Genomic DNA, 115,343 nt, shown 5'->3' on the forward strand with positions numbered 1-115,343 from the left:
GAGTTACCGCCCGTCGTATGATTGGTAGCAATGAAACAAACCGGTACTTCCCCGTCTTGCGTGTACGGACCGAAATCCCGATTCTTGTAAAGATCCCGTAATTTTTGAGGTACATCATAATCGTAGATATTCGGGTTATCCTTTTCCATAATCCCTTTCAACGTGGTATACGGCGTGTAATAGACGGCATCCAAAGCCTTGTAACCGGACACTTTACCGTAAGCAATTCGTAACGTGGAATTAGCATCCGGATAGAACACTTTATCGGGTTGCATCTCCATCAAACCGGCCATCCACAACCGATTCAGAGTAACCAACTCCCGTTCTATACGACTTAACTCGGGATTGATTTTTTCGGAACGTAAGTTTTGAATACCTTCCATCATTTGGTAAATCGGATCCTTCTCGAGCTTTTTAACCGTTTTGGCGTTCAATTTATCCACGAAGGCCAACAAGCGCTCTTCATGAGTAAAAATGGATTTTTTGAAAACATCTGCCGCATGGCGTTCGTAATTATTTCCTTTGATATCACGAATCACTCCCGGAATCCATTGCTCTCCTAAATCCTTGTTATTATACAATTTAAGCATTTCAACCAGAATACGTTCATCCGTGGCAGGATCATAATCTTTATAAAAGGACGTCACATAATCTTTTATCGTTTGCTTGAACTTATCCTTGTCCTCAGCTTTGTCAAAATACTCCAAAGCTCCCTTTATATTCCGGGCCAGACCTATCACTTCAGCACCGTTTAATCCGGCTTCCATCGCATAAGCCGCGGCAAGAATATATTCCTCGCGGGCTGCATATAATTCTTTATAACGATCGGTCAAACCGATATACTGAGATTTCCCGTTCGCTTGTGCCCATTGATTGAAATTCTGTTCCAGAACACGTTTATTATCCGCCGTGTTGAAACGATCTAATCCCTTAATCTCCCCTTGCCATTTCTTCCATGCGTTAGCCACGTTGGCAGCTTTAGCGGCATATTTAATACGTAATAACTCGTCAGACTCCATAGCTGCATTGATCACGTCCAGTTTTGCCGTCCGAATCTTGATCTTGTGTGGGTCTTCCACGTTCGCTATCTGGTCGATAGCATAAGAAGTCAAGTACTCGTTCGTTGTTCCGGGATAACCGAATACCATAGTAAAATCACCTTCTTTCACACCCCGTGCAGAAACTTTGAAAAATTTAGCCGGTTTGTAAGGAACATTATTCGGTGAAACCGCTGCCGGTTCATTATCCGGTCCTGCATAAATACGGAGAACGGAAAAATCACCCGTGTGACGAGGCCATGTCCAATTATCCGTGTCCCCGCCGAATTTGCCGATAGCCGAGTTAGGAGCACCTACTAAACGTACATCCCGGAAGATTTTGAAAATAGACATGAAATATTGATTCCCGTTGAAATAAGGTTTGATATTTGCTTGTAAATTTGTGCCTTTAACAGCTTCGGCTTCCAACTTACGGCTAATCTCTTTTACCTTCTCTGCCCGTTCTTGTTCAGACATATTATCGTTCAATGCGGCATTGATTTTATCCGTCACGTCTTCCATTCGCACAAGGATTGAAGCCGTGGTGCCGGGATTCATCAACTCTTCTTGTAACGACTTTGCCCAAAAACCGTCACGCAAGTAATTATGTTCCAAACTCGAGTGAGCTTGTATCATTCCGAAAGCACAATGATGATTGGTTATCATTAATCCTTGGTCACTCACGATTTCCGCAGTACAGAAATGCTGAAAAGGCGACCCCTCTCTTCCCAATCCAACCACGGCATCTTTCAACGAAGCCTGATTGATATCGTAAATATCTTCAGCAGTTAGTTTAAAACCGGCCTTTTGCATGTCTTCAATGTTGTATTTTTTCAACAACATCGGGATCCACATCCCTTCATCAGCAAAACCCGGTAAGGCAATCAGAATGAAAGCCAAGAAGCATAATGTAATTTTTCTCATTTACTGGTATTTTAAATAGTTATATATATTTAGAATTGTAACATTCGCAACGTTTCATACAACTTCTGCACCGGAAGTCCCATGACATTGTAAAACGATCCCTCGATACGTTCGATACCGATGTAACCAATCCATTCCTGTATACCGTAAGCTCCCGCTTTGTCAAAAGGTTTATATGTATCCACGTAATATTCTATTTCTTCGATAGATAGCGCTTTGAAAAATACATTTGTAAAAGACGAGAAAGACAATTGTTTGGTACATGTCGTGACGGAAACCCCGGTCACCACCAAATGACGGGCACCGGACAATTCCTGCAACATACGTATGGCATCTTCCCGACCGGTAGGTTTACCCAGTATTTTATCATGAATACAAACTACAGTATCGGCAGTAACCAACACTTCATCGGGTTTTAATTCATCTCGAAAAGCCTCGGCTTTCACCCGTGACAAGTATTCAGGAACTTTCTCCAAAGCCAACCCGTCCGGATATTTTTCTTCTACATCTTTTAATCTAACCTCGAAAGTAAACCCCGCGTCTTTCATTAATTGTTGTCTTCGGGGAGACGCAGAAGCTAATACAAGTTTATAATTCTTTATAGAGTGCATTTCTGTCATAAATTATTTAAGCGTTGTATGAACAAACAGACTCAGTAACATGCATAAAACCATAAGTGTCCGAATCAATCGTAACTGAACTTTCATACATCCCTTGCGGCGGATAACCAGCGCATACCCAATATAAGGTAAAATTAGAAATATTACCATGTATATTCCGGCAAGCACACTTTCCGAGAATTTCCACAAGAAAAACGTAATCAAGGAAGAAATTACCAGTATTGTCAATCCTGTCAATAAAGTTCGCGTGGCAGAAATTCCCCATTTCACGGGTATTGTAGTGATTCCTTCTGCCCGATCGCCATTCACGCTGTAAATATCCTTGTTGATCTCGTATATCAACATGTTAAAGAACAAAAGATACGAGAAACAAAGTGTCCAATAGAATACCGAAGCAAATCCGACATGGTTTTTCACGACAACATCCGAGTACACGTCACTCAACAGCGGTATTTCAAACGTGATAACCGTCAAAGGAATCAATCCCGCCAAAAAGGCAACGCATAAATTACCCCATATAAAATACTTTTTGAAGCGGGAAGAATAAAACCATAGAATAAGGGAAATAATCAAAAATAGAAATACGATTTCACTATGCTGAATACTTTGCGCAAGATAAAACGCTATCCCCACGGCAACCACGTTCAACAAGGTATGAAGCGTGATAGCGGTGCGACGACTGATTGTTTTCCCCACAATCACATGCCTGCTACCCGAAATCCGGTCAGCCTTGGTATCAAAATAGTCGTTTATCACGTAAGCAGCCGATACCAGACAACACACGGCAATCACCAGAAACGAAAAATCACGTTCCGGCATTTGTAACGAGAAGCCTTCCTTGTTCAAGACAGGCAGAACAACCAGATAACGCATGGCATACATCGTGAATGCCGTGAAAGCGATTGTTCTTAATCGTATTAATTTGAAAATTTCCAACATACGTCAGTTGTTTGTCATTACATGCATTTCACGTGGCACTGGGTATCCATCCATTCCCCTTTGGCTTTCAGTACTTGGGCTACAACATCACGCACGCACCCCAATCCACCCGGGGTATCTGATATATAGCGTGAAATCGATTTGATTTCCTCGCAAGCATCTGCCGGACATACAGGCATTCCCACTATCGTCATCACGTTGTAGTCTGGTATATCATCCCCCATATACATCACGTTTTCAGGATTCAAATTATATTTTTCGAGAAACTCGTTCAACGCTTCCACCTTGTTTGCCACCCCTAAATAGACTTCCGTAACGCCCAACTTATTAAAACGTTCCTTTACCCCGGGAGCATAACCACCGGAAATAATACACACGGGATATCCTTTTTTCACGCAATACATCATGGCATAACCGTCTTTCGTGCAAGATGTCCGTACCAAATCTCCCTCCGGGGTTATGTTCATCTCGTGACGAGAGAAAACACCATCCACGTCAAACGCGAAAGCTTCCACTTTTTTCAATTCTTCTTTGAACAGTTTCATGTTATATCATTTTAATTTTATCTACCATAATGTCGGCATATCCACGCTTTCCGCGGGAGATGCTTTCGAATCATCCGTTCCCTCTTTCACTTGCGCCTCTTTGATTCCGTCCGACAATAACGTGTATATCTTCAATAAATCTTTATTATTCTTCAACATGCTCTTGTGCATATTCATAATTCCCTCGTCTCCCCGTCTTGCAGGTCCGGTTTGTGCTTCTTCCGGCGTCAACAACATCACTTTGTGCGCAGTTTCGAATATCAACGGACGCAACATCGCGAATGACAATCCATGTTCTTCCAGCAATTTTCCCGCCACACTATACAAATAATTCGGGAAATTGCAGGCAAAAACGGCAGCGAGGTGTAATTCTTTGCGCTGCATAGAATTTATCGCGTATATTTTACCGGATAACTTCTCTGCCAACATCTTGATTTTTCCTAAAACATTCGGCGAACTCCCCTCGATACACAAAGGAATCTCATCAAAATCCAAATCCCTTTTTTTCGAAAAAGTCTGAACCGGATACAGTACACCATAATTCTTTGAGTAAGGCTTGAGTATATCCATCGGCAAACTTCCGGAAGTATGTAGTAACAACGCTTCTTCTTTAATTCTAATTGTCTTTAACAAAGACGCTAACGAATCATCACTTACACAAAATATATAAATATCTCCATCGGGATAAATCTCGCTCATTTCTGCCGTGTAGGCTATTCCCGTTTTCATTCCCAGCAGGCGGGCAGATTCAAGCGTGCGACTGTATATCTGACATAAATTCTCCCCCGCTTTTAATAAAGCTGCCGCTAAATGATGTGCCACGTTTCCCGCTCCAATCAATATGATTCTCTCTTGTTCCATAACTAATAAGCAATATTTTTAGGTGGTAAAACCCCACTTTTCAACGCTTCCAGCAAGCGTTCGCATGCCTTGCATATATCCTCGTAAAAAATCTCTGATATCAACACCAATTTCCCGTTGGTCATTTGCAAATGCTTATACCCGTTGGTATTTTCCGATTGATTCAATAGAATCAAATCCCCACCGGGAATAAACGTGTGAGTCATTTGATTGCGCAGTTTATCGTACAGGAAAGAATTGTCATTCAATTGACGATAACGTCCCCCGAACAATTTCTTCACGGCAAGAGAAAAACGTTTGGCCGATTGTCCCTTGGCCTTCATAGGTTTGTTATCCAAGAAACTCCCCAATACCTCAATAGCCTGTCCCATGATGACAAACTGCATGTATGACAGCCCGACACCTTGTAATTTAGCAATTTCTTTTTCAACCACTTCACGCAAAAAATGCTCGCTTCTTTCTATTTGTTCTTCTGCTTCCATATCATAGTCAAAAGTAACGCGAATAATCGAAAGTTACAAATATGATTTTTATAAACATTTCTGTCTATATAATCGTTTTAAACCATAAATTTGCACCGCGATAACTAAGGAGATAAATTATGATGCTATTTAACAACCAACCGATAGATAATAAAGAATATTCCGAAGATATTTTAAATCACGGATTAAGTATATATGAAGTCTGCCGAGTTTTTAGAGGCAATGTCATTTTCATGAATGATAACTTGTTAAGGCTGGATAATTCAATTAAAAAATCAGGTCTGGATATAGACTTGACAACCTTGCACGTGGAAGAAAAACTGAAGCGTTTGATTGAACTCGAACATATCAAGGAAGGTAATATAAAATATGTACTACACGTTTCCCCCACGGGAGTTGACGAGTATGTTTACCAGATAAAACACTCCTACCCGAGAGAAGAAGACTATCAGCACGGAGTTGACACGGTAACTTGCCGTGCCATGCGGGAAAACGCCGAGGTCAAATACATTAATTCCGGTTTGCGGGAAATGACAAATAAAATCATCGGCGAACAAGGCGTACACGAGGTATTACTCATTGATGACGAGAATTTTATCACGGAAGGCTCTCGCTCCAACGTATTTTTTATCAAAGACAATACCTTGTTCACGGCACCTCTCCCTCATGTATTACCCGGAACAAGTCGCAAGCGGGTACTGACCATCTGTCAGGGAAATAACATCCGGGTTGAAGAAAAACGAGTGGCTTACAAAGACTTATCCACTTATGAAGCAGCCTTCATCACGGGTACTTCTCCATTGGTATTGCCCATATTGCATATAGACAATATTACCTTTGATCCTCACCATCCTCTGCTTGTCCGAGTTATGGAATATTACTTCGATTTGTTAAATAAGAATTTTTAGAACTGTTTTACACGAATTTGTTTTGATAGGAAATACATTTTTCTTAATATTGCAAGCGTAACATCCTTTTGTCATAGAATGTTACGCTTTGATTTTTTAATAGCATATAATGAAATACACGATACTACTGATATTAATTTTTGTTGTACTTATTACTATCCCTTGGAAATCTCACCCCGAAAAGATCCAAGTTGAAGAAATTCCCCCTCAGGATACGTTAGCCATAGCCATACATGATTTATTCACCAATGAATATTCCGATCTTGACGAAACCAAACGTTTAGATAATACCATCGAACGATTTATGCGTCAATGGGAAATAAAAGGTGCATCGTTGGCGATTATGAAAGACGGGAAATTAATTTACAGTAAAGGATACGGGTACGCGGATGAAGAAAACGGAATAAAAACAGACGTGAATCATATCTTCCGTATTGCTTCGGTTTCCAAATTAATCACCGCGGCAGGCATCATGAAGTTAGTCGAAAACGGCAAATTATCTTTGGATGACAAGGTTTTCGGAGAGGACGGGATATTGAACGACACGACGCTATATTACCCGATCAAGGATAAAAGAGCCAAAAACATTACCGTTGAAAATTTACTCCGGCATCAAGGTGGTTTCACCGCACGTTACGGAGATCCGATGTTCAATCCCGTGGATATCGCGAAGAAAATGGATGTTCCCGCGCCTGCCGACCTCAACACGGTTATCAAGTTCGTATTATCAAGACGTTTGGGTTTTACTCCCGGCACAAGTACCAATTATTCCAATGTGGGGTATGGTATCCTGACCAAGATCATCGAGCAAGTTGCCGGGGAAGATTACGAACGCTTCATTCAGGATAATATCTTAATCCCCGCGGGATGTTATGATATGCATCTGGCACATAATCTTTATGAAGAACGTTATTTGAACGAGGTACGTTACTACGAACAGGCGGATGCCGATCTAATCCGTGCCTGTGATGGTAGAGATACCTTACTCCCTCGCAGTAACGGCGGAAATAACATAGAAGCTCTTTCCGGAGCCGGTGGTTGGGTTGCCTCTCCTACTGAATTATTATGTTTCTTGGCTGCGATAGACGGGGACGATTCCTATCCGGATGTATTAAGTCAGAACAGCATCAACACCATGGTTAGTTGCCCGGGTTTCTCTTTGCCTATCGGTTGGATGAAAACAAATGGTCGCGGAGATTGGTTACGTTCCGGTACATTGGCTGGCACCAGTGCAATGCTCAAGCGTCAACATGATGGTTTTTGTTGGGCTTTCGTGACAAACACAAGTAATTGGACCGGACCTCATTTCCCGCAGAAAATAGAAAGCATGGTATACCAAGCAATGAACCGGGTAAAAGAATGGCCGGACAGAAATTTGTTCGATCCTGCCTATTGCAAAAACTTCCATGACAAGAAAAAACTGTTGGCAGACGATAGAAGCACAAAATTCGGACCTCCCTTGCCCGATAATATTTAAGCGATGAACTTTTTGAACGGACGTCATATTCTGATCGCTCCCAATGCTTTCAAAGGGAGTATAAATGCTTTTGATTTTTGTAAAGTCGTGGCGGCGGAATTTGAAGAATGTGGCTTGTCTACTGTGTCGCTCCCGCTGGGTGATGGCGGCGATGGAACTGCCGAAATAATTGCATGGTATTTAGACGCGATTCCCGTTAAAACGCTGACAAAAGATGCACTGGGAAGAGAGCATACCGCATCCTATTTTATGCATGAAAATACCGCTATCATAGAACTCGCGGCTGCCTGTGGTCTGAAACACTTGAAACGGGAAGAATATGACATTTTAAACGCGACTACAACCGGATTCGGAATATTAATAAACCATGCAATAGCACACGGGGCAAAGGAATTAATTCTTTGTGTCGGGGGAAGCGCCAGTGTTGACGGCGGTACCGGGGCTCTTTTGGAAATGGGTTTGACAATTGTAAACGAGGAGAGTAAAAACAACAACCATATTACAGATATTAAGGATATTGACATAGAATACTTACAGCAAAAATTTAAAGATATCCGTATAACTATTCTTTGCGATGTTGACAATCCGCTTTGCGGGCCGGAAGGAGCCGCATCCGTGTTTGGTCCACAGAAAGGTGCCTCTCCCGAACAAGTTATCATGCTGGATAAACAATTGCGTTATTTTGCCGATTTACTACACGCTAAAACAGGCAAAGAAGTGTGTAACTTGAAACATGGCGGTGCGGCGGGAGGCATCACGGCAGCCATGTATGCCTTGTTGAATGCCCGTCTTGTATCCGGCTCATCATATTGCCTTTCTCTCGCCCGTTTCCGGGAACATCTATCCGGAGCGGCTGTCGTCATCACGGGGGAAGGTAAAATTGATCTACAATCGCTTTATGGCAAGATACCCGGTACGGTAGCTTCCTTGTGCAGAGAGCGAAATATACCGGTTTACGCTATTGTAGGACTCGCTGAAAAACAGGCAATTCCCTATTTCGACAAAGTGTTCACCTTGGTCACTTATGCCCGTTCCGTACACGACTCCATCACGAATACCTCCCATTACTTGAAACTGGCGGCACAAGCGATGATTGATACTTTATATTTGTCGGCTTATTCGGATTGATTCTCTATTACAAATAAATTATCACTTTTTCTTTGAGTTTTGCTTACAATTTATAAATTTTGCAGCCTCAAAACGTGCGAAAAAGAATAATTATTAATATAAATATAACAGTTAGAACTATGTCATTTAAAATTCTCGCGATTAACCCGGGTTCAACATCCACGAAAATCGCTATATTCGAGGACGAAAACGAGAAGTTTGTAAAAAACATTAAGCATTCAGCAGAAGAGATTGCCCAATTCGACAACGTGGCTTCTCAATTCCAATTTAGAAAAGATATCATTCTCTCCGAATTAAAAAACGCCGGATTTGATATTAACGAAATTCAAGCCATTGTTGGAAGAGGTGGTTTAGTTAAACCTATCGAATCTGGTGTATACGAGGTAAATGAAGCATTAATTCATGACTTGAATAATCCCCCTCTTGGTGAACATGCTTCCAATTTAGGCGGTTTAATCGCAAACGATATCGCTAAATCGCTTAAAAACGGAGCGAAAGCATATATCGCTGACCCGGTTGTTGTTGACGAATTGCAAGACGTGGCACGCGTCAGTGGTCATCCAGCATTCAAGAGAGTTTCAATCTTCCATGCATTGAACCAAAAAGCAATCGCTCGTACCTATGCCAAAGAGATTGGCAAAAAATACGAGGACACGAATTTAATCGTGGCTCACTTGGGTGGTGGTGTTTCCGTTGGAGCACACCTGCAAGGACGTGTTGTCGACGTGAATAACGCATTGGACGGGGACGGTCCGTTCTCACCGGAACGTTCAGGTTCTCTCCCGACCGGGCAACTCGTGAAACTTTGTTTCAGCGGTACCAAAACGGAAGCCGAAATCAAGAAAATGATTAAAGGCGAAGGCGGCTTGGTGGCTCACTTGGGCACAAATGATGCTTATGAGGTAGAAATGAAAGCCAAAGAAGACCCGAAATACAAATTAATTCAAGATGCCATGTCCTATCAGGTTGGTAAGGCAATCGGTGCGATGGCTGCCGTGTTGAAAGGTAAAGTGGATGGAATCCTGTTGACCGGGGGAATCGCTTACAATCCTTTCCTCGTGGATTACGTGAAAGAAATGGTGGGTTTCATCGCTCCCGTGAAAGCTTACGGCGGAGAGGATGAAATGAGAGCTCTGGCGATGAACGGCTTAATGGTTCTTCGAGGTGAACTTACCGGAAAGACTTACAAGTAAATAAATAATTTAGGATTAGATAGTTTGAAAGTCCGCTGGAAATAATCCGGCGGACTTTTATTTTCATCACCCGTTAGCTCCAAAAACAAGGCTGTAAAGCTTTAATTAATACAAATTATTTGTAGTTTTGCAAAAACCAAAACTCGAAGTAAAAAATGAAGAAGTCTACTTATTCACTTAACATGTTAAGTCTGTTACTTGTATTTGTCATATCCGGAAATAGTATGGCGCAAGAAACATCCTTAAAGAAACAAGATTTAAAAACAAAGGCAAAAGTAACCTCATTCTTCTCCGCTTACCTGTCCGGTAAAGAGAAAGTATGTGAAGATAAAGCCACCCTCAAATTGTCGGACGTGAAGAAAATGCAGAATATTGTATGGGAGGCTTGGAAAGATGCCAATAATAACTTCACGGAAGAGAAATTAATCGACCTCGAAAAATTGGATAACACGAAATCCGGGAAATGGACTCTCCCGGCAGAACTTGAACCCAACGCTATTATGCCTTATTACTGGGGATTTAAAGGTGAAACAATCCCTGAAAACGGATACCCGTTATACTTGTACACGCATGGATCGGGACACAAGGATGCCGAGTGGAAAACGGGAATCAGTATATGTAAGAATTTTGATGACGCTCCCTCTGTTTACTTTATTCCCCAAATACCCAACATGGGAGATTATTACCGTTGGTGGCAAAAAGCCAAGCAATACGCGTGGGAAAAGATGCTTCGTCTGGCCTTTGTTACCGGCAAAATAAATCCCAATAAGGTCTATTTTTTCGGAATTTCCGAAGGTGGATACGGTAGTCAGCGTCTTGCTTCATTCTATGCCGACTATTTAGCCGGAGCAGGTCCCATGGCAGGTGGTGAACCACTGAAAAACGCACCTGTCGAGAACTGCAGGAATATTGCTTTTTCTTTACGCACAGGAGCCTTGGACAGGGGATTTTATCGGAATAAACTCACCCAATACACAAAGGACGAATTTGATAGATTAGAAAAATTATACCCGGGAAGTTTTATTCACTATATCGAACTCATCCCCGGTATGGGACACGGCATAGATTACAAACCCACTACACCTTGGTTGAAGCAATATACCCGTAATCCTTATCCAAAATTCGTGAGTTGGGAGAATTTCGAAATGGACGGATTGTACCGTGACGGATTCTACAATTTAGTCGTGAAAGAACGCTCAAATGATGATACCAAATCCAGAACCTATTACGAATTAAATATCACGGACAACCATATCGCCCTCAAAGCAGATGTGGTGACTTACAAAGCCACGGAAATAGACCCGAACTGGGGAATTGAACTCAAATGCGAGAAGAATTACCAACCCGCTACCAAAGGAAAGGTAATCATTTACCTGTGTGAAGAATTGGTAAACTTGGACAAAGAAATAACCCTAACTGTCAATGGTAAAGAGGTTTTTAAAGGAAAAGTTAAACCGGAACTCAAACACATCGTGAATAGTTGTGCAACATTCTTTGATCCCGCAAGACTTTATCCCGCGGCCATTGAAGTAGACATCGCAAATCTATAGAGACCACCATATTAAAGAAAAAGACGGTGTAAAAGACAGACCATCCAACTCTTTTACACCGTCTTTTTATATAAAATATTGAAGGCAATTCTTCACCATTAACGCTATTCCAATCTTTATCGCATTCTCATCCGGTGACATTTTCGGGTTATGCAACGGGGGCATATTCTCTTGCTCCGGCGGACGAACTCCCAATACCCAAAAAGCCCCGGGAATCTTTTCCAAATAAATAGCAAAATCCTCCCCTAAAGTGAGATGCTTCATCGAAATCACACGGTCTTCTCCCAAAAGTTCTGTCGCATTATTAGTCACGAATTTTGTCAGTTGCTCGTCATTCACGAGCACGGGCAACCCGTTCCAAGTTTTGTCCATGGTAAAAGTACATCCATACAACTCACAAATCTCCTTGGACTTTTGTTCTATCAACTCGAATAGCCGGTAACGCAATGTATTATCATGTGTCCTGACCGTTCCCAAAACTTCCACTTTATCGGGAATTACATTATTGCATGTTCCCCCGTGCACGGAAGTAATCGAAATCACGGCAGGAATCAAGGGATCACGGAATTTAGTGACTAAAGTCTGGTAGAATTGAATCAAACAAGCAGTTGCCAAAATCGGATCTGATCCCATGTGAGGCATTGCCGCGTGAGTCCCTTTCCCTTCGACGGAAAAGATTATATTATCGGAAGAAGCAAAAAATGCCCCCGAACGGATTCCGATTGTTCCGGTCGGCAAATTAGGAAAAACATGCTGCCCGAATATAGCTTGCGGCACAGGGGCTTTCAATAACTCCGGCAACAAAAGACGAGCTCCACCCGGTCTTTTCTCTTCACTGGGTTGGAATATGACCTTTACCATCCCGTTCAACTCCTGTTCCCGTGATTTTAAAACAACAGCAGCCCCCAATACCATAGCCATGTGCATATCATGCCCGCAAGCGTGCATCATTCCCGGAGTCAGAGAACAAAATGGCAATCCGGTTTCTTCTGTTACCTTCAAAGCATCCATATCCGCACGAATAGCCACACACTTCTCCCCTTGCCCGATCATCGCGATAACACCGGTCCCGACGGTACGGTATACAATTCCGTATTTATCCAATACTTCTGTAATATAACGCTGTGTTTCCACCTCCTGCATGGCAAACTCCGGATGCTGGTGAAAATGACGCCTGAATTCCACGGCTAACGGAAAAATATCTTCTACACTCATATTTAATCCTGTTGAAATACAACTACTCTTTTATATGTATCAAAGCATTCGCCAATATAGCGGTAAGACCTCCCGTGGTAATTCCCGATGAAAAAATATTCTTTATCGTATCCGGGCAATAAGCCAGTATCTCCGGGATCAATTCAACACTTAACCCGAGTGAAAAACTTAAAGCTATCACGAGAGTCGCTTTCCGGTTAATATTCTGGGAAGCAATAATCCGGATTCCGGCTGCTGCCACTGTCCCGAACATCAACAAAGTAGCACCACCGAGCACGGGTTCCGGCATCAACGAAAAGACCAGCCCCACGGCAGGGAAAAGACCTAAAATGACCAGAAAAGCAGCAATATAATATCCCACGTATCGACTGGCAACACCTGTCAATTGAATCATCCCGTTATTCTGGGCGAAAACGGAATTCGGGAAAGAATTGAAAACCCCGGCCAAAAAAGAATTGAAACCATCCGCCAAGATACCTCCCGAGACACGCTTGATAAACTTCTCTCCTTCCACCGGCTCACCGGAAATCATGGAATTTGCCGTAATATCCCCGTAAGCCTCAATCGCCGTGATCATATAAATCAAACCGATAGCTATAAAAGACGACCAGTCAAAAGCCAATCCGTATTTGAACGGTACTGGAATATTCACACCGGAATAGCTCTGTACCGAGGAAAAATCAATCATTCCCATGAAATAAGCGATAACATACCCGACAACCAACCCGATCACGATAGAACTCATCCGGAGATATTTGTTCGTGCTCCGGTTAAAAAAGATAATCAGCACCAACACCAATGCTGCCAATCCGAGATACTCGAAACTACCGAACGTGCCGTTAGCTTTCGCCCCTACACCACCTCCGCAAGCTGTTATCCCGACTTTCACGAGGCTCATTCCGATCAAAGTGACCACTATCCCCGATACCAACGGAGTGATAATTCTTTTAGCGTATTTAAGTATGCGGCTAATCAGCATTTCCACCACGGAACCTGCCATACACACCCCGAAAATCAAAGGCAGTCCCCCCAGTAATCCCGTTGATATAATAGGTCCGATAAACGAAAAACTGGTTCCTTGAATACACAATAACCCGGTACCGATAGGCCCGACTCGTTTACACTGAATAAACGTAGAAATCCCGGATGCGAAAAGAGCCATCGAAACAAGAAAACCTGTCGTTTCCAAATCAAGATTCAAAGCTCCCGCGATAATCAACGGCGGAGTAATAATAGCGACAAAAATAGCCAACAAATGCTGTAACGCGGCAAAGAACGCTTCTTTAAAAGGTGGCCGATCTTCAATCCCGTATATAATGGCAGAACTCACTTGTTTATTCGTGCTCATAATTTATACGGTTACCTGATTTTAATTTGACAATTATCCAGACTGTCTATAATAGCCAACGATTCGATATGCACGCCTCTCTCCCGTAACGTGTCACCCCCGTGTTGGAATGCCTTTTCTATAATAAATCCCATGCCCGCGAGTTGAGCACCCGCTTGTTCGATCAAATCAATGATACCGTTCGCGGCATTCCCGTTCGCCAGAAAATCATCAATAAAAAGAACCCTATCTCTTTCTTTCAAAAAATCCCGACTGATACAAACATTATATTCCCGGTCTTTCGTGAAAGACCGAATCGTCGTGGAAATCATATTTTCCATCGTTTTGGGTTGCTTCTTCTTCGCGAAGACTACCGGTAACTCCAAAAGATACCCCACCATGATAGCCGGGGCAATACCACTCGCTTCAATCGTCATCACCTTGTTGAAATCCTTATTGGCAAAACGCCGCACGAATTCAACCCCGATAGACTTCATCAGGATCGGGTCCATTTGATGATTAATAAAACTATCCACTTTCAGAATGCCGCCTTCAAAGCATTTACCGTCTTGTAGTATTCTCTTTTTAAGTAATTCCATATACCGAATGATTATTGCACGTTTACACTGTCTAAAGGGCAAAAGTACAAAATTTTCTTGGCTTACCTTATAATACTTTCCAAATCTACAATCACAATCCGGTTATTCTGCGCATCAAAAAGTTTATCCCCTATCCGCACCGATTCTTTTCCCACTCTCAGATGTGCCACGAGCTCTCCACCGGGATTTACGACCATGGTTTCGTCCTCGTTCGCTAAAAAATGATATCCCCGGTAAGCCATATAACTTACCCAATACTGTCCCGGTTGCAGCCATACATAAGACGCCATATCCCCGTTCACGCACAATATCGCCTGCTGATTCGTGAATACATAAGTTTTCGTGGAATCACATTCATATAAACTCTTGTACAAAGAATGCTCGTCCATCACGAAAACATTCTCGCTTACCAGATATTTCATGGCATCTTTCTCCTGATCGTATATAAATTTAAGAGGAGAAATACCCCGTATACTATCTATCGAGAATTTAAGCATATACTTTTCAAACAAGGTGTATAACGTGTCGCCTCGCAATTGCACGTAATTAATTTTGCCCAACTCCTTGGGATAGGCCGAAAAAGAATTTTGAAATCCCGTTTCTTTGTTGAACGAAGCGATAAAAGTCTGTCCCCATGCGGGATAAAGAGTACCCACTTTACCATACCCTAAACTGACCATATATAACAAATTGTCCTTAGTGAACAGCAAAGACTGAGCGGCGATTTTGCGGGGCACTCCCTGCAGCCACAATACTTTCCCGTTTCTATCCAAACAGAATACCCGATCGCATGAGGCCACGTAAATCTTATCATCTTCCATGTAAATATTCGATACCAGACTCTGCATTAACTCTTCTTTCCCCCGCTCGAATGGCAAATCTTTCAAAAACAGCTCATGCCGCCAGACCTTCCCGCTTTTCACGTTGAGCCCGTACAACGCATCGGAAACCACAAACACAAGGGAATCATCCTTCCCGTTCATCTCCGTCCAACCGTATTTAGTATATAAATGGTTTTCCCATAAAACTTCACCGGTCTTCACGTCAACGCCCTGCAACTTCGGGCGAGGTGACGATGATGTCAATTTGTACCCCATTGCTATTCCCCATTTTTCACTCGCGTGCGAAAAGTGATTTTTATGCTGCCACAAAATCTTTCCCGTATTACGGTCATAACAGGCAGTGTTATTTCCGGCTTCCAACAACAATATACTTCCGATAGGATTCAGCCGCTCGTATTCATTATTTATTTTCTCGCGCCATAACACTTTTTCATTCTCCGCGTCCACGGTTAACAACACCCCCGCGTTCAAAGGATTTCCTGATCGGGATAACCTTTCCAATTGCACGAATAAAGAAAGATTTATCGTATCCGGATACATGTAACGTATATTCCCGTCAAAAACAATTTCCCGTCCCGAGATATTTATTTGACGTTCATAATCCCTACCCACGATACGGTTGGCTATTTCTTCATCGTCAACTTTACGGCGGGCTTGTGCGTCCGCCTCGGGAACAACCATCACGCATACCAAAATCAATATAGAAAAACGTATAAAATGTAATGTTGTAACCATAAGTGCGGACTTTTAAATCTATTCCTACAAATATAGAATATTTCTTTAAAGAAAAAAAGAAGGTTCATAAAGTCAAGGAATAGATCCCTACAACTTTACGAACCTTATAAACCTTATGAACTTTATAAACTCAGCCTAAAGTCCTTTTTGTTTCTCAACCCACAACCGTGCATTCACGAATGCCTCTATCCACGGGCTCACTTCGTCATTTTCACGTCCCTCTGCATAATACGCCCAGTTCCACGGGTGTATAGAACGTTCCAAATGAGGCATTATCGCCAGATGGCGACCGTCCTTACTGCATATTGCTGCGGTGGCAAACGGCGAGCCGTTCGGGTTGGCGGGGTATGTATCATGCGAGTAACGTACCGGAATATTGTACTCTTCCTGACCGTAAGGCAGGTAGAATTTCCCTTCCCCGTGAGCAATCCAGATTCCCAATCGTGTTCCGGCCATAGTCTTCAACATCACGGAATTGTTTTCCTCGATATCGACACTCAGGAAAGCCGACTCCAACTTGTGGGAATCATTATGCAACATCTTCGCTTTCTCCTTGTGTTCCGGGTAAATCAAATCCAACTCCACCATCAACTGGCAACCGTTGCAAACTCCCAAGCTCAAAGTATCTTCACGTTTGTAGAAATTTTCCAAAGCGATACGAGCCTTCTCGTTATACTTGAAAGCTCCTGCCCAACCTTTAGCTGAACCGAGTACGTCCGAATTGGAGAATCCGCCCACGAACACGATAAAATTCACGTCTTCGAGAGTTTCCCTACCGGTAACCAAATCGGTCATATGCACGTCCTTCACGTCAAATCCAGCGAGATGCATTGCCCAAGCCGTTTCGCGCTCGCATTGGCATCCTTTCTCCCGGATAATAGCCGCCTTGATACCCGACGATTTCGTGCGGTTGCGATCTAATCCGAATTGTGCCAGTTTTCCCGTGAACGATGGGGCAAACTTGTATTTTAACTCGTGATGTTTGTAATTCTTGAATCTTTCAAGAGCTAATTCATTACCGCTCTGACGACGATCCAGCAAATAAGACGTCTTGAACCAAAGATCCCGCAAAGACGGAATATCGAGATTCAACACGGTAGCGTCCTTCTTGATATTCAACTTCCCGGCTTTACCCGTACGTCCCAAGAAGTTATAAGCTACCCCGGCTTCATCCAAGATAGCGGCAACCTTCTTGCAATCCTTGATTTGTACCAACACGCCCGGGTTTTCGGCAAACAATATCTTCACGATATCCTTCTCTGCTAAATAAGAGAAATCAATATCCAATCCCAAACGATTGTCTGCAAAACACATCTCAAGCAATGCGGTAATCATACCTCCTGCCGAGATATCGTGTCCGGCAAGAATATACCCCTCGTCCACCAAACGCTGAACGGCTGTGAAAGCAGCGGCGAAATAATCTGCGTCCTTCACGTCCGGGGTTTCTCGTCCCACCTTGTTCAATATCTGGGCAAAACTGGAACCTCCCAATTTCAACTTATCGAAAGAGAAATCAATATAAACGATTTCTGTATCCTTGTCCGCCTTCAATACCGGGGAAACGATTTTCTTCACGTCGATAACCTCTCCCACGGTGGAAACGATCAACGTACCCGGTGCGTATACTTTATCCTTGCCGTATTTCTGCGTCATGGAAAGGGAATCCTTTCCCGTCGGGATATTGATACCCAACTCTATCGCGAAATCACTGGCAGCCTGTACCGCTTTATACAAACGGGCATCCTCTCCGGCGTTCTTGCAGGGCCACATCCAGTTTGCCGACAGGGAAACACCCCGCAGTCCCTCTTCGACCGGAGCCCAGACTAAATTAGTCAAAGCCTCGGCAATAGCCAATCGGGAACCACTGGCAGGATCAGCCAATGCGGCAACCGGGGCATGCCCGATAGAAGTCGCGATACCTCTCTCCCCGTGATAATCCAATACTACGGCACCCAAATCGTTTAACGGCAATTGCAACGGTCCGGCACACTGCTGATGAGCCACCCGACCGGATACGGAACGGTCGACCTTGTTCGTCAACCAATCCTTACAAGCCACCGCTTCGATTTGTAATACCTGCTCGATATACTCTTCAACTTTATCGGCACTATATTCTATTTCTGCAAAGTGTTCTTTTTTACTCTTGTCCTCCATGATCGTCTTCGGCGGATTCCCGAACATATCGGTCATCTCCAAGTCGATTGGCTTTTCCCCGGTCTTCCCGTCCTCGAACACGAAACGGTGATCTCCGGTCGTTTCCCCTATCACGTACATCGGTGCGCGTTCGCGGTCAGCCACCCGTTGCAATGTTGCCACGTCCCCGGATTTAATCACGAGTCCCATGCGCTCCTGCGATTCGTTACCCACGATCTCCTTGTCGGAAAGTGTCGGATCACCCACGGGCAACTTATCCAGATGAATCAAACCTCCCGTTTCTTCCACCAATTCGGACAAGCAATTCAAATGCCCGCCTGCCCCGTGGTCATGAATAGACACGATCGGGTTATTCTCGCTTTCCGCCATAGAACGAATCGCATTACATACCCGGCGTTGCATTTCCGGGTTGGAACGTTGCACGGCATTCAACTCGATAGCGTTGGCATACACACCCGTATCTACCGATGAAACGGCTCCGCCGCCCATACCGATACGATAGTTGTCACCCCCCAACAACACAACTTCCTCACCTACCTCCGGGGTATGTTTCGTTGCTTGGTCTTTATTACCGAACCCGATACCCCCGGCTTGCATGATCACCTTGTCGTAACCATACGTTTTTTCGTGTTCCTCGTGCTCGAAAGTCAGCACGGAACCCACGATTAGCGGTTGACCGAATTTATTGCCGAAATCCGAAGCCCCGTTCGAAGCTTTGATTAATATATCTTCCGGAGTCTGGTACAACCACTTCCGGGGATTAATAACCTGTTCCCACGGGCGGTCGGCGTCCAAGCGAGGGTAGGAAGTCATGTAAACAGCCGTACCCGCTAACGGAAGAGAAGCCCGTCCCCCGGCAATACGGTCGCGGATTTCACCGCCCGTACCGGTTGCAGCTCCATTGAAAGGCTCTACCGTTGTCGGGAAATTGTGCGTTTCCGCTTTCAACGAAATCACCGTGTTGATATCCCTCTGCGTGTAGAAATCCGGTTTATCCTGTGACACCGGGGCAAATTGCACGCTGGCAGGTCCCTCGATAAAAGCACAGTTATCCTTGTAAGCCGATACAATACGATTAGGATTCGTCTTGGAAGTCTTCTTGATCATGGCAAACAAGCTTTCCTCCTGCTCTTCCCCGTCAATAATAAACCTTCCGTTAAAAATCTTGTGCCGGCAATGCTCCGAATTCACTTGCGAGAACCCGAACACTTCCGAATCCGTCAAACGACGGTTCAACTTCTTGCTCAAACTCTCCAAATAAGAAATCTCATCCTCGTTCAAAGCCAACCCTTCCTGTTGATTGTAAACCCGTATATCCTCGATATACACGATCGGGTCCGGCTTCTTGTCAATCGTGAATGTATCTTGATTTAACCCCTTGTAGAATGCTTGAAGCATCGGGTCAAAAGTTGCTTTCTCATCTTCAACGCGAGTAAATTCCTCGATCCTCAATATCCCGGCAATCCCCATGTTCTGGGTAATCTCCACGGCATTCGTGCTCCACGGGGTAATCATTTCCCGGCGAGGCCCCACGAAAAAGCTATCCAGAACATCCTCCCGCACTCTCTTCGCACCACTGAACAACCATTCTAATTTACTTACATCTAAAGGATTTTCCGTATCTTTATAGTGTACGGCATACACTGTTGCATCTTTTTGATAGAATACTATAGCCATGCGTTTTATTTGTTTATTTTCAACTACACGTGTTCGCACCGCGAATATAATAAAAAATTCCCCGCCAGCCTCTCAACTCGCGGGGAAAAAACCGGACAATTCGCATGAAACCGCTTTTTGCCCGGTCCATAAAGTCACGGGCGTCCCCTTCGGACTGTGTTCATCGGCAGCTTTGCTGCCGTAAGCTAAGCGCCCGCAGGGTCTATGGACTTTACGGACCTTATGAACTTTATAAACCTTTGACTAATAGGGCAAAAAGTGTTTTCACGCATTTGCCCTAGGGGAAAAAACACTATTCCGGTCGAACCGTCACGCTATTCGACGCCTTCCGCTTGTCCTTCGACAACATGAAAGCGTAAAACACGAGATTCTCTTTACTCCATCCCTCGTCCATCGCGATCGATGTTGAACCCGCTTCCTTACGATTCCTGCAAGCTTCCACGATCATCTCCTTTTTGGTCTTCTCGTAAACCACCACGTGCAACACGTCCGTCGGGTTAGCTACCGTGTTCCACCGAGTTTGAGCCTCCTGTGAAACCATCACCTTACCGTTCTCCTCGTCCACCGTGATAGTCACTTTACCGTTTTGCAAAGAACCGGCGGCACACTTGAGTTTTTCGAAATCAATCGTGGGCTCGTAATTCTCGTCCACCGTCACTGCCGCCATGTTCGATGACACGAACGCGTTATAGAACGTGCTTCCACCCTTACGTCCCGGGAAACCAAGGACCGCCGCTGGGGCAAAATACCGGGAAACCTCTTCCAGTGTCTTCAACTTCGCCCGTTGCGTCAATTGCGCGGGCGTCCGCGGGTTGCGCACCGTGTTCCTCTTGCCTCGCGCGATACTGTACCCGTTCGCCCCAGCGTACATCGTCACGTTAGCCACTGATTTTCTTACGTCTCCCAACAAAAATGATTTAAATAATGCCATAATCTCAAATTTTAAAATAAAACATATATTCATAACACGAAATGTAAATTCTCCGAGAAATCATCTCTCCCCGCTGACCCGAAGAAACAATAAAAATGTACCTTCCCTCTTTCCTCGCTCGTGAGCTCTATCTCCACGAGTTCATCCCCTCGAATTGCCTCGGTTTCTCCCGGTCCGATAATCCGGAAATTCTTGTCCTCCGTCATCACCACGCACCACAATTCGTCCGCCAGCCGTTCATCGCTCAACATATCTTCATTCCTCCATGTCAAACGAACCTTATCGCCTTCCCGGCACGCTTGTAAATCATGGGGCAAACCCAAGCCTCCCGAGCTGAAACGCACCAAATCATACAGCAATGCAGTCCCGTTAAACGCCCGAATATTGGCCTGCACGAAAAGATTATACGCCGAACGCTTCTTTCTTCGCCCCACGGCCTGCCACACGAGAGCCAATAGCGTCTGCCGGACAACCCCGTAAAACGTGACCGTTCCCCGCATTCTCTCCCTGTAATACAATTGCAACTCCGAACGACAATCCTTCACCTGTCCCGGGGATGTTCTCATGTAAAGATTATCCCCTACCTGATAATAAATTACCCTCCCTATCTGCCCCGAAAAACGATTAAACACACTTGAATAACAACGAGCCATAACAACCTCCTTTTCTAATTAATTAAACTTTAATCTCTTCTTCAACTCCTCGAAGGGAAATGCCGGTCCCGGGTCTACCTTTCGTGAAGTGATATCCGAATGCCTCACGAGATATTTGATCTTGTACCTTTCTTTCAGCAAGCGACAAACCTCTTCCAGAATTTTAAATTGCCCCTCGGTAAACAGATGCCAGTACCTCGCTCTCCCTTCTATCTCGGTCGTGTACACCTGTTCGGGAGAATATTCCCGCCCGAAATACGAGTAATACCTGTTGCCTACCCGTTGCAACTCTCCGGCGTTATCCAACTCTATGCCTATCGAACAATCATTCAAGTTCACCCTTCCGGCATGGTAACTCTTCCCCGCGTGCCACGCTTTCACGTCAAAAGGCAACAACTGGAATATCTCCCCGTCCCGGCCGATCACCGCATGAGCCGATACTCCCGTGTCCGGTCTGCTCAAGTAAAGGGCGGACGAAACAGCGCTTGCACCTCCCGTCCCGTGCAGCACGATAGTATCCGAGTGCGATAACCTCACGTTACATTTCAAACACTGTAAATACTTCACGTTATCCCCGAACAACAAATTGTCAATAATTTCCATAACACTTCAAATTTAAAATGAAACACATGCCTTATTTCTGTCTTCGGGACAACAGGTTACCGGTAATCGTTTCCCCGCTTCTACCAATCACGTACCCGCCTATCCCGATTTCCAGCAAATCCCAAAAACGGGAAGTGTCGGACAACATTGACGACTCCGTGAATACTCCCAGTACAACCAACAACGTGAGCACCAGCATCACCATCGGGCGCCACGACCGTTGCAACCAATTTCCCCGCATCTCATCACCCACTGCCGCCGACTGTTCACGCACCAGCTCACTCTTGTAACGATACACCAGAGATTGAATCTCCTCCTGTATCTTCTGTTTTTCTCTCGAGGACACCGACAATCGATTCACGATATCCCCAATCTCTCTAATCACGTTTTGTAATACTCCCATAATCTTTTGTAATTTTTAATTGTATTCCAAAAGTACATCCCAAACCGCCCTTTACCAAACGAAATTATCTGAATGCCCCGATTTATTATCTGAATGCCCGGAAAAATTATCTAAACGGAACTTGTTCTATATTTATCTATACAAGGTCATCTCACAAGCACGATTAATAATTAACGATTTTATCTTCTATGCACTTTTATCCTCTTCCCCCTTTTTCTCTGACCTAAAATTCCAAAACACGAAACACCCGAATACCTCCTCCCGGTAACGGGAACTCATCGGTATCAAAATATCATCAATGTAGATTGTGTTATTGACAAACCCCTCAATCTCCCAAAGATTCACGATATAACTCCGGTGAACCCGCCGAAACATATTCCTCGGCAACAACAGTTCGGTCGCCACAAGAGGATTGGTGACGAAAAGCGTGGACCGATCCCGAAAATAAATACGACTATAACATCCCGAAGCTTCCACGTACAGAATTTCCGAGTAAAAATATCTCACTGTGCGTTCACCTTTACGTATAAAAAAACGGTCTCCCACGAGACGTTGCGATTGATCATTCAATTCTTTCATAAATCTGTAGTTTTATATTTCGTGAAATGACCTTTTTCATGTACAAGGAAACAATACCCACAAAAACGACCAGAGGCTGTGTCAAAAAACACAGCCTCTGGTCTAAATCACTCAATCGCCCAATCGTAAATCATAAATTGGTAAATCTCCCAATCGACAATCATAAATTCATTCTAATTTGTTCTACAATATAACTCACGTCATCATCCGTCACGCAAGGACCACTAGGCAAACAGAGTCCCGTTTTAAACAACGACTCGCTCACCCCGTTCACGTGACAAGGGTTATTTCTATAAACAGGCTGCAAATGCATCGGTTTCCACAACGGGCGACTCTCTACCCCCGCCCGATCCAACGCCAACCGCATCGCCTCCACGTTTCGGTTCGGCTCGCAAGCCGTGTGTAAAGCCGAAGCCGCCCGGGTTACTCCCGCCGCTCCACCAACGGCTCCTTGTACCGCTTCCTCGTAAGCGTGTTCCTCGCCCTTGACATGCAAATCCGGCTCAAGAGTCACCGTGCAAAGCCAAAAATTACTGTCATAACATGACGACGGGTTCTCGTGAAGGGTCACACCATCTACCCCCTTTAACAACTCCCGGTACAACGCTTGCACGTGCTTGTGATGCGCCACGTGCTCCTCCACTACCGTCATCTGTCCCCGCCCGATTCCGGCACAGATATTCGACATCCGGTAATTATAACCGATCTTCTCGTGCTGGTAATAAGGATAAGCCTCACGTCCTTGCGTCGCGTAAAACATCACTTCCCGCTTCGTCCCCTCGTCCGGGCAAATCAACGCACCGCCACCGCTCGTGGTGATCATCTTGTTCCCGTTAAACGACAACACCCCGTAACGCCCGAACGTCCCGAGCGCTTGCCCTCGATACCTCGAACCGAATCCCTCGGCGGCATCCTCTATCACGGGAATATCGTAACGGGTGGCTATCTCCAAGATTCGCTCGCAATCGTATGGCATCCCGTAAAGCGCCACCGGGATAATCGCCTTTGGCTTACGCCCCGTCTTGACTACCCGCTCCTTGATCGCCTCCTCCAGCAAATCCGGGTCCATGTTCCAACTATCAACCTCCGAATCCACGAACACCGGAGTAGCCCCTAGATAAGTCACCGGGTGAGCGGATGCACAAAACGTGAACGACTGCACGATCACCTCGTCACCAGTCCCGACACCACAAGCCAACAACGCCAAATGCACCGCTGCCGTTCCGGCTGATAACGCCACCACCTCTTTACCTTCCCCGATAAACTGCTTGATATCCTCCTCGAAACCGTTCACGTTCGGTCCCAGCGGCACCACCCAATTCATGTCAAATGCCTCTTTTATAAACTTTTGTTCTTCACCAGACATGTGTGCCAGGCAAAGATAAATACGTTTTCGATTCATAAAAGTCTTTTAAACATGCACTTTTATAGCCAAGACTTGTCATACATGCCTCTCTATCACAAGTGCTTTATTTATTAATTTAACTTGCAATTATTTTTAATAGACTCTCAATTTTTACACCATGTTTTAGGCTCTCGTCCTATCCTTTCGAATCATTTTCACTGAACATACCACATTTTTCTTATTACGACAAGCCAATCTTTTTGCCCCCTCACTTGTCAATTGGTGCCATCAAAAGGAACCGTTGTCGCTTCTCCATCTTTTGCTACCCCCTCCCTCATGAAAACCTTCTTTATTGTCAAAAATAAAATTTTCAAATCCAACATAAAAGAAATATGTTCCACGTACCATACATCATATTCAAACTTCTTCGTCCACGATATATTATTTCTTCCATTGACCTGAGCCCATCCCGTAATACCGGGACGCACATTATGCCGTCTAAATTGTTCTAAAGTATAAAGCTCCCTATATTTTACCGGAAGAGGACGAGGCCCCACTAATGCCATATCTCCTTTCAACACATTTACTAATTGAGGCAGTTCGTCTATAGATAACGCCCTCACGACTCGCCCTACAGGTGTTAATCTATCTGCATCAGGAAGTAATATCCCACTCTCATCCCTTTCATCACTCATTGTTTTAAATTTCAAAATATTGAAAGGTATTCCCCTATACCCCAAACGTGTCTGTACAAAAAATATCCCGGTTATTTTTTTATGTGCAATCAATAATAAAATTACAACAACACATAAAAACGGCATTAAAATACATAACATTATTAGGGCAAGAATGAAATCAATCCCCCTTTTCACTAAAGACACATATACACTCATCTTATATTATAAATCAATCACAAACATCTTTGCTTTCAAAATAGGAACATCCAACAAGTTAAAATTTTCTTTTCATCATCCAAATAACAATCTCTATTTCTGCATACACCAAACTAAAATCTTAGTTTTATTTACTACAAATAATCTATCATATTAAATCATCACATCATATTTTTTTAATATAGTCTTACCGACACTATAAGAAGAAAAAGCAACAATATCCTCCGTATCAAACATAATATCAAATTCATCCTCTAAAGATGTTATAAGACTCAATTGTTTAATTGAATCCCACCCTTTTATTGTTTGGTTAGAGAATTCTTGGTCAAAAGCTTTTTCTGAAACCGAAAATACCTCCATAAATACCCTGTTGTACTTTTCAAGATTTGTCATATTATAAACAATTTATTTAATTTAACTCACTATATAACGTTTTACCAGATTCATTTTTGGGTATCACATCAATACCTATAATATTAAAAACGGAAGCTATTAAATTTGTCTTGATAACAAGCAAATTTTGAATTTGCTCTTTCAAAGAAACATCTGTAATATAAATATTCATATAATCATCATTACCTACACAAGCGCAATCTATATTATACGCTTCTTTTATAAATGCTTCACATTCATCCAGTCCAACTCTATACCCAAATAATTTCAAAAATCGACTTTTTCTTCCTACAATAAAATAACATTCATCAGAATCTTTAAATGCGATGTCCCCCGTTTCCATGATCCCATGATTTTCATCACCTTTCGATAAATCCATTGCAGAGTACGCGTAACCTAATGTCACATTCTCTCCCTCGTACACCAGCTGCCCTTCAATATAAGGCTTATCAATCACCATTCCTTTATCATCTATCAAATATAACTTTCCATTGGGTATTGCATTCCCGATGCTTCCTGTCTTCTCACAAGCCAATTCCGAAGGCAAAAATGCCATTCTTGCAGTGCATTCAGTCTGTCCATAAGTTGCAATAAACTTCTTCCCTGTTGTTTTGGCGTATTCCGCAAAAAAAGCAAACATCTCCTTATTCATTTTTCCTCCTCCTTGCGAGATAATTTGTAAATCTGGAAGCTCCATTCTTGTAAACCGCAACTTTTTCAAAATTTCAAAACTATAAGGGACTCCTGTAAAATTTGTTGCTTTCTGCTCTTTAAAAAACGTCCAAAAATCACGATCCAACATACTCTTCTTCACCAACAGTACCGTCGCACCAGTCCATAAATGACTTGTTATAACAGACAATCCCATCGTGTAGTGCATCGGAAGAATAGCTAAACCTCTGTCTTTTGCCGTAAATCCAAAAAAAGAAGCCACATTTTCAGCATTAGCTTCTATATTCCGATAACTATGCCTTACTAGTTTTGAACTTCCCGTGGAACCGGAAGTTGGCAATAATAAAGATAAATCCTCAAACAAAATCGGAGCAACATGATTCGTCCGCAGCAACGTATACCCGTATTTTGAAAAAATAACTTCATACGTGAAATCTACCACACAAGCATCTGGTACCCAAATATACTCCGGTAAATACGTATCTATTAATTTTAGATACAATGATCTTTCAGTATTCGTACTAATTATTAAAGGTACAACACGAGCAGCCAAAGAAGCAACATAACCAACTAAAGAACCAATAACATTTTCCGAAAAAATAAAAATAAGAGTTCTTTTTCCTATCACTCTTTCAAAATCTACACTAGCTTCAACAAGTTCCCCATAAGATATTTGTCTTCCACTATCATCTATTGCTGCTATTAAAGCTCGCTCTTTTTTATTGATATTCAGAAACATTTCAAAACACTATTAAATAGAAGCACAACCATCAACACCTAAAATCTGTCCAGAGATATAACTTGCTCGCTCGGAAGCCAGAAAACAACAAGCATTTGCTACATCCAAAGGAGTTCCAAGTCGTCCCAAGGCAATTTTATCAATTCTACCATCAATCTTTTCACCATCCGATTCATATAACTCTTCAAACCTTTCTGTTTTTACTATACCTGGTGCTATTGCATTAACTCTAATATTCATGGTAGCCAATTCTTTCGCACAAGATTTTGTCAATGAAATAATCGCACCTTTACTTGCAGAGTAAGCTACTTGTCCCGCAGAGCCATTCGTTGCTGTAATAGAAGAAATATTTATTATCCCTCCTCCTCCATTTCTTGCCATCAAACGAGCAACTATCTGAATCATATTAATAACGGACAAAACATTCACTTTAAACATCTTTTCAGCTTCAGACATCACAATCATACCTAATTTTTGATTCGATATTATAGCAGCATTATTAACTAAACAATCTATTCTCTTTTCCAATTTCATTATTTGTGAAAGAGACTGCTTCACTGCTTTCTCATCAGTTATATCAAAACAAACAGGTATCATTCGAGTCATGTATTTTTCTGCATTTCGTTTAGCCCAACTATCCATATCTCCCATATACAAATCATTAGCATACACAATAGCCCCTTCTGCGGCAAACTGTTCTGCTATAACGCGTCCAATCCCCCGTCCTGCACCTGTAACCAAACAAACCCGTTCCTCTAACAGTCTTTTAACAATTTCCATTTTATCAATTTTTTATTTTAAACTCTCGTGCTGGATTACCAAATACAGAAGTACCTTTTCTCACATTCGTAACAACAAAACTTCCTGCTCCAACACAAGCTTCGTCTTCTATTAACACATTATGATTGATAATTGCCCCAGTATGTACCACCACCTTACTTCCAATCTTTATTCCACCAATACAAACAACATGCGTGTCAATTCTAGTCCAATCTCCTATCACCACATCGTGCGATACAACACTATGCGTTTGCACTAACACGTGATTACCAATTACAGAATTTGCATTTACTGTTGCATAAGGAGCTACAATAACTCCCTTGCCCAATTTTGCTGTTTTGACAACTCGAGCCAAAGGATGAACTATCGTAATAAATACTGCTCCTTTTTGACTCAATAGTTCACAACATCTCTTTTTTGCTATAATATCACCGATTGAACAAATAAATATATCATTTTCTTGAGGAATATAATCATCAATCGTACCCAACACAGGGGGATAATCATCAAATCCTTCCAATGAAAAAAGATTATTATCAATAAATCCTTTCACAACATATTCCACATTATAACCATCACACTCTACCACCATACTATAAACGGAACGTCCCATTCCTCCGGCACCTATTATTATCAAATTTTTCATATATTAATACTTTACAAGTACCCCATTAAACACGTATATCAATTTATCAACTATAACATCTGGGGAATAATCATTTTTGCATTCTTCCCTGATCTTCTCTTTATCATATTGAGAATAATTCATAACCATTTGTTTCATAGCTTCGGCTAAAGCATTTACATTTTTTACAGGTACAAGAATTCCATTTGACTCATTAATACATTCATCCGTACCTCCACACAAAGTTGCTATTGCGGGCAATCCTGATGCCAACCCTTCCAATAAAGCAACTGAAAAATTCTCAGCTATAGAAGATAAAACAAATACATTTGAAGAATTTAAAAATTCTTTAATATCTTCTTTATTTCTCTTCCCTAGAAACTTAACTTGACGATTCAATCTATACTTATCTACTAATTGTTCCAGATAAAACCTCAACCTTCCATCACCTATAATTTTCAACTCAACATGATCATCAAAACAAGCTTTCTTAAATGCTTCTATTAATAGATCATGTCCTTTAATCGGAAATAAATTTCCAACTGTAATAAAAGAAAATACGCCCTTTTTTGGGAAATATTGTGATCGTTCAAAAAAACTTGCATTAACCATATTATGAATAACAACGGCCTTTTTTTTGAAATGTTGATCTATTCTATTAGCTAACGATTTTGAAACAGCAATCACAACATCAGCTCCGCCATAAGCCTTTTTGCCTAAAAATTTTAAATATTTAGATAATTTATCATTATTCAATTTGCTCCAATGTTCAATACCTACTAAGGGAATCTTATATTTACATTTTAAATCTGTTGCAACTGCGGTATTATATAAATAATGAGAATAAATTATATCAGGCTTACCGTACTTTGCTTGCACCTTTCGATACAATCTATCCATCTGAATACTAAATATTTTAAAAAATATTTTCTCTCCCCATATTCTAAAAAAAGCACTAGGCAAAAGAAAAGAATTAAATATCGGTATCCCATTTATAACATCACTAGTAATGCCTATTTTTCTCCAATAAAACCTAAAACGTCTATCAACGCTCAACACAACAACTTTATGACCTGAACGTTTCAATGCCTCTGCTTGATCTCGCTCAAAACCACCCCATTGCGGGTCTTTTAAACTTGGATACCCACGGGATATCATCAATATATACATATCCTAAAACAATGATTCATAGGCTTTCAAAATTTGTTCTCTATCAAACAATTTTTGAGCAACCTCATAATTACATTTACCCATTATTGATAATTCTTCGGATGAAGAAGCTACTAATGAAGATAAAGCCTGTGCTATTGTCATAGGATCTGCTGCATCACAAAGAAATCCATTGACTCTATCCTTTATAAATAATGGTATATCAGACACTCTTGTTGCGATAATCGGTTTACCTAAAAGCATTCCTTCACAAATCGCATTTGGCAGTCCCTCAAAATAACTAAAAAGCCCTATCGCATCAGCTTCTTTCATAAATTCATAAATATTCAAAGTATCTTTATGAAAAGAAAAAATATTTTCAAAATCATAATTCTTCACCTTTTCCAATGCTTTTTCTAAAGAATCATCAAACAAATTACTACCATACCAATTAATTCTCAATTTATTTCTATCTTCGGAATTCATCAACTTCACCCCCTCTATTAAACCATCTAGATTTTTTAAATATCGATGACTTGAGGTTACAACAAGATTCAACTTGTCATGCTTGCCAAATTCAAAATCATCTATCGGTTTCAATTTATCTTCATTAAAGATATTATAAATAACCTTGTATTTATCTCTTTTTATTATTGGAGCTATCTCTTGAATTATACGTATATTCTCATAAGAATTAGCAACAATATAATCTGCCAATACATGAAATTGTCTGAAAAACTTTAATTTCAACGACTTCTTTATAGCAGGATTAGCACTTCTTTCGCCAACTATTAATTTCCATTTTTTTGACGGGAAGCTAGCTAATTCGGCCATAAAACTACTTGCTTCCAAGAAAGCAATCAATACATCCGGCACACTTGTTCGAATATATCTCCTAACTTTATAAATACGTTTTAAATAATTACTTTCTGCAACATCATCGATCTCAATACCATGATTAGCAAGCGTTTCAAAATAGAAATCACTAAAAGCACGTTCATAAATCAAAAAACGTACATTATATCCCGATTGTTTAAATCTTACAGCCAATTCAACTATTTGCCGTTGAGCACCACCAGAGCCTAAGTTGTTAATTAAGAATAAAATACTTTTCATACTAAAATAACAAATTAATCAACAGGTAATTTTATCCATTCTCCTATTATTTTATTATATTCTTTAGGTTCAAATCCAAAAAAACCACCACCATCAAAAAAAGTTAACTCACCCACATAAATGCGTTCATTAACTTCATAAAAATCAATTCGTATATGATAAGTGTTTGCAGACAACACCCGACTAAACTCTATCATTTTAGATAAATTTCGAGGTAATGGAGGACAAACAGGAGCTCTTCTTTCACCAACTTGAGTAAATTCACAAGGAGTCCCATCTATATAAAAAAAATCTTCGGTCAAACCTAATTTTGATCCTCTATCAGATGTTATATAAAAAAACTTCGGTTCACCATTAAAACAGTAAAATTTATAATCTGTTAAATAATTCGCTCCAGAACTATCTATCAACAATGGCTCAATTATAATTCGTTTCTTTAAACCTCTGTAAGGCCATTCTCTAGAATAGATATAATAATCATGCTTGAATGCCTTTTTTAACTTCTGTCGAACTTTTTCTATATCCAATGGAGCTTGAGGTGTACAAATCACATAACTACCACTATCATGTGTACATTTTATAATATATTTTTCTGGCAATGCATCAAAATCAATATCATCAAAATTATCCCAAACCCCAATAGTTGGAATTGTATACATAAGCCCTATCCTATCTGCAACAAATTTCTTCATTTCAACTTTATCTACCATATCATGATAAATAGGCTTCCTATCATATAATTTGATCCATTGCAATTTTTCTGTAAATGCTTCCGGTTTTTTTAAATCAGGTAAGCTACCCATCATTACCCAATATTTTAACCTAATGTACAAACGATCATTTTTTATATACTTAGAAAATTTCCACAGAAAATCCTTGAGGAATATCCTAGGATTTTTATAATATAACAAAACCTTATTCATCCTATTAATAGTAAATTAAGATTCTAAATATTCTCTATACTTAAACAAACCAATATTTGTAAATCAAGTATAAAGGACTCGAAATATAAAATGTTGATTCTAAAACAGAATTATAATGACTTAAACATGGTAATAAATTAACTTGAAATGGCAAGAAAAATAATAATATGAACAATACACCTAATGGATATAAATATTTATTGTATTTCTTACCTTCGAAATTCACCAACCAAATATAGGCAATAAAAGGCATTGTCAACAACAAATAACGTTTACCAAGCGATGGAATTACAGATGTTAAATTAACAACACTCATTAATATCAAAATGAAACTAATCATTTTTCCTGTTTTGATATTCCGCTTTATCATATTCAAATGGAAAATGAATAAGATAACATAAACATTCATGCATAATCTAACAAGCAACTCTAAAAGTCTTTTTACCCATATAAATCCACTCCCGCTATTATTAATTAAATCCACGTAATTATCAGAAAAATACCCGCTATAGTTATTAAAAATAAAACTTGGCATACTTGTTAAATATTTTTGAGCTAATTCTAAAATAAAATTAGAAAAGAATGAACTTATGATGAACACGATAATCCAAAATTTATCATATCTCCCAAGTAATAGATAAATCAGATACACAACAAGCATTAGAAAAAAAGATCCATGAATCATGGGAGTCAAAAAGAGCAAACACACGTATAAATTGTTCTTTTTAACAAATATATTTAGCAACGAATAAACCGCAATCCATGCCGCAGTAAAAAATCTAAAAGCATTAATATTAAAAATCTGATTTGACATAAATAAATATGCCAAAATAAAACAAGGTATGGAATTTACAAATTGTTTTTCCCGAATGAATATCTCAAAAGATTTTAATGAAAAAAATGAAAAAACCATTGCGATAATCATAAACATCACATGATAATTATCTGTTATTCGTGAAACGCAGTAATAAACGAAATGACAATAAAAATCCGCATCACCTTCAAAATTTATATAATCCTTGAAATTGGCAATAAAATCAGTACTCGAAACAAATTTATACTCCTCAAAATCCTGTCGATACGTCACACCATCAAAATTCAAAACATTTCTGTTATTCGGAACAGTGTACGACAATCCCAAAAACACAAAAAACAAATAAATAACAACAAATGAAGATTTAGTTTTAAGCGTCCCTAATGAAAATACAAAAGCAATAAAAGGTGATATTATAAATAAGACATATTTTATAACAATCCCTTTTTTCGTTTCTATCAGCCAATTTCCCATACAAGATAAATTTAGCTACTCCACCTTAAACATCTTCAATACATTAATATATTTCCTTACAATAGGATACAATTGATTATAATACACCTCTCCAACAAAACGTGGTAAGAAAAGATATGTAAAAATCAACATAAGACTAAAAAGAAATACAAAAACAATTCTTTCCCCAATATTGTGATTGAAATAAAATAAAAATAAAGTACCTAACATCAAATAAGGAATAGAATATTTCATCGATTTAAAGATCGACTTGAATATTACAATTATAGTTATATCAACTTTATAAGCGAGATAACATAGTTTAATTAAAAAAATCACAAAGCTAATCAGTACAACAGCAGCTGCAATCCATTCTATTCCCCAATCAATCACATAATAAAAAACAACAAATGACAATACGCAAGATAATACACACGTACAAAAATAAAATTTGACATAAGCCAAACTTCGGATAAAACAATCTGTTATCCGAGAATATATACTAAATAAAATTACACATGACAATATTCTCATTGTCAATGCCTGATCTAACCATTTATCACCCAAGAATATCGTAATAATCAGTTCTGCATTGAAGAAAAACAACATAAACAATGACATAAAAACAGAACCAACTAATGATATTGATTTTATAAAAGCAGAACGAATAAATATTGACGAGTCCTGCCCTTTTGACAAGATCGGAAATAAAGTCGTATCAAAAATAGATTCAAATTGATTTATTATAGAGTCTAAAAAACCTTTAGTTCTATAAAACTCACCTAGTACGATAATACTCCCGTATTTCGAAAGCATTAACTTATCAATCTGCCTATAAAAACTAAATATCAATCTAGATAAAGTCAACCAACCTCCAAAGTTTACAATACTTCTCACATTACCAATCTTTATCACAAATTTTGGACGATAACGAGAAAAATAGAAAGACAAAATCATCAACAAAAGAACATTAATAAAATTTAATAGAATAAATGCATAAAATCCACCTCCATTAAACGCATAAATAATTGCAACAATAGCACTAACTATATAGGCAACAAGCTTAATTATTCCATATTTGAAAAAATCTAACTCCCGCATCATTAATGAACGCGCAATGCTATTGATAGAAAATGGAATCAATGTCATTGACACTAAAACAAGAGGAAATTCTAATGACTTATCAATTATAGTTGACGATATTAAATTAGACAACAACAATAACAACAGGGTAAAAAAAGTTCCTAAAAGAAAAGCTAAACTAAAAGCTGTATTAATATAATTATTTGTAATCTCTTTCTTTTGTATAATTGCCGCTCCAATTCCAGCTTCTGATAAGGATTGAAATATTACAAAAATACTATTTAATGCCGCATAATACCCAAAATCTGCTTTAGACAAAATCCTTGACATAATTGAAAAAACAAGTATTTCAATTATTCCTGATAATATTGTTACAATTGTTTGAGCAGATAAACCTTTAATCGTTTTATCAAAATTATTAGTACTCATGAACTAATTAAATAAAGCATTCTTTAAATAAGCCAAAGAATCACTTCTCGCTTGAGATAACAGCGCATTAACTCTTTCATAATCAATCTTTTTATATAGACTCTTCTTTCTTAATTCAAAATCATTAGAATCCAGTACCAAACGCTCCGATAATCCTAAAATATCCAATAAGGAAGATAATCTTGTTGTACGATCTTGATGCCCAGGAAGAACTATAAAATCTTTATTAAAAATAATAGCAAAAGCCAACCCGTGAAATGAATCAGTTAAAACGAATCTTGCAGATGCAATATTTTTCAACCATTTACGCGGAGATGGGTTATAACAATGTCTATATTTATCAAAAAACATTTTAGGACTAAATGCCGACATTATTATTGATTTCAATTTAAAATCAGCCTCTAAACAATCTAAACAATGAAAAAAATTATCATCTTGAATAAACTTGAAACACACAATTCGCTCTTTGGGCTTGACATTTTCTATCAATTCACTGTAATCTCCGAACAATAAAGTCGGATCCAATACTTGTGTTGCTTCTATCCCAAACTCATTTTTACATATCTCCACTCCTGAATCTTCTCGTACAGATATAGCTGAATAATTATCAAGTGCCTGTTTTACATCATTATTATGTACTATATCCCATTTATTTAGACCGAAACTTGACGCATAAGAAATTCGCTTCACATTAGGCTTCAAAGATGCAAACATATATGTCAGCAACTTATCTCCAACAATTTTAGGATTCCATATTTGATCACTACCAGAAATATAACAATCAACCTCTGGCAATAAAGAAAAATCAAACGAATACATTCTCTTTGTTAAGCGAGGATAAAACGACCTTTTAAAAAGACAAAATTTTAACCACCTCACTCCATTAGTAATTAATGATTTAATTCTTACTCGCTCTTTAATATCATTTCTATCAACAAAGTCAATTAATGTAACTTCACACCCCAAAAGCTGTAATACTTTAACTGTTGCATACGTCTGTAACAATGCACCATAATTTAAAGAATAATGTATAGTTAACAAATTAACCTTCATAATTTTTCAGACTATTCAAAAATCGTTTTACACATACCTTCGTCCACAAAAATGTAGCCTTATGCCCAATAACAATATTCATTCTATATATCAATCCCATAAAACCTCTTCCTTGGTATAAATTCATTAGTGATTGATACGAACTATATTTATACACAAACTCCATATATTTTCTAAAAATATTAAAATTCAAAAAACTTCTTCCATGAATCAACCTAGTATTTGCATTAAGAGCTTCTTGCCAAGATATTTCATGAAAAGTAATATTAGAATTTTCTATTAACTTTTGTCCCCTTTCACTGCGAATTACAACTAAAGATATACCATTATTATGCTCATCTTTAAAATTCTCATCTCCCCATAAATCTCCAATTGTCAAATCAGATAATCTATTTTGTCGTGCAAATTTACAAGCATAACATGAATATCTATTTGTAAGCCCAGAACTAAACGCCAAGATTGGTAAATTTTTATACCCAAAATCTGTAATTTGCTTATTTAAGCCATACCCTTTTAGTGCATATTTAAAGTTTTTACTCTTCCATCCCAAATCTTTATCTCTAAAACTTTTTATTCCTACAACATTTGAATTCTCTTTTATAAATTGACGCATAGGCAATAAAGATGGAAAACCCGCACATATTATATCTACCGTATACAAATTTTCATAACGCTTTTTAAGAAAAGCGAATAATCCTCCAATCTGACATGTTACTCCAGAAAAAAGTACTTTTACACCTTTATTCAACTTTTCCTTAACCCGAATGTAAATACCAGAAAGATCCCCTTGCTGATACTTTGAGCCTTGCAAAAAATGTAAATCTTCTAATTTTTCAAGCAGAACATATTTTACTACAAAACCATCTATAATTGCCCCCACTACACAGCCTCCCTCTAAAAGAAATTTATTGGCAAGCGCAGCAAATATTCCACCAGATGCGCTTAATAAACGTTGAGGTAAATCATTAGACCATGCTCCATATGGTTTTACCACATATTCGTTCTTTTTCAAATAAGATTTTGTAATAATAGGACACGATGCACTACATGCCCCACACTTTACACACAACTTTACGTTCACATATGGATACAAATGCCCATCAGTACCTACACAAGAGGTTAAAGCACCAAAACGACATGAATCAACACATGCCATACACCCCGTACATTCTTTTTTATGTGCTAATTCTGGGTATTTCATTATAATCGACCATCAATTAGTGTTCTGTCCATAACTTGTTTTACATCGTAAATCACACATTTTTTTCTCACAAATGAATTAATATCCAATGTTCTAAACTCATCATGAGCAACCGCAAAAATTAAAGCATCCACTTTTTGTGACGGTAACTCGTTCGTCAACTCTATACCATACTCCTGTTCCACTATAGCTGGATTCGCCCAAGGATCATACACCATGATATCCAAATTATATTCTTTCAATGTTTTATAAATGTCTATCACTTTCGTGTTTCTCACATCAGGACAATTCTCTTTGAACGTAAATCCTAATATCAATATTTTGGAACCTAATACATGAATACCTTTCTTCAACATCAATTTGATCACTTCATTTGCCACATATTCTCCCATCCCATCATTCATACGGCGCCCCGCTAAAATAATTTCAGGATTGTAACCAAGTCGTTGAGCGCACTGAGCCAAATAATACGGGTCAACCCCTATACAATGTCCCCCTACTAAACCCGGTTTAAACGGTAAAAAATTCCATTTCGTGCTAGCAGCTTCCAATACATCTTGAGTGTCTATTCCCAATTTATTAAAAATCTTTGACAATTCGTTTACAAAAGCGATATTAATATCACGTTGTGAGTTTTCGATCACCTTTGCAGCCTCTGCAACTTTTATTGAAGGAGCCAAATGAGTACCAGCCATAATCACCGAACTATACACGTCGTTTATCAACTTCCCAACTTCAGGCGTGGAGCCTGAAGTAACTTTCTTGATTTTTTCTACCGTGTGAAGTTTATCTCCAGGATTTATGCGTTCCGGGCTATATCCCGCAAAGAAGTCCTTGTTAAATTTCAATCCAGAAACGTTTTCCACAACCGGAATACATTCATTCTCCGTCACCCCCGGATAAACAGTTGACTCGTAAACCACGATATCACCTTCCTTTATCACCTCACCAACTATTGTACTAGCTCCATAAAGCGGCTTCAAATCCGGGTTGTTATTCATATCTACCGGAGTCGGAACAGCCACCACATAAAAATTACAATCCCGTATATCTTCAATATTAGTCGTGCATGTAAAACCATTTTTTAAAGCATTTTGAAGAAGTTCATCTGATACTTCTAAGGTTACATCATGTCCCTCCATTAATGCATCTACCCTGGCTTGATTCATATCAAAACCAATTGTTTTATATCTTGTGGAAAATAAACGTGCCAATGGAAGTCCCACGTACCCAAGACCTATTACTGCAATTTTAATATCCATATTATGTTCCTATTTCAAATTATTCCAATACCACTTCACGGCTTCCTTAAGCCCTTTTTTCATATTAAACTTTGGATTATAATCAAGCAATTGTTTAGCCTTATGAATAGAAGCCAAAGAGTGAGGAATATCCCCCAAACGATTAGGTCCATGCAAAATTTCAACATTTGCAATTTCTTGATCATATTCACTTAAATATTCTTTCAAGTAATCAACCAATTGGTTTAACGTAGTTCGCTCACCATATGCCGTATTATAAATCTGATTAACCGCATCAGGATTCTTCGTCGTCAATGCTAACATATTCATCTGTATCACGTTATCCACATAAGTGAAATCCCTGCTATATTCTCCGTCACCATTAATTACTGGACTTTCGTATTTCATTAATTTTTTCACGAACAAAGGAATAACTGCAGCATAAGCTCCATTAGGGTCTTGCCGTCGACCAAAAACATTAAAATAGCGTAATCCGATATACTCCATCTCATACGTCCGAGCAAAAACATCCGCATAAAGCTCGTCAACGTACTTTGTTATCGCATATGGAGACAAGGGTTTACCAATATTATCTTCGACTTTTGGAAGGACTTGACTATCTCCATAAGTAGAAGAACTTGCCGCAAAAACGAAACGTTTAACTCCTGCATCCCGTGCAGCAACCAACATATTCAAAAAACCACTCACGTTTACGGCATTTGAGGTAACAGGATCCTTTATACTCCGAGGTACTGATCCTAACGCCGCCTCGTGCAAAACATACTCTACCCCGACAATAGCCTTTTGACAATCCTCTAATTCCCGAATATCACCAACAATCAACTTGAACGTTTTCGGGTATCTTTCAATTAGAGGTAACAGATTCTCAATATGCCCCGTTGCAAAATTATCCAAACATACAACCTCGTCCCCATGTTCAAGTAACGCTTCGCAAAGGTTAGAACCAATAAAACCGGCTCCACCCGTAACCAATATTTTTCTCATTTTTATAAGACTAAAAAAGTATTATCTATTTATATTAGATAAATTAAACTCCCGCTTTGCCAAAATCGCAAAAACCTCCGATACCAAACCAAAATCCGCGTCCTGCCCCGCTTGCCGGAAGCACTCGATTCTTTTATCCTCCTCACGCTCCACGCTAACCCGCAAACGAGCCCGTTCTTCCTCCAAACGTTTATAATCTTCCTTGGGCAACATCATCGCCCCAACCACGTCATCATACAAGCAAATAGCATCCCACCAAGACAACAACACACCACGAGCACCACCTCGAATATATCCCAAGGCCTCCGTGACCAAGTGCCCTGCAAGTTCCCCACACGCCTCATCTCCGGCAAAATAATAACAATTACATAGCATCCGGCAAATATTCGGTGTCCGACAAGGCAACGCAATCCTGCCGTTCCCCCGTGCCGACAGTATCCGGTACGCCGCGTCCAAACCGTTTTTCAAGTAACCCAAGTCCGAGTACAACTGGTAGACATCCATCTTGTCCGCCGCGTAACCGGCACGGGTATCCACGGGAACATCACCGTTCAACTGTCCCGGGTACAAGTGAACTATCGATTTCGCTCGCTCGTGGATAGCACCGGGAGTGCCGAAATCATTCTCCAACCACGGGTATACCCGTACCATAGAGTACACCGTCAGGTAACCGTGTAACAAACCGGACAATAATGCCGGGGAATACAACCGGAAATCAAGACTGTCCAGTTGCTTGTACAACTCGTGAAATAAACCTTTTTCCATCTCTATTTCTTGATTCACGATTTTAGATTTATGATTTTAATTGTACTTCTTGACTCTTTTTTAATCATAAATCGTAATTCATAAATCTTAAATTAATTGTTTCTCTCTATTTTTTCAAGGAATGAACCCGGGATATAAGATGTGGCAATCGATGCAACACCATCCAAGCGGATTACCACCCGCTTGTGACCTCGCAAACGCACCAGCTCTCCTTCCAACCCCACTAACGGACCTTTAATCACTCGAATCCGATCACCTCGCTTCAAGTCTTTATTCAATACCTCGATTCCGGCGGCAGAAAAATCCAACAAGAACATGAAATCTTCCATCTGCTTGTCGGGAACGATCAAGGAATGGCGACCTTCGATATCCTTCAAGTAAACAATATTCAAGGAATACTCGTTGAGTAAGGAGAAACTCGTCACTTTATCCGTACGGATAAAAATCATACCGTGAATCAAAAGGACACGAATCGTTTTCCGACCAAACGGGGTATCACGAACTTGCTCCTCACGTGGGAGAAAATTCTCGATTCCCAATTCATCCAATTTCTTTTTGATCACCAATTCTTGGTTCACTCGCGTGTAAGCGACATACCAATGCAATTTCTTATCCTCGATCATGTAATTGTTTATTCTATCAGCCGACCGGACGCGCTTCGCGCACTAACCCTATTACCGGTCCTGACTTATTGCCATGTGTTTCATGCGCCCCACTTAAACAGTGTTATATATTATAGACGCACGAAAGCTGTTTTGATAAACGATATTTCATATCAACAAACCATCGTTTAATGCGCTGCAAATATACATCATTTTTATTTTCCGCAAATATTTCCAGTGACATTTTTTATTTCTCGTAATTAAGTGATTATGTTTTTGTGAATTTTGTTAGTGAGCAAATATTGTTAATGCCATTAAACGATCATTTATTAATTCACAAATTGAATTATGAAATAACAAAGTATCAAATAGATACGACACATTCTTGTAAACATTTGAATGATCATTGCACAATCATTGCCTAACCACAAAAATCCTGCATATACACATCATAAATATAGCATAAACGCAAATTTACGTCTATGCTACGTTCATGATTCGTTCATGCTTCGAACTTGAGGTTAGGTATCGATAGACTTAGTATGGCGAAAAGATATACTACAAGTCCTTCATCTTCTGCAAATACCCCTCCGAGAATATCCGGCGGCTCCATACGGTCTGCATGATTCCCCGTAAAGCCAGATAAACAAGAAACGAAAGCCATAACATGTGATTGTTCGTGGCCCCGGAACAGGTATAATATATAAGGAAGAAAGCCCCGGAAGCAACCAACATCGCCCACAACATGTATCGGGTAGCCGTGGCTCCTATCAAAATACCGTCCCATAGAAAAGCGGCAAATCCTGCCAAGGGAATTGCCAGAACCCAGTAAAAATAATGGCTTGCCGTTTGAATCACTTCCCCGTCATTCGTGAGCAAACCGAGAAAACCTTCTCCCCCGACTACATATAAAACGGTAAACACCAAGGATAATCCCACGCCCCAGCCGAATAAAGCCCGTACAGCCTGTCGCAATCGGCGAAGATCACAAGCCCCCACGTAACGTCCGGCAAGAGCCTCTCCCGCGTAAGCAAAGCCATCCATGATATAGGAGAATAAGGTAAACAACTGCATTAACAAAGTATTGACAGCCAGAATCACATCCCCCTGTCTTGCTCCCGTGGAAGTGAAAAATGTAGTTACCCCGATCAGGCACAAGGTACGCAGGAAAATATCCCGGTTCACGGCAAAGAATCTGCGCATGGCAAACAACTGAAGACTCCCCTTGAATTTGATAAGAGGTCGTAACTCCTTAAAATTAAACCACCAAAGTCCGGCAGCCATAAATACCCCGCTGTACTGGGCTATCACTGTTCCCAACGCCACCCCCTCGACTTTCATCCCGAACACGAAAACCAGACACGCGCTGCACAAGATATTGATCACGTTCATCACGATAGCGATATACATCGGGTAGCGGGAATTTTGCATCCCGATAAACCACCCCGTGAATCCGTATTGTGCCAGCACGGCAGGTGCCCCCCAAATGCATATCCGAAAATAAGTAACAGCGTATCGTTCTACTTCAGCACTCGTGTCCAATAACCTGAAAGCCAAGCGTTCTATGGGATATTGAAGAATCAGCATCAGTACGGCGGAAATCAGTCCCACGCTCACCGCCTGCACGAGAACCCGCATTTCCGCATCTTGGTCTTTTCGCCCGAATGCCTGTGAGGTCAGTCCACTGGTTCCCATCCGCAGAAAACCGAAATTCCAGTACAAAATATTAAACAATAATCCCCCCACCGCGATAGCACCGATAAAGGCGGTAGCCCCCAAATGCCCCACGATCGTCACGTCCACCAATCCCAACAAAGGAACGGTGATATTTGACACGATAGAAGGAATAGCAAGACGAAGTATTCTACGATTCATTGCTTGTACCCGATTGTCTGCCGTTCCGAAATCATACTATCCAACATTTGCGGGGTGAACATCTCCACGTCCTGCTTTACAATCGAATAAGTATGCTCCGTACCATTAATCTTTCCATTCTTTGCCAAACGTTGTATCCGATTACGAATCATCATTTCCGCGACCAGTTTTATCAAACGGGCACTCGCGTGACTTCGTTTCTTGTTGTTCACGATATAGGAAATAAACTGAGCCATATGCTGTTGTGCCGTCCGGGTCATACGGGTATTGTCCGTCGCCAGATCCCGTTTGAGTATTTCCATTAACTCCTCCTCCGTGTAGTCCTCGAAAACAAGAATATTAATCATATCGGAAACCTTCTCCACCTCGTCGTTAATAATCTGGCGGGGCGGGTCCTGTTTGGCGTAAATCACGTTATAAGCCCCCGGTTGAGTCGCCAATTGGTTCACGAGTATAGCCCTCACCCGATCCCGGAAGCCGGAGATTTCATTCAGGCTACTGGAATCTTCATCGAAGAAGAACAGTCCCCCCTTGGATTGCAACAAGGCAACACCGATACTCTGCACGGCATCCTCCTCCGTCAACCCGATCAGACGTTCCACCTTAAAGCTGGTCACCTCGCTCTTGTCTATAATTCCCATGGCTTTATAAATACGGGCGATAATACGTGCAACCGTTCCCTTCCCCATACCGGAATTACCGGTAAAACACCATTGCAGGGACAGACGGGTATTTAGCTTGATCCCTTGTTGATTGTAATGACGAGCTAGATCCACGAAATCATGAATCTGTTTTTTAAGCTTCTCTTGTCCTATCATGTGATCCAAATCCTTCAAGGCCGCGGTGATTGACTTCTCGTCAAAAGTATCCTTGTAGGAATTGGGAAGCTCGGAAGTTGCAGTGGGTATATCCGCTGCCATCAACGTCGTGATCTCTTTCCGGGTAAGTTCCCTCTCTTTTCTAATCTTCATGGTGCGGGCAGACAGGTTGTGAATGGCTTTATCCACCATCTTATCGACAAATAGAGCATTCCCGAAATATTTATCATGTTCTTTGCATACCTGTGTGACCAAAGCATGGAATGCCTCTTTCGCCTTCGGGTGCAAAGTGTAATTCTTCTCGGTTATCTTCTGGACGGCTATTTCCAGCAACTCTTCCGGCGTGTAATCGGCAAAATGGAAGTGATACGGGAAAAGCGTCTTCACTCTCGGGTTCCCGGCAAGCGCCTTGTCCATTTCATCAGGATCGCCACTCAATATCACGATGGTATCCCCGTTATCCGCGGGCGACAATTGCCCGAAAATAACGCTTAATGCCGAAGCTCCCGCACTGTCTTGGAATAATGTATGAGCGTCTTCCAAGAAAAGGATACCACCCCTCGCCTGTTCAAACACGTACATGGCAATCTGTTGAGGCGGAATAGAACCGTCGCCGATAAGTTCCCCCCTGCTCCTGACCGTTACCATGGACGTTTGCAATATCCCCGCGGACTCGAATATCTCCCCGAGCATACGTGCCACGGTAGTTTTTCCCGTTCCCCGGTTCCCGGTAAACAACATGTGCAGAGGCGGAATCACATCGGCATAACCGTGTTTCTGTCTTTCCCGGATAAAATAAATATAATTGATATAGCTGATCAAGCTGTTTTTCAATTCCTTCGAGCCGATCATCTCGTTAAACGCGTCTACCGATTTATTCGGATCGGGCTGCTCAAGGGTTTCGATATCCTCTACCTTGAGCAACATCATATCCTCTTTCGAGCGAGTACCCTTGTGATTCGACATCAAGCGCTTTGCCATCCGGTTCGCGGCATCGTTCAATCGTTCCTCTATAAACCTGCCGTTATCGAATCCCGAATCTTTCACGGTACAGCAATCCTTCAGCATATTAAAGAATTTGTTCTCCGCCTCCGGCGTAAACTTGAATTGCCTTCTTTCCAGCATCTGGCGGGTAATCTCCATCAATTCATCCGCCGAATAATCGTCAAAGATAAACTGGTAAGGGAAACATTTCTTCATACCCGGGATTCCATCGGAAATAGCCTGCAAAGGCATCCCGTCTCCCGCCATGACCACCACCAGAGGCGGTTGTTCCTGTTCCAGTATTCCCAACAACACGGTAAAAATACGCATCGCCGGATCGTTCGGGTCATTCGTCGGGTACAATTCGTCAGCATCCTCTATGTAAAGGATTCCACCCGTACTCTTCGCGATGGCTTCCCGAATTAATTGTTCTTCCACCGCCATCCCCGGCCGGGAAAAATCCTCCCGTTTATATTGATGTATTTTCCCGTTCGCCAAAACACCCGAATGGTAGAGAATCTCTCCCACGATCCCGGCAACCGTGTGTTTACCGGTTCCCGGGTTACCCATAAAGATCATGTTCATCAGAGGAAGTTTATCACTGAAGCCGTTCTCCTGCCGCATCTTCACGAACTCCGCCAACTCGTAAACACGGGTAATTTCTTCTTTTACCTTACGTAACCCGACCAGTTGGTACAAACGGGACAGTGCCTCCTCCTTATCTTGGGGTGTTGACGACATACCCGCCGCCTCGTGCACCTGACCGTTCACCGCGGCTATTTCGTCGGCGAAATTATAGGGCACATCCTGTTCTCCGATGGCAAACTCCAGTTGAATCACGGGTTGATCGAAGCACGATACTTCTACCCGGTATTCTCCTTCCTCCCAGAAATTCTCCAGCCCGGCTCCCAGATCCAAGGCGAAACAAAGCAAACGCTTTCCCTCCCGGTTCGGGATATAGTAATTTCCTTTAGCTACCCGATTCGCTTTCAACATCCCGCTCGAGTCAAAAATATTTATCATGAATTCATACGTCCATTCGTCGGACAAGAAATTCTCCGCCACGAGATAGAAACGCACGTCTGTCAACCCTTCCCCGGCAAAAGCCCGAAATGAATGAGGTCGTTGTACATCGGGAGCCTCCTCCACGCATTTATCCAAACCGATATCCAATAATTGGAAATAATCACGATACAGATCGTGCGATTCCAACAGATGTATTTCATCGGACAAGCCCGCCTGCCCGTTGATAACCATTTGCACCCGGTAAACACCCTCTTTAAGAGTAAAACCGGTGAAGTCTTCAGTAGAGAAATCGGTCGAAAACCGGAAAACAGGTTCCACCTCCGGAATGGTAACCTTTCCCCCCTTTTGCGCCACGAGCACAGGTTGCTCCCCGTTCATATACACGAGAGCGGCAACAATCTCCGCGTCCCATGCCTTTTCATCAAATTGTTTATTTATTATTTCCGTATCCACGTACAACCTCTCCACCTCGTTCAACCGGAAAACCGTGCGATAACGCTTGTTCCCGGCGAAATCAATGCTCCCGCTACAACTCGTGCGAATACTTTTGAATTTAAAATTTATATCTGTAGCAGCTTGATTTTTCGACACTTTTGTGCTTTTTGCTTTCCCTGCCATAATCGTTTATTTATATTTTTATTACTCTGTCATCCCCTCCGCTTCTCTTCGCTTCCAAAATTAGCTTTATTTTTGACAAAAGACTATTTTTGCATCGTTTTATTTAAAATCAAAAAGTATGCTAAAACATATCGTCATGTGGAAACTCAAGGAGTTTGCCGAAGGAAAAACAAAAGCGGAAAACGCACTCATCATAAAAGAAAGTCTGGAAAGACTCGTAGGCATCGTTCCGGAAATCAAATCGCTGCAAGTCGGTATCAACGAGAAAAATTCCGATATGGCATACGATGCCGTTCTTATCTCGACCTTTGAAGATGCTGATGCACTTGCCCGCTACAAAGTCCACCCGGAACACGTGAAAGTAAGCGATTATTGTAAAAAGATCCGTGAAAGCCGGGTTTTCGTGGATTTTACCGATTAAATTACACTCTGCCTCAAGAACCTGCTCAGACGTTCCTGATAGGAACGTCTATACATCCGCTTGATTTTATCGTCCAAAAACGAACGGTCTATCAACTTATCAATCAGTGGATTGTTATCCGAGAACATCTTGATAATTGCATCCCGTTTTTTAGGTAATACACCTGTCCGGTTGGCAAATGTGATAAAATCTTCTTTGCACGGGTGACCGCTATTGTGGTAAACCTCAGAATGTTCACTTTCCGGCATCAGACCACCTTGCAGTGCAAAATCCTCGTCCCGCACGTGAATGGATGTATTCATCAAGTCATAAGCGGGAGATAATAGGTAGTCACCGTTAGCAGATTGTTGCAATGAAAAGTTTTTCAAATGAGCATCGCCATTGGCAAACAGATAGTTAAATATAAGGAGCGTAAATAACTTGCTCATTTCCACCTGCCACGCCGACACGTTGGCTTTCAATAGTGTAGCTACATCCTCGTAGCTTCCCGTGTATTTGTAATCCTTGCCATGAGTGAAAGTTGTTTTTTGTGCCAATGATGAAAAATCTTCCTGCTTGATTTTATTACCATTAATATCAAAGTCAAAACGCTTGGTAATATATGCCGCATCCCCGTTTGCAAAAAAGAGTAGTCCGTTTTCGGCAACATTTATCTTGTAGACTTGCTTGGCTATTTGCATGGTCAAGTGTTCATTGGCAGGAATAAAGTTACGAAAACGCAAATACTTGTAGTTCGGCATAGGCTTAATTATATATCGCCCCTGCTGTCCGGTCGGGGTAAGTATAATTTTCCCATTCTCCACAATAGCCGAAAGTTTCTCTTGCACTCCCGATACGGATATTTGATTAATGCTTTCGGTAACCTCCAAGCAATCCGCATCATAATCGAAATCCAATACAGGTGAAACCTTTTTCCCGTTAAATAGATTTTTTCGACAAACAGGGCTATACGTGTCGAACCCCGGAATCAAATTGCCGGGACAAACTTCAATCTTTATCATATCTTGTTTACCGTTATGGCCCCTATCGTGTCAGTGTGAGCCGTTGCTAATAATAACCCGAAAGCATCGTTCTCGTCAATTTTCAGAGTCTGACATTGGATGGCTTTATTTGTCCCCTCCGAAAGCATATTATAAAAGAACGGAAAAAGTTCTTTCGACAAAAATTCACGTTGGCTTTTCGGAAATGACAGACTGATTGCTGTTTGCTCCTTGTCAAGCAAGAACGCATCATCATAACGAAAAATATATACTCCATACTCTGTTTCTGTCAACGTTCCGGCCAACACACCATTAGCGTAAACTTCCGCTTGTCTCATTTAATTACCTCCTTCACTTTCAGTAATAATTCCAACCCCAGTGTATCCGCGATTTTAGTCAGCGTACGAACAGAAGGATTGCCCTTGCCTGTCTCTATACTTTTGATTATCCGCAGGCTTACTCCGGAATAATCTGCCAAATCTTGCTGAGTCAATCCCAACAAAGCCCGACGTTCTTTTATAATTGAATAAAAAATCATAGGTGCATTATTTTGCCTTTTACCAACAAAAATAATATTTTTATTTGACAAAACAAACGAATAGTGCATTATATTTCACCAGAACACGCTCCTGCACCCCGAAACAGAATAAAAAAAAAGAGAGATTCAAACTAATTTCGAATCTCTCTTTTCGGGGGAGCGAAAAACGGGGCTCGAACCCGCGACCCCGACCTTGGGAAGGTCGTGCTCTACCAACTGAGCTACTTTCGCGTGAAAGTGAGCGAAAAACGGGACTCGAACCCGCGACCCTAACCTTGGCAAGGTTATGCTCTACCAACTGAGCTATTTTCGCATTCAAACTAATTTCAGAACTCTCGTGAGGTGTTCCTCGATTGCGATGCAAAAGTAATACCTTTTTTCTAAAAGCAAAAAAAAATGACCGATTTTTTTTAGAGAAATCGGTCAAAACTCCACGTACTAATTATCTACTTAACCTGAATCGTTCTGCTTATTTTACTCTTCTCCTCGTTCTTCGGCATTGTAATTTCCAGAATACCATCCTTGTACGAAGCTTCAGCCTTCCCCACGTTATACTTGTCTTCGGGCAGCTCTACCGTACGATGAAAAGAAACGGAAGAAAATTCTTTTCTCAGAAATTTTTGATCTTTATCCTTCTCCTCTTTCTCCTCCCTCTTCTCGCACGAAATCGTCAAATAACCGTCCTTGTACTCCAACTTAATGTCATCCTTGTTCATTCCCGGAACTTGAAGCTCCAATGTCAAAGTTTTCTCGTTCTCCTTCACGTTAAGAGCCGGTAACCTCCTCTGCTCTGTCGTCTCCCCGTAAGGCCATATAAAATCATCCAGTAAAGATGAATAGAAAGGCCTTAAATCATTGTTTCTTTTTACGATACTCATAAATAATTCTCCTGTTATTTAGTTTAGAAATTATATGCCATTATACGTCTTCCCCGAGCATCCGGTTTCAAAAAGAATACGTAATAATCCGTCCGGTGACTTGTTTTCTGCCGTATATTTAGTAATTTCGACTCGTCAAAAAAATTATGAACCGTAAAATTGAATATTGATATCATTTTCAATCTTCAGTTTTCAATTTTTCAATTAAATTATGGCAATTATTAGAGAACTAAACGGACACACCCCGAAATTCGGGAAAAATTGTTTCTTGGCAGAAAATGCCGCCATTATCGGTGAAGTAGAAATGGGCGACGATTGCAGTGTATGGTACGGTGCTGTTTTAAGAGGTGATGTACACTATATAAAAATAGGAAATAACGTCAATATTCAGGATAACGCGACAATACACGCTACTTACCAGAAATCCCCGACCAATATAGGGAATAACGTATCTATCGCCCATAACGCGGTTGTACACGGGTGCACGATCCACAATAACGTACTTATCGGAATGGGCGCCATCGTGCTGGACAACGCTATTATCGAAAGCAACTCAATCGTGGCAGCCGGAAGCGTGGTTACCAAAGGGACTGTAGTTGAATCCGGATGGGTATACGCGGGTGCTCCCGCCAAAAAACTCAAACAAATGGGACCGGAATTATTACATAATGAAGTGGAGCGCATTGTCAACTCCTACGCTATGTATGCCAGCTGGTACAAATAATAATTGAAAATGGAGAATTGAAAATGAAAGATTCTCCATTCTAAATTTTAAATTCTAAATTTCAAAAAATGAGTGTTATTGTTTCTCCCTCGTTATTATCTGCAGATTTTCTGCATCTTTCCAAAGATATTGAAATGGTAAATCAAAGTGAAGCCGATTGGTTTCATCTGGATATCATGGACGGCGTTTTCGTGCCGAACATCTCGTACGGTCTTCCGGTAGTGGCTCAAATCAAGAAAGCAGCCCAAAAACCTCTGGATGTACATTTGATGATCGTGCAACCCGAAAGATACGTGGAAGCATTCCAGAAAGCCGGAGCCGATATTTTAACCGTGCATTATGAAGCCTGTACCCACCTCCACCGGACAATTCAACAGATAAAAGCACAGGGAATGAAAGCAGGAGTTTCCCTCAATCCCCACACCCCCGTTATGCTTCTGGAGGATGTCATCCGGGATATCGACGTGGTATTACTCATGAGCGTAAACCCCGGTTTCGGTGGCCAGAGTTTTATCGAGGAAACCATCAATAAAGTCATTAAATTAAAGAAATTAATCCGGGAAACAGGTGCGAAAACTTTAATCGAAATTGATGGCGGTGTAAACTTCGAAACCGGACAACGTCTGGTAGATGCAGGCGCGGATGCTTTGGTTGCGGGAAGTTTCGTTTTCAACTCCCCCGATCCGATGGCAAATATCAAAGGACTGAAAGAATTAACGATTTCTTGATTGCAGATTTTAGATTACAAAATGCATCATAAATCGTAAATCATAAATCTAAAATTACAACGTGGAAGCAATCATAAAACTTGAAAACGCGGTCATCCGCCAACAACAAAATACCATATTGAAAGAAGTCTCGTTAGAGATTGCCGAAGGGGAATTCGTGTATCTGGTAGGTAGAGTAGGTAGTGGAAAAACGTCCTTACTAAAAACTCTGTATGCCGAACTCCCCTTGAAATACGGTAATGGTGAAATAGCGGGCTACAAATTGAATAAATTAAAAAAGTCACAGGTTGCTTATTTGCGCCGCAAATGCGGTATCGTGTTTCAGGACTTCAAGTTACTGACCGACAGGAATGTTTACGCCAATTTGGAGTTTGTTCTAAAAGCCACGGGATGGAAAGATAGGAAAGCGATTCGCGAAAGAATTAATGAAGTGTTGGAAAAAGTCGGTTTGCCCGACAAACGGGATAAATTCCCTCACCAATTGTCCGGCGGGGAACAACAACGCGTAGTTCTTGCCCGGGCATTACTTAACGCCCCTCCCATCATTCTAGCCGACGAGCCGACAGGTAATATTGATCCGGAAACAGCCTACCAATTGGTAGAACTCTTGAAAGACATCTGTGATAGCGGAAAAACGGTAATCATCGCCACACATCAATACGATTTAATCCATCGCTTCCCCGGACGAGTCTTCCGGTGTGAAAACGGAACATTGCACGAAGATTTTTCTTTTGCCCTTCCCCCTGTCATAATACCGGAAACAGAAGCAGAAACAGAAATTCTTACCGAAATCGAAGAAACGGAAACAGAAATGGAGATAAAAGTAGAAGTAAGTATTGATGCCGAGGTTATAAACGAACCGGAAAAGACTCCCGAAAAGGACAAGAAAAAAGATGATGACAACGATTCGGATATCGTTGGGTTTGAATTAATTTAATCTGTTAAATATGAATTTTATTAAACTTATTCTGATTTGGACAAGTTTGCTGTTATTTTCAAACTTGTCTGCACAGGAACATCCTCTATGGATGCGTTACCCGTCCATAGCACCCGACGGAAAGACAATCGCTTTCTGCTACAAAGGAGATATTTTCCTTGTAGACGCTGCCGGAGGTAAAGCTACACAGTTGACAACCCATCCCGGCTATGACTATCATCCGATATGGTCGCCGGATAGCAAAACTATCGCGTTCACTTCCGGACGTGACGGGGGGATGGATCTTTACACGGTACCGGTAAATGGCGGAACCCCTACCCGTCTGACGACGTTTTCCGGCAGTGCTACCCCGGAATGTTTCACGAATGACGGGAAAAATATTCTTTTCCGCGGCTCCCTTTTACCGGATCAAAAATACGGGCAATTCCCATCGGGAGGACAAGTATATTCAGTACCCGTGACCGGAGGTCGTCCGAAACAGGTATTGACTTTTGAAGCCTACGATATCTGTTTCTCGAAAGATGGTAATAAAATGTACTACCATGACTTGAAAGGATACGAGGACGAATGGAGAAAGCACCATACTTCTTCCGTGTGCCGCGACATTTGGGAGTATGATTTGAAAAACGGAGAATTTAAAAACCTGACAAACAAACAGGTAGAAGACCGTAATCCCGTGTTGGCGGCAAACGATAACACGCTGTATTTCCTAAGTGAACGTTACGGTAGTTTCAACGTGTGCAAAATGTCTTTAGACAACCCGCAAACGATTGAACAAGTAACGAAATTCACCAAACACCCGGTTCGTTTCCTTACCCGCTCGAATGAAGATGTATTGTGTTTCTTCTTTGACGGGGAAATCTATACCATGACTCCCGGCAAACAACCCAAAAAAGTGAACATCAATATCGTGATGGACGACCCGGTCCCGGCTGTCAGTAAAATGAGTTGGTCCAACGGAGCGAGAGAAGTTGCCGTATCCCCGAACGGGAAAGAATTTGCCGTTGTCATCCGCGGTGATATTTTTGTTGCCAACGCTGAATTCGGTACCACCAAACGCGTCACGAACACTGCCGCCCAAGAGCGCAACGTGAACTTCTCGCCGGACGGACGTTCCCTCGTGTACGCGTCCGAACGTGACGGACAATGGAATCTCTACATTTCCCGTATCAAAAACGCTGATGACCAATCTTTTGTTTACGCTCGTGAAATAGAAGAAGAACAACTCACGAAAGGCGGACAGGCTTGTTTCCAGCCTCAATTCTCCCCGGACGGGAAAGAAGTTGCCTATCTCGAAAACAGAACCGAAATCAAGGTACTTGATTTAAAAAGTAAAAAATCGAGAACCGTTTTACCGGCTAAATACAATTATTCTTACGCCGACGGGGATCAATCCTTTGAATGGTCACCGGACGGACGTTGGATTCTGGCACAATTCTTCGAGGAAGGCGGTTGGCAACACCCGGACATCGCCCTCGTGAAAGCGGATGGCAAAGGAGAAATACACAATCTGACGAATAGTGGTTACACCGATGCCAATCCCCGTTGGGTGATGGGGGGCAAAGCTATTATCTGGTACACGGACCGCCAAGGTTTACGCAGCCACGGTAGCTGGGGAGCACAAGGTGATATCTACGGACTTTTCTTGGATACCGATGCTTATGACCATTTCATCATGAGCAAGGAAGAACGGGCATTGGCTCAAGAACTGAAAGCCCAACAAGCTAAAAAAGAAAAGGCCGATACCTTGAAGAAAAACGATAAACAAGGCAAAGACACGAAGAAAAGCAAAGAATCCCCCGCCCTTCCTGAACTGAATTTCAACTTGCAAAACTTGGAAGACCGGATGATTCGTATGACAATTCACTCCTCCAACTTAGGGGATGCCATATTATCCAATGACGGAAACAAGCTGTACTATCTGGCTGCATTTGAAGGTGGTCACGATTTATGGGTGCACGATTTCGAGAATAACACTACCCGCATCTTATCAAAAACGGGACGCCGCGGAGCATTAGAACTGTCGAAAGACGGGCGTACCCTTTATTTATTATCCGGCGGACAGATTTTCACGGTAAATCAAAGCAACGGGCAACTGAAACAATTGAATTACAAGGCTGATTTCGAGTGGAAACCGACAGAAGAACGTGCAAGTCTGTATAATCACGTGTGGCAGCAAGTGACAGATAAATTCTATGATAAAGACTTCAAAGGAGTTGATTGGCCATTTTATAAAAAAGCCTACGAACGTTTTCTGCCGCATATCAACAATGATTATGATTTTGCCGAACTTTTGGGTGAGATGCTGGGAGAATTGAACGCCTCGCACACGGGTGCCCGGTATTACGCCCGCTCAAATCGTGCGGCTACGGCTAACTTCGGTGTATTCTTCGACCAGCAGTTCAACGGTGACGGTTTAAAAATCAGCGAAATTATTGAACGGGGACCACTGGATTTATCCGGGGACAAGATTACGGCAGGCATGATCATCCGGAAGATTGACAATCAGGATATCAAAAAGGGTGAAGATTACTTCGCTTTACTGGAAGGCAAAGCAGGAAAACGCACGATGCTAACTATCTACGACCCGATAAAGAAAAAAGAGTGGGAAGAATACGTGAAACCTATTTCCGCCGGCATGTTGAATCAATTATTGTATCAACGGTGGGTGAAACAACGCCAACACATGGTGGACAGCCTGTCAAACGGGCAAATCGGTTACATTCACGTTGCCTCTATGGATAGTCGCAGTTTCCGGAAAACATATTCTGAATTATTAGGTCGCTACCGGAACCGGAAAGCGGTTATCATCGACACCCGGTATAACGGGGGCGGCTGGTTGCACGAGGATTTGCTGCATCTGTTAAGTGGTAAACAATACGCGGAATTTGTTCCCCGCGGACAATTTATCGGTATCGATCCGTTTGCGCAATGGACAAAACCTTCAGCCGTGCTGATTAGCGAAAGCAATTACAGTAACGCGCATGGATTCCCGTGGGCTTACAAAGAACTGGGATTGGGTAAACTGATCGGTATGCCTGTCCCGGGAACAATGACTGCCGTGTGGTGGGAAACCATGATCAATAATGTCACATTCGGTATTCCACAGGTGGGTATGAAAGATAACCAAGGTCGCATTCTCGAAAACATGCAACTGGAACCGGACATTAAAGTGTCTAATGATCCTGCAAGCGCAATGCAAGGTCGTGATTTACAAGTTGAAGCTGCCGTGAAAGATTTGTTAAAGCAAATTAAATGACATGCTTATAAATAAAAAAAGTGGCGGGGAATCTTCTCCGCCACTCTTTTTATAGGGGTATTACTACTTTTTAGAAATCAACAACCAAGCATCCGCGAATTCCGGGTATTGCTCACGAATCCGCAACAATTCAGCCCGAGCGGGAGCCTCCTCGTCAAATCCGGCGATACTCACCCGACTCATTCCGGCTTCGTTCCGCATAATGATACTGGTATATCCCATTCCGTTCAGTTTATTCCGCAAATTGATAGCGTTATTTTGATCTCCAAAACTTCCCACTATCACGTTATAACGTTTCAAAACATCCCCGTGCGTCATGGTTACCTTCTCCTCTTTCGAAACAACCGGTTTCGTGTTCTCTTTCTTGGTGGTCGTAGTTTGGGTTGTGGCTTGCACATCCTCTTTCACAACAACATTTTCAGTTTCCTCCTCCTCGAAAGGTGGTGCGTACACACGTTTGTTCGTACCGCAACTGACAGTTATAAATGCCAATAATATTACAGATACAATAATTTTCATTTTTCCCAATTTTAAATGTTATCCAATTTTTTCTGTCTTTGAAAAAACAAAATTAATGATAATAACAACACTCCGATACATTTTTGAAATATTTTTCTATTCTCCGCCCTCAACCCTTCATGAATATCGCTAATCAAATAAAGTATAATTTCTTTATACCCAAAAGTTTCAAAAAACCAACGATTAATAACACTACAAATATAAAAGATATCTGGAAACTTTTACTTAAAATTATTTTTTATCTAATATTTTTATTCACAAGCAAGAACGCCTAAATATCTTAATGATTTTGTTATCATAAAAGAATCAAGAAGATAGGTGTTATTAATCGTTGGTTTAAAGATACGGCATTTATATGAGAGAGGAGTTCAATATCAACACTTTAGATCTAAATAATGATAAAGTATTTCATTATTTATACACCAAATATGCCACTACTTTGCGCTATTTTGCTGCAAAATACATCGAAGATGATACGATTATTGAAGACGTAATTCAAGATGCCTTTCTCAATCTCTGGGAAAAACGCCAAGAATTCAAAACAGAAAATACCATAAAAGCATACCTGTACAAAATCGTGCGTAGTTTCTCGGTTGACACCATACGCCGCAGAAATATAGCCAACAGGTATGCAGAACGTATCATCCGTGAAGAAGAAGATTACGATTTCTTTCTAGAGAATATTATAGAATCCGAGGTTTTCCAGATGATTCAAACGGCATTCAATCAACTCTCCCCTGCTTGTCGTGAAGTCTATCAATTAAGCCTTCAAGGAAAATCACACGAGGAAATCTCCCATTTACTCAATATCTCCACCAACACGATAAAAAAACACAAAAACAACGCCAACCATTACATGCGAGAACAACTGAAGCACATATTATCTATATTATTATACATTTGAATTTCACGAATGCATGCAAAACATTTTTATCTTTATAAAAACACGAAAAAAATGAATAACCAATTTCTCTGAATTTATTTCATTTTAGGGAGAGCCATTAATTATAAAAAATTGATATTCATAATTTTCGTGTTTTCATTATTCATTTTATTATATCTGTTTCACCAACATTTCAATCTCCTCCAAACTCGGGTTCTTTTCCAGCACCGCCCCATCCGGTGAAATCAAATACAATGTCGGGATAAATTCCACCTTATAATCGTCGCTCGTGTCGCTACCATTAATCTCTTTGTCAACGAGCAACTGCCGCCACAAGGGTTTATCTTCCTCAATGGCTTTCAGCCACTGGTCTTTCTTTTTATCACAAGAAATCCCGACCACTTCCACACCTAACTCTTGTAATCGAGGGTACTCCTTTTTCAACACTTTGGCTTTTGCCCGGCAGGGGGCACACCAAGAAGCCCAAAAGTCCACCAACAGGTATTTTCCCTTGTAGTCCGATAAAGACACAATATTTCCTTTCACGTCCGGCAATTTAAAATCCGGGGCTTGCCCTGTCAATTGTTTACTTTCCAACTCCTTGTATTTGTTCATGATTTCTTCCTTATCCTCGGATTCAGGCACCGTCCCCATCGCCTCGACAACTCGTTTAAACACTTTAAACTCCTGTTCAATCTTCCACATATTCTCCCGCACCAGCATCACGGCGATATTCGTTCCCTCGAACTCCTTAACAGCGTCTACAAACAAATCGTTTCCTTTCCGCCATAACAACTCGTTCTCTCTCATCACCAATTGCGTATCCTCTTCATTCTTAGCATCCCGATATTTTTGCTGCAAGAGTTGTATCTCCAGCATATTACTATCCAACTTTAATAAATGTTCAGACAGACGGGACTGTCCCGTTCTTGGATTCTTTGAAAATATATATTCATGTTCTCCCCGCTGTTCCCAATAATATTCCCCGTTTTCGGGATAAAAAGGAATAGCTTGTCCCCGCTCTCCTATTTTCAGATACAATACCTGATCCGTATCCTCGCCTTCGATTTTGAAGCTCCGGTCTTCCGTCACTACACGACGGGCTAACGTGTCCGCTCCACGCCCGTCACGGGTGAGAAGCAACACCTCTTTCCCGATACTTGCTTCGGGCAACTTTCCACTCAATGTATAATTTGGGGAAGTACAAGCTACCCCCAACATGCTCAACAAGCCAAAACATATAATTCTCATGGCACAATTATTAGAAATTAAAGGGGATATCACACGTTCCCATGAATATCCCCCACCAACATAGTTACTTACGAATTTATTTTATCAGAAAGATCCCGGAAAATAGTCTAAACTTTTCATGGACATTTTAGGAGAAACATATTGCATTTTCACCACCTTTCCATCCCCTTCAAAAACGTACTTCGGTTTCCCATAGGCTTTTCCACCCAACACCTCGTAAAGATATACTTTATATTTACCGGCTTTATGAGTAGCTATTACCAAATAATCAAAATTATGCTCTTTATCGTCCGTCCACATCCAATAGCGATTACTTATATAAGTGATTTCTTCCCCTGTCGCGAAATCCTGCGGTTGTAGTTCTTCTTCCGTGTTTAACTCCGTGTCATACATGTATAACTTATTGTTATTAACGAAATAGATAACCTTCGCCGTTAATTCATTGGAAGCATACAACGTGGCAGTATTCAACTTGGAAGTCGAAGCTATTTCCGTTACTTTTCTAATCGGATTATAAGGGGCATCATCCAACACCATATTATATAAATAATGTTTCCCGGTAACATCCGCATCTTCAAAGAGAGCGAACCCGGTATTGACATTCCCTACATAATTCCGGACGAAAGCTTTCAATTTATGCTTGATCCCGTTAGGAACATACTTTTCTTCCTCTTGGCTATCTTTTACATTATTCAATAAAGCACTCAAACCGCCATTAAAATCCAAGTAAAGGAATCTGTCTTTCAACTCGTCAAAATAGAAATAATAGAATCCCATAAACACACCGCCATTCTTATTCGGTTTCGAATCCTCTTCATCATTCACCATAGCCGGGAACCCGAATTTTCCTGCACCTAATAATTGCTCGGTAGCTGCCTGTGCCGAGAAATAGGCGCCTTGATCGGATATATACCCGACACCATACATATTCCGCCATACGTAATAAGGTTTTTCTTCCGGGGCCACTCCACTATGAAACATCGTGTTATGCGTGTAAACCGTACTCATGTCCTCCATATTGATTATCCGTACATCATTATCCGTGCAAATCGTCAAGGCTTTGGTTATAACATATTTTCCGGTTGACTCGTCAATAAAGCAATACACCGGATCAATTCCCAAACTAACCGGACTCGCGGGGAGTGCTTCCCCATCCTTTTTCTGTAAGATATCGGTAATTTTACTATTGTCCCACATGTGCAAATCGATGTCCGTCGAATTACCCATATCTTTAAGCAAATAAAAACCTTCCGAGAACTTGGTAATTACCGACAACGACATCACGTGATAGACATCCATCCCATTTCCCTTATTCGTGATCCGAAGAGTCAAGTCATAATAACCCTGATTCACGTTCACCGGAAAATCCAACACGCGTTCATAACCAATCGTATCCAACTCTATTTTTATAATCTGCGAGGTAGTACCAGAACCTTTCGTCAGATTCAATGTCCACAAATACTCGAACTCATCACCGGCACGGTCAGAAGTAACGGTAGGTTCTATGTGCAACACGTCTTGAAAAGCAATCTTGGAATAGCTTTCTTCCAAACCGGTCGTCGTAACTTTACTAATTTCGACGTAATCGTAATTCCCTTTATCGTCGTAGCATGACGAAGCAAATACGACAAGCACCAAAAGGGTTAATATATAGCTGATTTTCTTTTTCATAACCGTATTCGTTTTATTACATTTCATATCGAGAGAATCTAACTAACGTTCCTTCCGTTTCTCCGGGTTCCGGGGCTTCACGCAACGGTCCCAAGCCATCTTCTGCCCGACGGGCATTCTCTTCCGCCAACTTTCTGGTAAAAAAATAGAACCAATAATCAGTCAACCCCATATCTACACTATTAGGTTCACCAACCAGTGAATAAAAGAAATCGTCGTTCATCTTGATTCCCATGTCGGCAGTGGCATCTATCATGAACTGATGTTTCACTTTCCCGTATTTCCCGGCAAAGTAATAAGATGCATAAAAATTCCAATATCGAGGTTGAGTCAATATATCCGCGATGGTAATCACCTTCTCTTGCAATGTTGAATACCCCGGTTCAAAATTCTCATTACTACCAATCTTGATTCTCAATGTCACCTCTTTACTTTTCAAGGAAGGGTCACGCTTCAAAACAACCGGAACACGAGCCTCGTTCTTCCCGGCTGGAATCACGTAAAGCCCTTCCACGAGTGAATTATCAAACGCTATGTAATGCACATCCGCTTCGGCTTGATTTTCCCCCGTGCTCACTTGTTCCAAAACGAATTTACGCTCTTGATCCACGATATAGCCCATCGTCGTCACTTCCAACCACACGGTATCAAATACTTTTGTTTCCGGATCGTAAACAAAAGTACGGGGAATCAATGTATCCGATTTCGTGTATGCCTCGTACACGAAATTCAGTCGATTCGTGCTTTCCTTGTACACCTCCACTTCATCCTCGCAAGCGAACAAGACGAAGACAGGTAATAACAACATGGTATATTTCATCAATTTTTTCATAACTCTCTATTTTTGATTAGCATTATATTCCGTGGTAGGAAGAGGTGCAACATAATCCTGTTCTCCGACTTCCCGATCGGTTTTCCACAACATATTCTTTGTTCCCAGACGTTTGTAAATATAAAACATTTGTCCTTCGGCGAAAAACTCCCGACGATACTCGCGAACAATCTCTGTCATCACCTGTTCCTCTGTCAACGGGTTAGCCGCTACGCCTCTTGCCCTCATGTACTCGGTGTAAAGAGAATTTACATCGGATAAAGAAGTTGCCGACTCTATGGCTATCAAATACATTTCCGACAAGCGAATCAAAGGAATAACTTGCTTTTGAGAAGCCAGCTCCCCGATATCCGTGTTATCGTCAATCGTCGGTTGATTGTACTTCCGGGGAGTCGGTTTAATATTTCCCTGATTATCAGGATCTGTATTCCATACTTGAGCTCTATTATTAATAGAAGTCGATTGACCGGCAAAAATATCTTGCGTGAACTGCTTATCCGTCAAATATAACTTCAAAGGATTTGAATCCCTAAATAATTCTGTAACATTCTTTTCCAACTCATAATTACTCAAAGCAAGAATACATTCGGAAGGCAACGCGTAATTTTTCTTATTCATGTCCGCGGTACCCGCTAACGTCAACACCTTATTGCCCTTCTTATTCACTGCATTAATCACTTCCATGGCAGCCGCGTAAGCCTTCCCCTTATCTCCCGTGTACATGTACAACCTCGCCTTCATCGCTTTCATGGCATAATAATTAAAACGGAAACGCCTGTATCCTAAAAAGTCATCATCTAAAGTCACGTCATACTCTTTCGTGTTGGAAAAATTATCCAACTCCTCGTAAGTGTATTCAAACAACGGATCCCTATCCTTGAACAAAGCTTCCGCCGCGTCTATATCCTGAACGATAAGATTCACGAAATCCGAAAACGCGTAATACGGAATCGCTTCCGTCGAAACGGTTTTAGCGTAAGGTAAAGAAACCTGTTTCGTCGCGTTTTGAGGTATTTGTCCGAACAAACGCAAAATCTCCATGTGGCAAAAAGCCCGTATAGCCAACGCTTCCCCTTCCACCAAAGCACGTACATCCTCGTTCACGATAACCTCTTTCTTCTCCGGTATATTCTTCAATATAATATTTGCCTGTACTATAATATTATACAATTCCCCGTAAACAGTCGAAAAAAAATCTTTCGGGTAGTCTTCCTCGTAATTGAAATCCTTAAGTTTTCTTTCATTCCTGTAATTACTTTCACTCCATGTCCAATGCTGAGCCATAAACTCAATATCAGTAACCGTCAATCGTTTCCCGTACAAGTTCACGGAATTCATCTTAATGTAACAAGCCGTCAAGGCATTCTTAAAACCGTTAGGGGAATCAAACATCTCTTTCTCGTCCTTCTCCGTTTCCGGTTTCACGTCCAGCCAATCATTGCACGAGGACAACGACCAAGCCAGAAAGAACGTCACGCATATCAATATATTTCTCATAATAATATAACTTTAAATTAGAACATTAATGAAAGAGTCAGTGCCACCCGTCTAGCGAACGGGTAAGAAGTACCCCGTTCCCGCTTGATGGAAGATATATAGAATATATCCGACATATTGGCACCGATATTTATTGTTTCAATACTCCACTTTTTAAGCAAATAATCCGAATGCCAACGATACTGCACGCTCGCGCTTTGGAACTGGAACACCTTATCGTCCATCACGAATCGGGACGACGCTCTCGTCTTCGATGAACCGTATCCTTTAAACTCCTTGATTTCACCGGCTTTTTGCCACCTGTTCTTGTAAACTCTCTTGTCCACGTTATTTTTATATATCGTGGCATCGGTTACTTCCACCTTGCTCAACAAAGTTTCATTATACTGTTGCCCTCCCCATTGAAAAGCAAAAGAAAGGTTTACAGACAAATCTTTCCAAGAAAATAATGAACTCAGATTCCCGCGATACTTCGGCTCACTAACCCCGAAATAACGTTTATCGGAAGGATTCCATTTCTCCGTGATGTTTCCGTTTTTATCCAAAAATATCTCAGCTCCCGTGCTCGGGTCTATCCCCAAAGAAGGTACAGCCCAAATCGAATTTTTGGAATACCCCTCGTACAACAACTGATTCACATCCACATCCTGTGCCTTGTAAAGTTCCGTTTGCCGTTTTATCGCGGCGGACAGTTTCGTGATTTCATCTTTATTATACGCTAATTTTGTTGTCACAGACCATATGATCTCCTGTTGGGTATTCCTCATCAAATAACCGCTCAACATCACCTCGTAACCGACATTCTTCACCTCGCCCACGTTATCCACGAAAGAACTGAACCCGTTCGCTAGAGGCAAATCCATCTGTGAAAGCAAATTTGACGTCTTCTTGTTATAAATGTCAAACGAAGCGGAAACCCTGTTATCGAAAAGCCCCACTTCAACACCTCCATTGATTTGCTTCGTTACCTGCCATTTCAATTTTTCGTTACCAAGTCCCATCAATTCCGCGCCATTCCAAATAATATACCTTTTCCCGGTATAATAATTAAACGTCGACAACGCCTGATAAGACGAGAATTGTTGAGATCCGGTTTCCCCGTACGAGCCGCGCACCCTAAGGGTATTCACCACCCGATGATCCCGAAGGAATGATTCGTTATGCACGTTCCACCCGATTCCAGCACTCCAGAAAGGGGCAAACTTATTTTTAGTACCAAACAAAGAAGAACCGTCCACACGATAAGAGAAATCGGCAAAATAACGATTGTCATAAATATAATTCACGTTCCCGGTAAAACCGATACGCCGGGAAAGTTCTTCCGTTCCCTTCGGCACCCCATTCTTTTCATATTGCAACGCGTTAGACAAGAAATCAAGTTTTTCATCCGAGAACCCTTCCACGGTAAACTCGTAAAAATGATTTTTCCGTTGTGAAATGGAATAGTCAAATCCGGCGTACACTTGATGCTTTTCCGCGAAAACCTTAGAATAACTAAGCGTCGCGTTTCCATCTATATTCATATCCTCCCCGGTCCCGTAAACATACTTACCTTTCCGGAAATAGCTGTCACTACCGTTATACGTGTCAAATTCAGTATGGTCAGCCGGAAGATAATAGTCCGAAGTATTCGTTTGCTTTTGCAGTCCCAGTTGAGCCCTTAACTTTAACGCATTGGCAATATTCCATTCGATCGAGAAATTATTCGTGATAGTGGTATACTTCTTCTCGTTAATGGTATTCAAGTTCGCGTCATACAGCGGATTAGGTATATTAAGCCCTTTCTCTTTATACGTTTTAATGTATTGCCCGTTCTCATCTTTCGTCCTGTAATAAGGATTCATGTTCACGTAATCGGAAAACGTTCCGTACTTACTCTCCACCCCTTTATTGATATCAATAATGGTCTGATTCTTGAAAATAACATTTTTCAAGGTATAAGAAAGCGTCACGCTACCGCTGAAAGTATTTCTTTCGGAAGCCTTCATCGCTCCTTGAATCGTGTTATAGGATAAATTAGCCCCCCAGCGGAAAGCATCACCACCTCCTTCAAGCCGTAAATTATATTTTTGACCGATTCCGGTTCTCACGGGTTCACTCAACCAATAAGTATCCACGCCGCGTAACACATCCGAGTATAGCGTGTTGTACAACTCTTTCAGCTTCCTGTCACGCGTAACATCCTCCTCGTCGTCATATAATCCCACGATTCGTTCCAGTTCCAGTTTATCCCGGGCATTCAGCATATCATAAGAAGACAAATCCGGTATCTCTATATTGAGCCCCCCTTGGGCGTAAATTCTCAATTTCCCCCCTTGAGGAGCCTTTGTCGTTACCACGATGACACCGTTCGCCCCTCTGGAACCGTAAATCGCCGTGGCTGAGGCATCCTTCAGAATATTAATACTCTCTATTTCCTCGTCGTTGAAGTCCATCAATTTCTGCAACGATATCTCGAAGCCATCCATTATAACTAACGGGGCGTTCAACTGCTTGGATGCTTGTTGGTTCAATTCCTCCACGCTCATCGGTAAAGACGAATTTCCCCGGATATTGATTTCAGGTACCACGTTCGGGTTACTTCCCAGCGCGTTATCCATCACCACGTTGATCGACGGATCTATATTCCTTAAAGTAGCGAGAAGATTCTGTCCCTTGTACATCTTCAATTCCTTGGCAGACACGGACGTCACGGCACCCGTGTAACTTTCCTTCGCTTTCGTGAAGATTCCCGTAACCACCACGTCATCCAAAGTTTCGGAATCCTCTTCCATTTTCACGTCAATCTTCGTCTTGCCGGCGACAGCAATCTCCCGTGTCTTCATACCCACGAACGAGAATGACAACACTTGCTCTCCCTCCGCCGGAACATTCAATTTATAATTTCCGTCCGCATCTGTCGCCGTTCCTAAAGCCGTTCCTTTAATCATAATCGTCACGCCGGGCAAAACCTCGCCCCTCTCGTCCGTAACCTTTCCCGTGACGGTCTTCATTTTTTGATTCTCTTCCTTGGGACTCTCCTTCCTGATAATAATCGTTTTCCCGTTAATCTCGTAAGCCAGCCCCGTGCCTCTCAAACAATCGGTCAACACGGCATCAATAGCGGCATCTTTATAAGATACATCACGCCTTTTAAAAGCTTCCAAATTCACGTCCCGGTACACGAAATCATAGTCTGAAAGTTTCCTGATTTCATTAATAATCTCTTTAAGTGTTGCGTTTTTCAGACTGAAAGTCAGACTCTTGCCCTGCGAATACGCGTTCAGACTAATTTGAGTGGTAAACACCAAGAAAAGGAGGAATAAAAACCGCCTCTTCCCTACGACATTAAAAATTTTCTTCATAACTTTGTATTTAGAATTCAACAATTCCTCACGCTCTGTCAGCAGCAGAGTGTGAACGTAAAAAGTAGCGTTAGCAGCGCTGCTTTTTTATTTTACAATAACCGTTTTTCCTTTTATTTCAAACTTTATATCCCCTGTTTTTTCTATCAACTCCAAAACCCGGGTAAACACCTCGTGTTTTTTCATGTTCACCGAGAATTGGTACGAACGTGCTTCCTCCCGACTATAAAAGACATCAAACGCGTACCATCTCCCCAAATCATTCAGAATCTTCTCTAGCGGGCAATTATCATACATCAATCGTCCGTCTTTCCACGCCAGATACAGATCAATATCTACATCCTCCACCGATAGCACGGACTTCGACTTATCAAACCGAGCTTGTTCATTCGGGACTAGATTCACCTTATATCCCCCGGCACTCACGAGTACCTTGCCACTTTCCAGCGTGGTCTGTATCTCTTTTTCATCCTCGTATGCCCTTACCCCGAAAGTCGTTCCCAGCACGAGTATCTCCATTTGTTGAGCCTCCACGACAAATGGCTTCTTCTCATCTCTCTTTACTTGGAAATAAGCCTCTCCCGCCAACAATACCTTACGTTTATCTCCCTTGAAATTTACCGGGTAAGTCAACCGGGAATCCGCATTCAGGTACACGACCGTGCTATCCGACAACGTAAGTACATACTCTCCCCCTCTCGGAATCACCAAAGTATGATAAATCTCCGCGGTATCCCGTTCTGAAACATTCCCGTAAGTCAACGATTCATCGCTCACCGACAAGGATTCATTGGTCTTGACCAATTCATGACGTGAATTTTCGTTTTCCAAATCTACCTTGCTGCCATCCGGCAATATCAGAATAGCCCGGGAACCCGGTTGTGTAAAGTCATTATTCGCCAATGCAATCTCGTTCCCCGAACCGGACTTATCCCCCGCGTAATATAAAGCAAGCCCTCCGACCGACAACAGCAATATAATGGCACATGCCACCCTGTAAAACCACTTCACCCGTTTTACAGGTTCCATCCCACGCCGTTTCTTCATTTCTTCTTGTAAAATCTGCCAATCACGTGCGTTCTCTTCTTCCATCTTCACGAAACGGGATAAACTCTTCTCGATATGTTCCCCGGACAACATACGTTGAAAAAGAGCCTCGTGCCGGGAGGATTCCGCCCTCCATTCGGTCAATTCTTTTTCCTGTATCTCATCCGCTAATCCTTGGATGTGCAGGAATATTAATCGTGCAATATGTTCTTCTCTCTTCAGCATATTATTTTCGCTTTTATAACTAAAGCGATTTCATACGCGTTTGGTGTAATAAAAAAAGTGACTTTTTTTTCAACTTTTTTACGACTAACACGTTTTCAATAATTTACACTCCCGCTTAAAGAATTTGAATACATAAAAAACCTTCGGTTGTTCCGAAGGTTTTAATCTATGTCAAAAAAAAATTTAGCACCTCACAAATCATGAAACGAATTGAATATCAAAGTTGATTTTACCTCCCAACGCTTCCACGATTTGCACGATAGTTGAAATTGTCAAATTTCTTCCTCTCTCAATTTTAGATATTTGAGTCTTATCTTTCCCGACTAATTCAGCTAACTCGCTTTGAGTCATATTCCTTTTTAGTCGCATTTCTTTTATTTTAGCGGCAAGTATATCAGTCCTTAACTCCGCCTCGAACTTCTCCCGCCGCGGAGAACCTTTTGCTCCTATATACTTGTCTAACAATTCGGAGTGTGATACTAATTTTGTCATTTCATTATTGTTTCAAAATATTCTTTTCTCAATCTCTCTGCTTTCTCGATTTCTGCCCGTGGCGTTTTCTGTACTTTCTTTATCAACCCATGCGAACAAATCACGACAGCATCCCTAGTTTTATCCCAAAAAGCGAACAATCGATAACTCATACTATTATAAAGAGTCCGAAATTCCCATATCTCACCATCCAACTTTTTGAACAACTCTTGATTTTGAATTTCTTGTGCTTTAGATAAATTATACAAAACCTTATTTCTTGCTTTAGGCTCCAAACTATCAATAAATTCAAGAGCCTCCGGCATATATAATATCTCTTTTATTATCTTCATATTGGAACAAAGTTACAAAATAAGTTGCAATTTAATGCAACACACGCGCAATATTTTTTCAAATAGGATTAAAACATCTTTTATCAATACCTCAAATCATCCCCATAATATAAGTTTTCCTACCTTCACGGGTGGGTTTTGCCAGACTTTTGGGCGACTATTAGGCGACTTCGCCTACTTATAGCCCACACTTAGCCCACTCATCGCCCACGTTTTAACGAAGTATAAGTAAATTTAACCTCCACAATCCCCTTTTCTCCTGTACCTTTAAACAATCAATCGACAGTGAACACGGGAGCATAGGGATGTGTCCGTTGATAATCAAGGGATATTATCGCCCATGTATCCTATTTTGATGATTCACGCGATGAAAATCATAAATCTGGAATCATAAATCTAATATTTAAAATCTATTCCATACTTTTGCACGAACGAGTTCAAAATAACCAAATACGATAAAATGAGAAAATTAATCTTTTTGTTCATGATAGTCTGCTCGTTCCGTTTGCAGGCGCAGACTATCGGGGAATGGCTGGCTCTCCCGCCCGTTCCCGTGGAGATGCCTGCATTCGGGAGCGTGAAGAACGTGGAAGGCAAGACATTCACGTCGTCACAATTATTGACATCATCCGTGTTTAATATCGAGAATTTCACGCCGGAAGCCGACTTGCGGGAATTGCAATTCCACTCGTTGGTATGGCAAGAAGCCGCGGTGAACGAAGGCGTGGTAACTTCCGGGTACACGGGCAATACCCCGGCAATCGTCGTGAGTGCCGTTTATGCCGCCAACACACAATGGATGAGCGGGAAACTGGAATTCAATTTCCACGGGGATGCCGAAGTGTATGTCGACGGGGTGAAGAAAATCACTTACACGGGACACAACGGCACGGAAGCCGCGAAACGGGATTGTTCCCTTGAATGGGTTCCGGGCAAGCACGTCATCATCGTGAAAAGCCTCGCTACCGGCAATAACGATAAACTCTTCTCTGCCAGCTACACCGCCGACGCCGCTTTCTCGGAAGCCCCGGTTCATTTTACCCTTTCCCCGAAAAGAGGTAAAAATATCTTGGACGTGCTGAACGGGAAACGGGTAGAGAGAATTCAAATTTCTCCCAGCGGGAAATATCTCCTGATGTCGGAAAACGATATCATCAACGGTAAAAACAGTCGCATGACGAACGTGTACCGCCTTGCCGACAAGGAAGTCGTGTACTCGTTCTACGGGAATGACGCATCCTCGCTGACTTGGATTCCCGGACAGGACAAACTCTCGTTCCTGTTGAAAGAAGGAAACGGTAATTCCCTCTATACTTACGATATCGAATCCCGTGAACAAAAACGCCTGTTCAAGGCGGACCGGAATATCAGTTCCTACAACTGGTCGCCCGACCGTAGCTATCTGGTATATTACAAAACCGAAAACTACACGGAAAAAGAGTGGGAATTGCGTAAATTAGACGGTATCGAGGATAGACAGGCATACTACCGTAACCGTTATTTCCTGTGCAAATATGACCTCGGCACGGGTATACACACCCGCGTGACTTGGGGTAACCAAACGACCTCTATGATGGATATCAGCCATGACGGGAATTATATCCTGATTGGCACGAGCAGACCGGACTACAACGAGTATCCCTACCGGAAACAATCCGTGTACATGCTGAATGCCCGCACTTTCGAGGTGGACACGCTTTGGGAAAACCGTTTGCAAGATATACAATGTTCATTCTCGCCGGACGATTCCCGATTGTTAATCAGTGGTTCTGCCGACGCTTTCGGCAAACTCGGCGTGAATATCGCCAAAGGACAAATGGTCAACGGGTACGATACCCAATTGTTCATTTACGACTTGAAGACCAAAGAGGTAACCCCTATCACGAGAGATTTCAACCCGAACGTGACAAATTACGTTTGGCACAAGGACGGTAATATTTACATCGTTGCCGAGGACACGGACTACATCCACCTGTTCCGCCACGGGCAAGACGGCAAGATAACGAAAATAAATTGCCCGGGTGACCTCGTGCAAAGAATCAGTCTGGCAGAAGACGGCAATACCGGGGTATATACCGCTTCCGACGCGAGTTACCCGACACGGGTTTACACGCTGAACCTGACAGACCTGAAAGCACGGGAATGGGCTAACCCGCAAGGCGAGCAATACAAGAATATTGAATTCGGGCAAGTGAAAGACTGGGATTACGTCTACAAGAAAGGTACCACTATTGACGGCCGTTACTACCTGCCTGCCGATTTTGACCCGAACAAGAAATACCCGATGATTGTATATTATTACGGTGGTACATCCCCCGTGGAAAGAACTTTCGGCGGAAGATGGCCTTTCAACCTGTACGCGGCGAATGGCTATGTTGTTTACGTGATGCAACCCTCTGGTAGTACCGGATTCGGGCAAGAATTTTCCGCGCGCCACCAGAACAACTGGGGTAAAACCACGGCTGACGAAATCATCGCCTGCACCAAAGCTTTCATGAAAGCACATCCTTTCGTGGACTCCAAGCGGGTCGGATGCATGGGTGCTTCCTACGGTGGTTTCACGACCATGTATTTGCAGACCCGCACGGATATCTTCGCCTGTGCCATCTCTCACGCCGGCATTTCATCCGTGTCAAGTTACTGGGGTGAAGGATACTGGGGATACAGTTACAGCACAAATGCATCGGGACATTCCTTCCCGTGGAACCGCAAGGATATCTACGTGGACCAAAGCCCCCTGTTCAACGCGGACAAAGTAAATACCCCTATCCTGTTATTACACGGTACTGCCGACGTGAATGTACCCACGGGCGAAAGTATCCAGTTCTACACGGCATTGAAACTCTTGGGCAAAGATGCCGAGTTGGTGCTAATCAAAAACGCCGACCATGCCGTGGTAGACTACAACCAACGCATCATCTGGGGTAACACTATCATGGCGTATTTCGCCAAATACCTGAAAGGCGAACCCGCATGGTGGGAAAACATGTACAAGGATAAGAATTTATAAATTCCGTGATTCGGTGATTATCGATTTGGCAATCACCGAATCTTTCTATTAAATAATGAATAAAATGGGATTAGAAATAGAACGCAAGTTTCTGGTAAAAGGAGATTACAAGACCGACGCGTCAAAATCTACCCGAATCACGCAAGGGTATCTCTCCTCGGTTCCGGAGCGTACCGTACGTGTCAGACTCAAAGGGAATAAAGGATACCTTACCGTCAAAGGCGCCGGAAATGAATCCGGGGCCAGCCGATACGAGTGGGAAAAAGAAATCCCCGCGGAAGAAGCAAAAGAATTATTGCAACTTTGTGAACCGGGAATCATCGACAAAACCCGCTATCTCGTTCCCCACGGGAATCATCTTTTCGAAGTCGATGAATTTCATGGGGCAAATGCCGGATTGGTACTCGCGGAAATTGAACTGGCAAACGAAAGCGAGCATTTCGAACACCCCGCATGGTTAGGCGAAGAAGTTACCGGCGACGAAAGATATTACAATGCCATGTTGAGTAAAAATCCTTACACGAAGTGGAATACGTTAGGTTCATAAAGTTTATAAGGTTCATAAAGTTATAAGAATTACGGGTGATTTTATCGGCAAAAAAAGCTGACGTAGACAAAGCGCCCCGCGGGGGTCTATAAACCTTTTAAACCTTACAAACCTTATGAACTTTATGAACTATAAGACTTTGAATTCCCAAGTGAAAAACATACCTTTGCCGAAAATTAAAAATTATCATCAAAAAAATACAGGCATGGAGAAAATCCTTAATCGAGCAGCGGACAATATCCGCGTTCTTTCAGCTTCTATGGTTGAAAAAGCTAAATCGGGTCACCCGGGCGGAGCCATGGGTGGTGCTGATTACATTAACGTGTTGTATTCTCAATTCTTAAACTTCGACCCAGATGATATGACATGGGCAAACCGTGACAGGTTCTTCCTTGACCCGGGACATATGTCGCCGATGTTGTATTCCATGTTAAGCCTGATTGGCACGTACAGCATGGAAGATTTGAAAAACTTCCGTCAATGGGGTAGCGTGACTCCCGGTCACCCGGAAGTGGACCACAAACGAGGCGTGGAGAATACTTCCGGACCTCTCGGTCAAGGTCATGCCATGGCTGTAGGTGCCGCTATTGCAGAGCGTTTTCTGGTTGCCCGTTTCGGGGAATGGATGGCTCACAAGACTTACGCGTTTATCTCCGACGGGGGTATCCAAGAAGAGATATCTCAAGGTGCCGGACGTATTGCCGGAACGCTGGGATTGTCCAACTTAATCATGTTCTACGACGCCAACGAGGTACAATTATCCACCCGCGTGAACGAAGTGACTTGCGAGGATACTGCCGCCAAATACAAGGCTTGGGGCTGGAATGTGCTCACGATTAACGGGAACAACGCCAGGGAAATTATAGCCGCACTGAAAGCCGCTAATGAAGAAAAAGAGCGTCCCACGCTGATTATCGGTAAAACCTTGATGGGTAAAGGCGCCATGGGACCCAATGGGGAAGATTTCTCCGATAAAGTATCCACTCACGGGCAACCTTTAACGGGTGCGGGAGCTTCTATCGAAAAGACAATCGAGAACTTGGGCGGTAATCCTCAAAATCCATTCGTGATATTCCCGGAAGTAGCCGAGTTCTACGCTAAAGTACTTGACGAGAAACGGGCTTACGCGAAAGCAAAGAAAGCAGAACAAGCAGCATGGGAAAAAGCAAACCCGGAACTGGCAACTAAATTGCATAAATTCTTATCCGGTGCGGCTCCCGAGATTGATTACAAAGCTATTCAACACAAACCCAATATCGCTACTCGTGCCGCATCGGCAGATGTACTGGTAGCATTGGCTCAACAGGTGGAAAACATGATTGTATCATCCGCAGACTTGAGCAACTCGGACAAAACGGACGGGTTTATCAAGGGTGGTGCACGTGACCTCGTGAAAGGCGATTTCAGCGGAGCCTTCTTACAAGCGGGTGTTGCCGAGTTGACGATGGCTGTTATTTGCAACGGTATCGCTCTCCACGGCGGGATACACGTGGCTTGCGGAACTTTCTTCGTGTTCTCCGATTACATGAAACCGGCTGTACGTCTTGCCGCATTAATGGAATTACCGGTAAAATACGTATGGTCGCACGATGCCTTCCGCGTGGGAGAAGACGGACCGACACATCAACCGATAGAGCATGAAGCACAATTGCGCTTGATGGAGAAAATGGATAACCATTCCGGTAAAATGAGTTTACTGGCATTACGTCCGGCTGACGCTGCCGAAACCTCTGTTGCATGGAAAATGGCCATGGAAAACACCTCCACTCCTACCGCGTTGATTCTTTCCCGTCAGAATATTACCGATCTCCCGGGGAAAGACCGTTACGATGAGGCTTTACAAGCCGAGAAAGGTGCTTACGTGGTATGTGCGACTGCCGAGAACCCCGACGTGGTACTAATCGCTTCCGGTTCTGAAGTTTCTACTTTGGTCGAGGGAGCAAAACTACTCCAAGAGCGCAAGGGTATCACTTCACGTGTCGTATCCGTGATTTCAGAAGGATTGTTCCGTCATCAGGATAAATCGTACCAAGAACAAGTAATCCCCGCTGACAAACCTAAATTTGGCTTGACAGCAGGATTATCCGTTACACTGGAAGGATTGGTCGGTTGCAACGGTCGTATCCACGGTGTAAATCACTTCGGGTATTCCGCACCCGCAAAAGTACTCGACGAGAAATTCGGGTTCACAGGTGAACACGTGTTCAACGAGATTTGCGAAATGTTGGGCAAATAACCCACAACCCACTCTATATCAAAAGGAATAGTTTGAACTATTCCTTTTTTTATACCTCATTCCTTCCTTTTAATTTTATTTATTCTAAAAAAAAGCAGAAACACTTGCATGTATAATAAAAACATACTATCTTTGCACACGCAAAACGGTGATAGTTTTGACTAACATTGCGGGATGGAGCAGTTGGTAGCTCGTTGGGCTCATAACCCAAAGGTCGTCTGTTCGAGTCAGGCTCCCGCTACAAAATAAAGGATCGAGAAATTGATCCTTTTTTCTTTTCTCTAAAGAAACAAAAATAACAAAACATATCATCTATAATTGTCCCTATAAATCACCTGTTTTATCCGTTCGATAAATTCCTGCAAACGCTCTGTCCGGTGATTCCCCATGATCCATAAATTACCGGCATCACGCTCATCCCGGTATGACGGCTGTATATAAGATTTATCCAGTATCTCGTAACCATTTCGCTCGTAATATTTCACCCGACGGGTGGTCATTTCATCCATGGTGGGTTCCACTTCAAGCAAACGTAAACCGCTCAAATGTTCCGTGATATAATCCAGCACCTGCTGTCCGACTTTCAGGTTACGCATTTGGCTAAACACGGCAAGATGCTCCATGTAATAAAAATCATGCAAGTCCCAATAAATAAACAATCCTGCCAGCGTATCGTCACACTCTATCGCGTTGAAATGCATCTCCGGTTTTTCAAGAATCAAGCGTTGCAATTGCTTGATATCCCTTCTTTCATTTTCCGGGAAAGCCTCCTCGTAAAGCGGTATCAATCTTTGTAACCGGATATCCCCGGGTTCTGTTATTCTTATCAAGTTCATCATCACGTTTCCATATAAAATATTTACAAATATAATAATTCTCTATCAAGTTTAAATTTCCCGAACCCAATTTTATGTTATCACGTATCATCAATGTGTAAAAATATTTAACTGCCCTCTTCTGCAGGTCTTTTTCGCAAAAAGAGCAAAAAATAATTTTTTATCACATCAATTTGGTACGGCGTTTGCCTATTTAGCGCAAAATATATACAAGATTGAACACAATTAAATAAAGACAGTATATGAAAATGCAAAAGTCAATGATTACTTTATCTCAACGATTCTTTGGAATCGCATTGGGGATAACCCTTTTTGCTTGTGGAGGTCAACAGCAAGGTCAACAAGCCGGAGCACCGGAATACGCCGTAATGACCATTGAAACAAGCGTGTCTAAGTTGAACAACGCTTATCCGGCAACAATCAAAGGGCGGCAAGACGTGGAAATTCGTCCGAACGTGAGTGGATTCATCACGAAATTATGCGTGGATGAAGGAGCGGTAGTGAAAAAAGGGCAAACCCTGTTTGTCATTGACCCCGTTCAATACGAAGAAGCTGTCAATGTAGCTCGTGCGGCAGTGAACGTAGCCAAGGCAAACGTGGCAACCGCGGAATTAACAGCGAAAAACAAAGAGAAACTGGCAGAGAAAAATATTATCAGTTTGTACGAACTGCAAATGGCGAACAACACGCTCGCCTCACAAAAAGCTGCCCTAGCCCAAACGGAGGCTCAATTAATCAACGCGGAGAAAAACCTCTCTTACACGAACGTGACGAGTCCTTCTAACGGGGTTGTCGGGAAAATACCTTTCCGCGTGGGAAGTCTTGTAAGCCCGAGTTCTGTTACAGCCTTGACCACGGTTTCCGACAACTCGGAAATGTATGTCTACTTCTCCATGAATGAAAAAGATATCCTCAAATTGACGCGTGAAAGCAACGGGGCTACTCAAGGTGCCTTGAATCAAATGCCGGCAGTGGAACTTCAATTGATCGACGGTTCCATTTACAATGAAAAAGGTAAAATCGAAACTTTAAGCGGAGTTATCGACCAGACAACCGGAGCAGCCAGCGTGCGAGCTACTTTCCCGAACCCGAACGGCATATTGCGTAGCGGAGGGTCTGGAGTAATCTTGCTACCTGAAGAAGATGACAAGGCCATTATTATTCCCCAAAAAGCAACCATGGAAATACAAGACAAGAAATTCGTGTTCGTGGTAAACGACAGTTCTATCGTGAAAATGACAGAGATAAAAATCCTTCCCGTGAACGACGGAAAAACTTACGTGGTAACCTCGGGGCTTAACACGGGAGACCGTATCGTGGTAGAAGGAGTCGGAACGACCGTGAGAGACGGAATGACCGTAAAACCCATTACCGTGGCAGAGGCCACCGCTAAACGTCAGCAGGTTATCGCCCAACAAGGCTCCAAGCACTAGAACCACGCACTAAAATGAATGAGAAATTATGAAATTAGATAGATTTATAAAACGTCCCGTACTCTCTACGGTTATATCCATTATCATCGTGATCTTGGGTATACTGGGGTTGGTATCCATTCCCGTAACCCAATACCCGGATATCGCTCCCCCCACGATACACGTGAGCACTACTTACACGGGCGCAAATGCCCAAACGGTACTGAACAGTGTCATAGCCCCGTTGGAAGAACAAATCAACGGTGTAGAAAACATGATGTACATGACATCCACCGCCACCAACACCGGAGAAGCTACTATTGACGTGTATTTCAAACAAGGTACGGACTCCGATATGGCGGCAGTGAACGTGCAGAACCGCGTAGCGAAAGCACAGGGATTCCTGCCTGCCGAAGTTACTCAAGTCGGAGTTATCACGAGCAAGCGGCAAACGAGTATGTTGCTGGGATTTACTGTCTTTAGCTCGGATGATAAATTCGATGAAACCTTTCTACAAAACTACGTGAAGATTAATCTAATCCCCCAGATTCAACGTGTACCCGGCGTGGGTGACGCCATGGTGCTGGGAGCCGATTACTCCATGCGTATCTGGTTGAAGCCGGACGTGATGGCTCAATACAAACTGATGCCTTCGGATGTAACCGCCGTTCTGGCAGAACAGAACATCGAAGCAGCCCCGGGGCAGTTCGGGGAAAATGGAGATCAATCTTTTCAATATATCATGAAATACAAAGGTCGTCTACAAACGACCGAAGAATTTGAAGATATCGTAATTCGTGCCACGTCCGACGGAGAAATCCTTCGACTGAAAGATATAGCCCGCATCGAACTGGGAGGTTTGAGTTATGGTTTTGCCACCCGTTCAAACGGGCACCCGGGAGTAACGGGTATGATTTTCCAAACTGCAGGTTCAAACGCCACGGAAATTATCAATAATATCGAGGCCTTACTGAAAGATGCCTCCAAGGATTTTCCCCCGGGTGTGGAATACAGTATTCTGTTGAACGCAAATGATTTCCTGTTTGCCTCCATCCACGAAGTGCTGAAAACCTTGATCGAAGCATTCATCTTGGTATTCCTCGTTGTATTCATCTTCTTGCAGGACTTCCGTTCCACGTTAATCCCTGCCATAGCGATACCCGTGGCGTTAATCGGTACGTTCTTCGTGTTACAATTAATCGGGTTCAGTATGAACTTGCTGACTCTTTGCGCGCTCGTGTTGGCCATCGCCATAGTCGTCGATGATGCTATCGTCGTCGTTGAAGCGGTACATGCCAAACTCGACCAAGGGTATAAATCACCTCTTAAAGCTTCTATCGATGCCATGAGTGAAATCTCCGGTGCTATCGTATCCATTACCCTCGTGATGATGGCCGTGTTTATCCCGGTGAGTTTCATGACAGGTACTTCCGGAACCTTTTATCGTCAGTTCGGTCTGACCATGGCTGTTGCTATCGGTTTGTCGGCAATCAACGCACTGACATTGAGTCCTGCCTTGTGTGCCATATTTCTGAAACCGCATGATAAAAATAAACAAGGGCATAAAAAAGGATTGATCAATCGTTTCCATACGGCATTCAATACCGCTTACGACGTAACTCTCGAGAAATACAAAAAAGGTGTCAATTTCTTTATCAACCACAAGGTTATCAGCTTTATAAGCGTTGCCGTAAGTATTGTTATATTGATTCTCTTGATGAGGTCTACCCCATCAGGTTTAGTACCTAACGAAGATACCGGAACCTTCTTTGCTATTGTAGACCTCCCTCCTGCCACTTCTTTGGAAAGAACACGGGCAGCACTGACTCAAGTGGACAGTTTGATTGCAAGCAACCCGGCTGTCGACGGACGCACGGAAGTTGCCGGTTATAGTTTCATTGCCGGGCAAGGTAGTTCCTACGGAACATTTATATGCCGGTTGAAACCTTGGGACGAGCGCGGTAAAGGCGAAGATATTAATAGTATTATCGGACAACTCTACATGCAAACGCAAGGTTTGATAAAGGATGCACGGGTACTTCTATTCGCACCTCCCATGATTCCGGGTTACAGTATCACGAACGGTTTCGAGTTCAACCTGCAGGATAAAACCGGAGGTAGTCTGGACGACTTTTATAGCGTGGCACAAAACTTCCTCGAAAAATTGAATGAACGTCCGGAAATTGCCACCGCACGAACCTCTTTCAACCCGAACTATCCCCAGTATATGGTAGACATCGACGTGGCCAAATGTAAAGAAGCGGGACTAACCCCGAATATGTTACTAACCACGTTACAAGGATACTACGGTGGTATGTACGCCTCCAACTTCAACCGTTTCGGTAAACTATACCGGGTAATGATACAGGCTGATGCTAATTTTAGGGTCAATCCCGAAACACTTAACCAAATCATGGTCAGAAACGGAAACGAAATGGCTCCCATCACACAGTTTATTACCTTACGGAAAATATACGGCCCGGACAACATCAAGCGTTTCAACATGTTTACCGCCATGAGCGTGAATGGCTCTCCTGCCGACGGATACAGTTCCGGACAAGCCATTCAAGCTATACAGGAAGTCGCCGCAGAAACCTTGCCCACGGGATATGGTTTCGAGTATTCCGGCATGACCCGTGAAGAACAAAATTCCAGCAGCGGTACGACAGCCATGATCTTCCTGCTCTGTCTAGTATTCGTTTACCTGTTATTAAGTGCACAATATGAAAGTTACATATTACCTTGGGTAGTTATCCTGTCCATACCGTTCGGGTTGATGGGTAGCTTTATATTCGCTAAATTCATGGGTGTCGAAAACAATATCTATTTGCAGATATCATTGATCATGTTGATCGGGTTGCTGGCAAAGAACGCCATTTTAATTACCGAGTTCGCCTTGGAACGCCGGCAATCCGGCATGAGTATCGTCTCCGCTGCCGTGTTGGGTGCTTCTGCCCGTCTTCGACCGATTTTGATGACCTCATTGGCTTTGGTTATCGGATTGTTGCCGTTGATGTTTGCCAGTGGCGTGGGAGCCAACGGTAACAGTACCTTAGGTACGGGAGCCATCGGTGGTATGTTTATCGGTATGATTTGTCAGATATTCGTGGTACCGGCATTATTCGTGGCATTCCAATACTTGCAGGAAAAGATCAAACCGATCGAATGGCATGACACGGATAACTCCGAACTGGAATCTGAAATTGAACAATACACAAAATAAAGAATAATGAAAAGAGTTACAATATACGCCCTCAGTCTAGGGGCCTTGCTAAGTAGCTGTAACATCTACAAGCAATACAATCGCCCTGAAGTAGATGTTCAAGGCTTGTATCGTGATCCCGTTTCCGTGACGGACACCTTGGCTTCCGACACGACAAACATGGGTAATCTACCGTGGGAAGAAGTGTTCACGGATCCTCAATTACAACAATTGATCCGGTTAGGTCTGGAACAAAACAGCGATCTCCAGACAGCCGTGCTGAAAGTGAAAGAAGCAGAGGCAGGCTTAATGTCCTCCCGTCTGGCATACTTACCTTCCTTGGGATTATCTCCCCAAGGAACGGTGAGCAGTTTTGATAAAGCGAAAGCCTCACAAACCTATACCCTACCGGTAGTTTCCAGTTGGGAAATAGACCTGTTCGGAAGATTATTAAATGCCAAACGAGGTGCTAAAGTCATGTTACTACAAAGTGAAGCGTATAAACAAGCGGTTCAGACACAAGTTATTTCCGCTATCGCTAATGCTTATTACACGTTGTTGATGCTAGACAAACAACTGGCTATCACAGAAGAAACCGCGTTACTCTGGCAAAAAAGCGTGGAAACCATGAAAGCCATGAAAGAAGCCGGCATGGTAAACGAAGCCGCGATAGCACAAAGCGAAGCAAACAGTTACATGATTGCCGCCTCTATCCCCGATTTAAAGCAAAGCATCCGGGAAACGGAAAACTCGTTGTCCCTCCTGTTGAAACAAGCCCCTCAAAGAATAGAAAGAGGCAAGTTGGAAGACCAGAATCTGCCTACCTTGCTGAATGCGGGCGTTCCGGTTCAATTATTATCAAACCGCCCGGACGTGAAAGCGGCGGAAATGGCTCTCGCTTCCACTTTCTATAACACGAATCAAGCTCGGGCGTCTTTCTACCCGCAATTAACGATCAACGGAACTCTGGGGTGGACAAACAATTCCGGAATGGGCATCGTTAATCCCGGTAAGATGATCGCCACGGCAATAGGTTCCCTCGCGCAACCGATTTTTAATAAAGGAGCCCTCACCGCACGGTTGAGGATTGCCAAAGCACAGCAGGAAGAGGCCATGATCAATTTCGAACAAAGTCTGTTGAACGCCGGAAGCGAAGTTAGTAACGCCCTCACTCAATACCAGACGGCACAGGACAAAATCATCCAACGGGAAAAACAAATATTTTCTTTGGAAAAATCTGTCGATTACACGCAAGAATTACTAACTTTAGGGACGTCCACTTACTTGGAAGTATTAACAGCTCAACAATCCCTGCTAAGCGCTCAACTATCGGGAATATCCGATGAATTCCAGCGCATGCAGGCTGTCGTGAATTTGTACCACGCGTTAGGTGGCGGACGAACAGAATAAACCTCAAAAACATACAGATATGATTAGTCCATTAGCTTATGTTGATCCAAACGCGAAAATAGGAAAGAACGTGACCGTTCATCCTTTCGCCTACATTGATAATAATGTAGAGATCGGTGACAATTGCACGATTATGCCTTATGCCAGCGTGCTAAGCGGCACCCGCATGGGTGAAAACAACACGATTTATCATGGAGCCATTATCGGTGCCACTCCACAGGATTTCAAATTCAAGGGTGATGACACGATCCTGCGAATCGGTAACAACAATACCATCCGTGAAAAAGTTATCATCAACCGGGGAACGAACACCACGGATTGCACCATCATTGGAGATGGCAATTTCCTTCTGGAAGGTGTCCATCTGGCACATGACACTCATCTGGGAAATACCTGTGTTATCGGCAACGGGGCAAAAACCGCCGGGAACTGTGTCATTGAAGATTGTGTCATTCTCGGTAGCGGCGTGATCGTGAAACACGGATGCCGTGTCGGGACATGGGCTTTCATCAAAGACGGTTGTCGGGCAAATAAAGATGTGCCCCCTTATATCGTGGCAGCACATAACCCGATCAGCTATTACGGGATAAACGCAACCATCCTGCGTAAAGAGGACGCGTTGAACGAAAACACCATCGACGATATCGCGAAAGCGTATCGCCAGATATACCAATGTAGTACCAGCCTTGAAAACGCATTGATAAGAATCAAGGAAACCATATCCATTGGTCCGGAAATTCGGAAAATCATTGATTTTCTGGAAAGTTCCACGAAGGGAATCATTGGAGTCACGATGTAACTACATAGAAGCAATATACAGTTCCGAGAATCTCCTCCTCTACAGGGGGAGATTTTTTATTGAATACAATAAAAAAGAGATTGAAAATTCAATCTCTTTTCCTTGTAGCGGGAGCCTGACTCGAACAGACGACCTTTGGGTTATGAGCCCAACGAGCTACCAACTGCTCCATCCCGCAATGTTCATCAAAACATTTCCTGTTTTGCGAGTGCAAAGATAGTGTTTCTTATATTCACTTCCAAATAATGAAACAACAAATATCCCCCTTTTCCTCTAAAACGTCACAAAAAAGTAATAAAATTCCTTTGCTATTCTAAAATAAAATCTCAATTTTGCATAAGGAAATTATCAATATTGCATATTTAAAAGGACACTTATTTATGAAAAAAAGTTTCAAATTGCTGAAAGTAGCTTGTGTGGTGGGCTTGCTGACAGTTTTAGGGGTCACGAACGGGTACGCTCAAGGGCTTCGTACTTCCTATTTTATGGACAACGTTCCGGCGAGATTAAAAATGAATCCAGCTTTACAACCCGCCAGAGGATATTTCAATATTCCGACCATTGGAGCGTTAGGGTTATCCATTTCTTCCAACAAACTATCTATCGATGACTTCGTGGATATCATCGAAAACAAAAACGGCTTCCTTGAAAGTGACAAATTCATGAATCGTTTGGATAGCAAAAATACAATGAACATTGATTTCACGACCGATATCCTTTCTTTCGGTTTTTATAGTGGTAAAGGATTTTGGACTGTCAATCTGGGAGCGAGAGCGATTGTCAGTGCTTCTATCCCGAAAACGATGTTTGAATTTGCCCGTTACGCGGAAATAGATTTAGGACAAGAATACGATATCAGAAACATGGAACTCCATGCTGATGTATTCTCTGAAATCGGCTTGGGATATTCCCGTCCGGTGACAGACAAACTGAATATCGGGGGACGCTTCAAAGTATTAATAGGTGTAGGTAACCTTGATGCCAAAATAGACAAAATCTACGTGAATGCAGGTTCCGACATGCAAAAATGGGAAGTTACCACGAAAGGAAAATTGGAAGCATCCATGAAAGGCTTGAAACTTGAGTACGATTCAGAACACGAGTATATCAATGATATTGATATCGATTCACCGGGAATTTCCGGTTTCGGATTCGGCATTGACTTGGGTGCAAGCTACAAAATATTAAACAACCTGACCGTTTCAGCCGCTATTTTGGATTTAGGTTTTATCAATTGGTCTAAATCACACACCACGATAGCCACGACCGAAGGTTCACATACTTATGGAGAAATCATAGGTTCCATTAACCCGGACGATTATGATCCGAACGACTGGGAAAATATCAATCCCGATGATTACGAAAACTACATTAGTAACACGGACATCTTCGACCTTGATTTGATCCAATTCCAAGAAGGTGAAGCCAAAAGCCGTAAAACGACACTTCGTTCTACCTTAAACATCGGTGCAGAGATCACGTTACTGAACAACAAACTCGGTTTCGGTGTCCTCTCCTCCACTCAATTCACCCTCCCGAGTTCTTATTCTGAATTAACAGTTTCGGCGAACTATCGTCCGAGAAACTGGTTCGGAGCCACGTTGAGTTATTCATTCCTGCATAGTGAATTCAAAACCGTGGGTATCGGTCTGAAATTAGGTCCCATCTTCATCGGTTCCGACTATTTAATGACGAAAGCCCCGGGCGATGCAAACCGTGCAAACGCTTACGTCGGATGCAGCATCCCTCTCGGTAAAAAAAGACTTGATTATAGAAGATAAAAGAAAAAAGGCTAAAAAACACGAGTGGTCGGAAAAAATTCCGACCACTTTTTTAATGAAAGTTTTAAAGAAATTCAATCAAAAAGCTGCAACTGAACAGGTGTACTCTCGGTATACACGGGTACGATTTTGTCCAACGTGACATACCAGATATATCCCGACACGTCGGTATATCCCATTTGGCGTAATGTCTTACAGTAAAAACCAACTTGACGAAGATAGGATTTCTCCTCTTTCCGCCCGAACTTGTAATCCACGACAACGGCTTTCCTGCCGTCTGTCATTACCCGGTCTGGACGAGCTTTTCCAGTCCCTTTAAAAAGAATATCCCGTTCGTTGATAATCTTGTACTTACCGTCAAACCATTCCGAAGGGACGTTGTTTTTCAAGAAACCGACCACCTGCTCCCGGTACACCGCCCGTTCATCGTTATTTATCAATCCTGCACGGTACATATCACCGACAGCCCGATCAATATCATTCACGGTTTCGATACGCCGGAAAATCTCGTGCAACATCTTCCCCTCGTCTACTGCTGAAGTTTCTATATTTTCCGGATCGGTATAGTCCTCGTACTTGTAGCGCACGCTTACCCGACCATTCAAATTATATATCGGGTATTCCGACAAACTCAATGTATTATCGTCATTCACTTTCCCCGAAACAGGAATCACTTCTTGCCGTCCGATGCGCAAACACAAATTCTCACCGTCCCATTCCGGCAGGGCAAGTTGTTCCAACACTTGATAAAGAAATGCCCCGATATCCGAAGGTTTACCCTCTTTACTGATCTTTGGCGCGTAAGGCAACACGTACAATTCCCTCTCCGCCCGTGTCAGAGCCACGTAAAGCAAATTCAAGTTATCGACGTATGCTTTCATGTGCTCTTCCATGTAATCCTCCCTAAAATGACTGTCCGCCAACTTGGGAGAGTAATTTAACGGGGCATATTCCAAATCCCGGAATCCCTCCTCCCGGTTGCGACACCATATCCGTCGCCCGTGGCGGGTATCATCGAGATCCCACGCGCAGAAGGGAATAATAACCGACTTAAATTCCAACCCCTTGGATTTATGTATCGTGAGTATTCGCACGGCATCCGTTTCCTCGGAAGTGGATAACACCTTTTTATCTTTCTCTTTCTCCCACCATTCAAGGAACACCGGCAAACTATTCGTGTTATTCCGTTCATATTCAAACAGGATATCTTGAAAAGCGATCAGATAAGGCAGCTCTTCCGTACGGTTCTTCAACCCGAAAGCCTCGATAATCTCTTCCGTGATCTCGAACAGGGAACCCGAAACCAATCGTTCCGGTTCACGCAGAAACGGTATATCAAGTGTGTCGAGAAAACTCTCCGCCTGTCCGCCCGCCTTGAAAAGTTCGTCGTCTTCCGCCGTGTTCTCCCCTTTCACGAATGTACGGTAATTGTAAAGCAACACGGTACGGTTTACAGCATCATACGGCTCCACCATATAACGCAGCACGTTGATAATCAACTCCACGTAAGGCGACGATGACACGTACAACGAATCGTTGGAAATAAAAGTCACGGGAAAAGGTATTCCCTCCCGTTTATTATATTCTATCAGGTAATCGGCGGCAAAAGCCCCCTCCTTGCCGTTACGGACCAAGATAACACAATCTTTCAGGTGACCGCCGCGACGCACGGTATCATTGACAATAGCCACGACCTCTTCCATAATAGCGGTATCACTTCCCTCCTCCTGCTTCTCTTCGCCGAAACGAATTTCCACGTACCCGTTACCGGGACGGCTAACCAACTGTTCCGGTTTATTATATGCCTCCGCGATCGAGCGGGAATAAACATTATCCTCCCCGCATTCCGCGTCATACAATTCCTTCAATTGTCCCGCTGCCTGCACGAAAAAACGATTGTTAAACTCCACGATCTCCCGGCTACTTCGCCAATTATGCCCCAACACGATATTATCAGTCCCGAAAGCAGTAAAATCACGTTCCACGCCCTCCGCCAACAAGCGCCAATCCCCGTTGCGCCAACGGTAGATACTCTGTTTCACGTCGCCCACAAGCATCGCCCGTCCGCCCTCGGCAAGCGTGTTCACGATCAGTGGACGGAAATTCGCCCACTGCATAGTGGAAGTATCTTGAAACTCGTCAATCATCACGTGCTTGTAGAAGTTTCCCGTCTTCTCGAACAGGAAAGAAGTATCGTTACCCGCGATCAGAGTATTGAGCAAACGGGTTGTGTCGCTCAACAACATAAGTCCTTTCTCGTCACAATAATCCCGGACTTCCCCGTACAAATCATTCAATATTCCCAATTGATAAAGGTTACCCGACAACAAACGAGCCGACACGTAATCCCGGAGATGCTCGTCATAAAACTCCACGCTCTCCCGCAACCACGTGTTCAACGTCGTGTAAGCATCCTCCACGCGGGCACGACCGGCAGCATCCATGCTTTTGGTCACCCATTCGTCAAGATTATCAACTGCTTTACGGATAGTAGCCGTGATGCCATCCAGATTTTTATCCTTCAATTTATAAAAGTGAGTGACCGCCGAACGTTTGCCTCCCTTGAAATCCTCGACGTGCAGTCCCTGCTCTTCCATAAACACGCACCCTATTCGCCCGTATTCTTGCAAACGTTTCTCGAACCCGGTAATAATACCTTGCAGGAAACGCTTGTATATTTTCAAGAAATCCCGGTCACTAAAACGCTCTTGTACATCCTTATCGAAAAGCATATAACTCTCGCCGAAAAGTTCTTTTCCCAACTCGGCAATTTTTGACTTCACGCTCCACGAACGGGCATCCTCCACGCTATCATTCATCAACTCGGTAATCCACGCCCCCAACTCCCTGTCCTTGTTCATACGCTGCATCACTTGATCGACAGCACGCTGCAAAACGTAATCACTGTCCAACTCCACGTTATAACCGGGGAATATACCGAGTTCCCGGGTAAAAGCCTTGATCACACGCTGGAAAAAACGATCGATCGTCGTTACCGCGAGTCGCCCGTAATCATGCAGGATCAGCGTGCGCAACACTTCCGCGCGGGCTTTCACCTGTTCATCCGACAACCGCAACGATCGCTTCAAATCCTCCCGGTAATCGCTCTTCTGCCCTTCCGCCAACTTATTCAACTCTCTCACGATACGGGATTTCATCTCTTCCGTCGCCTTGTTCGTGAACGTAACCGCCAGAACGTTTTTGTACTCCAACGGGGAGTTAAAAACGATCTTGAAGTATTCCATCGTCAAAGCAAAAGTCTTTCCCGCACCCGCGGAAGCCCGATAAACTTGCAACATACAATTGAAAATTGAAAATTGAAAATTGAAAATGAAAGGTATTCCTATATTTTCAACTTCAATTTATGATACAAAATTGAAAATGGAAAACTGTAAAATAATAGTCCTCACGTCCGGGAATATATCATTTTCAATTTTCCATTTTCAACTTTCAATTAACTAGAGTCTTGACGTCAATATCGCCCTCACGTTATCCACGTTCACGTCGTCAATGCCGCCCAAGGCAAACATACCCCGGTCACGGAAACGTTTCTCGATACGGTCGATAGTGTCTATTCCCACGCCGTAATCGGATAAACGGGTTTTCACTCCCAATTCATTGAAAAATTGTTCCGTGCGAGCGATAGCTTGATCACAGGCATCGGGTTGAGTTGGGTCAATATTCCACACCCGTGAGGCATATTGCAACAGTTTTTCCCGACGTTTCATCTTCGTGGCGCTCATTACTCCCGGCAAAACGATTGCCAGAGTAATCCCGTGATCCAACCCGTTGAACGCAGTCAGTTCATGACCTATATGGTGAGTAGACCAATCTTCGGTTACACCGCAAGCGATCAACCCGTTTAGCCCCATAGTGGCAGCCCACATGAAATTTGCCCGATCGTCATAATTCGGCGTTTCATCCTGAATCAAACGAGGTCCGATCTCGATCAAGGTCTTCAGAATAGATTCGGAGAAACGGTCTTGTATCTCGGCATGTTCCGTGAAAGTATAGTACTGTTCCATCACGTGCACGAAAGTATCCACGATACCATTAGCCACTTGACGCGTCGGCAGTGAATACGTCACCGTCGGATCAAGCACGGAGAACTTCGGGAACACGTGTTGTGAACGAAACGCCAGCTTTTCTTTCGTGGATTCGCGGGTAATCACGCCCCCGCAATTCATTTCCGACCCCGTGGCGGGTAACGTCAACACTGTCCCGATAGGAAGTGCCGCGTTGATCTTTGCTCCCTTGGCAACAATATCCCACGGTTCGTTGCCCTCGAAGCATATCGCGGCAGCAATGAATTTCGTCCCGTCGATCACGGAACCACCACCCACCGGAAGCAGAAAGCCCACGTTCTCCCGTTTTGCCAACTCCACGGCACGCATCAGCGTCTCGTAATGCGGGTTCGGTTCTATCCCGGGGAATTCCACGATATCAAATCCTTGCAGGGCATCCATAACCTGAGCGTATACCCCGTTTTTCTTGATACTCCCACCGCCGTAGGTCATCATGATCTTCATTCCACGGGGAATCCATTTCCCGATTTCAGCAATCTTTCCTTTCCCGAAAAGTATTTTTACCGGATTGTAATAATTGAAATTTTCCATGCTTTAAATTCGTTTATATCTGTTCCATTATTTTAGTTTCATCTTTTATCCGCTTGTCGAGAGTTGCGATATAATCCATGATATACACGGACAATTTATTATCAACGTTAGCTTTCTGCAACGTCTTTGCTGCAGCTTCCAACAAGGCCTTTGCCCCGGAAAAATTCCCGTCTTTCTCGTAAAGCCAAGCAAGATTGACCGCGGCTTGTGCCGCCACGTTCGGTTTCAACGCCAACGCCGCCTCCCATATCCGGCGTGCCTCCGGTATGTTCTCTTCTTGGAATAACTGATACCCCAAACTTAACAAACGATTGCCCGTGTATATCCGGCGTTTCTCCGGTGTCCACATCGGAGTCAGTCGCTCGGCATAACTCCATCCCTTGTCATAGAAGAAGTTACAAATCGTGGCGTAATCATCCTCACCCTCGTACACGCTATGCTTCACTTCCATTTTCTTGCTATTCATCGAATCCACCACTTGTCCGTTAGCATCATACAAACGAACGAGTATATTATCATCCAATAGCAAACGACCTGAAAAATCAAGATTAAATTTACAATATTCCACGGCAAGCACGTGCGTCAACCGGGAATTTTTCCCCAACGCCCGAATTTCTTCCGGAGTTACAGGCTCCGGTTCGAAACCATCAGGCACGTATAACGGCGTCAACCCTAACCCTCTTACCAGCAACACGGGACGCAACCCGTTACGCAAGCCGTCACGAAGCCCGTCATAGAAGCAATTCACCAGATTATCCCGCCTCAACCGCAAGGAAGTATATAATTGCTGTGCCGAGAGAGAATCCGACACGTGAACGATCTTCCGGTCTATAAACATTACCTGTGCATCACCACTCCCCAGATTAATTCCCCCCGGTTTCAACACATCAATATCCAATACTTTGTAGCTGCCACACGACACGAGACAACCCAATAACAGACACGCCCCTATTGTTCGCCAAGCGGTCTTTACACTATATCTTACACTATTTCCCATGAGGTTATTCCTTTAATTCAATATTCAAACTTACAAAAACCAGACCATAATTCGTCATTGACATCCGAAGATGGTGGTATTACGATGTTTTAAAATTAGACATATTCCGGAAAATAACCAAGACTAGCGTAACAAAGTTTTATTTTTCACGGTATTTAACGAAAACACGGGTAAGCGTATAAACAATTCTCGATTTAATTCACTATGTTTGTTGTTATTAAACAATAAATTAAATACAGACCAACCATGAGATACCTGAACCCCAAGGCAGACCTGACATTGTGGAGAACTCTGATAAGGTTATTGATGGCTTACAATTGATTTTCGTGGAATTGCCAAAATTCACACCGCACATAGGGTACGAGAAATTCTGGGATATTATCAGCGTCGAAAAAACACTCTATTACAGTGCAGAACAACGAGGATTAGCGAAAGGAATTGAAAAAGGATTAGCAGAGGGAGAAAAGAAAAAACAACGAGAAATCGCCGAGAATATGAAATCTTTTGGCATAGCACCGGATATTATTGTTCAAACGACCGGACTCTCTCTCGAAGAAATAAATCTATTATAATCCCTTCCATATTAAGGTTGGACAGATTACATACCCGAAGTCGGTATTTGCTGTTATCCTCCAAAGTCAGTCTTTTCGCGCAAATATACGTGAAAGAGCATGGAGGTTCCATGATTGATGCTATACGAAAATTCTATCATTCCAAAACCTACAAGAAACTGGAAAATGAAAGTACTAAGTTGTGACATTACAGTCCCGTGGCTTTGTACGAGGAATTCATGGAGGAAATTTCTTGAAATAATCATAACAAACTATGCTTTGAAAAGAGTATTCTCCGTGTTTCATGGCACTTACCTATTGACCAAGTATTGACTAAGTCCTGACCAAGTCCTGTCTATACAGGAGTTAGTCAGGACTTGGTCAGAACCTAGTCAGGAGTTGGTCGCCATAATATACGGAGAGAATAGTATAAATATTTTATTTTCCCCGTTATCATGAAAATATAGCTTCAATTCTTTTATGTATTAAAGTTTTTGATTATCAACGAAATTAAATTTTCAATTCCTCGGTGAGGGATGATGAATCCAATAATATTATTCACTCGGGAGCAAAGTTAAGGCCTCTTTTTTCAAAAATTCTATTTTATCTTCTAAAGAATCCATGTTATCCAATTTTTTCTCGACCAACTTAGTTTTTGCTTTCCGAAACTTTCTCATATTTTGCTGAATAATTTGAACATCTCGCAGGAATTTTTCATCTATTACACCAGCAAAATTCTTATTACGAGCATTTCTACGACACACTTCACTTGCTTGGTATATTGCATTATAGACTTTATATAATTTATTCTTGGCACGAACGAGAGAACCATCACTATTCCGAAAACCTTCGACGAGTATATTTCTATTACTGTATAATTGCTGAAGCTCTTTATCACCATTTTCTATATTTTTAACTAACTCCAACAATGCCGCACGTTGAATACTCTGAATACTTTTTGCTAATCTTATAGAATCACTTATATGCTTCTGTCTAGCTAGACTTATAGAATCTTCTCGGATTCTTGCTTGCTTTATTGAATCTTGACGAGCCTGCCTGATAGAATCTTCCCGGGCTTTTCGTTCTATGACAGCTAGCTTCTCTCTCTCCTGTTCTTGTATCTCTTGTTGTACAGAAGATAAACTACGGTATTCCCTTTTGGCAATCTTCTGTATTTTGCCATCGGTTGAAGATCGCGTGTAACGTGTTTCCCAATTACCGTGAGAATTTATTTCATATTCGTATGTAACAAACTCTTCTTTGGTTTCAGGCTCATTATTTTTTCGAGTAACTACCATTTTATAGTCTATATCCACTTCTCCGATAAGCACTCTATTCGCTATTAACTCTCCGAGTGCTCCCTCTGACGTTATAGGAAAAGACTTACCAATCATATCCGCCAAAAGAGTTGATGATTTCGATGCCCTTATATGAGTTATTTTACCCCATAACGTGGCTTGACTTGTTTTGCAAGACTCTACAATTTGCCCGCCTTTATAAAAATACTGTTTTCCTCCCCTGTAAATCCCGGTCTGGTCTTTATAAGAAGTTCGGGATATTTCTGTTTCTCTCGTAAGCTTGTCCGTTTCATCATACCTGTATTCCCGAATTGTTTCCCCGTCCTCCAGCACGGCGGAGAGGCGTCCCTTGTTATCATACTTGTAAGTTTCTATTCGCTTGTTCCCGTTGGGATGAATAGAAACGATACTTGTTACTTGTCGTTGAGCGTTATAATTGTATTGACGAATCTTTTGTTTTTTCAAGGAACTCATCGCCGAAATACTTTTCACGACGTTTAATAATAGTGTGGATTTTAACGAATAGGATTCGTCCTTGTACAAAAGATTATTAGAGTCATAGAAGTACAAAGTCAACGTCGCATCAAAGATATTGACATCCCATAAAATACGATTGCCTTCGTAAGAGTAATATGCCACATTACGATCATTCTCTATGACAATTTCTTCAAAATCCATGTGGAAATTACTGTATTTTTCTATTAGGATTTGTGTACCCTGCAAACTATTACAAACAAGCGGCGTACACGTGAGTAACGAAATATTATTCCGATATATTTTTTCGTTTTTCTGCGCGAAAATAAAATATGGTAATACCATTAATGAAATAAAAATAACAAGATAGCGTTTCATAATCTCAATGTATTATTTTGTATTTATAAATAGCCGTTACACTACGAACAAGATTGTATCGATGATAAAATAATGTTTCTCTTTTCCTTATTAATCATTAACATGATAATGCCCGAGGTTCATGTTTTTTCAATTTCATCCGTTTCTGTATTTATTGTTTCATTGTAACGGCGTGCTTTATAGAAGACATTCATGATAAAAAGTACCGTGATAAAAAAGAATGCACCACTTAAATATATCGTTTCATTATATAATTTCCAGTAATTAATTGTCATATATAATGACAATAGTAATATGAAAATTAAGATGAGATTACTTATAAAAATAAATATTCCTAAACTTTTCATACCTTTCACAAAATCATGCCTAAATTCCATCAATTGCCAACCAGCAATAAGCCCACAGACCATGCCTCCAATCCCCAATATCATAGAAATCTCGCTTATGACAACAAGTAATCCTCCCGAGATATTTCTATTTATTAACAATATTAGTATACTTATCAACAAATAAAAACAAGGAAGTACCTGTAACATCTTGATTTTTTGTTGAAAGTTACACATATATTTGTTTAACATGAAAAATCCCCATCCCAGCATAAAAGAAAACATAGCAGATACAATAATCGCCCCACCTTCTATAAAAGGGACCAAGAATATCATTAATAATCCCCATTTCCAATAATAACTACCTTGTGGAAGTTGCAACAAATAATTATGGTGAGATGAAATTTCTGGTGAAATCAATTCTTCCTGGGGGGTTATTAACCATTCCATACAAAAGCGACATTTGGAAGCTCCTGCGTTAATTGTTTCACCACAATAAGGACATTTTTTTATTTCCATAAGTGCAATTTATTAAATATCAACGTTCTCGAATGACAAAATATGAGCTATATATTATTGATAATTTCCAAAACTAATGTAAGTTTTTACTCACAGCGATAATAATAATCACAGCGATACAAGAAATAACAAACCCAGCTACAGCCAAACCTTTAGGTTGTTTCGACATTCCCAAAGAAGAGAAGATTAGTCCTAGAATCCATAATATCCACCCCAGCACGGGTACCCAACCTATCAATAATCCAAACAGAGCCAAAACAAAACCAGCCACCCCCTTTTTATTACTTCCTCGAATATTTCGTTGTACAAATTTAGGTCGAGGATGCCCATCATCATCAAACCCAGTTTTGTTGTAACGACGTGCTTTATAGAAAATGTTCATAATAAAAAATACTGTAATAACAGAAAAAAATATACCACACCATAAGTTAATTTCGACAAAATCAGTTACATCTTCATTTAATGAAGATAACAACAACAATAGAAGTAACACGAAGATCAAAATAAGATTAATGATGAAAAGATAGATTCCTAAAGTTTTTATACCACCAACAATATCATATTTGAATTTCATTAACTGCCAACTGGCGATTAACTCACAGACCAAACTCCCTATCCCTACTACAATAGTAATCATATCTATGATTGTAGTATCATCTTGTAAAGTACTTCCAGCCGATATAAAAGTTAATACACCCATTACCCAATAAAAAAAAGGAAGTATTTTCAATATTACAATCTTTTGCTGGAAATTATCCATGTATTTGTCTAGCAGAACAAATCCCCATCCAACAAGGAAAAGTAATAATGCAGATGTAATATCCAGTCCACCTTCAATTTTGGTTACCACGAGGGAGATTAAGAATATCAGTACTAGTACCCATCCCCAATAATAACTGCCTTGAGGAAGTTGCAATAAATGATTGTAATGGGATTCGATCTCAGAAGAAACCGATATTTCCGGTGAGCCTGTCAGCCATTCCTTACAAAAACGACATTTAGAAGCTTCCGCATTGATTGTTTCACCACAGTAAGGACAATTTTTAGTTTCCATAATTGCTATTAGTTATTTAAACGTTCTCAAATAATATAATCATACAACATTTATGTTGTCTTAATTATCAACTACTCGTTATAAAAATGTAGTTCGGGAATACTCATTATTGTTGTAACAACGTGCTTTATAAAAAATATTCATAATAAAATGAATCGTACCCATAGAAAGAAATATATAACTACACAGTATAATTTTATCAAAATCGGTAATGTCTTCATTGACAAAATATTGTACTAGTAATAAAAATAGTACTAAAAAAGAAATGAAGTTACTTACAAAAAGAAAGTACCCTAAAGCTTTTATACCTCCAGTAATGTCATATTTGAATTTTATTAATTGCCAACTGACAATAAAACCACAGACAATGCTTCCAATTCCTGATACGATAACAAGTACATCTATGGCTGTGATACCATCTTGCAAAATTCTTCCATCTGTTATAAATATTAACGTACCCAACAACCAATAAAACCAAGGAAATGCTTTCAACGCTCCAATTTTTTGTTGAAAATTATATATGTACTTGTCCAACAAAGCAAATCTCCACCCAACTATAAAAAGTAACAAAGCAGAAGTAACTTCCAGTCCACCTTTAATCCTAGTTACTACTAAAGCGATCAGAAATATCAGTAATAATACCCATCCCCAATCATAATAGACCATTGGAAGTTGTAAAACGTGATCTTGCCTAGATTCAGATTCCGGTGAGCCTGTCAACCTTCCCTTACAAAAGTGACACACGGAAGTTCTAGCATCACCAATCTTACCACAGTAAGGACATTTTCTAGTTGCCATAATTGCGATTTTTACATACCAACGTTCCCTGTGGTAAATTTATAATAAAAGAGAAGCGTGGGAACTTTCAGTTTATTTGTTTTGAGGTATCGCCAAACACCTTTGCAGAAATAAACAGCTACCCCACGCTAAACCAAATATAGAGTAGATTTCTATATGGCAAGCATGAACGTTTGTACTGTTTACCCTTCTGCTTCGTAAATTGGCGATTTTCAAAACAAGGATAAAACTAAACGCTTCAAATATTTCACATTTTCGTTACCCGGGTATTATCCCGAATAATTATACAAATGTAATCAATTTTCAGAATCCATCAAACGCTCATCGGGGTAGCCGTGTAACAAAAGTAGTAATTTATTGCAAAACCGCTGTCCTAGATGAACTTTCCGGTACTGTTTATAACGTTTCTAAGTGGAAGGACATAAAGAGAGCGTGAAACTGCTGACTCTTCCTACATTGCAAGGCTCTGGTAAACCTCTCACTACGAAAGCGAAAACAGTCCACGCCCAAACGGGGGTGGAACGTGATTCGGCTTATTATTCGTAGTAATTGAAAATGTACCAGATTTTGCAATGTAAAATAATATCCTGTTCGTTCTACTATATTTTCAAATTCAAATGTCTGTTTCTTCCTTCTTGACGTTTTGGTTTGACTTATTTATTAACGACACAATATTAGGAAAAATCCGGGATATTCCCAAATCAATCACGCGTATAATTCCCCGGAAAAACTCTTTACCACGATACGGACTTCGATGCACGTAATCAAATACTTCGACCTACTAGAAGGGAAATTGGAAAATTTATTTTTAAAATAATACCAGATTTTCTTTGCAATGTGATTATTTTTATTGATCTTTGCCACGTTGAAAAATACTCCATCAACATTGATTCATATTATTGAGTCAATACAAAATGCCCTTTTGCCTTTAGCAAAATACTTGGCGATTTACTACTGAAGACGATAACTGCTTATTGCGTGATATTAAAACGGTTTTTACTTTGTGCCGTTTGCTTGTCTTCAAAATTACTTAAATGGCGTTGAGGCTGTTTATCGTGAAAACAGTTTATCCGCTCTAAAGGAAATGAGTTATCACGGTAGTATTAATAGCTAAAATTTATTTATTATAGCTAAAATATTCACAGACCTTTTGGGTGCCATTATTGGCTCCGTAGGTAAAGTATCGTATTATATGCGATACAGCGATAATATCGCGAGAAGAAAAGGTGCGGAGAGGAAAAGTTCCGATTCTCCTGCCGCCGTTGAACAACGGAAAAGGTTCGGAATGTTAGTAGAATTAACACAAAATCTGCAACCGGCAATCGTTATCGGTTTTCCGCAGCGCAAAAGGGGACTTTCAGCGGGAAATGCATTCCATCAGCTGAACAAGGACATTTGTACGGTGGAAGGCGACATCATCACGGTTGACTACGAACACCTGCTCTGCGCGAATGGACAACTCGTGGTTCCGGATGTGACAGTTAGCTATCAAGCCGCGAATAGCAAACTTGCCTTCGTGCAAACAGCCATGGAGGAAGAGGTGAATTGCAACGCAGATGACCTCGTGTATGGCGTGTTACTGGAGAAAGAAAAAGGCTTTTGCCGATTGGTGCAGCTTCGCGTTCGAGGTGAAGGAGGTTCCACTTCTGCAGCGTTACCGCAAGGGTGGAAGAAAGAAAACCTGATCGTGTACACGTTCGCGCTGAGTGCAAACAAAAAGAAAGCTTCCAAGTCACAGTTTTTAGAATTGGAGGAAGAAGCATGACGAATGTTGAAAAGGGAGTTCCGGAAACGGGACTCCCCTTCTCGTTCACGAATGCACTCCGGCAATCGGACGAGGATACGGTTATGGCTGACTACAAACGCCTGCTTCGCACGAATGGAACATTAGCTGTTCCGAATGTGACGCTTAGCTACAACAGCATGACAAACAAGCTTGTTTTCACGCAAACAGGAATGGAAGACGAGGAAAATGCTTACGCGGATGACTTGGTGTACGGCGTGTTGTTGGAAAAAGAATCAGGTGATTGGCAATTAATACAGCTTCGTAACCGGAAGGAATACGGTTCCGTGTTCATGACACTGCAATATGGGGTGAAGCGAGAAGACTTAGTCGTGTACACGTTCGCAACGAAGGCGGATAAAACGGAAGTTTCTCAAGCACAGTACTTGGAACCGGAGGAGGAAATATGAAGACAACTAACAAAATCAAGTATCTTATTATGAAAATATTCGATTTTTTTAACGGCAAAATCCGTGGCAGAAGAGGCAACATGATTTATTACACGTGGAATGGCGAAACGCACGTCAAACGATATGCCATTCCCGGGAAAAAAAGGAAATGGGAAGTGGAAGGGCACACGCCCAAGCAACAGGAGATAATCACCCGTTTCAAGGCAGTACAACTGTTTTACAAGGAATACATGAAACAGGTATCCCCTACCGTGTGGCGTACTGCCGCCAAGGCACAAGGGAAAATAGCCCCCAATTTGTTCAACTCGACCAATTTCCGTTGTTTTGACGGAACAGGCGAAATCACGGACTTCGAGGGATTCGTGTTCACCGTGGGGAAACTGGCATTGCCCCGTGATTTACAAATAAAGCGGGAAGGCAATCGTTTCCTCGTGACATGGGAAGAAGAAAGAGAGTGGAAAACCGCGGCGGCAACGGACAAAATGCAAGTTGGCGTCTTGTACGACAACTTGACACGCTCACCCCGATTAGCCCCGGAAGTGAATGGCTGCCGGGGAGATTTGCAAGGGGAATTCACTCTTGACGAGTCTATCGGCTGCACGGCACACGTGTATATCTTTTTTGCCGGGGAAAATCAACTTGATTTTTCCGATAGTTGGTACACGCACGTGGAGTAATTCGGTGATTTTACCACACTCGTTTACATTATAAATAAAGTCACTGAATGTCAGTGACTTTATTCTAGTTAGCTATATTCTTGTAAATTTATCGACTTAAATTGAGCTGACTTTATCAAATTTTACTTGCATTTGAGCCGAAAAGGTTATCAATACTGATAACAGAACTATAATTAAGCACAAAAGCAATGAATAATATGTTCGTTCTTGAAAACGTTCCCTGATGACAATCACAAGATAATTAGCTTACTAACAAATTGCTCAATCAGAAAGTTTGCAAACTTTTTCCTCTCCCCATCGCTTTCAGCACATTCTTTCGAACAGTTCGCATAGATGGTAATGTATCAACTTCCATTATCGTAAGTGCCATTTTTAATTCTTGCATCAATTCAGGAATTGAAAGACATAATTCATAAGCCAATTTCATACAAAGCGATCTTACCCCCGGCAATTCCTGACACGACATCATTTTTTCCAAACAGAAATCAAGAAAATCCACCCTTGGCGGATTCATTAGTGGCATCTGATAGAGCAAACAAAGAATTACCCTCCGTTTTCCCCCATGTTTACAAGCTAATACTTCATCTATCAATTCATCCTGTTTCCCGTACAACCACTTTCTGTTTTCCGGTGAAAAATGAGTAAAAACCCACGCCGCATGGTAACCGATAACCCCATCATCACTGATAAGCAAGTCATACAATCTCTGCTTTTGACCGTCATCACTCTCGACAAGAAAAAGTATCTCACGAATATCATCCATTCCGACACGCCGAGATAGTTTAGTTTTGAAATCCATTTGAATACCTCTCATTCGGCCTCTTCTTCCAATGCCTCAATCAAAAAACTAACAGGACGAAAACCGTCATTGCACGATATCATGGCTGATTTCTCATTTTTCATCCACCCGTTATAAAAATTACCTCCGCCATGCGCTAAAGTCATTACAAAAGAAGACATGCTCTCCCAAGCACTATCGCACATACCTTCGGGCTTCTTCCAACCATTAGCTATGAAAATTTGTCCTTCTTTCATATCACAAGCATGTTCCATAGGATTCTCATACTTTGCCATCAAATCTTGATAGCAAGCTATTCTCATAACGGTAATTTTACACTTTTTCATAACTGTAATATTTATGGTGATCGTTAATAATACGGGGTTATTTCCCGACGCAGCATTATATATATATATTGATTATCAATAGTTTACAATTTAAAAGATAGACGCTTCAAAAATTTACTTATTTTTTCGTCAAAAATCAAAGATTTAACGTTTTTAACCTTAGTTTATCTTCAAACGGAGGGGAAAAGAGAAAAATCGCCCTCTTTTCTCCCTCTGTTAGCATTTGAGTGATAAACAGTATTCACATCGTATTCGCTCTAACTCAGTTTTTAGATCATTTATTGATAAAACTGTTAGATAAACATTATCTAAATCTGTTATTTCATGTATTTGTGATAGTGAATATAATGGCTTTAAAAACTTTTTCACTTTCATTCGTTCTTTTCTTGCAGAATTAGTAGATTCTTTACACTTGGTTTCTCTCAGTAGTTGAGACGTTAAATCTTCGTCAGACCTATTGCCAAAATTGACAATAGCAATTATCTTAATATAATCTTTTGTGTCTTGAATACTTTTACTTGCCTTTATATGTCGAGATGATTCTAACCGTAATTTTCTAGCATCTTCAAGAATTGCATTGATTTGTGCAGCACCAAATTTTTTGTTGTGAATTAGAGAATTACATTTGACTTCTACTAATATTTTTACAGGAGAGTCAATTCTTATATCGAACCCATTCGTGTTTGGCTTTTGGTTATCAATAACATTAAATACCCGCTTTCTATCTTCATTTTTAAATGATAATATGTCTGATATCTTTGTCGCAATAGAACGAGTTGATATTAATGTCATGATGTTATTAATATCAGACAGTATTGATTTTAGTTCTATTAATTTATCTAGTGTAAGATTGTTCTCAATATCCTTGGTGTTAATAGACTTGATAAACTGTGTGTACTTATCTAATAAATTAATTGTTCTATTGTATGTTTTTGATGTTTCCATAATTTGTTTCTTTAGAGGACGAAAATATGAATAAAAGTTCATATATGAAATTTTGTCAGTCTTGTGAGTTGGAATTTCGGATTCTTTTGTAGCCAAAAGAGAAGGCTCAGGTATAGTTCGACTCGGGGTTAGCGAAGCCATCTCTTTCCCTCCCTCTGTTAGGTTTACTTTAATACTCGTACATATGAATATGGAGATAAAGTAAAGTTGCTTTTCATTTGAATAGCCAAACTAATCTTGAATATATGCTGTAAGGAGAAATTGTTTGCGCCCATATAACAAAATAACATATTGTTTGTTATACGGGTATATATGGTACTTACGAATAATATGATAGCTTTTGCATTTATCCAAAGCAAAATCACCTTGTTTTCCGCACTTTTCCAAATGCTTATTGATTTTAGCCACCTCTTCTAATTTTGAGATTTTCCCTTTTAATACATCATTATGCTTTACAGCTTGACGATGATATTCTGTGGCTGGCAAAAGAAGACAAGTTGGGAAAAGCTTTGCAAGATTTGAGTTTAAAAACAAGGAAAAGAGACTCGAAAAAAGGATAAAACTCATGTTTCCTACACATAAGTCGAGGGCTCTATTAGGATAAAAAACACAGCTTAAAATTTTGTGTTATGCGATAAAAACATTATGTTTGTATTGCATAATAAATAAGATACATGAAATTCGTTGATAGAATAGATGAAGCTGCACGGCTACAAGATGCTCTTGCGCGAGAGAAGTCCTCATTAGTCGTAATGTATGGTCGCAGACGATTGGGTAAGTCAACGCTTATCAAAAGGGTGTTGTCGGACACGGATGTTTATTTCCTTGCCGACCGTTCTGAAGGCCAACTCCAGAGGATATTGCTTGCAAAAGTAATTGCACAAGTGTTTCCGGATTTTGATAAGTTGACATATCCGGATTGGGAATCTATATTTCGTGCGGTCAATTATCGAACAGACAGATGTTTTACTCTATGCTTGGATGAATTTCCGTATCTTGTGGAGCAATCTCCAGAATTGCCGTCTGTATTACAGAAACTTGTTGACGAGAAGCAGTTGAAGTATAACCTTGTGCTTTGTGGTTCGTCGCAAAATATGATGTATGGGCTGTTCCTTGATTCTACTGCACCCCTCTATGGCCGTGCTGATGAGATAATGCGACTTACACCAATACGTTTACCGTATATTCAGGAGGCTTTGAACCTTGATGCGATGAGTGCCATTGAAGAGTATGCCGTATGGGGTGGTGTACCGCGTTATTGGGAACTGAGGGAAAACAGAAACTCGCTTGATGATGCCTTGTGGCACAATATCCTTTCTGTAAATGGAACTCTTTATGAAGAGCCGATAAAACTGTTTCAGGATGACGTTAAAGATATTGTCAAGACTTCAACGATAATGTCTTATATCGGTACTGGTGCAAATCGGCTTTCCGAGATTGCAGCACGATGTAATGAGCCGGCAACTAATCTGTCGCGTCCATTGAAGAAGCTTGTCGATCTCGGATTCTTGAAAAAAGATGTTCCATTCGGTATTGATGAAAAGAATGCGAAAAAGAGCCTCTACAAGATAGCCGATCCGTTTATAGCATTTTACTATCAGTTTGTTGTTCCTAATCGTTCGTTTATTGAGCTTGGCCGTCATTTACCCATAGAACAGGCTTTGACTGCTCATTTCTCTGAGTATGTGAGTATGCAATGGGAAAAACTGTGTCGGGATGCTGTCACAGGAAATCTTGTTAATGGAGTAGTTTATGGCAAGGCAAAACGCTGGTGGGGTTCTGTTCTCAATGAGGATAAAAAGCCGGAACAGGTCGAGTTCGATGTAATGGCCGAATCGCTTGATAAAAAGTATCTGTTAGTTGGCGAATGCAAATGGACAACTCAGGAGAATGGCAAACAGTTAACAGCCGAACTTCTCCGTAAAGCTAATCTGTTACCATTTGCCAAGAATTACACCATCGTTCCAATGCTGTTCCTTAAGAACGCTCCGAAAGATGATGTTGGGGATGCAATGCTTCCTGAAAATGTTGTCGAGTTGATAAGATAAGTTATCTCTGATAAGAGTGTGATATATATGGACAAGAAAGAGTTATTGGATTTGATTGATCAAGATTTGGCTTTCATGAAAGCGTTTCTAGATGAGTATAGACAAGATGGTGTTAATTTTGGTACAGAAGATCGTTTGATGAACCTATTTGTTGATATGAAACAAAGTGTTGTGGAAGATCAGATACCGGAATCTTTATTTGACCGCTTAGCAAATTTAATACGAACTTTAGAAGTGGAGAAGCTGAGAACGCATCAAAATAAACTTCAGAAATTACACAACTTTGAGAAATACCGTGATTTGGCAGAGAACGTATTCGTTAAGAGCTTTTTTGTGAGTAAAACATTTTATTTACTTAAAGCGATTGGTTTTACAAGTTCTAATGTGGTTCTTATAGGAGCGAATGGCAGTGGAAAGACTACATTTGCAAATTCAATAAGAGAACAATTAGAAAAAACAGATAATGGTATTGTTATTCCAGCTCAAAAATTACTAGTGTTTCCGACATACAATAGTATTCCGACATATAAATCAGCTTTTGCTGATTATGAGAGTCGTCAGAAAGTTTGTTTAGATGATAAGCAAACTTTTAAGGCAGAAAAAAATGATGATTATCCTTATTCTTTATCAAAGCAATATAGTGAAGAACTAAGAATACTTGTTTCTGCATTAATTTCTGAGAGATTAGAAAGAAGAAATAATTTTTGTTCAAATGCGCAAGAAGGAGATATTATACATCTTAATGATTTTAAAAGTAATATAGATGAGGTTATTGAAATTTGGAACCATCTTATAGAACATAGAACTTTATTATGTGATAATTTAGGTAATCTTCAGATAGAGTGTGGAGACGAAAAATATCCTGCATATAAAATGAGCGATGGAGAACGTGTTATTTTTTATGTTGTCGGACGTGTCATGCTTGCTAAAGAATCATCTTTGATTATCGTTGACGAGCCTGAGATGCATTTGCATAAAGCGATACTTAATAAACTGTGGGATATATTGGAGGAAAAGCGTAAAGATTGTATGTTTATATATTTAACCCATGATATAGATTTTGCTTCTACGAGAATAGCTAACAAACGTTGGTTAAAATCCTACAGCAGTAGTACTTCTGGTATTTTTGAAAATTGGGAAATTGAACCAATTTTTGATTCTGAAATACCAGAAGCATTGTTGATGAAAATATTGGGTAGTCGAAAAAAAGTACTATTTTGCGAGGGCAAACAAGGCAGTTTGGATAGGCAAATAATAGAATTGTTGTTTCCGAATTTTACGATAACTCCACTTGCTTCGTGTAAAGATGTAATTAATTATACAAAAGCTTATAATAAAATAAGTAACAAATATGCTGTGGCATACGGTATTATAGATCGAGATTTTAGGACAAAAGAACAGTTAGATAAACTTGCAGCAGAGAATATTTATTCATATGATGTTGCAGAAATAGAAAATCTCTTTCTGATAGAGGATTTTATTAAAGGTTTTGCCGAATATAAACATGAAACCTGCGATATAGATAGCATTAAAACACAAATCTTAGCTTTATTAACTCGAAATAAAGAACAGCAAATTTCTTCGTATCTAATCCAAAGAATTAACTATAACTTTAATGAGTCTCATGTGCGGAATGGAAAAGACAAAACTGAAGTCGAGGTGAATTTTAATGAGTTCGTAAAACAAATCAAAATAGAAGAATGGTATAATATACGATTGCAGGAATTAGATGATGTGATTAAGACCAGCAATTATGCAAAAGTTATTATGCTATACAATAACAAAGGTCTTCATTCTATTATTGAAAAGGTATTAGGTATTTCATCTTATAATTTGAAAGCATTGGAATACTTAAGAAATTCTCAAAATGCTCGTGATGTATTGCATAATGTTTTTCCAAAATTAGAATAGAGCATTAGTTGACAACCTGAAAGTTGTGCTATCTCAATTATTTATAGTACCTTTACCTACCAAATAAGGCAAAGGTATTTTTGATGCATACAATAGCTGAAGAAAAGATAGACAACGCTTTAGGAGAAGGAAAGGAAAGGAAACGATGGAAAACAAGAAATAGAAAATGCATTAGGTATCAGAATACTGCAAGTTGGAATAAATAAGTAATAATACCATAACAGGGCATATGAATATGTCAATACAGAGCGAAGCGGCATTGGAAGCTGGACTAATAACCACATTTAGGCAAATGGACTACGAGTATGTCCAGATTACCGAAGAAAATAATCTTTATGCCTGATTTTGTCAACACATGTAAACCACTGTCAACACACATCAACTAATGCGTCACTGTGACATTCGGGTTAACCGTAAATCTCCGTCGCAGTAGAAATATGATAGAAAAATATGGATAAAATCCGTTACTTCCAAATACGGTTTGGGAAGTGTTAAAATAGAAAAGTCACTGATATACATCGACTTTATTCTAAATGGTTATAATTGGTTACGGCTGTTTCTAAGCCATTATTTGCCGATGCAATATATGTTATAAACTCATAACATATTGATAATCAAATATGATTTTAGCAATTTTTCATGCTGGGGGACAAACGAGGGACAAAAAAATGGAGACAATCTGCAAAGAAAACACTAATACTATTTCATTTTTGAGATTTATGGATTTGTGGCAATGTGTCCCTTTGTCCCTCGTGATTTGTAGTACCGTTTTTTCTCTTTGTCCCTCTTTATTTTCTTTACTGTATAGCTTAAAGTTTAGTTTGGTTTTTTGTATATCTAATCAAGTTCTAATCTAAACCTAATGATTATTTTTTTTTGGTCGGCAAGGCTTTTATACTAAATCAAGTATGATTACCGTTTCATTATGTTTTTGTAAATTGACATTCGGGCTTTATGAATAAAATTGTGGTGCAAAGGTATTTGTTATGACATTATTGCATTGCAAGTTCAGGTCTTTTTGATTCCTGAACAAATCTCCACACTCTATTCGAGGTCGTATTTGTTCACGAAAACTTGCATGAATAGTCACAACACCTTTCAAGCACCCGAATTTTAATTAATCCCGAAGTAGTTGATACTACAAAAGGGAAACAATAACAATTAATAACTAAATATTATGTTTGAAAATGAAGAACAGACTGAAATCATTGGTGCAAGATGCACTCTACACGAAGCGTACAAAGGTTATACAGAGGGAACAATTGTGGGCGATTTTGGGCTCAGAGTCGTTGTCCAGCTTGACAACGGTAAGGAGATTGTTGAATACCGTGATGAAGTAACGATTTACGATTGATGACTGATTAAATATATTATGATATGGACAATTTTAGATTCTATCAAGATTGTAAAGTTACGTGCTGGGAGCGCGATTACTTTACTGTTGAAGCGGAAAACTATGAAGAAGCAGTAGCTATCATACGTTCCTGGAAATGTGAAGATGTAACCAATATAATAGATTCACGCCTTCATTTGGAGAGAAACGAAGTTCTTCGTGATACTTCCGAACGTATATTTCCTAATGAGAATGGCGGTTGTCCCACTATGGAGATATATAATGTTGATGGCTTGGCAGTTATAAATGACGCTCCGGATTTGGAGCAAAATCTTGAACATAAATCAATAGTTTAAATGAATGTGATAATAGAACATATATTTTGCCAGTATAGCGATGAAGCTACGGCATTATATTTAAGGATTATTAATGTGATACTTATGTCTTCCAATGAAGCGGAACTTCGTGCGAGTATGGAAAAATTGAAGCATACATCTAAACTTGACGAATATTTCATATATGGATTTGGCAAGCATCATATTTGGGTATGTTTGCGTAAACCAAGTGATAGAAATAAGATCTTTGAGCATCGGGTCCTGATGGTCCAGTTCTGAATTGGTTTGTTTGGTCTGGAGGAGTATGAATCCAATTGCCAGACCAACTCTCCCAAAGAAGAGACATCCAGGCAAATCCTTTTTTAATACTTCCATTCCTTTTCTACTTTTAGTGTGGTTGCACTTTGCACTTTTGCATTTTGGACTGTTTTAACAATCCTCTATTCCTCTTGTACTCTTATTTCTTTTGGCTGTGTCCCCTTTTTAATTCAATTTTGTAGTTGTGGTAGGCTGTGACTTTGTAAGGAGTATGCATGTCCTGTTTCCTTTCTCCCCTCTGATCATTTCTTTATGTCACAGTTGATTTTGTGTCCACCAATTGCGTTCCGTCGCTGCCCTTCTGTCCATATTCCAATTATGGGCTTCTATCCACTGTAGCATTTTCCGCTTGTCTGATCCTTTGGGTGTTCTTCTTTGTTTCTTGTGCCCATATACTATATGGCCGTATGCTTGCTGCCATGCCATCCTTTCCGTCTGCCGCTTATCGGTCTTATGTCTCTTGCAGGTGTTATTGGATTTTGTACCATTCATTCCCTTACCTGTCTTCGTTGTCTAGACTCGATTTTTTATTATTGCTTTTGGGCGAAGTAGTCATCATTTTCCGATGCAAAGATAGTGTGCAGCCGGGAGCGGCCTATGGCCTCTGCCAATGGCGTGTTTGCACAAATCTTCCTTTATCAAGCCCAGGTTTGTCGTAAAGCCAAAATAAAGAGTATTTGCGCTCCATCCTTGGCCTGTCCCTAAATCAGCACCTACTTTTTGATGCAACGTAAAATTGATGTTTAACTTCTAAAAGCAATTAATCATGAAAAAGATCGAGAACAACTTCATCGTAACAGGTTATGTAGGAAAGGATGCAGAAATCCGTCAGTTTACCACCGCAAGTGTCGCCCGCTTTTCCATAGCGGTCAGCCGTCAGGAAAAGTCTGGCGATGACAGCAGCTATGTGTCGGCCTTTATGAATATCGAGGCTTGGAGAAAGAACGAGAACACCTCTTCTTTTGAGCATCTTACCAAGGGAACACTGCTCACAGTTGAGGGCTATTTTAAGCCTGAGGAATGGACAGACAAGGACGGTGTCAAGAGAAATCGCATTATAATGGTGGCCACTAAGTTCTATCCAGCTGTTGACAAGGAAGAAGAAGCTCCTACGGAAGCTCCAAAAGGGAAAAAAGGCAGGAAATAATATCCTGCCTCCCACAGGGAAGCGGCCTTCGGGTCGCTTTTTTTAACTTGATTTGTTTCTTCCTTTTTATCTGTTGTTCCTACTAGAAGTCAGACCGTCACCCATTGAATTTCTACGTGCGAATTTAAGGAGCAGGTGAACCGTCAATGCGCTTCTTCATTTGTATTAAGAAACATCAACTTATTTTTTCGCTGACATTTCTTAACGCAAATGATACAGTAATATACTTTTTCGCTTCCTCCTTGGCTTGTTCACTTCTTTTCTCCTTTCTCTTGGCACGTAAATTCAATCTCCTGCCGGTCAAGATTAGACCTCTAAAGCAGGGAAATGAACAACAATCTTAAACTTTTAAATTATTGTAGGATGAAACAGATGTTTATTTGGTCAAGCGAAAGAGAATTTGACGAGCAGGCTAAAACAGAAATGCAGCAATGGAAACGTGATTTATTAGGCGATGATTCCTATGTCCTTACCGATGAGGATATAGCAGATGAACTACAGCGAGAGCTTGAAGACGAACGCTGTAATCTCAACAAGTCTGTCGAAGGTGTTATTGTTGTATTTGGCGACCTCGGACTTTGGTATGGACGGCGACAAGGTTATCAGATTTTAGGAAATAATATCGCCAATATCCTGTATAGTCAGTGTGAGATTGTGGAATGGTACGGAGACGGCTATAATATCAGAGGACGTATGTCGCACCATGACGGCACTAACTATACTCTTTATCGCATCGCTAAGGACGAAGACGATGCAGAACGGATTGCAGAAATGATTTATAACAACAAGATTGACGAAGCAGGCTTCAGACGCAGAACGCGTTCACTTTACCCACATGTGGCAAAAGTGTACGGATGGAAGATAAGAGGGCGCAAGAAAGCTTGATCACAGTAGACGAATGAACGTCGCAACTATATTTGAATATATATTGCGGCGTTCGTTGGGTTTTACGGATAACTCCGTATGTACCTTTTTTAGCCAACATCCCTTAGAAATGCTTCTTTTACATAGTCATTGTTTTTGTTTATTTTCTTCTTTTTCTATGATTTTGCATACCTTATCTACCTCTTTTAGTGAAGGCATAATCTCAGGGTCTATCCATGTGAGAAAATCACTGATTATCGTATACATACCCTTCACATAAGAAAAATCACATTTTCTGTTTACAAAACATATCGGCTCATTATGATTGATGCGGTTACGCAGTTCACGAACTTGTACTATAATATCGTTAATCTCCTTGCGTCCGAATCCGGGAGGCAGTTTCTTGAAAATCCGGCAGGGTACACCTGCCAAAAGCGCATAGTGGTGTGTTTCATAAAAGCTATTCCAGAAGCCCAGGGTCTGTTCAGCTATTACTCTCCCAGTCGTAACCCTGACACCCCGATCGGCAATTTTCTTTTCTGCTTTCAGAACCTCTTTCAATATATAGTCATTGGTAACTTTTTTCTTTGTCCGCTTGTTCGTATATGTCAGAGAAGGAGCAATCATGAATCCGGTTTTCTGGTTGATGATCCAGTTACCATCGGAAAAATGGTGTGCCAGCGCATAATGCAGTTGGTTACGTAATATAACTTCAAATGAAGACAGTAACGGATGAAACGCTTGTGCTATCTTCATGTTGGCAAAATAGAGCATGACTGCCTTGTTTTTGTTGCGGTTGGTCGCCCTGTAATATTTGGCGACCCTCGAATTGGAATATAATCTGACTACTTTTTTATATTTCATTTTGCATATTCAAATAAAAGTCGTATCTTTGTATCGTAATGCTTGGTAAAGCCTCTGTTGTCAAAACACGTAACCAAGTTAAGGATATACCCGTTCATCAAGAACGGGTTTTTTCATTTGTGGCCATCCTTTAGTTTTCTGCAACAAAAATACAAAAAGGAAGGCTGTAAAAAAATACTTCAAGCCATTTTTAATATTATAAGAGCATAAAATCTCTTTTAGGAGGCAATAAACATTTACAGTAGATGTTGTTTTGATATAAGTGTTGGCTTATGTTAAACAGTAGCATCCGTAGTAAATGTTTGTGATACTCCTTTTATAACTCCTATAGTATAGGAACAACCAGTTTTGATATTTATAGTTCCTCTTCCTCGATGTGTGTTCCTTTCCGAACTCTGGTTATTTTCTCTGCAAAGTTCGATTGCCTTCTCTTCGTCTTGTCAAGGTTTGCTTTCAGCGTGTTGCTGAAAAATCTTCCTTTCCACTTCGCTGAAAGTGTATTTTTCGCATCATCCTTGACCGGACTGCTTGCCAATCTTTGGGCAGAAAAATAATCAGCCTTCGGTCCAGAATGCGACCAGAGGGCAGAAAAAGCAAAATGTAAAAATTAGTAAACTATGGTACAACAAATTTTAGATGACTTGCGGACGTATTTCGAGGCAAAGACCACGATAACACCAGAAGAGCAGGCTCTCCTGCAGCGGTTGAAAGATGATTTCTTTCCTATTACCTCCGTCAGCAGGGAGGATTTGCAGACCTACGGCTTCGATACGCGTTCCGTTACAGATGCTCAGATGCGTAGATTGGCTCAAAAAATGGCAAATGATTACTGCGAGCAGCTTTTTTGGTCAAGCATGGAAATTATCGCCGAAGGGTTGGAGTTTCCGCGTTACCCCGAATGTCCGGTTTGCGCCAGCCGGCATGTTTGTCTCGATGGGCAGAAAGGTACTTTTCGTTGTGAAGGTTGCGGGCAGGAGTGGCATGAACATTTGTATGTTCTGGTTGAGTTTCCTGACGACACGTCTTTCTTCGAAGAAGAATATATCGGTTATCCTTCGTTTGGTAGCAGTGACAATGGTGCACGTTATGTTTCCGAATACGATTATATTGCCCATTTTAAGAAACAACCGGAGTCGGACAGATATTTCAAACCGCTTGGCTGGCCGGAATCACAACTATACCTTTTTCAAGACGAGTCTAACGATGGTCTCTATAGTTTGAACGAGCCAATTCAAGATGAGAGCGGTATCGAGGATTTTGGGGAGAATGCGGTATGGGTTCCACTCTGCAACCTCAAGCAATGATTACTCGGAACAGATTCAGAAAGGTGTCGTATGAACGGGAATAGGGCGGAGAATCCGTCCTCTCTCTTTATGTCGTGTACCTTTGGTTGGCTTGTTCCACCGTGTATAACATCTTGTTTGCATTTCACTTGTTGGACGCAGTATTTCCCAAATGTTTGGGCAGTGAGCTGGCGATAAACGACGGTATCTCACCGAGAAGCCGTTACTTATCGGCGAGATACTGGTAGTCACGTTGTTCAGAAACCACTCTTACCGGTTCACGAAGTGATGCAGTAGTCTCCGCAGATTGATGTAGAAGCAGGCTTTGCTGTAGTGTACTTATCGACTTGCAATGATCGTTCCGACATTTTTATCCTATAGTATCACATAGGGACTTCATGTCATTTCTTACCCTCTTTTACTCGTTTCGTACCATACAGTACCATATATAGATGAATCCCTTTTTAGCTTCCATCGTCCTTTTTTATCGTTCCCCGGTATCAGTATTCTTTTCCGTCAGACTTTCTTGTCCGTTATCGCATTGGTTTTATCGGTGCAAATATGGGCTGCCGCGCCTGATTCCGTCGTTTTGAAGTGCATTTCTTGCAAATTCTTCCTTCTGCGAAGTGTAATTGACAAGAAAAAACGTCGGAAAGGGCTTCATCGTCAGCCCCGGAAAGCACCATAAAACCCGAAGCGGATTCCGTTACAAGGAAGCCGACCAGAGGGAAATGAAACAACTTAAAAAATATAGTTATGACATTCAAAGAATTTATGCAAGAGAACGGTTATGAGCTGCAGACAACATTTTGGGAAGACTTTTCAATAGCTGATAGGTTTGGTTTGACAGCTATCCAAGACACATTCAACCGTGCTTTTGAAGAGTGGAAAGAGCATTACAAGTATCTAACAGAGTTGATATTGGTACTTAATCATAAGATATGGCAATATCATGATACATGCCCTGAGTTTGCAGCACTGTATAATAGCCTATGGGAAAAGGCAGACTTATATGCTGTTGAAAACCTTAAAGGGGAGGAGTTGGACTATTTTTATGAAGTAACAGATTGATTTACAAGAATATGAGTACACGTACAATACCTACAGAGGAAAACGGTCGGGTGACACTTGCTGATGTTGTCAATCGTGACAAGCGATTCCGATATATGCTATTATCCCGTCTGCAGTCAGATTGTGATTATTATCTTCATTATGAGGAGCGGCATCCCAAAGGGTTGTGGGCTGGCGACGAAGCTCTTCAGATTGAGTTTATGACCAAGCTATACGAGAGTTTTAAAGCCGATGAAAAGCCGGAGTGGCTGACAATGGAACAGATTCGACGCTATGCGGCTGAGATGTTGGGAACAGGTTCATAATGCTTTGGACAGCTGCATACGTGCAACCGTCATTTTCTATCAATGCTGCAGAGGACAAATATAGTTTAGCAGCATTGATTTTTCAATGTTGTACAGTTTTAACGCAGGTTTTTATCGTGCCTAGAAGTCTCTTATTCCATTTATATTATTTCATCTGTCGTCCCTGAAGTTGCTTTTCCCGTAGCCTCTTAGCAGGGCTTTTACTATCTTGGCAAATATCCATATTGCTGCTACTACTATTATAACTTCCATGGTTTAATTATTTAATTATACATTTATATTATTATACAATTAAATATTTATATAAATATATAATTGCATAAATATTATCATTGTCTTATGTGTTGTTTATAAGTCGATTATAGGTTCTCAAACTTTGTCTTATTCTCTTCGATGTATGTCATGATTATAGCTGAAGCAAGTGTCCTGATAGGAATGTTGCGGTTAGAGTTAATACGTATTTTCTCTAGTTCCTTTTTTACCTCTTTAGGCAACCATACTGCTACTCCTTGTTCACCAAAGCCAGTGTACTTTGCTAGATTCTCCTCGAAGAATTTTTTACTTCTTTTTCTGGTTTTAGGCTTCTTTTCCGCCTTTGTCGCTTCTTCCGTTTTAGGCTTTTCTTTTTTTTCTTTCGGCGCCTCTGGTTGGGTTATTCCGCGTACTATTTGATCAAGCCCTATGCTTGCCAATGGGTTATCTATCGCAGGTCTTTCGTTCTTTTTCATATCATTTGAGTTTTATTCAAATTATTTCCATGATTTTTCTGAATGCAGGTTCTACAATGTCAAGCTGTGTCTTTTCCAAAGGATACAATGTCGTATATCGCTTTACGGCTACACTTTGCTTTACCGTCGGCATCACGGTGCCTACCAGTCCGAGCAACTCGATGGTTTGCGCTCTCTGTCTCAATTCTTCTGACTTGCGTTCCGATGTAATGATACGATTGGGGATGAATATGAGATTGGCTTTTGATACACTCTTCAATGCTTTGATGAATATTCCGGTCGCATCTACAGTATCTGGGTCAAATGAAATCGGGATTATAGCAGTATCTGCATTCTTGTAGATGTACTCAAGATTGCGGTCGTTCAGGTTTCCTGGACAGTCAATAAGGACGATACCTGGAACTTTTTTAAGTTGTTCCATCACCTTTTTCAGTTGCTTGCTGTCTGCGGTATCAAGCAAATCTACGTTCCATGGAGCCTTTACATCTGCAGCCACGTCCTGTTCCCTTTGGCGATGACGATAGAGTGAGGCTTGGAGGTCTGCGTCTATCGTGATTACAGGCACTCCGTTTTCTGCAAGATAACTCGCGAAAAGCGCACAGAGGGTGGTTTTGCCTACACCTCCTTTTATATTGCTAAAGATTACAATTTTATTTTCCATACTTCTCCTTTTATATAGTTTCTATCTTCTGCAAAGATAGTGAAAGGTTCTTTAAATTCAAAATATTCTATTATATAATTATATAAATGTCTTTTTATTTTATTATATAATTGTATAATATATTTTAGCTTATAAATAACATATATATAATTTATTACATATTATATAAGTGTTGCTTTTTGTTTATCTTAATAACGTGGTATAGTAATATAATTATATAAATATATAATTCATTAAAAATATAATTATACATTTACATAAATATATAATAATGTAATTCTATGGCATCGCTGCTGATTTTAAGTGACAGAGACACGGAAAACGGATATTGGCATAACTTTCATGTTGATTATACCGCAATAGGGTAATATTTTTGTTTTAGCCCCTTTCTACTTCCCTTCAGAACCCTTTTAATTTCTTTTGTCTTTATTGCATTTTGCCCCGTTATTGCCCGTTGGGTGATGTCATTTTATCTGCAAAGTTAGCTTGCACTTGAATTTTTGGCCAAGTGATGCTTCGCTTTTCATTTAAAAAATCTTCCTCCTCTGGAGAGTATTTTTCAAGAAACACTTGTCTTCATTCTATTGCAATCTTTTAGGCAGAAAAATAGACAAATCCCTCCGGGCAGAATAAGCTGGAATATAAGGGAATAAACAATTTGATTATTAATTTTTAAAATAATTATTGTTATGAGTGTTTTGAAACAAACAGAAAAAATTCGTTCTATTGTCGTGTCGGTATTGTGTCGTAAAAATCGCAGGTTTCAGTCCGAGCCGGTGTTTGTTATGGAGCGTTGTATAGAAAAGGAAAATAATCTTACCCGTGTTTTACTCACCGAAATTTTCACCAACGGTCTTTGTTTAGTAACATATCCTTGCTACAACGAGGAACAGCAAAGCCTTTCAGATATTTGTCTTGACAGTTTGCTTCGTCTGCTGTACTTGGTTGAGCCAGAGTTTGACTTTGTAAGTTGTCTTGGCGAATACTCAGTATATGCTTATCCCGTTAGCCGTTTTAGCCGTGATGTATCTGACGAGGATATTATTTCCGATTATGAGAACAATTCCAACGACGAAGACCCTGTTATGAGATATACAGCGAGGAGTTTTTGTCCTATATCAACGACGAGTGCTTTGATGATCTTGGCTATTGGGTTCGTTTTCTCAGGTAGTTTTGGTAGTTAAATGTTTTGTATAATATATTAATCAGATGCTTTATGAATTTAGAGAATATTAGTAAGCAACAGCTTTTTCGGGAGATTATAGAACTTATGCAGCCGTTGTATTTCCCTGTACCTTATGAAGAAAATAATATCCAGGAATTAGCCCAACAAGAATATAAGTTGTTTTGTAAGGTAATATCCGCAAGATATGGCTTCGACAATGACAAGTATATCCTTGCTCATAATGGGCATTCACTGTTTGACATTGTACACGATGATGTCATTTGTGAGTTACGTTCCCGTATGCGTAGAGATTCCTATCTGCTTCAGAGCGAAACCATTCGGTGGCATCTTGTTGCATTGGTTCGTCAGGCCGTTGTCAGAGCTGGAGGATGTCTTGGCACTTGCTATAAGAATGTGGGTATCCACCATATGGAATATAGTTCCGCAGATATGTATGAGGATGTTCCTGCAGTAGTCTTTCAGAACGGTATGGTATGTACAGCCGGAGGGTATGAGAGTGCCATGTTGTACGATATTTATCTTGCATCGGACGACATACTGATGTGTACTCTTGATGACAAATACAGCAGCGAGTATGATATTCCATTCGACACTCTTTTACTCGAAAGTATGTTGGATATAGTGCATTGGTTACGTATTCATTCATTCCTGCCTGATACTGACGAACCGGAGTGGGTATGCGAGGAGTGCGGTTCATCGGATGTCGAAACTCTTGCATGGGTTAACCCTAATGAAGACAATACGTTTGTAGATTTCTTGGGGACAGATGACAGAGGTAACAACTGGTGTCACCATTGTGAGGAACATACAGGACTCGCACTGTTTGAAGATTATGATAGTAACCAATCATCTTCAGGAGATTAATATTTATGGATAGTGTTTATATCAGGAATTTCAGCATTGAAGTGACACGCCGTTGCAATATGGCGTGTTCACATTGTATGCGTGGCAATGCTATGACACTCGACATCAGCCATGCCTATATTCGGAATATGTTAAGCCGTGTTCGTGCGGTTCACAACATCAATATTACAGGTGGTGAGCCGTCTCTCAATGTCAAGGCTATGCGGTACTTTCTTTCTAACCTCAAACATCGAGGAATCCATGTTGCCCGTTTCTACATTGTCACTAATGGTTCTCTGTCTTCCATTTCCCCTGATTTCGTAGAAACCTGTTGCGCTCTGTATGATTACCAGACAGAGAAGGTCGAAGATACTGGCAGACACATGCTCGAACTCAGCGACGACCGTTTCCACAAAAGTGCAGAGCGCGAAAAGGTAGTCTCCCGTTTGTCTGGTTTGTCTTTTTTTCGGGATGCGTGGTCAGTCGGAACACATGTTCCTTTTCAAGGAAGGAAGATGCACAGTCGGTTTTGACAATCCGGTTTATCCCATTTACATGGACGAGGATGGAGTCGTTCACGGCGATGTTTATCTCAATGCAAAAGGCATGGTCTGCAGTAATGGAGACATGAGTTATCAGCGACAGGAATCTAATTTTTTGTGCAAGTCATCTTGCTTTTATAGTTATCTTAAGTCAACAGTCGGTAATTATTGAATTTAAGTTATGAAGACAGTTAATAGTTTGTCAGGAGGAAAAACATCCTCTTACATCGTCGTGCATTATCCGGCAGATATCGAAGTCTTTGCTCTTTGTTGCATTGATTGTCACAATGCTGGGGCTACCATCGACAAGCGCATGAAGCAGATGGTCAATGACAGGTTGCAGAAGTATTGTTCTCATTATCCCGAATTTGTGGCTACTTCCGAAGATCCGAAAGTCCTCAAGGTTATTTTCGACCTCGAACAGCGTATAGGTCGTGAGATTATCTGGTTACGCGGTATGGGCTGGGAAGAAATGATACGCCGTAAGCGTGCTATTCCCAATCGGGCCAAGCGCTTTTGTACGACAGTCCTGAAGATGCAGCCTATCTTTGAGTTTCTATATTCATACCACGAGCTGCCCGTTCGTATGAGGATAGGCTACCGTTACGACGAGCAGGAACGCGCTTTGCGTTTTACCGAGAATTTCAAGTTCGCTTATATGGCCGAGTGGCAGGAGCGGTCATGCCGCTGGATTAACCGCTGGCAAGATATTCACTGGCGGGTGGGTGAGTTCCCTCTCATAGAAGACCGTATCACCCACTATGACATCAAGCGTTACTGGCAGGACAAGGGAATTGACTTTCCCGAAGATTCCAACTGTCTCAACTGCTTTTGGAAAGCGCCGGCACAACTGCGCAAGAATTTCGATACATGTCCTCCCGTCATGTGGTGGTCAGCTATACAGGAGGATCTTCAAGGCAACACCTTCAAGGACAAGATGAGCCTTTCATCCATATCCAGGCTGCCGCTTCAGCTCGACTTCTTTTACGGTACAGGTTCAGGCTGTCAGGCCGGTTTCTGTACAGATTGATCCTATATTCCTTATTGGACCTGTCGGCTGTCTGCCGTCGGGTCTTTTTCCATTTATATACCGTTATTACCGGAAGTTCCCTATATACTCGTTGCCGGTTAATATCATCAATGCCAAAACCCGTTTATTTTCTCTGCAAAGTTCGATTGCCTTCTCTTCGTCCTGTCAAGGCCTGCTTTCAGCGTGTTGCTGAAAAATCTTCCTTTCCGCCCTGCTGAAAGCGTATTTTTCGCACCATCCTTGGCCGGACTGCTTGTCAATCTTAGGGCAGAAAAAATCAACCTTTTGGCAAAAGATGTACGACCAAAGGGAAATAAATAATTTAATGTTCAATTTAATCGGATAATACAATGGGAATAGAAGAAATTTTACAGCGTGATTCAAAATACAAATATATGTTGCTTGGTCGTATGCAGTCAGATTGCGAGTACTATCTTGGCTTCGGTAATAGGAATCAGTCCCGTCTATGGGCTGGCAACGAAGAAAAGCAGATAGAATACATGAAACAGCTTTATAACAGTTTCGATGAAGATGAGAAACCGCAATGGCTGTCCATGAGCCAGATTCTGGATTACGCCAGACAGATGATACCTTCTGCTGAATAAATCTATATACAGGCCATAATCAAATCCCGCAGGCATTGAGTTCAGCTTAATGCCTTGCGGTTATATCCTGTTTCCCTCTTTTAGTCAGCATATCCATTTTATATTTCCATGCCTCCACTTATATCTGTTGTTCCAACATTCATTGTTCACATCGGGAGTAGCCATTCATTTCACTGCAAAGTTCTATTGATGCCAGCCATATCTTTACAAGGCTTCCTTCCAGTTATGTCAGAAATCTTCCTTTTTCCTGAAGAAAAAGAGTATTTAAGCCATAAACCTTGCAGATATTGGCATCCATACATTAAGCAGTAAAATTGAATTAATTACTCCCTATAGATAAACAATGAACTATAATAGGGAAAAGTTGAACTTAAATTTTTAATGATTATGGCTAAAAAAGTTATTAAAGTAGGTAGTTGCAAATTCATCTTATTGAGATGGCGTGATAAGTGGGTATTTCCTCTTATTTCTTACTATTTGTCGGGAAAGGATAGTCCTATTTACTTTGCCCTTTTCTCCTGGAATCTGAAGGAAGGCAAATTT

102 protein-coding genes, 4 tRNA genes and 2 pseudogenes (2 of these 108 only partly in view) are annotated in these 115,343 nt (G+C 41.4%); 42 read left to right on the top strand and 66 right to left on the bottom strand.

All coding sequences use genetic code 11. From position 1 onward, the window contains the following. The 6 genes in view from H8S64_RS06340 to H8S64_RS06365 are tightly spaced (at most 29 nt apart) and all read right to left on the bottom strand, a layout consistent with a single transcriptional unit that may run on beyond the window. Window positions 1-1,961: the 5' portion of a S46 family peptidase gene (locus H8S64_RS06340; protein WP_186975388.1), read on the bottom strand. Its footprint begins 199 nt before the window's first position; the window shows 1,961 of its 2,160 coding nt (coding positions 1-1,961); the start codon lies at window positions 1,959-1,961; its stop codon lies off the left edge, out of view. Window positions 1,962-1,990: 29 nt separating this feature from the next. Beyond that, on the bottom strand, window positions 1,991-2,581 hold the full coding sequence (locus tag H8S64_RS06345; RefSeq protein WP_186975389.1) for a Maf family nucleotide pyrophosphatase: 591 nt from the start codon (window positions 2,579-2,581) through the stop codon (window positions 1,991-1,993). A gap of 3 nt (window positions 2,582-2,584) precedes the next feature. Beyond that, complete coding sequence (locus H8S64_RS06350) at window positions 2,585-3,520, bottom strand: geranylgeranylglycerol-phosphate geranylgeranyltransferase (RefSeq protein ID WP_186975390.1); 936 nt, start codon at window positions 3,518-3,520, stop codon at window positions 2,585-2,587. Between the two features lie 17 nt (window positions 3,521-3,537). Continuing rightward, a complete protein-coding gene (locus tag H8S64_RS06355; RefSeq protein WP_099292479.1) occupies window positions 3,538-4,065 on the bottom strand; it encodes a KdsC family phosphatase in 528 nt (175 codons plus the stop codon). Window positions 4,066-4,086: 21 nt separating this feature from the next. Continuing rightward, window positions 4,087-4,926 carry a Rossmann-like and DUF2520 domain-containing protein gene (locus H8S64_RS06360; RefSeq protein ID WP_099292480.1) on the bottom strand — a complete coding sequence of 280 codons (840 nt, stop codon included), beginning with the start codon at window positions 4,924-4,926 and terminating at the stop codon, window positions 4,087-4,089. Window positions 4,927-4,928: 2 nt separating this feature from the next. Next, entirely contained in the window at window positions 4,929-5,408 is a 480-nt protein-coding gene (locus tag H8S64_RS06365; RefSeq protein ID WP_099292481.1) for a hypothetical protein, read from the bottom strand. 119 nt (window positions 5,409-5,527) lie between these two features. Between H8S64_RS06365 and H8S64_RS06370 the strand changes: the two genes are divergently transcribed. From H8S64_RS06370 to H8S64_RS06390, 5 genes are all read left to right on the top strand, one after another. Beyond that, on the top strand, window positions 5,528-6,316 hold the full coding sequence (locus tag H8S64_RS06370) for an aminotransferase class IV (protein WP_186975391.1): 789 nt from the start codon (window positions 5,528-5,530) through the stop codon (window positions 6,314-6,316). Between the two features lie 109 nt (window positions 6,317-6,425). After that, window positions 6,426-7,793 carry a serine hydrolase domain-containing protein gene (locus tag H8S64_RS06375; protein WP_099292483.1) on the top strand — a complete coding sequence of 456 codons (1,368 nt, stop codon included), beginning with the start codon at window positions 6,426-6,428 and terminating at the stop codon, window positions 7,791-7,793. A gap of 3 nt (window positions 7,794-7,796) precedes the next feature. Further along, window positions 7,797-8,921 (top strand): glycerate kinase, encoded by a 1,125-nt coding sequence (locus H8S64_RS06380; RefSeq protein ID WP_186975392.1) that lies wholly within the window; start codon window positions 7,797-7,799, stop codon window positions 8,919-8,921. A 119-nt stretch (window positions 8,922-9,040) separates the two neighbouring features. Next, on the top strand, window positions 9,041-10,114 hold the full coding sequence (gene buk / locus H8S64_RS06385; RefSeq protein ID WP_186975393.1) for a butyrate kinase: 1,074 nt from the start codon (window positions 9,041-9,043) through the stop codon (window positions 10,112-10,114). Between the two features lie 155 nt (window positions 10,115-10,269). Continuing rightward, window positions 10,270-11,664, top strand: coding sequence for a hypothetical protein (locus H8S64_RS06390; protein ID WP_186975394.1), 1,395 nt, complete (start codon window positions 10,270-10,272; stop codon window positions 11,662-11,664). 66 nt (window positions 11,665-11,730) lie between these two features. Here H8S64_RS06390 and H8S64_RS06395 read toward each other — a convergent pair whose 3' ends face one another. The 29 genes from H8S64_RS06395 to H8S64_RS06535 all read right to left on the bottom strand — a co-directional run bounded on the left by H8S64_RS06395 (window position 11,731) and on the right by H8S64_RS06535 (window position 45,984). Next, window positions 11,731-12,879 (bottom strand): M20 metallopeptidase family protein, encoded by a 1,149-nt coding sequence (locus tag H8S64_RS06395; protein WP_186975395.1) that lies wholly within the window; start codon window positions 12,877-12,879, stop codon window positions 11,731-11,733. Between the two features lie 22 nt (window positions 12,880-12,901). Further along, entirely contained in the window at window positions 12,902-14,227 is a 1,326-nt protein-coding gene (locus H8S64_RS06400; RefSeq protein ID WP_186975396.1) for a nucleobase:cation symporter-2 family protein, read from the bottom strand. 11 nt (window positions 14,228-14,238) lie between these two features. Continuing rightward, on the bottom strand, window positions 14,239-14,805 hold the full coding sequence (gene xpt / locus H8S64_RS06405; protein WP_186975397.1) for a xanthine phosphoribosyltransferase: 567 nt from the start codon (window positions 14,803-14,805) through the stop codon (window positions 14,239-14,241). Window positions 14,806-14,867: 62 nt separating this feature from the next. Further along, entirely contained in the window at window positions 14,868-16,382 is a 1,515-nt protein-coding gene (locus H8S64_RS06410) for an outer membrane protein assembly factor BamB family protein (protein ID WP_186975398.1), read from the bottom strand. A gap of 135 nt (window positions 16,383-16,517) precedes the next feature. After that, window positions 16,518-20,213, bottom strand: a complete 3,696-nt coding sequence (purL, locus tag H8S64_RS06415) for a phosphoribosylformylglycinamidine synthase (RefSeq protein WP_186975399.1) — start codon at window positions 20,211-20,213, stop codon at window positions 16,518-16,520. A 292-nt stretch (window positions 20,214-20,505) separates the two neighbouring features. Then, window positions 20,506-21,144 (bottom strand): DUF6266 family protein, encoded by a 639-nt coding sequence (locus H8S64_RS06420; RefSeq protein ID WP_186975400.1) that lies wholly within the window; start codon window positions 21,142-21,144, stop codon window positions 20,506-20,508. A gap of 29 nt (window positions 21,145-21,173) precedes the next feature. Further along, entirely contained in the window at window positions 21,174-21,797 is a 624-nt protein-coding gene (locus tag H8S64_RS06425; protein ID WP_186975401.1) for a hypothetical protein, read from the bottom strand. Window positions 21,798-21,815: 18 nt separating this feature from the next. Further along, window positions 21,816-22,400, bottom strand: a complete 585-nt coding sequence (locus tag H8S64_RS06430; protein WP_186975402.1) for an N-acetylmuramoyl-L-alanine amidase — start codon at window positions 22,398-22,400, stop codon at window positions 21,816-21,818. Between the two features lie 31 nt (window positions 22,401-22,431). After that, window positions 22,432-22,803 carry a 3TM-type holin gene (locus H8S64_RS06435; protein WP_099292495.1) on the bottom strand — a complete coding sequence of 124 codons (372 nt, stop codon included), beginning with the start codon at window positions 22,801-22,803 and terminating at the stop codon, window positions 22,432-22,434. A gap of 186 nt (window positions 22,804-22,989) precedes the next feature. After that, a complete protein-coding gene (locus H8S64_RS06440) occupies window positions 22,990-23,382 on the bottom strand; it encodes a LytR/AlgR family response regulator transcription factor (RefSeq protein WP_099292496.1) in 393 nt (130 codons plus the stop codon). Window positions 23,383-23,542: 160 nt separating this feature from the next. Then, window positions 23,543-24,784 carry a DegT/DnrJ/EryC1/StrS family aminotransferase gene (locus tag H8S64_RS06445; protein WP_186975403.1) on the bottom strand — a complete coding sequence of 414 codons (1,242 nt, stop codon included), beginning with the start codon at window positions 24,782-24,784 and terminating at the stop codon, window positions 23,543-23,545. A gap of 218 nt (window positions 24,785-25,002) precedes the next feature. After that, on the bottom strand, window positions 25,003-25,620 hold the full coding sequence (locus H8S64_RS06450; protein WP_186975404.1) for a sugar transferase: 618 nt from the start codon (window positions 25,618-25,620) through the stop codon (window positions 25,003-25,005). Between the two features lie 153 nt (window positions 25,621-25,773). Further along, window positions 25,774-26,013 carry an acyl carrier protein gene (locus H8S64_RS06455; protein WP_186975405.1) on the bottom strand — a complete coding sequence of 80 codons (240 nt, stop codon included), beginning with the start codon at window positions 26,011-26,013 and terminating at the stop codon, window positions 25,774-25,776. A 16-nt stretch (window positions 26,014-26,029) separates the two neighbouring features. After that, complete coding sequence (locus H8S64_RS06460) at window positions 26,030-27,424, bottom strand: AMP-binding protein (protein WP_186975406.1); 1,395 nt, start codon at window positions 27,422-27,424, stop codon at window positions 26,030-26,032. A gap of 12 nt (window positions 27,425-27,436) precedes the next feature. Next, entirely contained in the window at window positions 27,437-28,204 is a 768-nt protein-coding gene (locus H8S64_RS06465) for an SDR family NAD(P)-dependent oxidoreductase (RefSeq protein WP_186975407.1), read from the bottom strand. A gap of 4 nt (window positions 28,205-28,208) precedes the next feature. After that, window positions 28,209-28,850, bottom strand: coding sequence for a NeuD/PglB/VioB family sugar acetyltransferase (locus H8S64_RS06470; protein WP_186975408.1), 642 nt, complete (start codon window positions 28,848-28,850; stop codon window positions 28,209-28,211). Between the two features lie 3 nt (window positions 28,851-28,853). Next, window positions 28,854-29,999, bottom strand: coding sequence for a glycosyltransferase (locus H8S64_RS06475; RefSeq protein ID WP_186975409.1), 1,146 nt, complete (start codon window positions 29,997-29,999; stop codon window positions 28,854-28,856). A gap of 3 nt (window positions 30,000-30,002) precedes the next feature. Then, window positions 30,003-31,094 carry a glycosyltransferase gene (locus H8S64_RS06480; protein ID WP_186975410.1) on the bottom strand — a complete coding sequence of 364 codons (1,092 nt, stop codon included), beginning with the start codon at window positions 31,092-31,094 and terminating at the stop codon, window positions 30,003-30,005. Between the two features lie 14 nt (window positions 31,095-31,108). Then, window positions 31,109-31,900: an ATP-grasp fold amidoligase family protein gene (locus tag H8S64_RS06485; RefSeq protein WP_186975411.1), complete on the bottom strand. Its 792-nt coding sequence runs from the start codon at window positions 31,898-31,900 to the stop codon at window positions 31,109-31,111. Between the two features lie 157 nt (window positions 31,901-32,057). Further along, the gene (locus H8S64_RS06490) at window positions 32,058-33,305 is read right to left on the bottom strand and encodes an EpsG family protein (RefSeq protein WP_186975412.1); all 1,248 of its coding nucleotides are present in this window, start codon (window positions 33,303-33,305) and stop codon (window positions 32,058-32,060) included. Window positions 33,306-33,320: 15 nt separating this feature from the next. Then, window positions 33,321-34,796 carry an oligosaccharide flippase family protein gene (locus H8S64_RS06495; protein WP_186975413.1) on the bottom strand — a complete coding sequence of 492 codons (1,476 nt, stop codon included), beginning with the start codon at window positions 34,794-34,796 and terminating at the stop codon, window positions 33,321-33,323. 3 nt (window positions 34,797-34,799) lie between these two features. Next, window positions 34,800-35,849 (bottom strand): polysaccharide pyruvyl transferase family protein, encoded by a 1,050-nt coding sequence (locus H8S64_RS06500; RefSeq protein WP_186975414.1) that lies wholly within the window; start codon window positions 35,847-35,849, stop codon window positions 34,800-34,802. Next, window positions 35,839-37,050, bottom strand: a complete 1,212-nt coding sequence (locus tag H8S64_RS06505) for a Coenzyme F420 hydrogenase/dehydrogenase, beta subunit C-terminal domain (RefSeq protein WP_186975505.1) — start codon at window positions 37,048-37,050, stop codon at window positions 35,839-35,841. Before H8S64_RS06505 ends, H8S64_RS06500 begins: the two co-directional genes overlap by 11 nt. Beyond that, complete coding sequence (locus H8S64_RS06510; protein ID WP_186975415.1) at window positions 37,050-38,312, bottom strand: nucleotide sugar dehydrogenase; 1,263 nt, start codon at window positions 38,310-38,312, stop codon at window positions 37,050-37,052. Before H8S64_RS06510 ends, H8S64_RS06505 begins: the two co-directional genes overlap by 1 nt. A gap of 9 nt (window positions 38,313-38,321) precedes the next feature. After that, the gene (locus H8S64_RS06515; protein WP_186975416.1) at window positions 38,322-39,296 is read right to left on the bottom strand and encodes an SDR family oxidoreductase; all 975 of its coding nucleotides are present in this window, start codon (window positions 39,294-39,296) and stop codon (window positions 38,322-38,324) included. Between the two features lie 21 nt (window positions 39,297-39,317). Further along, window positions 39,318-40,079: a hypothetical protein gene (locus tag H8S64_RS06520; RefSeq protein ID WP_227214736.1), complete on the bottom strand. Its 762-nt coding sequence runs from the start codon at window positions 40,077-40,079 to the stop codon at window positions 39,318-39,320. Window positions 40,080-40,153: 74 nt separating this feature from the next. Beyond that, a complete protein-coding gene (locus H8S64_RS06525; RefSeq protein WP_186975417.1) occupies window positions 40,154-40,684 on the bottom strand; it encodes a UpxY family transcription antiterminator in 531 nt (176 codons plus the stop codon). Window positions 40,685-41,221: 537 nt separating this feature from the next. Beyond that, window positions 41,222-42,538 (bottom strand): MATE family efflux transporter, encoded by a 1,317-nt coding sequence (locus H8S64_RS06530; protein WP_186975418.1) that lies wholly within the window; start codon window positions 42,536-42,538, stop codon window positions 41,222-41,224. Next, on the bottom strand, window positions 42,535-45,984 hold the full coding sequence (locus H8S64_RS06535) for an AAA family ATPase (protein ID WP_186975419.1): 3,450 nt from the start codon (window positions 45,982-45,984) through the stop codon (window positions 42,535-42,537). The genes H8S64_RS06530 and H8S64_RS06535 overlap by 4 nt, the downstream gene beginning before the upstream one ends. A 118-nt stretch (window positions 45,985-46,102) precedes the next feature. Between H8S64_RS06535 and H8S64_RS06540 the strand changes: the two genes are divergently transcribed. Then, window positions 46,103-46,405: a Dabb family protein gene (locus H8S64_RS06540; RefSeq protein WP_186975420.1), complete on the top strand. Its 303-nt coding sequence runs from the start codon at window positions 46,103-46,105 to the stop codon at window positions 46,403-46,405. Here the strand turns inward: H8S64_RS06540 and H8S64_RS06545 are convergent. The 6 genes from H8S64_RS06545 to H8S64_RS06570 form a co-directional block, all read right to left on the bottom strand. Next, window positions 46,402-47,406, bottom strand: coding sequence for a type II toxin-antitoxin system HipA family toxin (locus H8S64_RS06545; protein WP_186975421.1), 1,005 nt, complete (start codon window positions 47,404-47,406; stop codon window positions 46,402-46,404). The genes H8S64_RS06540 and H8S64_RS06545 overlap by 4 nt on opposite strands. Next, a complete protein-coding gene (locus H8S64_RS06550; protein ID WP_186975422.1) occupies window positions 47,403-47,723 on the bottom strand; it encodes a HipA N-terminal domain-containing protein in 321 nt (106 codons plus the stop codon). The genes H8S64_RS06545 and H8S64_RS06550 overlap by 4 nt, the downstream gene beginning before the upstream one ends. Then, complete coding sequence (locus tag H8S64_RS06555) at window positions 47,720-47,923, bottom strand: helix-turn-helix transcriptional regulator (RefSeq protein WP_099294559.1); 204 nt, start codon at window positions 47,921-47,923, stop codon at window positions 47,720-47,722. Before H8S64_RS06555 ends, H8S64_RS06550 begins: the two co-directional genes overlap by 4 nt. Before the next feature lie 158 nt (window positions 47,924-48,081). Continuing rightward, window positions 48,082-48,154, bottom strand: a tRNA-Gly gene (locus H8S64_RS06560). A 9-nt stretch (window positions 48,155-48,163) separates the two neighbouring features. Continuing rightward, window positions 48,164-48,236: transfer RNA gene (locus H8S64_RS06565), tRNA-Gly, on the bottom strand. 133 nt (window positions 48,237-48,369) lie between these two features. Then, the gene (locus tag H8S64_RS06570; RefSeq protein ID WP_186975423.1) at window positions 48,370-48,801 is read right to left on the bottom strand and encodes an Hsp20/alpha crystallin family protein; all 432 of its coding nucleotides are present in this window, start codon (window positions 48,799-48,801) and stop codon (window positions 48,370-48,372) included. Between the two features lie 211 nt (window positions 48,802-49,012). Between H8S64_RS06570 and H8S64_RS06575 the strand changes: the two genes are divergently transcribed. The 4 genes from H8S64_RS06575 (at window position 49,013) to H8S64_RS06590 (ending at window position 54,449) form a co-directional block, all read left to right on the top strand. After that, entirely contained in the window at window positions 49,013-49,525 is a 513-nt protein-coding gene (locus tag H8S64_RS06575) for a gamma carbonic anhydrase family protein (RefSeq protein WP_186975424.1), read from the top strand. A gap of 68 nt (window positions 49,526-49,593) precedes the next feature. Then, a complete protein-coding gene (rpe, locus tag H8S64_RS06580) occupies window positions 49,594-50,253 on the top strand; it encodes a ribulose-phosphate 3-epimerase (protein ID WP_099292531.1) in 660 nt (219 codons plus the stop codon). A gap of 61 nt (window positions 50,254-50,314) precedes the next feature. Beyond that, entirely contained in the window at window positions 50,315-51,190 is an 876-nt protein-coding gene (locus H8S64_RS06585) for a cell division ATP-binding protein FtsE (protein WP_186975425.1), read from the top strand. Window positions 51,191-51,200: 10 nt separating this feature from the next. Next, on the top strand, window positions 51,201-54,449 hold the full coding sequence (locus H8S64_RS06590) for a S41 family peptidase (RefSeq protein WP_186975426.1): 3,249 nt from the start codon (window positions 51,201-51,203) through the stop codon (window positions 54,447-54,449). 63 nt (window positions 54,450-54,512) lie between these two features. Here the strand turns inward: H8S64_RS06590 and H8S64_RS06595 are convergent, their stop codons facing one another. After that, window positions 54,513-54,968, bottom strand: a complete 456-nt coding sequence (locus tag H8S64_RS06595) for an SPOR domain-containing protein (protein WP_099292534.1) — start codon at window positions 54,966-54,968, stop codon at window positions 54,513-54,515. Window positions 54,969-55,323: 355 nt separating this feature from the next. Here H8S64_RS06595 and H8S64_RS06600 point away from each other — a divergent pair, with 355 nt between their 5' ends. Then, window positions 55,324-55,872: an RNA polymerase sigma-70 factor gene (locus H8S64_RS06600; protein ID WP_099292535.1), complete on the top strand. Its 549-nt coding sequence runs from the start codon at window positions 55,324-55,326 to the stop codon at window positions 55,870-55,872. Window positions 55,873-56,022: 150 nt separating this feature from the next. Here the strand turns inward: H8S64_RS06600 and H8S64_RS06605 are convergent, their stop codons facing one another. The 8 genes from H8S64_RS06605 to H8S64_RS06640 form a co-directional block, all read right to left on the bottom strand. Next, window positions 56,023-57,102 (bottom strand): redoxin domain-containing protein, encoded by a 1,080-nt coding sequence (locus H8S64_RS06605; RefSeq protein WP_186975427.1) that lies wholly within the window; start codon window positions 57,100-57,102, stop codon window positions 56,023-56,025. A gap of 84 nt (window positions 57,103-57,186) precedes the next feature. After that, window positions 57,187-58,773: a PKD-like family lipoprotein gene (locus H8S64_RS06610; RefSeq protein ID WP_186975428.1), complete on the bottom strand. Its 1,587-nt coding sequence runs from the start codon at window positions 58,771-58,773 to the stop codon at window positions 57,187-57,189. A 16-nt stretch (window positions 58,774-58,789) separates the two neighbouring features. Beyond that, window positions 58,790-59,605: a DUF4843 domain-containing protein gene (locus H8S64_RS06615; protein WP_186975429.1), complete on the bottom strand. Its 816-nt coding sequence runs from the start codon at window positions 59,603-59,605 to the stop codon at window positions 58,790-58,792. A gap of 6 nt (window positions 59,606-59,611) precedes the next feature. Beyond that, window positions 59,612-61,102, bottom strand: a complete 1,491-nt coding sequence (locus H8S64_RS06620; protein ID WP_186975430.1) for a RagB/SusD family nutrient uptake outer membrane protein — start codon at window positions 61,100-61,102, stop codon at window positions 59,612-59,614. Window positions 61,103-61,119: 17 nt separating this feature from the next. Beyond that, entirely contained in the window at window positions 61,120-64,446 is a 3,327-nt protein-coding gene (locus H8S64_RS06625; RefSeq protein WP_186975431.1) for a SusC/RagA family TonB-linked outer membrane protein, read from the bottom strand. Between the two features lie 87 nt (window positions 64,447-64,533). Then, window positions 64,534-65,718 carry a FecR family protein gene (locus H8S64_RS06630; protein ID WP_186975432.1) on the bottom strand — a complete coding sequence of 395 codons (1,185 nt, stop codon included), beginning with the start codon at window positions 65,716-65,718 and terminating at the stop codon, window positions 64,534-64,536. 198 nt (window positions 65,719-65,916) lie between these two features. Further along, window positions 65,917-66,210: a helix-turn-helix domain-containing protein gene (locus tag H8S64_RS06635; protein ID WP_186975433.1), complete on the bottom strand. Its 294-nt coding sequence runs from the start codon at window positions 66,208-66,210 to the stop codon at window positions 65,917-65,919. Beyond that, on the bottom strand, window positions 66,207-66,542 hold the full coding sequence (locus H8S64_RS06640) for a type II toxin-antitoxin system RelE/ParE family toxin (protein WP_186975434.1): 336 nt from the start codon (window positions 66,540-66,542) through the stop codon (window positions 66,207-66,209). Before H8S64_RS06640 ends, H8S64_RS06635 begins: the two co-directional genes overlap by 4 nt. Window positions 66,543-67,002: 460 nt before the next feature. Between H8S64_RS06640 and H8S64_RS06645 the strand changes: the two genes are divergently transcribed. From H8S64_RS06645 to H8S64_RS06660, 4 genes are all read left to right on the top strand, one after another. Then, window positions 67,003-69,552 carry a S9 family peptidase gene (locus H8S64_RS06645; protein ID WP_255469449.1) on the top strand — a complete coding sequence of 850 codons (2,550 nt, stop codon included), beginning with the start codon at window positions 67,003-67,005 and terminating at the stop codon, window positions 69,550-69,552. A 64-nt stretch (window positions 69,553-69,616) separates the two neighbouring features. Next, entirely contained in the window at window positions 69,617-70,099 is a 483-nt protein-coding gene (locus H8S64_RS06650; RefSeq protein WP_186975435.1) for a CYTH domain-containing protein, read from the top strand. Window positions 70,100-70,304: 205 nt separating this feature from the next. Continuing rightward, the gene (locus tag H8S64_RS06655) at window positions 70,305-72,335 is read left to right on the top strand and encodes a transketolase family protein (RefSeq protein ID WP_186975436.1); all 2,031 of its coding nucleotides are present in this window, start codon (window positions 70,305-70,307) and stop codon (window positions 72,333-72,335) included. 168 nt (window positions 72,336-72,503) lie between these two features. Further along, a tRNA-Met gene (locus tag H8S64_RS06660) sits at window positions 72,504-72,576 on the top strand. Window positions 72,577-72,643: 67 nt separating this feature from the next. Here H8S64_RS06660 and H8S64_RS06665 read toward each other — a convergent pair. Next, window positions 72,644-73,174 (bottom strand): GNAT family N-acetyltransferase, encoded by a 531-nt coding sequence (locus tag H8S64_RS06665; protein ID WP_186975437.1) that lies wholly within the window; start codon window positions 73,172-73,174, stop codon window positions 72,644-72,646. Window positions 73,175-73,413: 239 nt separating this feature from the next. Between H8S64_RS06665 and H8S64_RS06670 the strand changes: the two genes are divergently transcribed. The 4 genes from H8S64_RS06670 to lpxA are packed head-to-tail and all read left to right on the top strand — an operon-like array spanning window position 73,414 to window position 79,994. Continuing rightward, on the top strand, window positions 73,414-74,604 hold the full coding sequence (locus tag H8S64_RS06670; protein ID WP_186975438.1) for an efflux RND transporter periplasmic adaptor subunit: 1,191 nt from the start codon (window positions 73,414-73,416) through the stop codon (window positions 74,602-74,604). A gap of 28 nt (window positions 74,605-74,632) precedes the next feature. Then, window positions 74,633-77,806, top strand: a complete 3,174-nt coding sequence (locus tag H8S64_RS06675; RefSeq protein ID WP_186975439.1) for an efflux RND transporter permease subunit — start codon at window positions 74,633-74,635, stop codon at window positions 77,804-77,806. A 6-nt stretch (window positions 77,807-77,812) separates the two neighbouring features. After that, window positions 77,813-79,195 (top strand): TolC family protein, encoded by a 1,383-nt coding sequence (locus tag H8S64_RS06680; protein WP_186975440.1) that lies wholly within the window; start codon window positions 77,813-77,815, stop codon window positions 79,193-79,195. Between the two features lie 19 nt (window positions 79,196-79,214). Continuing rightward, a complete protein-coding gene (gene lpxA / locus H8S64_RS06685) occupies window positions 79,215-79,994 on the top strand; it encodes an acyl-ACP--UDP-N-acetylglucosamine O-acyltransferase (protein ID WP_186975441.1) in 780 nt (259 codons plus the stop codon). Between the two features lie 105 nt (window positions 79,995-80,099). Here lpxA and H8S64_RS06690 read toward each other — a convergent pair. Beyond that, a tRNA-Met gene (locus tag H8S64_RS06690) sits at window positions 80,100-80,172 on the bottom strand. A gap of 202 nt (window positions 80,173-80,374) precedes the next feature. On the opposite strand from H8S64_RS06690, the gene H8S64_RS06695 reads away from it, so the two are divergent. Further along, entirely contained in the window at window positions 80,375-81,775 is a 1,401-nt protein-coding gene (locus H8S64_RS06695) for a DUF5723 family protein (RefSeq protein WP_186975442.1), read from the top strand. Window positions 81,776-81,849: 74 nt separating this feature from the next. Here the strand turns inward: H8S64_RS06695 and H8S64_RS06700 are convergent, their stop codons facing one another. The 3 genes from H8S64_RS06700 to H8S64_RS06710 form a co-directional block, all read right to left on the bottom strand. Continuing rightward, on the bottom strand, window positions 81,850-85,074 hold the full coding sequence (locus H8S64_RS06700; protein WP_186975443.1) for a UvrD-helicase domain-containing protein: 3,225 nt from the start codon (window positions 85,072-85,074) through the stop codon (window positions 81,850-81,852). Window positions 85,075-85,233: 159 nt separating this feature from the next. Then, complete coding sequence (locus tag H8S64_RS06705) at window positions 85,234-86,391, bottom strand: iron-containing alcohol dehydrogenase (protein ID WP_186975444.1); 1,158 nt, start codon at window positions 86,389-86,391, stop codon at window positions 85,234-85,236. A gap of 13 nt (window positions 86,392-86,404) precedes the next feature. Continuing rightward, a complete protein-coding gene (locus tag H8S64_RS06710; RefSeq protein WP_186975445.1) occupies window positions 86,405-87,388 on the bottom strand; it encodes a DUF6340 family protein in 984 nt (327 codons plus the stop codon). Between the two features lie 281 nt (window positions 87,389-87,669). On the opposite strand from H8S64_RS06710, the pseudogene H8S64_RS06715 reads away from it, so the two are divergent. Further along, window positions 87,670-87,960 (top strand): annotated as a pseudogene (locus H8S64_RS06715) (Rpn family recombination-promoting nuclease/putative transposase); the annotation flags it as partial. A 533-nt stretch (window positions 87,961-88,493) separates the two neighbouring features. On the opposite strand, the gene H8S64_RS06720 reads toward H8S64_RS06715, so the two are convergent. The 4 genes from H8S64_RS06720 to H8S64_RS06735 form a co-directional block, all read right to left on the bottom strand. Then, a complete protein-coding gene (locus H8S64_RS06720) occupies window positions 88,494-89,915 on the bottom strand; it encodes a hypothetical protein (protein ID WP_186975446.1) in 1,422 nt (473 codons plus the stop codon). Between the two features lie 293 nt (window positions 89,916-90,208). After that, on the bottom strand, window positions 90,209-90,934 hold the full coding sequence (locus H8S64_RS06725; RefSeq protein WP_186975512.1) for a hypothetical protein: 726 nt from the start codon (window positions 90,932-90,934) through the stop codon (window positions 90,209-90,211). 73 nt (window positions 90,935-91,007) lie between these two features. After that, window positions 91,008-91,988 carry a hypothetical protein gene (locus H8S64_RS22390; protein ID WP_222621149.1) on the bottom strand — a complete coding sequence of 327 codons (981 nt, stop codon included), beginning with the start codon at window positions 91,986-91,988 and terminating at the stop codon, window positions 91,008-91,010. A 78-nt stretch (window positions 91,989-92,066) separates the two neighbouring features. Further along, window positions 92,067-92,786, bottom strand: coding sequence for a zinc ribbon domain-containing protein (locus tag H8S64_RS06735; RefSeq protein WP_186975447.1), 720 nt, complete (start codon window positions 92,784-92,786; stop codon window positions 92,067-92,069). A gap of 411 nt (window positions 92,787-93,197) precedes the next feature. On the opposite strand from H8S64_RS06735, the gene H8S64_RS22495 reads away from it, so the two are divergent. The 4 genes from H8S64_RS22495 (at window position 93,198) to H8S64_RS06750 (ending at window position 95,656) form a co-directional block, all read left to right on the top strand. Continuing rightward, a complete protein-coding gene (locus tag H8S64_RS22495) occupies window positions 93,198-93,332 on the top strand; it encodes a hypothetical protein (RefSeq protein ID WP_255302031.1) in 135 nt (44 codons plus the stop codon). 646 nt (window positions 93,333-93,978) lie between these two features. Further along, the gene (locus H8S64_RS06740) at window positions 93,979-94,551 is read left to right on the top strand and encodes a DUF6266 family protein (RefSeq protein WP_222621150.1); all 573 of its coding nucleotides are present in this window, start codon (window positions 93,979-93,981) and stop codon (window positions 94,549-94,551) included. Beyond that, window positions 94,548-94,979, top strand: coding sequence for a hypothetical protein (locus tag H8S64_RS06745; RefSeq protein WP_186975448.1), 432 nt, complete (start codon window positions 94,548-94,550; stop codon window positions 94,977-94,979). Before H8S64_RS06740 ends, H8S64_RS06745 begins: the two co-directional genes overlap by 4 nt. A 29-nt stretch (window positions 94,980-95,008) precedes the next feature. Then, window positions 95,009-95,656, top strand: a complete 648-nt coding sequence (locus H8S64_RS06750) for a hypothetical protein (RefSeq protein ID WP_186975449.1) — start codon at window positions 95,009-95,011, stop codon at window positions 95,654-95,656. A gap of 265 nt (window positions 95,657-95,921) precedes the next feature. Here H8S64_RS06750 and H8S64_RS06755 read toward each other — a convergent pair whose 3' ends face one another. The 3 genes from H8S64_RS06755 to H8S64_RS06765 form a co-directional block, all read right to left on the bottom strand. Further along, on the bottom strand, window positions 95,922-96,455 hold the full coding sequence (locus H8S64_RS06755; RefSeq protein WP_186975510.1) for a HEAT-like fold family protein: 534 nt from the start codon (window positions 96,453-96,455) through the stop codon (window positions 95,922-95,924). A gap of 11 nt (window positions 96,456-96,466) precedes the next feature. Next, window positions 96,467-96,781 carry a TIGR04076 family protein gene (locus tag H8S64_RS06760; protein ID WP_099292564.1) on the bottom strand — a complete coding sequence of 105 codons (315 nt, stop codon included), beginning with the start codon at window positions 96,779-96,781 and terminating at the stop codon, window positions 96,467-96,469. A 216-nt stretch (window positions 96,782-96,997) separates the two neighbouring features. Next, window positions 96,998-97,726 carry a hypothetical protein gene (locus tag H8S64_RS06765; RefSeq protein ID WP_186975450.1) on the bottom strand — a complete coding sequence of 243 codons (729 nt, stop codon included), beginning with the start codon at window positions 97,724-97,726 and terminating at the stop codon, window positions 96,998-97,000. 446 nt (window positions 97,727-98,172) lie between these two features. On the opposite strand from H8S64_RS06765, the pseudogene H8S64_RS06770 reads away from it, so the two are divergent. The 8 genes and pseudogenes from H8S64_RS06770 to H8S64_RS06800 all read left to right on the top strand — a co-directional run. Next, window positions 98,173-98,286 (top strand): annotated as a pseudogene (locus tag H8S64_RS06770) (transcriptional regulator); the annotation flags it as partial. A 114-nt stretch (window positions 98,287-98,400) separates the two neighbouring features. Continuing rightward, window positions 98,401-99,774 carry an ATP-binding protein gene (locus H8S64_RS06775; protein WP_186975451.1) on the top strand — a complete coding sequence of 458 codons (1,374 nt, stop codon included), beginning with the start codon at window positions 98,401-98,403 and terminating at the stop codon, window positions 99,772-99,774. 27 nt (window positions 99,775-99,801) lie between these two features. Continuing rightward, on the top strand, window positions 99,802-101,685 hold the full coding sequence (locus H8S64_RS06780) for a DUF4435 domain-containing protein (RefSeq protein WP_186975452.1): 1,884 nt from the start codon (window positions 99,802-99,804) through the stop codon (window positions 101,683-101,685). A 1,177-nt stretch (window positions 101,686-102,862) separates the two neighbouring features. Continuing rightward, on the top strand, window positions 102,863-103,039 hold the full coding sequence (locus H8S64_RS06785) for a ribonuclease P (protein ID WP_128129287.1): 177 nt from the start codon (window positions 102,863-102,865) through the stop codon (window positions 103,037-103,039). 23 nt (window positions 103,040-103,062) lie between these two features. After that, window positions 103,063-103,374 (top strand): hypothetical protein, encoded by a 312-nt coding sequence (locus H8S64_RS06790; RefSeq protein ID WP_186975454.1) that lies wholly within the window; start codon window positions 103,063-103,065, stop codon window positions 103,372-103,374. Then, window positions 103,375-103,632, top strand: coding sequence for a DUF8466 domain-containing protein (locus H8S64_RS22500; RefSeq protein WP_255469451.1), 258 nt, complete (start codon window positions 103,375-103,377; stop codon window positions 103,630-103,632). 805 nt (window positions 103,633-104,437) lie between these two features. Then, entirely contained in the window at window positions 104,438-104,818 is a 381-nt protein-coding gene (locus tag H8S64_RS06795) for a single-stranded DNA-binding protein (RefSeq protein WP_008142190.1), read from the top strand. A gap of 363 nt (window positions 104,819-105,181) precedes the next feature. Next, a complete protein-coding gene (locus H8S64_RS06800; RefSeq protein ID WP_186975455.1) occupies window positions 105,182-105,703 on the top strand; it encodes a hypothetical protein in 522 nt (173 codons plus the stop codon). A gap of 126 nt (window positions 105,704-105,829) precedes the next feature. On the opposite strand, the gene H8S64_RS06805 is transcribed toward H8S64_RS06800, so the two are convergent. Both H8S64_RS06805 and H8S64_RS06810 read right to left on the bottom strand, forming a co-directional pair. After that, the gene (locus tag H8S64_RS06805) at window positions 105,830-106,546 is read right to left on the bottom strand and encodes an Abi family protein (RefSeq protein ID WP_008142193.1); all 717 of its coding nucleotides are present in this window, start codon (window positions 106,544-106,546) and stop codon (window positions 105,830-105,832) included. Window positions 106,547-106,901: 355 nt separating this feature from the next. After that, on the bottom strand, window positions 106,902-107,081 hold the full coding sequence (locus H8S64_RS06810) for a hypothetical protein (protein ID WP_186975456.1): 180 nt from the start codon (window positions 107,079-107,081) through the stop codon (window positions 106,902-106,904). 106 nt (window positions 107,082-107,187) lie between these two features. Here H8S64_RS06810 and H8S64_RS06815 point away from each other — a divergent pair, with 106 nt between their 5' ends. The 3 genes from H8S64_RS06815 to H8S64_RS06825 all read left to right on the top strand — a co-directional run bounded on the left by H8S64_RS06815 (window position 107,188) and on the right by H8S64_RS06825 (window position 109,205). Then, the gene (locus H8S64_RS06815; RefSeq protein WP_255469452.1) at window positions 107,188-107,850 is read left to right on the top strand and encodes a hypothetical protein; all 663 of its coding nucleotides are present in this window, start codon (window positions 107,188-107,190) and stop codon (window positions 107,848-107,850) included. A 735-nt stretch (window positions 107,851-108,585) separates the two neighbouring features. Beyond that, the gene (locus tag H8S64_RS06820; RefSeq protein ID WP_128129282.1) at window positions 108,586-108,900 is read left to right on the top strand and encodes a hypothetical protein; all 315 of its coding nucleotides are present in this window, start codon (window positions 108,586-108,588) and stop codon (window positions 108,898-108,900) included. An 11-nt stretch (window positions 108,901-108,911) separates the two neighbouring features. After that, window positions 108,912-109,205, top strand: coding sequence for an LPD11 domain-containing protein (locus H8S64_RS06825; RefSeq protein WP_186975458.1), 294 nt, complete (start codon window positions 108,912-108,914; stop codon window positions 109,203-109,205). 359 nt (window positions 109,206-109,564) lie between these two features. Here H8S64_RS06825 and H8S64_RS06830 read toward each other — a convergent pair whose 3' ends face one another. Continuing rightward, a complete protein-coding gene (locus H8S64_RS06830; protein WP_186975459.1) occupies window positions 109,565-109,933 on the bottom strand; it encodes a hypothetical protein in 369 nt (122 codons plus the stop codon). Between the two features lie 16 nt (window positions 109,934-109,949). Next, entirely contained in the window at window positions 109,950-110,594 is a 645-nt protein-coding gene (locus H8S64_RS06835; RefSeq protein WP_128129280.1) for a ParA family protein, read from the bottom strand. Window positions 110,595-111,283: 689 nt separating this feature from the next. Here H8S64_RS06835 and H8S64_RS06840 point away from each other — a divergent pair. The 6 genes from H8S64_RS06840 to H8S64_RS06865 form a co-directional block, all read left to right on the top strand. Next, on the top strand, window positions 111,284-111,778 hold the full coding sequence (locus H8S64_RS06840) for a hypothetical protein (RefSeq protein ID WP_186975460.1): 495 nt from the start codon (window positions 111,284-111,286) through the stop codon (window positions 111,776-111,778). Window positions 111,779-112,188: 410 nt separating this feature from the next. Further along, window positions 112,189-112,644, top strand: a complete 456-nt coding sequence (locus H8S64_RS06845) for a hypothetical protein (RefSeq protein ID WP_186975461.1) — start codon at window positions 112,189-112,191, stop codon at window positions 112,642-112,644. 92 nt (window positions 112,645-112,736) lie between these two features. Next, window positions 112,737-113,156, top strand: coding sequence for a hypothetical protein (locus H8S64_RS22755; RefSeq protein ID WP_366482479.1), 420 nt, complete (start codon window positions 112,737-112,739; stop codon window positions 113,154-113,156). Window positions 113,157-113,346: 190 nt separating this feature from the next. Next, on the top strand, window positions 113,347-114,195 hold the full coding sequence (locus tag H8S64_RS06855; RefSeq protein WP_186975463.1) for a hypothetical protein: 849 nt from the start codon (window positions 113,347-113,349) through the stop codon (window positions 114,193-114,195). Window positions 114,196-114,545: 350 nt separating this feature from the next. Next, complete coding sequence (locus H8S64_RS06860; protein ID WP_008142210.1) at window positions 114,546-114,800, top strand: LPD11 domain-containing protein; 255 nt, start codon at window positions 114,546-114,548, stop codon at window positions 114,798-114,800. 387 nt (window positions 114,801-115,187) lie between these two features. Continuing rightward, window positions 115,188-115,343 carry the 5' end (the start) of a DUF4313 domain-containing protein gene (locus H8S64_RS06865; RefSeq protein ID WP_186975464.1) on the top strand. The gene runs 258 nt beyond the window's last position, so the window shows 156 of its 414 coding nt (coding positions 1-156); its start codon is at window positions 115,188-115,190; the stop codon falls past the right edge of the window.

This window comes from Butyricimonas hominis, assembly GCF_014287455.1.
Taxonomy (GTDB): Bacteria; Bacteroidota; Bacteroidia; order Bacteroidales; family Marinifilaceae; genus Butyricimonas; species Butyricimonas muris.

Bases quoted from the DNA above. Each gene is read 5' to 3' on its own strand.
- H8S64_RS06695 (WP_186975442.1), top strand. From the start codon at position 80,375: ATGAAAAAAAGTTTCAAATTGCTGAAAGTAGCTTGTGTGGTGGGCTTG.
- H8S64_RS06530 (WP_186975418.1), bottom strand. From the start codon at position 42,538: ATGAATCGTAGAATACTTCGTCTTGCTATTCCTTCTATCGTGTCAAAT.
- H8S64_RS06725 (WP_186975512.1), bottom strand. From the start codon at position 90,934: ATGGAAATAAAAAAATGTCCTTATTGTGGTGAAACAATTAACGCAGGA.
- H8S64_RS06485 (WP_186975411.1), bottom strand. From the start codon at position 31,900: ATGATGGGTAGCTTACCTGATTTAAAAAAACCGGAAGCATTTACAGAA.
- H8S64_RS06470 (WP_186975408.1), bottom strand. From the start codon at position 28,850: ATGAAAAATTTGATAATAATAGGTGCCGGAGGAATGGGACGTTCCGTT.
- H8S64_RS06610 (WP_186975428.1), bottom strand. From the start codon at position 58,773: ATGAAAAAGAAAATCAGCTATATATTAACCCTTTTGGTGCTTGTCGTA.
- H8S64_RS06460 (WP_186975406.1), bottom strand. From the start codon at position 27,424: ATGTTTCTGAATATCAATAAAAAAGAGCGAGCTTTAATAGCAGCAATA.
- H8S64_RS06700 (WP_186975443.1), bottom strand. From the start codon at position 85,074: ATGTTGCAAGTTTATCGGGCTTCCGCGGGTGCGGGAAAGACTTTTGCT.
- H8S64_RS06710 (WP_186975445.1), bottom strand. From the start codon at position 87,388: ATGGGAAATAGTGTAAGATATAGTGTAAAGACCGCTTGGCGAACAATA.
- H8S64_RS06755 (WP_186975510.1), bottom strand. From the start codon at position 96,455: ATGGATTTCAAAACTAAACTATCTCGGCGTGTCGGAATGGATGATATT.
- H8S64_RS06750 (WP_186975449.1), top strand. From the start codon at position 95,009: ATGAAAATATTCGATTTTTTTAACGGCAAAATCCGTGGCAGAAGAGGC.
- H8S64_RS06455 (WP_186975405.1), bottom strand. From the start codon at position 26,013: ATGACAAATCTTGAAAAGTACAACAGGGTATTTATGGAGGTATTTTCG.
- rpe (WP_099292531.1), top strand. From the start codon at position 49,594: ATGAGTGTTATTGTTTCTCCCTCGTTATTATCTGCAGATTTTCTGCAT.
- H8S64_RS06490 (WP_186975412.1), bottom strand. From the start codon at position 33,305: ATGGGAAATTGGCTGATAGAAACGAAAAAAGGGATTGTTATAAAATAT.
- H8S64_RS06345 (WP_186975389.1), bottom strand. From the start codon at position 2,581: ATGACAGAAATGCACTCTATAAAGAATTATAAACTTGTATTAGCTTCT.
- H8S64_RS06430 (WP_186975402.1), bottom strand. From the start codon at position 22,400: ATGGAAATTATTGACAATTTGTTGTTCGGGGATAACGTGAAGTATTTA.
- H8S64_RS06370 (WP_186975391.1), top strand. From the start codon at position 5,528: ATGATGCTATTTAACAACCAACCGATAGATAATAAAGAATATTCCGAA.
- H8S64_RS06665 (WP_186975437.1), bottom strand. From the start codon at position 73,174: ATGATGAACTTGATAAGAATAACAGAACCCGGGGATATCCGGTTACAA.
- H8S64_RS06790 (WP_186975454.1), top strand. From the start codon at position 103,063: ATGGACAATTTTAGATTCTATCAAGATTGTAAAGTTACGTGCTGGGAG.
- H8S64_RS06780 (WP_186975452.1), top strand. From the start codon at position 99,802: ATGGACAAGAAAGAGTTATTGGATTTGATTGATCAAGATTTGGCTTTC.
- H8S64_RS06645 (WP_255469449.1), top strand. From the start codon at position 67,003: ATGAGAAAATTAATCTTTTTGTTCATGATAGTCTGCTCGTTCCGTTTG.
- H8S64_RS06830 (WP_186975459.1), bottom strand. From the start codon at position 109,933: ATGAAAAAGAACGAAAGACCTGCGATAGATAACCCATTGGCAAGCATA.
- H8S64_RS06655 (WP_186975436.1), top strand. From the start codon at position 70,305: ATGGAGAAAATCCTTAATCGAGCAGCGGACAATATCCGCGTTCTTTCA.
- H8S64_RS06765 (WP_186975450.1), bottom strand. From the start codon at position 97,726: ATGGAAACATCAAAAACATACAATAGAACAATTAATTTATTAGATAAG.
- H8S64_RS06840 (WP_186975460.1), top strand. From the start codon at position 111,284: ATGAGTGTTTTGAAACAAACAGAAAAAATTCGTTCTATTGTCGTGTCG.
- H8S64_RS06825 (WP_186975458.1), top strand. From the start codon at position 108,912: ATGAGTACACGTACAATACCTACAGAGGAAAACGGTCGGGTGACACTT.
- H8S64_RS06650 (WP_186975435.1), top strand. From the start codon at position 69,617: ATGGGATTAGAAATAGAACGCAAGTTTCTGGTAAAAGGAGATTACAAG.
- H8S64_RS06605 (WP_186975427.1), bottom strand. From the start codon at position 57,102: ATGAGAATTATATGTTTTGGCTTGTTGAGCATGTTGGGGGTAGCTTGT.
- H8S64_RS06845 (WP_186975461.1), top strand. From the start codon at position 112,189: ATGGAATATAGTTCCGCAGATATGTATGAGGATGTTCCTGCAGTAGTC.
- H8S64_RS06475 (WP_186975409.1), bottom strand. From the start codon at position 29,999: ATGTATATATTGATGATATCCCGTGGGTATCCAAGTTTAAAAGACCCG.
- H8S64_RS06495 (WP_186975413.1), bottom strand. From the start codon at position 34,796: ATGAGTACTAATAATTTTGATAAAACGATTAAAGGTTTATCTGCTCAA.
- H8S64_RS06575 (WP_186975424.1), top strand. From the start codon at position 49,013: ATGGCAATTATTAGAGAACTAAACGGACACACCCCGAAATTCGGGAAA.
- H8S64_RS06600 (WP_099292535.1), top strand. From the start codon at position 55,324: ATGAGAGAGGAGTTCAATATCAACACTTTAGATCTAAATAATGATAAA.
- H8S64_RS06435 (WP_099292495.1), bottom strand. From the start codon at position 22,803: ATGGGAGTATTACAAAACGTGATTAGAGAGATTGGGGATATCGTGAAT.
- H8S64_RS06570 (WP_186975423.1), bottom strand. From the start codon at position 48,801: ATGAGTATCGTAAAAAGAAACAATGATTTAAGGCCTTTCTATTCATCT.
- H8S64_RS06355 (WP_099292479.1), bottom strand. From the start codon at position 4,065: ATGAAACTGTTCAAAGAAGAATTGAAAAAAGTGGAAGCTTTCGCGTTT.
- H8S64_RS06380 (WP_186975392.1), top strand. From the start codon at position 7,797: ATGAACTTTTTGAACGGACGTCATATTCTGATCGCTCCCAATGCTTTC.
- H8S64_RS06540 (WP_186975420.1), top strand. From the start codon at position 46,103: ATGCTAAAACATATCGTCATGTGGAAACTCAAGGAGTTTGCCGAAGGA.
- H8S64_RS06735 (WP_186975447.1), bottom strand. From the start codon at position 92,786: ATGGCAACTAGAAAATGTCCTTACTGTGGTAAGATTGGTGATGCTAGA.
- H8S64_RS06365 (WP_099292481.1), bottom strand. From the start codon at position 5,408: ATGGAAGCAGAAGAACAAATAGAAAGAAGCGAGCATTTTTTGCGTGAA.
- H8S64_RS06720 (WP_186975446.1), bottom strand. From the start codon at position 89,915: ATGGATTTTGAAGAAATTGTCATAGAGAATGATCGTAATGTGGCATAT.
- xpt (WP_186975397.1), bottom strand. From the start codon at position 14,805: ATGGAATTACTTAAAAAGAGAATACTACAAGACGGTAAATGCTTTGAA.
- H8S64_RS06360 (WP_099292480.1), bottom strand. From the start codon at position 4,926: ATGGAACAAGAGAGAATCATATTGATTGGAGCGGGAAACGTGGCACAT.
- H8S64_RS06680 (WP_186975440.1), top strand. From the start codon at position 77,813: ATGAAAAGAGTTACAATATACGCCCTCAGTCTAGGGGCCTTGCTAAGT.
- H8S64_RS06775 (WP_186975451.1), top strand. From the start codon at position 98,401: ATGAAATTCGTTGATAGAATAGATGAAGCTGCACGGCTACAAGATGCT.
- H8S64_RS22390 (WP_222621149.1), bottom strand. From the start codon at position 91,988: ATGGAAACTAAAAATTGTCCTTACTGTGGTGAAACAATCAATGCGGAA.
- purL (WP_186975399.1), bottom strand. From the start codon at position 20,213: ATGGCTATAGTATTCTATCAAAAAGATGCAACAGTGTATGCCGTACAC.
- H8S64_RS06785 (WP_128129287.1), top strand. From the start codon at position 102,863: ATGTTTGAAAATGAAGAACAGACTGAAATCATTGGTGCAAGATGCACT.
- H8S64_RS06425 (WP_186975401.1), bottom strand. From the start codon at position 21,797: ATGGCTCGTTGTTATTCAAGTGTGTTTAATCGTTTTTCGGGGCAGATA.
- H8S64_RS06800 (WP_186975455.1), top strand. From the start codon at position 105,182: ATGAAACAGATGTTTATTTGGTCAAGCGAAAGAGAATTTGACGAGCAG.
- lpxA (WP_186975441.1), top strand. From the start codon at position 79,215: ATGATTAGTCCATTAGCTTATGTTGATCCAAACGCGAAAATAGGAAAG.
- H8S64_RS06440 (WP_099292496.1), bottom strand. From the start codon at position 23,382: ATGAAAGAATTGAATGATCAATCGCAACGTCTCGTGGGAGACCGTTTT.
- H8S64_RS06505 (WP_186975505.1), bottom strand. From the start codon at position 37,050: ATGAAATACCCAGAATTAGCACATAAAAAAGAATGTACGGGGTGTATG.
- H8S64_RS06555 (WP_099294559.1), bottom strand. From the start codon at position 47,923: ATGATTTTTTATTCAATTATAAAAGAACGTCGGGCTTTGTTGGGATTG.
- H8S64_RS06390 (WP_186975394.1), top strand. From the start codon at position 10,270: ATGAAGAAGTCTACTTATTCACTTAACATGTTAAGTCTGTTACTTGTA.
- H8S64_RS06445 (WP_186975403.1), bottom strand. From the start codon at position 24,784: ATGAATCGAAAACGTATTTATCTTTGCCTGGCACACATGTCTGGTGAA.
- H8S64_RS06525 (WP_186975417.1), bottom strand. From the start codon at position 40,684: ATGATCGAGGATAAGAAATTGCATTGGTATGTCGCTTACACGCGAGTG.
- H8S64_RS06835 (WP_128129280.1), bottom strand. From the start codon at position 110,594: ATGGAAAATAAAATTGTAATCTTTAGCAATATAAAAGGAGGTGTAGGC.
- H8S64_RS06855 (WP_186975463.1), top strand. From the start codon at position 113,347: ATGAAGACAGTTAATAGTTTGTCAGGAGGAAAAACATCCTCTTACATC.
- H8S64_RS06805 (WP_008142193.1), bottom strand. From the start codon at position 106,546: ATGAAATATAAAAAAGTAGTCAGATTATATTCCAATTCGAGGGTCGCC.
- H8S64_RS06640 (WP_186975434.1), bottom strand. From the start codon at position 66,542: ATGAAGATAATAAAAGAGATATTATATATGCCGGAGGCTCTTGAATTT.
- H8S64_RS06510 (WP_186975415.1), bottom strand. From the start codon at position 38,312: ATGGATATTAAAATTGCAGTAATAGGTCTTGGGTACGTGGGACTTCCA.
- H8S64_RS06630 (WP_186975432.1), bottom strand. From the start codon at position 65,718: ATGCTGAAGAGAGAAGAACATATTGCACGATTAATATTCCTGCACATC.
- buk (WP_186975393.1), top strand. From the start codon at position 9,041: ATGTCATTTAAAATTCTCGCGATTAACCCGGGTTCAACATCCACGAAA.
- H8S64_RS06400 (WP_186975396.1), bottom strand. From the start codon at position 14,227: ATGAGCACGAATAAACAAGTGAGTTCTGCCATTATATACGGGATTGAA.
- H8S64_RS06515 (WP_186975416.1), bottom strand. From the start codon at position 39,296: ATGAGAAAAATATTGGTTACGGGTGGAGCCGGTTTTATTGGTTCTAAC.
- H8S64_RS06620 (WP_186975430.1), bottom strand. From the start codon at position 61,102: ATGAGAAATATATTGATATGCGTGACGTTCTTTCTGGCTTGGTCGTTG.
- H8S64_RS06745 (WP_186975448.1), top strand. From the start codon at position 94,548: ATGACGAATGTTGAAAAGGGAGTTCCGGAAACGGGACTCCCCTTCTCG.
- H8S64_RS06420 (WP_186975400.1), bottom strand. From the start codon at position 21,144: ATGGCATTATTTAAATCATTTTTGTTGGGAGACGTAAGAAAATCAGTG.
- H8S64_RS06500 (WP_186975414.1), bottom strand. From the start codon at position 35,849: ATGAAGGTTAATTTGTTAACTATACATTATTCTTTAAATTATGGTGCA.
- H8S64_RS06375 (WP_099292483.1), top strand. From the start codon at position 6,426: ATGAAATACACGATACTACTGATATTAATTTTTGTTGTACTTATTACT.
- H8S64_RS06675 (WP_186975439.1), top strand. From the start codon at position 74,633: ATGAAATTAGATAGATTTATAAAACGTCCCGTACTCTCTACGGTTATA.
- H8S64_RS06820 (WP_128129282.1), top strand. From the start codon at position 108,586: ATGACATTCAAAGAATTTATGCAAGAGAACGGTTATGAGCTGCAGACA.
- H8S64_RS06395 (WP_186975395.1), bottom strand. From the start codon at position 12,879: ATGAGTGTAGAAGATATTTTTCCGTTAGCCGTGGAATTCAGGCGTCAT.
- H8S64_RS06705 (WP_186975444.1), bottom strand. From the start codon at position 86,391: ATGGAAAATTTCAATTATTACAATCCGGTAAAAATACTTTTCGGGAAA.
- H8S64_RS06550 (WP_186975422.1), bottom strand. From the start codon at position 47,723: ATGAGACAAGCGGAAGTTTACGCTAATGGTGTGTTGGCCGGAACGTTG.
- H8S64_RS06760 (WP_099292564.1), bottom strand. From the start codon at position 96,781: ATGAAAAAGTGTAAAATTACCGTTATGAGAATAGCTTGCTATCAAGAT.
- H8S64_RS06350 (WP_186975390.1), bottom strand. From the start codon at position 3,520: ATGTTGGAAATTTTCAAATTAATACGATTAAGAACAATCGCTTTCACG.
- H8S64_RS22755 (WP_366482479.1), top strand. From the start codon at position 112,737: ATGACACTCGACATCAGCCATGCCTATATTCGGAATATGTTAAGCCGT.
- H8S64_RS06740 (WP_222621150.1), top strand. From the start codon at position 93,979: ATGCGATACAGCGATAATATCGCGAGAAGAAAAGGTGCGGAGAGGAAA.
- H8S64_RS06670 (WP_186975438.1), top strand. From the start codon at position 73,414: ATGAAAATGCAAAAGTCAATGATTACTTTATCTCAACGATTCTTTGGA.
- H8S64_RS06595 (WP_099292534.1), bottom strand. From the start codon at position 54,968: ATGAAAATTATTGTATCTGTAATATTATTGGCATTTATAACTGTCAGT.
- H8S64_RS06465 (WP_186975407.1), bottom strand. From the start codon at position 28,204: ATGGAAATTGTTAAAAGACTGTTAGAGGAACGGGTTTGTTTGGTTACA.
- H8S64_RS06860 (WP_008142210.1), top strand. From the start codon at position 114,546: ATGGGAATAGAAGAAATTTTACAGCGTGATTCAAAATACAAATATATG.
- H8S64_RS06635 (WP_186975433.1), bottom strand. From the start codon at position 66,210: ATGACAAAATTAGTATCACACTCCGAATTGTTAGACAAGTATATAGGA.
- H8S64_RS22500 (WP_255469451.1), top strand. From the start codon at position 103,375: ATGAATGTGATAATAGAACATATATTTTGCCAGTATAGCGATGAAGCT.
- H8S64_RS06625 (WP_186975431.1), bottom strand. From the start codon at position 64,446: ATGAAGAAAATTTTTAATGTCGTAGGGAAGAGGCGGTTTTTATTCCTC.
- H8S64_RS06410 (WP_186975398.1), bottom strand. From the start codon at position 16,382: ATGGTTACAACATTACATTTTATACGTTTTTCTATATTGATTTTGGTA.
- H8S64_RS06615 (WP_186975429.1), bottom strand. From the start codon at position 59,605: ATGAAAAAATTGATGAAATATACCATGTTGTTATTACCTGTCTTCGTC.
- H8S64_RS06535 (WP_186975419.1), bottom strand. From the start codon at position 45,984: ATGGCAGGGAAAGCAAAAAGCACAAAAGTGTCGAAAAATCAAGCTGCT.
- H8S64_RS06795 (WP_008142190.1), top strand. From the start codon at position 104,438: ATGAAAAAGATCGAGAACAACTTCATCGTAACAGGTTATGTAGGAAAG.
- H8S64_RS06545 (WP_186975421.1), bottom strand. From the start codon at position 47,406: ATGATAAAGATTGAAGTTTGTCCCGGCAATTTGATTCCGGGGTTCGAC.
- H8S64_RS06590 (WP_186975426.1), top strand. From the start codon at position 51,201: ATGAATTTTATTAAACTTATTCTGATTTGGACAAGTTTGCTGTTATTT.
- H8S64_RS06480 (WP_186975410.1), bottom strand. From the start codon at position 31,094: ATGAAAAGTATTTTATTCTTAATTAACAACTTAGGCTCTGGTGGTGCT.
- H8S64_RS06450 (WP_186975404.1), bottom strand. From the start codon at position 25,620: ATGAGTGTATATGTGTCTTTAGTGAAAAGGGGGATTGATTTCATTCTT.